Source organism: Catalinimonas alkaloidigena (genome assembly GCF_900100765.1).
Lineage (GTDB): Bacteria > Bacteroidota > Bacteroidia > Cytophagales > Flexibacteraceae > Mooreia > Mooreia alkaloidigena.
The window spans coordinates 687,382-802,724 of the sequence record NZ_FNFO01000002.1 but is presented as its reverse complement, the minus strand read 5'-3'; the positions used below and the strand labels follow the sequence as shown (position 1 = coordinate 802,724).

The 115,343-nt window shown below is 55.5% G+C and carries 105 protein-coding genes and 1 tRNA gene (2 of these 106 only partly in view); 40 read left to right on the top strand and 66 right to left on the bottom strand.

Annotated features, from left to right (window positions below; genetic code table 11):
* A protein-coding gene (locus tag BLR44_RS06870; protein WP_089680576.1) for an outer membrane beta-barrel family protein crosses the window boundary here: on the top strand, positions 1–1,987 show its 3' portion. It extends 782 nt beyond the left edge of the window; the window shows 1,987 of its 2,769 coding nt (coding positions 783–2,769); its start codon lies off the left edge, out of view; it ends in the stop codon at positions 1,985–1,987.
* 129 nt (positions 1,988–2,116) lie between these two features.
* Positions 2,117–2,758 carry a YceI family protein gene (locus BLR44_RS06865; protein ID WP_089680574.1) on the top strand — a complete coding sequence of 214 codons (642 nt, stop codon included), beginning with the start codon at positions 2,117–2,119 and terminating at the stop codon, positions 2,756–2,758.
* Positions 2,759–2,818: 60 nt separating this feature from the next.
* Here the strand turns inward: BLR44_RS06865 and BLR44_RS06860 are convergent, their stop codons facing one another.
* The 3 genes from BLR44_RS06860 to BLR44_RS06850 all read right to left on the bottom strand — a co-directional run bounded on the left by BLR44_RS06860 (position 2,819) and on the right by BLR44_RS06850 (position 5,311).
* Positions 2,819–3,091, bottom strand: a complete 273-nt coding sequence (locus BLR44_RS06860) for a hypothetical protein (RefSeq protein ID WP_218127022.1) — start codon at positions 3,089–3,091, stop codon at positions 2,819–2,821.
* Positions 3,092–3,141: 50 nt separating this feature from the next.
* The gene (locus tag BLR44_RS06855) at positions 3,142–3,705 is read right to left on the bottom strand and encodes a hypothetical protein (RefSeq protein ID WP_143017163.1); all 564 of its coding nucleotides are present in this window, start codon (positions 3,703–3,705) and stop codon (positions 3,142–3,144) included.
* A gap of 256 nt (positions 3,706–3,961) precedes the next feature.
* A complete protein-coding gene (locus tag BLR44_RS06850; protein WP_089680569.1) occupies positions 3,962–5,311 on the bottom strand; it encodes a saccharopine dehydrogenase C-terminal domain-containing protein in 1,350 nt (449 codons plus the stop codon).
* A gap of 751 nt (positions 5,312–6,062) precedes the next feature.
* Between BLR44_RS06850 and BLR44_RS06845 the strand changes: the two genes are divergently transcribed.
* Genes BLR44_RS06845 through BLR44_RS06810 form a run of 8 tightly spaced genes read left to right on the top strand, consistent with a single transcriptional unit; the run spans position 6,063 to position 17,434 of the window.
* Positions 6,063–8,924, top strand: coding sequence for a methyl-accepting chemotaxis protein (locus tag BLR44_RS06845; RefSeq protein WP_176955927.1), 2,862 nt, complete (start codon positions 6,063–6,065; stop codon positions 8,922–8,924).
* An 8-nt stretch (positions 8,925–8,932) separates the two neighbouring features.
* Positions 8,933–9,439, top strand: a complete 507-nt coding sequence (locus BLR44_RS06840) for a chemotaxis protein CheW (RefSeq protein WP_089680566.1) — start codon at positions 8,933–8,935, stop codon at positions 9,437–9,439.
* 41 nt (positions 9,440–9,480) lie between these two features.
* Positions 9,481–9,846: a response regulator gene (locus tag BLR44_RS06835; RefSeq protein ID WP_089680564.1), complete on the top strand. Its 366-nt coding sequence runs from the start codon at positions 9,481–9,483 to the stop codon at positions 9,844–9,846.
* A 5-nt stretch (positions 9,847–9,851) separates the two neighbouring features.
* The gene (gene cheB / locus BLR44_RS06830; protein ID WP_089680563.1) at positions 9,852–10,892 is read left to right on the top strand and encodes a chemotaxis-specific protein-glutamate methyltransferase CheB; all 1,041 of its coding nucleotides are present in this window, start codon (positions 9,852–9,854) and stop codon (positions 10,890–10,892) included.
* Positions 10,893–10,942: 50 nt separating this feature from the next.
* Entirely contained in the window at positions 10,943–12,859 is a 1,917-nt protein-coding gene (locus BLR44_RS06825; RefSeq protein WP_089680561.1) for a chemotaxis protein CheA, read from the top strand.
* Between the two features lie 39 nt (positions 12,860–12,898).
* Complete coding sequence (locus BLR44_RS06820; protein ID WP_143017162.1) at positions 12,899–13,507, top strand: hypothetical protein; 609 nt, start codon at positions 12,899–12,901, stop codon at positions 13,505–13,507.
* Between the two features lie 30 nt (positions 13,508–13,537).
* A complete protein-coding gene (locus BLR44_RS06815; RefSeq protein WP_089680558.1) occupies positions 13,538–14,350 on the top strand; it encodes a CheR family methyltransferase in 813 nt (270 codons plus the stop codon).
* 6 nt (positions 14,351–14,356) lie between these two features.
* Positions 14,357–17,434 carry a PAS domain S-box protein gene (locus BLR44_RS06810; RefSeq protein WP_089680555.1) on the top strand — a complete coding sequence of 1,026 codons (3,078 nt, stop codon included), beginning with the start codon at positions 14,357–14,359 and terminating at the stop codon, positions 17,432–17,434.
* A gap of 83 nt (positions 17,435–17,517) precedes the next feature.
* On the opposite strand, the gene BLR44_RS06805 is transcribed toward BLR44_RS06810, so the two are convergent.
* From BLR44_RS06805 to BLR44_RS06780, 5 genes are all read right to left on the bottom strand, one after another.
* Positions 17,518–17,928, bottom strand: a complete 411-nt coding sequence (locus tag BLR44_RS06805) for a response regulator (protein WP_089680553.1) — start codon at positions 17,926–17,928, stop codon at positions 17,518–17,520.
* Between the two features lies 1 nt (position 17,929).
* Positions 17,930–20,392 carry a PAS domain-containing hybrid sensor histidine kinase/response regulator gene (locus tag BLR44_RS06800; RefSeq protein ID WP_089680552.1) on the bottom strand — a complete coding sequence of 821 codons (2,463 nt, stop codon included), beginning with the start codon at positions 20,390–20,392 and terminating at the stop codon, positions 17,930–17,932.
* 138 nt (positions 20,393–20,530) lie between these two features.
* Complete coding sequence (gene nadD, locus BLR44_RS06795) at positions 20,531–21,118, bottom strand: nicotinate (nicotinamide) nucleotide adenylyltransferase (RefSeq protein ID WP_089680550.1); 588 nt, start codon at positions 21,116–21,118, stop codon at positions 20,531–20,533.
* A gap of 115 nt (positions 21,119–21,233) precedes the next feature.
* On the bottom strand, positions 21,234–21,815 hold the full coding sequence (gene gmk, locus BLR44_RS06790) for a guanylate kinase (RefSeq protein ID WP_089680547.1): 582 nt from the start codon (positions 21,813–21,815) through the stop codon (positions 21,234–21,236).
* A gap of 487 nt (positions 21,816–22,302) precedes the next feature.
* On the bottom strand, positions 22,303–22,911 hold the full coding sequence (locus BLR44_RS06780; protein WP_089680543.1) for a sigma-70 family RNA polymerase sigma factor: 609 nt from the start codon (positions 22,909–22,911) through the stop codon (positions 22,303–22,305).
* 295 nt (positions 22,912–23,206) lie between these two features.
* On the opposite strand from BLR44_RS06780, the gene BLR44_RS06775 reads away from it, so the two are divergent.
* On the top strand, positions 23,207–24,475 hold the full coding sequence (locus BLR44_RS06775; protein WP_089680541.1) for an O-antigen ligase family protein: 1,269 nt from the start codon (positions 23,207–23,209) through the stop codon (positions 24,473–24,475).
* Between the two features lie 91 nt (positions 24,476–24,566).
* Here the strand turns inward: BLR44_RS06775 and BLR44_RS06770 are convergent, their stop codons facing one another.
* Both BLR44_RS06770 and BLR44_RS06765 read right to left on the bottom strand, forming a co-directional pair.
* Positions 24,567–25,439, bottom strand: coding sequence for a manganese catalase family protein (locus tag BLR44_RS06770; RefSeq protein ID WP_089680539.1), 873 nt, complete (start codon positions 25,437–25,439; stop codon positions 24,567–24,569).
* A gap of 227 nt (positions 25,440–25,666) precedes the next feature.
* Complete coding sequence (locus BLR44_RS06765; RefSeq protein WP_089680537.1) at positions 25,667–26,344, bottom strand: peroxiredoxin-like family protein; 678 nt, start codon at positions 26,342–26,344, stop codon at positions 25,667–25,669.
* Between the two features lie 97 nt (positions 26,345–26,441).
* Between BLR44_RS06765 and BLR44_RS06760 the strand changes: the two genes are divergently transcribed.
* A complete protein-coding gene (locus BLR44_RS06760; protein ID WP_176955925.1) occupies positions 26,442–26,723 on the top strand; it encodes a hypothetical protein in 282 nt (93 codons plus the stop codon).
* Positions 26,724–26,727: 4 nt separating this feature from the next.
* Here BLR44_RS06760 and BLR44_RS06755 read toward each other — a convergent pair whose 3' ends face one another.
* From BLR44_RS06755 to BLR44_RS06745, 3 genes are all read right to left on the bottom strand, one after another.
* Positions 26,728–27,408: a response regulator transcription factor gene (locus BLR44_RS06755; RefSeq protein WP_089680535.1), complete on the bottom strand. Its 681-nt coding sequence runs from the start codon at positions 27,406–27,408 to the stop codon at positions 26,728–26,730.
* Complete coding sequence (locus tag BLR44_RS06750; protein ID WP_089680534.1) at positions 27,405–28,652, bottom strand: sensor histidine kinase; 1,248 nt, start codon at positions 28,650–28,652, stop codon at positions 27,405–27,407. Before BLR44_RS06750 ends, BLR44_RS06755 begins: the two co-directional genes overlap by 4 nt.
* Before the next feature lie 86 nt (positions 28,653–28,738).
* On the bottom strand, positions 28,739–31,483 hold the full coding sequence (locus BLR44_RS06745) for a SusC/RagA family TonB-linked outer membrane protein (protein WP_176955924.1): 2,745 nt from the start codon (positions 31,481–31,483) through the stop codon (positions 28,739–28,741).
* Positions 31,484–31,892: 409 nt separating this feature from the next.
* On the opposite strand from BLR44_RS06745, the gene BLR44_RS28560 reads away from it, so the two are divergent.
* From BLR44_RS28560 to pncA, 4 genes are all read left to right on the top strand, one after another.
* Positions 31,893–32,258 (top strand): hypothetical protein, encoded by a 366-nt coding sequence (locus tag BLR44_RS28560; protein ID WP_143017161.1) that lies wholly within the window; start codon positions 31,893–31,895, stop codon positions 32,256–32,258.
* Positions 32,259–32,503: 245 nt separating this feature from the next.
* The gene (locus BLR44_RS06740) at positions 32,504–34,162 is read left to right on the top strand and encodes a SulP family inorganic anion transporter (protein ID WP_089680531.1); all 1,659 of its coding nucleotides are present in this window, start codon (positions 32,504–32,506) and stop codon (positions 34,160–34,162) included.
* A 309-nt stretch (positions 34,163–34,471) separates the two neighbouring features.
* Entirely contained in the window at positions 34,472–35,800 is a 1,329-nt protein-coding gene (locus BLR44_RS06735; RefSeq protein WP_089680529.1) for a hypothetical protein, read from the top strand.
* 179 nt (positions 35,801–35,979) lie between these two features.
* Positions 35,980–36,609, top strand: coding sequence for a bifunctional nicotinamidase/pyrazinamidase (gene pncA / locus BLR44_RS06730; protein WP_089680527.1), 630 nt, complete (start codon positions 35,980–35,982; stop codon positions 36,607–36,609).
* 1 nt (position 36,610) lies between these two features.
* Here the strand turns inward: pncA and BLR44_RS06725 are convergent, their stop codons facing one another.
* The 4 genes from BLR44_RS06725 to BLR44_RS06710 all read right to left on the bottom strand — a co-directional run bounded on the left by BLR44_RS06725 (position 36,611) and on the right by BLR44_RS06710 (position 40,148).
* Positions 36,611–36,946 (bottom strand): hypothetical protein, encoded by a 336-nt coding sequence (locus tag BLR44_RS06725; protein ID WP_089680525.1) that lies wholly within the window; start codon positions 36,944–36,946, stop codon positions 36,611–36,613.
* 154 nt (positions 36,947–37,100) lie between these two features.
* Positions 37,101–37,832, bottom strand: a complete 732-nt coding sequence (locus tag BLR44_RS06720) for a class I SAM-dependent methyltransferase (RefSeq protein WP_089680524.1) — start codon at positions 37,830–37,832, stop codon at positions 37,101–37,103.
* 20 nt (positions 37,833–37,852) lie between these two features.
* On the bottom strand, positions 37,853–39,271 hold the full coding sequence (locus BLR44_RS06715; RefSeq protein WP_089680522.1) for a glycoside hydrolase family 140 protein: 1,419 nt from the start codon (positions 39,269–39,271) through the stop codon (positions 37,853–37,855).
* 94 nt (positions 39,272–39,365) lie between these two features.
* Entirely contained in the window at positions 39,366–40,148 is a 783-nt protein-coding gene (locus BLR44_RS06710; protein ID WP_245705989.1) for a M15 family metallopeptidase, read from the bottom strand.
* A 41-nt stretch (positions 40,149–40,189) separates the two neighbouring features.
* Here BLR44_RS06710 and BLR44_RS06705 point away from each other — a divergent pair, with 41 nt between their 5' ends.
* From BLR44_RS06705 to BLR44_RS06695, 3 genes are all read left to right on the top strand, one after another.
* A complete protein-coding gene (locus tag BLR44_RS06705) occupies positions 40,190–41,239 on the top strand; it encodes a S66 peptidase family protein (protein WP_245705988.1) in 1,050 nt (349 codons plus the stop codon).
* Between the two features lie 529 nt (positions 41,240–41,768).
* Positions 41,769–42,560 carry an SDR family NAD(P)-dependent oxidoreductase gene (locus tag BLR44_RS06700; protein ID WP_089680518.1) on the top strand — a complete coding sequence of 264 codons (792 nt, stop codon included), beginning with the start codon at positions 41,769–41,771 and terminating at the stop codon, positions 42,558–42,560.
* Between the two features lies 1 nt (position 42,561).
* Positions 42,562–43,584 carry an SDR family NAD(P)-dependent oxidoreductase gene (locus BLR44_RS06695; protein ID WP_089680516.1) on the top strand — a complete coding sequence of 341 codons (1,023 nt, stop codon included), beginning with the start codon at positions 42,562–42,564 and terminating at the stop codon, positions 43,582–43,584.
* A gap of 42 nt (positions 43,585–43,626) precedes the next feature.
* On the opposite strand, the gene BLR44_RS06690 is transcribed toward BLR44_RS06695, so the two are convergent.
* Positions 43,627–43,809, bottom strand: a complete 183-nt coding sequence (locus BLR44_RS06690; protein WP_089680514.1) for a hypothetical protein — start codon at positions 43,807–43,809, stop codon at positions 43,627–43,629.
* Between the two features lie 150 nt (positions 43,810–43,959).
* Here BLR44_RS06690 and BLR44_RS06685 point away from each other — a divergent pair, with 150 nt between their 5' ends.
* Both BLR44_RS06685 and uvsE read left to right on the top strand, forming a co-directional pair.
* The gene (locus BLR44_RS06685; protein WP_089680512.1) at positions 43,960–44,238 is read left to right on the top strand and encodes a hypothetical protein; all 279 of its coding nucleotides are present in this window, start codon (positions 43,960–43,962) and stop codon (positions 44,236–44,238) included.
* A 55-nt stretch (positions 44,239–44,293) separates the two neighbouring features.
* Positions 44,294–45,274 (top strand): UV DNA damage repair endonuclease UvsE, encoded by a 981-nt coding sequence (uvsE, locus tag BLR44_RS06680; protein WP_089680510.1) that lies wholly within the window; start codon positions 44,294–44,296, stop codon positions 45,272–45,274.
* A gap of 3 nt (positions 45,275–45,277) precedes the next feature.
* On the opposite strand, the gene BLR44_RS06675 is transcribed toward uvsE, so the two are convergent.
* Complete coding sequence (locus BLR44_RS06675; RefSeq protein ID WP_089680508.1) at positions 45,278–45,568, bottom strand: GNAT family N-acetyltransferase; 291 nt, start codon at positions 45,566–45,568, stop codon at positions 45,278–45,280.
* A gap of 148 nt (positions 45,569–45,716) precedes the next feature.
* Here BLR44_RS06675 and BLR44_RS06670 point away from each other — a divergent pair, with 148 nt between their 5' ends.
* Together BLR44_RS06670 and BLR44_RS06665 are read left to right on the top strand one after the other, a co-directional pair.
* Positions 45,717–46,721, top strand: coding sequence for a 2-hydroxyacid dehydrogenase (locus BLR44_RS06670; RefSeq protein ID WP_089680506.1), 1,005 nt, complete (start codon positions 45,717–45,719; stop codon positions 46,719–46,721).
* A 46-nt stretch (positions 46,722–46,767) separates the two neighbouring features.
* Positions 46,768–46,947: a hypothetical protein gene (locus tag BLR44_RS06665; protein WP_089680504.1), complete on the top strand. Its 180-nt coding sequence runs from the start codon at positions 46,768–46,770 to the stop codon at positions 46,945–46,947.
* A 60-nt stretch (positions 46,948–47,007) separates the two neighbouring features.
* On the opposite strand, the gene BLR44_RS06660 is transcribed toward BLR44_RS06665, so the two are convergent.
* The 3 genes from BLR44_RS06660 to BLR44_RS06650 form a co-directional block, all read right to left on the bottom strand.
* Positions 47,008–47,400: an arsenate reductase family protein gene (locus BLR44_RS06660; protein ID WP_089680501.1), complete on the bottom strand. Its 393-nt coding sequence runs from the start codon at positions 47,398–47,400 to the stop codon at positions 47,008–47,010.
* Positions 47,401–47,651: 251 nt separating this feature from the next.
* Positions 47,652–49,739, bottom strand: coding sequence for a M48 family metallopeptidase (locus BLR44_RS06655; RefSeq protein WP_089680499.1), 2,088 nt, complete (start codon positions 49,737–49,739; stop codon positions 47,652–47,654).
* Between the two features lie 221 nt (positions 49,740–49,960).
* Positions 49,961–50,875: a M20/M25/M40 family metallo-hydrolase gene (locus BLR44_RS06650; protein WP_089680497.1), complete on the bottom strand. Its 915-nt coding sequence runs from the start codon at positions 50,873–50,875 to the stop codon at positions 49,961–49,963.
* 132 nt (positions 50,876–51,007) lie between these two features.
* On the opposite strand from BLR44_RS06650, the gene BLR44_RS06645 reads away from it, so the two are divergent.
* Positions 51,008–52,210, top strand: a complete 1,203-nt coding sequence (locus BLR44_RS06645; RefSeq protein WP_245705987.1) for a tetratricopeptide repeat protein — start codon at positions 51,008–51,010, stop codon at positions 52,208–52,210.
* A 75-nt stretch (positions 52,211–52,285) separates the two neighbouring features.
* Here the strand turns inward: BLR44_RS06645 and BLR44_RS06640 are convergent, their stop codons facing one another.
* The 5 genes from BLR44_RS06640 to pheT form a co-directional block, all read right to left on the bottom strand.
* A complete protein-coding gene (locus tag BLR44_RS06640) occupies positions 52,286–52,783 on the bottom strand; it encodes an Lrp/AsnC family transcriptional regulator (protein ID WP_089680494.1) in 498 nt (165 codons plus the stop codon).
* A 243-nt stretch (positions 52,784–53,026) separates the two neighbouring features.
* A complete protein-coding gene (rny, locus tag BLR44_RS06635; RefSeq protein ID WP_089680492.1) occupies positions 53,027–54,589 on the bottom strand; it encodes a ribonuclease Y in 1,563 nt (520 codons plus the stop codon).
* 102 nt (positions 54,590–54,691) lie between these two features.
* On the bottom strand, positions 54,692–54,982 hold the full coding sequence (locus tag BLR44_RS06630) for a cell division protein ZapA (protein WP_089680490.1): 291 nt from the start codon (positions 54,980–54,982) through the stop codon (positions 54,692–54,694).
* A 20-nt stretch (positions 54,983–55,002) separates the two neighbouring features.
* Positions 55,003–55,299: a hypothetical protein gene (locus BLR44_RS06625; RefSeq protein ID WP_245705986.1), complete on the bottom strand. Its 297-nt coding sequence runs from the start codon at positions 55,297–55,299 to the stop codon at positions 55,003–55,005.
* Between the two features lie 65 nt (positions 55,300–55,364).
* Complete coding sequence (gene pheT / locus BLR44_RS06620; protein ID WP_089680488.1) at positions 55,365–57,770, bottom strand: phenylalanine--tRNA ligase subunit beta; 2,406 nt, start codon at positions 57,768–57,770, stop codon at positions 55,365–55,367.
* 215 nt (positions 57,771–57,985) lie between these two features.
* Between pheT and BLR44_RS06615 the strand changes: the two genes are divergently transcribed.
* A tRNA-Leu gene (locus tag BLR44_RS06615) sits at positions 57,986–58,069 on the top strand.
* A 67-nt stretch (positions 58,070–58,136) separates the two neighbouring features.
* Here BLR44_RS06615 and BLR44_RS06610 read toward each other — a convergent pair.
* Both BLR44_RS06610 and BLR44_RS06605 read right to left on the bottom strand, forming a co-directional pair.
* Positions 58,137–59,156 carry a sugar phosphate isomerase/epimerase family protein gene (locus BLR44_RS06610; protein ID WP_089680486.1) on the bottom strand — a complete coding sequence of 340 codons (1,020 nt, stop codon included), beginning with the start codon at positions 59,154–59,156 and terminating at the stop codon, positions 58,137–58,139.
* A 27-nt stretch (positions 59,157–59,183) separates the two neighbouring features.
* On the bottom strand, positions 59,184–61,973 hold the full coding sequence (locus BLR44_RS06605) for a PQQ-dependent sugar dehydrogenase (protein WP_089680484.1): 2,790 nt from the start codon (positions 61,971–61,973) through the stop codon (positions 59,184–59,186).
* A 132-nt stretch (positions 61,974–62,105) separates the two neighbouring features.
* Here BLR44_RS06605 and BLR44_RS06600 point away from each other — a divergent pair, with 132 nt between their 5' ends.
* Positions 62,106–62,906: an NUDIX hydrolase gene (locus tag BLR44_RS06600; RefSeq protein ID WP_089680482.1), complete on the top strand. Its 801-nt coding sequence runs from the start codon at positions 62,106–62,108 to the stop codon at positions 62,904–62,906.
* Between the two features lie 14 nt (positions 62,907–62,920).
* On the opposite strand, the gene BLR44_RS06595 is transcribed toward BLR44_RS06600, so the two are convergent.
* The 3 genes from BLR44_RS06595 to BLR44_RS06585 form a co-directional block, all read right to left on the bottom strand.
* Positions 62,921–64,174 (bottom strand): lipoprotein N-acyltransferase Lnb domain-containing protein, encoded by a 1,254-nt coding sequence (locus tag BLR44_RS06595; protein ID WP_089680480.1) that lies wholly within the window; start codon positions 64,172–64,174, stop codon positions 62,921–62,923.
* Between the two features lie 58 nt (positions 64,175–64,232).
* On the bottom strand, positions 64,233–64,955 hold the full coding sequence (locus BLR44_RS06590; protein ID WP_143017160.1) for a metal-dependent hydrolase: 723 nt from the start codon (positions 64,953–64,955) through the stop codon (positions 64,233–64,235).
* 100 nt (positions 64,956–65,055) lie between these two features.
* Entirely contained in the window at positions 65,056–66,339 is a 1,284-nt protein-coding gene (locus BLR44_RS06585; RefSeq protein WP_089680476.1) for a metal-dependent hydrolase family protein, read from the bottom strand.
* A 70-nt stretch (positions 66,340–66,409) separates the two neighbouring features.
* On the opposite strand from BLR44_RS06585, the gene BLR44_RS06580 reads away from it, so the two are divergent.
* Positions 66,410–67,030, top strand: coding sequence for a hypothetical protein (locus BLR44_RS06580; RefSeq protein WP_143017159.1), 621 nt, complete (start codon positions 66,410–66,412; stop codon positions 67,028–67,030).
* A gap of 3 nt (positions 67,031–67,033) precedes the next feature.
* Here the strand turns inward: BLR44_RS06580 and BLR44_RS06575 are convergent, their stop codons facing one another.
* The 4 genes from BLR44_RS06575 to BLR44_RS06560 form a co-directional block, all read right to left on the bottom strand.
* Positions 67,034–67,630: a DUF1684 domain-containing protein gene (locus BLR44_RS06575; RefSeq protein WP_176955922.1), complete on the bottom strand. Its 597-nt coding sequence runs from the start codon at positions 67,628–67,630 to the stop codon at positions 67,034–67,036.
* 14 nt (positions 67,631–67,644) lie between these two features.
* Entirely contained in the window at positions 67,645–68,637 is a 993-nt protein-coding gene (locus tag BLR44_RS06570) for an aldose 1-epimerase (protein WP_218127021.1), read from the bottom strand.
* A gap of 49 nt (positions 68,638–68,686) precedes the next feature.
* Positions 68,687–68,953, bottom strand: coding sequence for a putative signal transducing protein (locus tag BLR44_RS06565; protein WP_089680469.1), 267 nt, complete (start codon positions 68,951–68,953; stop codon positions 68,687–68,689).
* Positions 68,954–69,037: 84 nt separating this feature from the next.
* Entirely contained in the window at positions 69,038–69,628 is a 591-nt protein-coding gene (locus tag BLR44_RS06560) for a class I SAM-dependent methyltransferase (RefSeq protein WP_089680467.1), read from the bottom strand.
* A 108-nt stretch (positions 69,629–69,736) separates the two neighbouring features.
* Here BLR44_RS06560 and BLR44_RS06555 point away from each other — a divergent pair, with 108 nt between their 5' ends.
* The gene (locus BLR44_RS06555; protein WP_089680464.1) at positions 69,737–70,654 is read left to right on the top strand and encodes a hypothetical protein; all 918 of its coding nucleotides are present in this window, start codon (positions 69,737–69,739) and stop codon (positions 70,652–70,654) included.
* Between the two features lie 79 nt (positions 70,655–70,733).
* Positions 70,734–71,624: a class I SAM-dependent methyltransferase gene (locus BLR44_RS06550; protein ID WP_089680462.1), complete on the top strand. Its 891-nt coding sequence runs from the start codon at positions 70,734–70,736 to the stop codon at positions 71,622–71,624.
* A gap of 46 nt (positions 71,625–71,670) precedes the next feature.
* Here the strand turns inward: BLR44_RS06550 and BLR44_RS06545 are convergent, their stop codons facing one another.
* Positions 71,671–72,852 (bottom strand): App1 family protein, encoded by a 1,182-nt coding sequence (locus BLR44_RS06545; protein ID WP_089680460.1) that lies wholly within the window; start codon positions 72,850–72,852, stop codon positions 71,671–71,673.
* A gap of 113 nt (positions 72,853–72,965) precedes the next feature.
* Between BLR44_RS06545 and pdeM the strand changes: the two genes are divergently transcribed.
* The gene (gene pdeM, locus BLR44_RS06540) at positions 72,966–73,625 is read left to right on the top strand and encodes a ligase-associated DNA damage response endonuclease PdeM (protein WP_089680458.1); all 660 of its coding nucleotides are present in this window, start codon (positions 72,966–72,968) and stop codon (positions 73,623–73,625) included.
* 205 nt (positions 73,626–73,830) lie between these two features.
* Complete coding sequence (locus BLR44_RS06535; protein ID WP_089680456.1) at positions 73,831–74,661, top strand: enoyl-ACP reductase FabI; 831 nt, start codon at positions 73,831–73,833, stop codon at positions 74,659–74,661.
* 59 nt (positions 74,662–74,720) lie between these two features.
* Here the strand turns inward: BLR44_RS06535 and BLR44_RS06530 are convergent, their stop codons facing one another.
* The 24 genes from BLR44_RS06530 to BLR44_RS06415 all read right to left on the bottom strand — a co-directional run bounded on the left by BLR44_RS06530 (position 74,721) and on the right by BLR44_RS06415 (position 101,875).
* On the bottom strand, positions 74,721–75,116 hold the full coding sequence (locus tag BLR44_RS06530) for a hypothetical protein (protein ID WP_089680454.1): 396 nt from the start codon (positions 75,114–75,116) through the stop codon (positions 74,721–74,723).
* Positions 75,113–77,494 (bottom strand): penicillin acylase family protein, encoded by a 2,382-nt coding sequence (locus BLR44_RS06525; protein WP_317042770.1) that lies wholly within the window; start codon positions 77,492–77,494, stop codon positions 75,113–75,115. The genes BLR44_RS06530 and BLR44_RS06525 overlap by 4 nt, the downstream gene beginning before the upstream one ends.
* A gap of 165 nt (positions 77,495–77,659) precedes the next feature.
* Entirely contained in the window at positions 77,660–77,905 is a 246-nt protein-coding gene (locus BLR44_RS06520) for a hypothetical protein (protein WP_089680450.1), read from the bottom strand.
* A gap of 65 nt (positions 77,906–77,970) precedes the next feature.
* A complete protein-coding gene (hisIE, locus tag BLR44_RS06515) occupies positions 77,971–78,570 on the bottom strand; it encodes a bifunctional phosphoribosyl-AMP cyclohydrolase/phosphoribosyl-ATP diphosphatase HisIE (RefSeq protein ID WP_089680448.1) in 600 nt (199 codons plus the stop codon).
* Complete coding sequence (gene hisF, locus BLR44_RS06510; protein ID WP_089680446.1) at positions 78,567–79,322, bottom strand: imidazole glycerol phosphate synthase subunit HisF; 756 nt, start codon at positions 79,320–79,322, stop codon at positions 78,567–78,569. The genes hisIE and hisF overlap by 4 nt, the downstream gene beginning before the upstream one ends.
* A 72-nt stretch (positions 79,323–79,394) precedes the next feature.
* Positions 79,395–83,105 (bottom strand): sensor histidine kinase, encoded by a 3,711-nt coding sequence (locus BLR44_RS06505; protein WP_089680444.1) that lies wholly within the window; start codon positions 83,103–83,105, stop codon positions 79,395–79,397.
* A 164-nt stretch (positions 83,106–83,269) separates the two neighbouring features.
* Positions 83,270–83,524, bottom strand: coding sequence for a hypothetical protein (locus BLR44_RS06500; RefSeq protein WP_089680442.1), 255 nt, complete (start codon positions 83,522–83,524; stop codon positions 83,270–83,272).
* Between the two features lie 5 nt (positions 83,525–83,529).
* Positions 83,530–84,123, bottom strand: coding sequence for a DUF420 domain-containing protein (locus tag BLR44_RS06495; RefSeq protein WP_089680440.1), 594 nt, complete (start codon positions 84,121–84,123; stop codon positions 83,530–83,532).
* Positions 84,124–84,161: 38 nt separating this feature from the next.
* The gene (locus BLR44_RS06490) at positions 84,162–84,785 is read right to left on the bottom strand and encodes an SCO family protein (RefSeq protein WP_089680438.1); all 624 of its coding nucleotides are present in this window, start codon (positions 84,783–84,785) and stop codon (positions 84,162–84,164) included.
* A gap of 8 nt (positions 84,786–84,793) precedes the next feature.
* A complete protein-coding gene (locus tag BLR44_RS06485) occupies positions 84,794–85,159 on the bottom strand; it encodes a cytochrome C oxidase subunit IV family protein (protein WP_089680436.1) in 366 nt (121 codons plus the stop codon).
* Between the two features lie 2 nt (positions 85,160–85,161).
* Positions 85,162–85,935: a cytochrome c oxidase subunit 3 gene (locus BLR44_RS06480; RefSeq protein WP_089680434.1), complete on the bottom strand. Its 774-nt coding sequence runs from the start codon at positions 85,933–85,935 to the stop codon at positions 85,162–85,164.
* 21 nt (positions 85,936–85,956) lie between these two features.
* The gene (locus BLR44_RS06475) at positions 85,957–86,556 is read right to left on the bottom strand and encodes a cytochrome c oxidase subunit 3 (protein WP_089680432.1); all 600 of its coding nucleotides are present in this window, start codon (positions 86,554–86,556) and stop codon (positions 85,957–85,959) included.
* A 4-nt stretch (positions 86,557–86,560) separates the two neighbouring features.
* Positions 86,561–87,457: a heme o synthase gene (gene cyoE / locus BLR44_RS06470; protein WP_089680430.1), complete on the bottom strand. Its 897-nt coding sequence runs from the start codon at positions 87,455–87,457 to the stop codon at positions 86,561–86,563.
* The gene (locus BLR44_RS06465) at positions 87,454–88,548 is read right to left on the bottom strand and encodes a COX15/CtaA family protein (RefSeq protein WP_245705985.1); all 1,095 of its coding nucleotides are present in this window, start codon (positions 88,546–88,548) and stop codon (positions 87,454–87,456) included. Before BLR44_RS06465 ends, cyoE begins: the two co-directional genes overlap by 4 nt.
* Positions 88,514–90,403 (bottom strand): cytochrome c oxidase subunit I, encoded by a 1,890-nt coding sequence (locus tag BLR44_RS06460; RefSeq protein ID WP_089680428.1) that lies wholly within the window; start codon positions 90,401–90,403, stop codon positions 88,514–88,516. Before BLR44_RS06460 ends, BLR44_RS06465 begins: the two co-directional genes overlap by 35 nt.
* A 39-nt stretch (positions 90,404–90,442) precedes the next feature.
* Positions 90,443–91,588 carry a cytochrome c oxidase subunit II gene (locus BLR44_RS06455; protein ID WP_089680426.1) on the bottom strand — a complete coding sequence of 382 codons (1,146 nt, stop codon included), beginning with the start codon at positions 91,586–91,588 and terminating at the stop codon, positions 90,443–90,445.
* A 41-nt stretch (positions 91,589–91,629) separates the two neighbouring features.
* On the bottom strand, positions 91,630–93,036 hold the full coding sequence (locus BLR44_RS06450) for a quinol:cytochrome C oxidoreductase (RefSeq protein ID WP_089680424.1): 1,407 nt from the start codon (positions 93,034–93,036) through the stop codon (positions 91,630–91,632).
* Between the two features lie 41 nt (positions 93,037–93,077).
* Positions 93,078–93,668, bottom strand: a complete 591-nt coding sequence (locus BLR44_RS06445) for a c-type cytochrome (protein WP_089680422.1) — start codon at positions 93,666–93,668, stop codon at positions 93,078–93,080.
* A gap of 17 nt (positions 93,669–93,685) precedes the next feature.
* The gene (locus BLR44_RS06440; protein ID WP_089680420.1) at positions 93,686–94,225 is read right to left on the bottom strand and encodes a DUF3341 domain-containing protein; all 540 of its coding nucleotides are present in this window, start codon (positions 94,223–94,225) and stop codon (positions 93,686–93,688) included.
* 3 nt (positions 94,226–94,228) lie between these two features.
* Positions 94,229–95,680, bottom strand: coding sequence for an NrfD/PsrC family molybdoenzyme membrane anchor subunit (gene nrfD / locus BLR44_RS06435; protein WP_089680418.1), 1,452 nt, complete (start codon positions 95,678–95,680; stop codon positions 94,229–94,231).
* Between the two features lie 18 nt (positions 95,681–95,698).
* Positions 95,699–98,896: a TAT-variant-translocated molybdopterin oxidoreductase gene (locus tag BLR44_RS06430; protein ID WP_089680416.1), complete on the bottom strand. Its 3,198-nt coding sequence runs from the start codon at positions 98,894–98,896 to the stop codon at positions 95,699–95,701.
* 37 nt (positions 98,897–98,933) lie between these two features.
* On the bottom strand, positions 98,934–100,229 hold the full coding sequence (locus BLR44_RS06425) for a cytochrome c3 family protein (protein ID WP_089680414.1): 1,296 nt from the start codon (positions 100,227–100,229) through the stop codon (positions 98,934–98,936).
* Between the two features lie 292 nt (positions 100,230–100,521).
* On the bottom strand, positions 100,522–101,361 hold the full coding sequence (locus BLR44_RS06420) for a histone deacetylase family protein (RefSeq protein WP_245705984.1): 840 nt from the start codon (positions 101,359–101,361) through the stop codon (positions 100,522–100,524).
* Positions 101,362–101,497: 136 nt separating this feature from the next.
* A complete protein-coding gene (locus BLR44_RS06415; RefSeq protein WP_143017158.1) occupies positions 101,498–101,875 on the bottom strand; it encodes a hypothetical protein in 378 nt (125 codons plus the stop codon).
* Between the two features lie 131 nt (positions 101,876–102,006).
* Here BLR44_RS06415 and BLR44_RS06410 point away from each other — a divergent pair, with 131 nt between their 5' ends.
* Positions 102,007–103,092 carry a bifunctional 3-deoxy-7-phosphoheptulonate synthase/chorismate mutase type II gene (locus tag BLR44_RS06410; RefSeq protein WP_089680409.1) on the top strand — a complete coding sequence of 362 codons (1,086 nt, stop codon included), beginning with the start codon at positions 102,007–102,009 and terminating at the stop codon, positions 103,090–103,092.
* A gap of 75 nt (positions 103,093–103,167) precedes the next feature.
* Here BLR44_RS06410 and BLR44_RS06405 read toward each other — a convergent pair whose 3' ends face one another.
* Positions 103,168–103,659, bottom strand: coding sequence for a lipocalin family protein (locus tag BLR44_RS06405; RefSeq protein ID WP_089680407.1), 492 nt, complete (start codon positions 103,657–103,659; stop codon positions 103,168–103,170).
* A gap of 242 nt (positions 103,660–103,901) precedes the next feature.
* Positions 103,902–104,363 (bottom strand): lipocalin family protein, encoded by a 462-nt coding sequence (locus BLR44_RS06400; protein ID WP_089680405.1) that lies wholly within the window; start codon positions 104,361–104,363, stop codon positions 103,902–103,904.
* 143 nt (positions 104,364–104,506) lie between these two features.
* Here BLR44_RS06400 and BLR44_RS28850 point away from each other — a divergent pair, with 143 nt between their 5' ends.
* A complete protein-coding gene (locus BLR44_RS28850) occupies positions 104,507–105,343 on the top strand; it encodes a hypothetical protein (RefSeq protein WP_176955921.1) in 837 nt (278 codons plus the stop codon).
* On the top strand, positions 105,343–106,341 hold the full coding sequence (locus BLR44_RS06395) for a S41 family peptidase (protein WP_176955920.1): 999 nt from the start codon (positions 105,343–105,345) through the stop codon (positions 106,339–106,341). The genes BLR44_RS28850 and BLR44_RS06395 overlap by 1 nt, the downstream gene beginning before the upstream one ends.
* 124 nt (positions 106,342–106,465) lie before the next feature.
* On the opposite strand, the gene BLR44_RS28555 is transcribed toward BLR44_RS06395, so the two are convergent.
* From BLR44_RS28555 to BLR44_RS06385, 3 genes are all read right to left on the bottom strand, one after another.
* Positions 106,466–106,663 (bottom strand): hypothetical protein, encoded by a 198-nt coding sequence (locus tag BLR44_RS28555; RefSeq protein WP_143017157.1) that lies wholly within the window; start codon positions 106,661–106,663, stop codon positions 106,466–106,468.
* A gap of 379 nt (positions 106,664–107,042) precedes the next feature.
* A complete protein-coding gene (locus BLR44_RS06390; protein ID WP_089680401.1) occupies positions 107,043–108,395 on the bottom strand; it encodes a sensor histidine kinase in 1,353 nt (450 codons plus the stop codon).
* A 97-nt stretch (positions 108,396–108,492) separates the two neighbouring features.
* Positions 108,493–109,878: a sigma-54-dependent transcriptional regulator gene (locus BLR44_RS06385; RefSeq protein WP_089680400.1), complete on the bottom strand. Its 1,386-nt coding sequence runs from the start codon at positions 109,876–109,878 to the stop codon at positions 108,493–108,495.
* A 360-nt stretch (positions 109,879–110,238) separates the two neighbouring features.
* Between BLR44_RS06385 and BLR44_RS06380 the strand changes: the two genes are divergently transcribed.
* The 6 genes from BLR44_RS06380 to BLR44_RS06355 form a co-directional block, all read left to right on the top strand.
* Positions 110,239–111,486: an efflux RND transporter periplasmic adaptor subunit gene (locus tag BLR44_RS06380; RefSeq protein ID WP_089680782.1), complete on the top strand. Its 1,248-nt coding sequence runs from the start codon at positions 110,239–110,241 to the stop codon at positions 111,484–111,486.
* Between the two features lie 107 nt (positions 111,487–111,593).
* On the top strand, positions 111,594–112,283 hold the full coding sequence (locus BLR44_RS06375) for an ABC transporter ATP-binding protein (protein ID WP_410493069.1): 690 nt from the start codon (positions 111,594–111,596) through the stop codon (positions 112,281–112,283).
* Positions 112,284–112,466: 183 nt separating this feature from the next.
* The gene (locus tag BLR44_RS06370; RefSeq protein ID WP_089680395.1) at positions 112,467–112,883 is read left to right on the top strand and encodes an ABC transporter permease; all 417 of its coding nucleotides are present in this window, start codon (positions 112,467–112,469) and stop codon (positions 112,881–112,883) included.
* A gap of 426 nt (positions 112,884–113,309) precedes the next feature.
* Positions 113,310–113,663: a hypothetical protein gene (locus tag BLR44_RS06365; RefSeq protein WP_089680393.1), complete on the top strand. Its 354-nt coding sequence runs from the start codon at positions 113,310–113,312 to the stop codon at positions 113,661–113,663.
* A 112-nt stretch (positions 113,664–113,775) separates the two neighbouring features.
* Positions 113,776–114,150 (top strand): BlaI/MecI/CopY family transcriptional regulator, encoded by a 375-nt coding sequence (locus BLR44_RS06360; RefSeq protein ID WP_089680391.1) that lies wholly within the window; start codon positions 113,776–113,778, stop codon positions 114,148–114,150.
* Positions 114,147–115,343 carry the 5' portion of a M56 family metallopeptidase gene (locus tag BLR44_RS06355; protein WP_089680389.1) on the top strand. 1,020 nt of this gene lie beyond the right edge of the window, so only the first 1,197 of its 2,217 coding nucleotides appear in the window; the start codon lies at positions 114,147–114,149; its stop codon lies beyond the right edge, outside the window. Before BLR44_RS06360 ends, BLR44_RS06355 begins: the two co-directional genes overlap by 4 nt.

The window sequence follows — 115,343 nt, the reverse complement described above, 5'->3', positions numbered from 1 at the left end:
GGGCGTCAACGGCAGTTACAAACCCGGCAAGATGTCATTCTCGCTGGGTGGCTTCGGACGCTTTGGATACAACACGCCCGGTAGTTTCGAAAACCGGCAGATTACCGACCCGCAAGGTGAGTCGCCGCTGCTGACGACCCAGTACGCCGACACGCGCAACCGCATGATGTTCGGTCGTTACACATTCGGTTGGGATTACGACATCAACCCGCAGAACTACCTGAACGGCTCGGTGCAATACGGCCTGCGGCGGTTCAACATGTTCCAGGACGGACTGTTGTCGCAGACGTTCTCGGGGCCGACTTTCGCCGATCTGGTTTCGGCCAGCCTGCGCGACGTCAACATGAAAGACGCTTCCGGCACCGTCGACGTCAGCCTGAACTACACGCACTCGTTCAAAAAGCCGCAACGCGAACTGTACCTGCTGACGCTCTACAGCCGCAACGACGCCGTCAACAATTTTGTGAACGACGTCTACAACAATGAACAGAGCACCATTACCAGCAGCCTGAAGAATGAGAACAACAGCCTGAACGAGGAAATTACGCTGGAAGCCGATTACCAGACGCCCATCGGCAAAACGCAGATGCTGGAAACCGGCGCGAAAGACATCATCCGGAAAGTAACGAGCGACTACAAGTACTTTACGGCCGACGACAACGGCTCGTACGTGCCCATTGCCGACGCCGACCTCTCCAACTCGTTCGATTACCTGCAGAACATTGCGGCGGCCTACGCCTCGTACACGCTGAGTACCAAAAACATGTACAGCGTTAAGGGCGGGTTGCGTTACGAGTATACGACGATTCAGGCGCAATTTGTCGGGCAAGAGCCGTTGGATATTCCGGCGTACGGTGTGCTGGTGCCTAGCCTGAACCTGTCGAAAAAGCTGGGCAACGGCAACATGGTGAAAGCGGCGTATAACCGGCGGATTCAGCGGCCGTCGCTGCAATTCCTCAACCCCAATATTCAAGCATCCAACCCCCTCAACATCACCGAAGGGAACCCGGAACTGCGGCCGGAGTTTACCAATAACTTCGAGCTTTCGTACAGCACGTACCTGAAAGGACTTTCGTTGAACCTGTCGACGTTTGCCCGCAACACCAATAACTCAATTCAGAGCCTGCGCGACATCCTCGGCGACACCGTACGCACAACTTACCGCAACATCGGTCGTGAGAACGCCTTCGGGTTCAGCCTCTTCGCCAACATCAGCATTTCGAACAAATTCTCGCTAAACGGCGGCACTGACGTGTATTACGCCGACCTGCGCAACAACGTACCGGACCCGCTGTACAACGCGCACAACCAGGGCTGGGTCACCAGCTACCGTCTGTTTGGGAACTACACCATCGGCAACGGATGGGCCCTGCAAGCGTTCTCGTTCATGCGCGGCCGGCAGGTAGAACTGCAAGGTTACCGCGGAGGCTTCGGGATTTACAGCCTGAGCTTACAGAAAGAGTTTGCCGAGAAGCGTGGCAGCATCGGGCTAGGTGCCGAAAACTTCTTCAACTTCAATGGGTTCCGCATCAACAGTCAGGTAACCACGCCGGTGATCGACCAATCGAGCACAATGGTGATGCGCAACATGAGCTTTAAGGTCAACTTCAGCTACCGTATCGGGAAAATGGATCAGGATGCTGGTTCGCGGCGCCGTCGGCGGAGCATCAACAACGACGACCTGAAAGAAGGCGGCGATGGAGGTGGCATGCAAATGGGCGGTGATTCAGGAGGCGGCGCACCCGCGGGCGGCGCACCGGCACGCGGCCGAGGCCCTGCCCCTACTCCACCGGCGGGCGACAAGCAACGTCCCGATGGTTCGGGTGCTGCACCAACTCCGGCTCCGGCCTATCAATCGACTACCGACAGCACCCAGGCGACTCCTCAACCGCCGGTGCCCACGCAGGAACTACCGGCTGAGACGCCAACGCAAACGCCAGGTGCTGCGCCCCAGACGCCGAGCGGGCACCTCGACAAAAAGGACTAAAGATCAGATGTTGATGTTACACACCACGTTCGCACTTCCTCAGCAAGACGAGCGTGGTGTTTTTATAAGTACACCGATCGTATTTTCCTACTTTTTACCTTAATCTCAACGCCATGATGTATCCTTTTCATGAAAACCCTCTCCCTTTCGTTTGCCCTTCTGCTGGCCGCGTTTTCTACCCGTTTTAACAACACCACGCCAGCGTTACGCCCATCTGCCCCGGTAGCGGCCACCACGTTTGTAGTCGATACCGACCAAAGCGAACTCGTCTGGACTGCCACCAAAGTAGGCGGAGAACACACCGGCACCGTCAAACTTTCGCAAGGGCAACTCACCGCCGACGGCAAAGCCCTGACGGGCGGTTCGTTCACGATAGACATGACGACCATCACCGATACGGACATCACCAATGCGGATTTCAACGCCCGGCTGACCAACCACCTCAAATCCGACGATTTCTTTTCGGTCGAGCGTCATCCCACCGCTACCTTCGTCATGACCAAGGCCACGCCCCTGGCACAGGCGAAAAGCGGCCAGCCCAACTACACCATTGCGGGCGATCTGACCATCAAAGGCATTACCAAACCAATCTCCTTTCCGGCCACCGTCACGGTATCGGGCAGCGGCGTCAACGCTACGGCCCGTTTCGAACTGAACCGGCTGAACTGGGACTTGCAGTACCGCTCCAGCCTGCTGGGTACAGCGGCGGACAAGATCATCCACGACGACTTCACCATCGCGCTGACGCTGGTAGCCCAGCCCCAGCAGTAAAAGCAAAAGGGCACCGCACGGTGCCCTTGCTACTTTTCAATCTTGAGGGTGAAACTCGCGCTACACGTGGCCGCCCTCTTCCAAATCGCGCTTCAGGTTGTAAACCCACGCCCTGAAGTTGGCGTTTGAAGGATCGCGCCGGTATGCCTCTACGCGTCGGTCGGCGGTGGCAGACAACTTGCTGTTCAGTTGAGGATCGGGCAATTGTCCGGCCATGGCTTGCAATTCCCGGAAGTACCTTTCCAGTTGGGCACCATCCCGAGGAGTATTGCGCAGCCCGTCCAGGCGGGTATAAATCGCACGTATTTTTTCGCGAAGGTGTGTGTCTTTCACCGCCATACCGATGTGTTGGTCTGAGATGTCGGGCGTAATGCTCGTACGCTTTAAGTGTTGGGGGGCGTCCCGGCAGTGGCCGGAATGGTCAGCATCTCGAGATCATACCCATAGTCACCTTCTTCGTCCCACAACAGAACGTATTTCAGAAACTTTTCAATGTGCTTGATAATCAGCTTACTGTTTAGCTGAGCCGGGTCAATAATGCCGATGACGGGGGGCTCGCCAATGTATTCGCGAAGTTCGTCGACCGTAGGCATCGACACCCACACGTGAATCATGCCGTTGGCCATTTGAGAGTAGTTAAGGCCCCCGCCTTTCATGAAGTAGGACTTGTTTTCCCGGGTAAACTTGTCTTCGTAGTGAATGCCCAACTGTTTGAGAGGGAAGCTCAGGCTGACCTGTTCCATGTTCGAGTACTCGTTGTTGGTTCGCACCTGCCAATCGAGCTCTACCTCCTTTTCTATTTGTTGCAGGATTTGCAATAGGACCTGTTTATTTCTTTGCCAAGCACTGCGGCGTAAAGAAATTTTTTCCAGCATCTGCACATACTGGTCAGCCAACGCAACGATGTGGCTGTTCTGATAATCTGGGTCATCTAAAAGATTAACCATACTGTAATATATACTAAATACTATACTGGTGACGCAACTCTCTCTCCCCGAGTTAAATCCTTCGAAACTACCTCACAATTCTTTTCGAAGGCAAGCCCACTTTAATCTCAAGAAAATAGTGGTAGGAAACAATATTATTCGACGAATGAAAGAAATAAACCGGATTATACCATCTTCCTTCGGCCCCAGCAGCGTCAGGAAGAAGACTTAGCAGCGAATGTAATTATATTGATCTACTTAATTCCTTATTATATCACTATAAACCAGGACTTGGCTCCGATTGCATCTCTTCCTGAAAGCAGATCCCTAACGAAGCCAGCATGCGCAGGGCAGGTTGATAGACTTCCCGCGCCGTTGGGATGTGTACACCGCGCTGCGACAACCGCTCCTGCAACAGCAATACAGCCACAACACCCAGAGTAAGCCCTACGGTTTTTGCCATCGCCGTTTGTGCAGCATCGTCGCCCGTCAGGACCAACGAGGCAACTTTGGTATGCCGGTGTCCGTCCAGTTGATAGGCTAATTGGTGTTGCATGACGATCATATCCCGGTCCGTCGGTGCTAACGCCCAGCGACGTTCCAAAATTCCCTGTAATAATTGGGCCGGCGTTCCGGAAGGGACGCCGAGCCGTTCTTCGCCAAACAAACCTAACCACTTGAGGCAAGTCATTTCAGAACCGTTGGGGTCGAGCGAGAGGTAACGGGCCAGGGTCTGTTGGACCTGCTCGGGCGGGTGCGGTGGCAAAAATGTGCCCAGCCATGTCCGCAACGTCAAATCGCGCGCCCCCTCCATCCAGTAGCGATCGTCGGTCAGCCCCAACTGTACGAGCGCATTCCAGGCACGGCAAAACCCGGGACGCCGCAGCGTGCCGCGCAGCAACGTAGTGGCGTGCGTCAGGCCGTATACGTCTTGGTAATGAATCGAATCGCGGTTCACGTAGGCCTCAAACTCCCCCCAGCCTTCAACGTGTACAGGTGTGGTTTGCTCGAATAAACGTCCGTAGGGAATGTATTTCCGCGACCCTTCGTGGAGATAGCAGCCACCCGCTTGCCCAGCCAGCACGATGTTGCGCGGATTCCAGGTCAGTTTGTAATGCCACGGATTGGTATCCGACTCCGGTGCAATCAACCCGCCGCAATAAGAATGGAATGCCGTTACCTTACCACCTGCCTCCCGAACGTCATCGATCATCTCCATAGCGGACATGTGGTCGATACCAGGGTCCAGCCCGCATTCGTTCATGAACAGGAGGTTGCGTTGCCGCGCTTCCTTATCCAGGGCGGCCATCTCCGGGCTAACGTACGACGCCGTCAGCAGGTGACAGCCCTGCTCCAGACAGACAGTGGCAACTTGCGGATGCAACGGAGGAGGCAGCAACGAGATCACCAACGAAACAGACACCAGCGCGGCACGCAGCGCCTCCGGATCGGCAATGTCGAGCGCAAAGGATTCGACCTGGGCGAGGTGCGCGGTTTTGGCCTGAACCAGTTCCAGCGACTGATCAGCCACTTGCAGGTGCCACCCGTGCAAGGCTGCCTGAGCATGTAAGTATTCGATGAGAACGGTGGCGGAGCGCCCCGCCCCTAGGACAAGAATTTTCTTCATGGTGCCGCTGTCTGGTCCCGGAATGTAAGCAAAATCCGCTGCGGTGCACGTCCGGCGGTGCCTAAAAAGGGCAGATGTGCCGCAAAGGCGTTGTACAAAACTAGGTAACCTGCTGCCTGCCGAACCGATCGCCGCCGGTTGCCACCCGGTTCCCCACTGCGCATGGCCCGTTTTACCCCTGGGTTGCGGCCGCGCTCTCGCCGCTCCGCCCGACGCAGCCTGCACGCGCCACGGTCCTGGTTCATTTCTTCGCTACAGCAGCGCATTTTTCTTACAAACTGCCTGACATCGGCTTCCGAAAACCCGAGTCAATTTCTACAAAACAGGTAATATAAATGACGAAACAGGCACCAGCTCAGCCTTTTAGCTAGCTTTTTTTCTACTAACAGAATGTATTTCCCGCTTTTTTGTCAGGGTAGAAACGTGCGCATCTCCCTTAATCGCCTGTAAGCTAACTTTTTACGAGGCCACCTCTGCCAATCCTGCCTCTTCCCCGTTTTTCTTACGCAAGGCACTAAGTATCAGGGAATACAAAATCTAATCCATGTAAAATAGATTCTTTTGAGTGCAGGAATTGCAAAGCTCTCGGGCAAGCAAAACCACAAAGCATTTTATATCACCAAACTCATTTTGCATTCCCTTTATGGCAACTTCCAAACGCGCTGTAGCTACCAAACCTCAGGATCCTTCCAGTGCCGAACTAGCTGAACTCAAAGCGGTTGAAACAGAACTTCGGCAAACCATTGCGGAAATGGTTGCTATACAAGACCAGACCGCCGGCCAGTTACAAGCTGTACACGCTTCTTTTGCCTTAATTGAATTCACTCCCGACGGACTCATCCAGACGGCAAATTCGCTTTTCCTGAAGGTGATGGGCTATTCGCTGGAAGAGGTACAAGGCAAACACCACAGCATGTTTGTTAAACCGGCCGATGCATCCTCGCAGGCTTACAAAGATTTCTGGAAAGGGCTGCGCGAAGGTCAGGCCAAGAATGGGGAGTTCAGCCGTGTCAACAAAAACAACAAAGTAGTTTGGGTACAGGGCAGTTACATGCCCATCAAAGATAACCAAGGGCAGGTCGTCAAAATCGTTAAAATTGCCAGCGACATCACCGCGCGTAAAGCCGAGACGAACGAAATCAACGCGCAGATCGATGCCATCCACCGCTCGAATGCCGTGATCGAATTCGAAACAGACGGCACCATTCGCACCGCCAATGCTCCTTTTCTCGAATTGATGGGCTACACCCTGAGCGAGGTAGAGGGACAGCATCACGAGTTGTTTGTAACGCCGGAAGACCGCACGTCGGAAGCGTACCGTCAGTTCTGGCGCGACCTGGGCGAAGGCAAGTTTGCGACCGGCGAATTCAAACGCCTGAACAAGGCGGGAGAAGCAGTCTGGATTTTCGGTAGCTACAACCCGATTCTCGACGTTAACGGCAACGTCTACAAGGTCATCAAGTTTGCGCAGGACATCACGCCGACCAAAAAGAAGGAGGCGGAGATCGACAAACTGCTGCAAATGGCAGAAGTGCAACGCGAAGAGATGCGCGGCCAGATGTCGGCCATCAACGCCACTTCTGCGTTTATTGAGTTCGACCTGCACGGCAACATTGTTACGGCCAACGATCTGTTCCTGAACACGATGCAGTACTCGCTCGATGAGATCAAGGGACAGCATCACCGCATGTTCTGCCATCCTACCTACGCCAACAGCGACGCATACAAGCAGTTCTGGCTTGATCTGAGTCAGGGCAAAACGCATTCGGGCGAATTCAAACGCCTTACCAAAGACGGTTCGGAAGTTTGGCTGCTGGCCAACTACACACCCATTTTGGACGCGCAGGGCAAGCCAACCAAAATTATCAAGCTGGCGACCGACATCACCGAAGACAAACTGCGCAACACCGATTACAGAGGTCAGTTGGAAGCGGTGAGCAAAGCACAGGCCGTCATCGAATTTAACCTGGACGGTACGATCCGTTCCGCCAACGAAAACTTCCTGCGTACGCTGGGTTATTCCGCTTCGGAAGTCGTGGGCAAGCATCACCGCATGTTCTGCGAGCCGGCCTATGCTGCCAGCGTCGAGTACCGGGAGTTCTGGGAGAAATTGAACCGGGGCGAATTTGACTCGGCCACTTACAAGCGACTGGGCAAAGGGGGCCGGGAAATTTACATCCAGGCGACTTACAACCCGATTCTCGACCTCAACGGCAAGCCGTTCAAGGTGGTCAAGTACGCCACGGACGTTACCGAGTTTACGGTAGCACTCAACGCCATCCGCGACTTCATTTCCCAACTGCGCCGTGGCAACTTCGACGCCGACATTCAGGTCAAGGCCGAGGGTAATGTGGGGCAAATGATTCAGGACAACCTGGCGCTACGCGATACCCTCAAAATGATTATCGGCGAGGTGAACCGGGTCGTCACCCTGGCAGGACGCGAAGGGCAACTATCGGCCCGCCTGTCACTCAAAAACGCAGAAGGCGCCTGGGAAAACCTCGTCGAGTCGCTGAACGACCTGCTGGAGTCCATCGCCAACCCGGTAATGGAAATCAACCGCATCGTCACCGAGCTTTCCATGGGCAACCTGACCGAAGCCTTCAGCATGGAAGCGGAGGGAGATCTGGCCGATATGGGCAACGCGCTGAACGTGGCCATGCGCAACATGAACCAGCTACTCAGCAACATTTCGCAGATCGTGACGGTGATCGCCACCGCCTCGGAAGAGATGCTGACCACGGGCGAAAGCATGCAGAATACCACGCAGGAAGTGGCGTCCGCCATCGCTCAGATGGCCGAAGGCGCACAGCAGCAGGCGACCAAAACGGATGAATCGTCGAAGCTGGTAGAGCACGTTATGAACTCGTCGGTCGACATGGGTTCCAAAGCCAACATCATCAACAAGGCGGCCGAAAAAGGTCAGTCGAGCTGCAACGATGGCTTGAAGATCGTCAACAAGGTCGTAGAAAACATGGGCGAAATTCAGACTTCGGCACAAGATACGGCCAAATCCATCGAGATTCTGACCGAGCGCTCCGAGGAGATCGCCCGCACGTTGAACGTCATCACCGACATTGCTTCCCAGACCAACCTGTTGGCGCTGAACGCAGCCATCGAAGCGGCACGGGCCGGAGACGCCGGACGGGGCTTTGCGGTAGTCGCCGAAGAGATCCGGAAACTGGCCGAAGACTCGCGCAAGTCGGCTGTCGACATTGAGCGGGTCATCAAAGAAGTACAGAAAGACATTACCCTGGCGGGCAAGGCCATCGGCAACATGGAAACCAGCGTGAAAAGCGGTAACAAAGCGTCGCGCGATGCCGAAGAGGTATTCCAAAGCATTCAGCAATCGAGCACCGAGACACTCGACCTCTCGAAAGAGATTTTGCAGGCAACCGATCAGCAGCGCAACAGCATCAACACGGTTGTGAAGAACATCGAGAGCATCGTGGTGGTGGCAGAAGAAACCGCCGCCGGTTCGGAACAGATCGCTACGTCGTCGCAGGAGCTGAACCAGGGCATGAGCGAGGTACTGCAGAGCAGTAAGAATCTGGCCGAGATTGCCAACCAGTTGACCGAAGGCGTGTCTAAGTTCAAACTCAAGAAAGCATAACCTACCCTATGGCACAAAGCATTAGCAAAGAAAAAGAGCCACAGGCAGGCAACAGTGGGCCACGCATCCAACTGGTCGTTTTCCGACTGGGCGAAGAAGAGTACGCCCTTAGCATCGACCAGATCAAAGAAGTGGTGCTCACGCCGAACGTAGCGCGCATTCCGCAAACGCCGGATCACATCAAAGGCGTAGCCAACATTCGCGGGAACGTGCTGGCCATCCTGGATCTGGAAAAGAAATTCGGCATCAAAAGCACAGACGAAAGTCTGCCCAAATACACCCTGGTGCTGGAAAGCCAGGAAGCGAGCGTGGGCATTTTGGTCCGCAAAGTTCCGAATACGCTCTCCATCGGCGAACACGACATCGACACTGCCTCCAGCGTAGTGCTGTCGTCCGAAGCCGAAGAGCAGGCCATTCGGGGCATCGTCAAGAGCGGAGAGCGCATGATCATTTTGATCGACGCCTTGGCGATGTTATCGCGCCGCGAGACACAGGAGGTTGCTAAATCTTTATAATTCATCTCTTATTTGATTCTAACGCTATTAGTTCTAGATACATGGCAAAAAAAGTTCTGATTGTTGACGATTCGCTGTACATGCGAACGATGATCAAAGATGCACTTAGTGAAGCAGGCTACGAAGTGGTAGGACAAGCCGCCAACGGCGAGTCGGCCATCGACATGGCACTTGAGCTTCAGCCCGACCTGATCACCCTGGACAACATCCTGCCCGACATGATCGGCACGGACATCCTGCGGATTCTGAAAACCGAAGAGGAAATCGAGTCGCGGGTGATCATGATCAGTGCTGTCGGACAGCAGTCGGTAGTCAACGAAGGTTTAAACCTGGGCGCTTCCGACTACATCGTAAAACCTTTCACGACCGAACAACTCGTGGAGGCCGTCAATCGCATCATGGCCTAGGAACCATGGCTGCGTCTCCCATTCAAGTTGTAGTGGCGGATGACTCCAGCCTTATGCGGCTCCTGATTTCGGACATCCTCCGCAACGATGAGTCGATTGAGGTGGTGGATACGGCCTGCGATGGTAAAGAGGCCGCAGAAAAAACCACGGAGCTTAAGCCGGACGTGCTGGTGCTGGACATGACCATGGCCAATTATGACGGACTGTATGCCGTGCGCCAGGTCATGCAACAACATCCTACGCCCATTCTGATTCTCAGTGCATTGGGTAATACCAACCTGAGTCCCATTATGGAGGCACTGAGCCTGGGCGCGTACGATTACCTGACCAAGCCTGCGTCGCGTGGGTTGCGTACGCTGCAGGATGAGTTGGTTCACAAGGTCAAACAGGCGTCGCGGGTGAACCGCCAGCGTCTGTTGCGCAAACAGGTGCAACACACCAACCAGGCGCCGCACGTTTTCCAGGGTCAACTTCCCTACGAGATCATCGCGATCGGTGCATCGACAGGGGGACCGGGTGCGGTAGAACAGGTCGTTACGCAGTTGCCCAGCAACCTGGCTATTCCGGTGGTGATTGCACAGCACATGCCCAAAGCCTTTATTCCGGCCTTTGCTGAGCGCCTCGATGCCCTTACCCCCCTACGAGTGCGGGTGGGCGAGGAAGGAACCCCCATACGGCCCGGCGAAATTACGGTAGCACCAGGAGGCTGCAACTCCAAGCTAAAAGCCTCTGGAAGAGGGCGCGTGGTGTGGACTCAGGCCGAAGAGACTTTTCGGGAATACAACAATCCGTCCGTTAACGCCCTGATGCTTTCGGTCGCGCAGGTGTACGGAGAAAAAGCAATTGGTGTGATTCTGACGGGTATGGGCAAAGACGGCACCCGGGGCATGGAAGCCATTTACCGAAGCGGTGGGTACACCATCGCTCAGAACGAAGCCACCAGTGTGGTGTACGGCATGCCACGCGTCGCGGTAGAAACCGGCGTGGTCCGCCAGGTAATCGCGTTGCCGGAGATTGCCGGATTTCTGGTAAGCTGTCTGTCCTGAGCCTATTTAGTTGTTGGCCCTCGCCGGTCGACTTTTGATTTCGCTACTCCATGAAAGAAGAAGAATACAAAGAGCTGTTTCGGGCAGAAGCGTTCGAAAACTTCGAAGAGTTGAATCGCCTGTTCAGCGACTTGGAAAAAGATCCGAAGAAAATGTCGGTCATCGACGCGATTTTCCGGATCACACATACCCTGAAAGGCAATGCCATGGGCATGGGATTCGAAGCCATTGCTGGCTTGGCCCACGTTATGGAAGATCTGTTCAGCGAGGTAAAGCAAGGAAGTATCCAGCTGGATAATGAATTGTTCGCCAGCCTGTTCCGTGCAAACGACAAGCTAGGCGAACTGATCGAGGCACTCTCGACCGGCCAGCGCGTCAGCTACCGGGGCATCCAAACCAAACTGGAAGTCTTTTTGCGCAATGCACGTGACCGACAGGCAGAGAAACCCGCCGATCCTCCGGCCGCACCCGTAGCGGCGGCGGCGCCCCAGGCAGAACCGGAAGTAACACCGGCTCCTAAAAAGAGCAAGCGCAAAACCAGCAAGCGTCCCGCGGCCAGTACAACGGGCAAAAAAGAAGAAAGTACCAAGGAGATCCCGGCAGACCCGGCCCCATCAGCCGACGAAGCCTCTTCTGAAGCGGTGGCTTCCGTACCCGCTGCGGCGGCCCCTGCGCAACCTGAAGAGGCGGCTCAGGCAGCTCCTGAGGAAGCTGCACCCGCCGAAGACCAGACCAAAATCACCTTCTCCGATCAGGTTCAGGTACCCGTACGGAAACTGGATGCCCTGCTCAACCTGGTAGGGGAACTGATCATCGAACGCGACCGCCTGGTTGCCATGCAACAAGCCCAGGGCTCGCGCAGCAACATCTACGCTCGGCTGCACCGCATTACGTCCGATTTGCAGTACGGCATCATGGGCATACGGCTGGTGCAAATTGGGTTCATGTTCAACAAGTTCCACCGCATCGTGCGCGATGTGGCTCACCTGGAAGACAAACAGGTGGACCTGGTGCTGGAGGGAACCAACATTGAGATCGACCGGAACGTCCTGAAAATCATGAGCGATTCGCTCATTCACCTGGTCCGAAATGCTGTGAGCCACGGCATTGAAGGCGCCGAAGAGCGTCGCCAGGCCGGAAAGCCCGCCAAAGGCACCATTACGCTCCGGGCCCGGAATGAAAAAGACCTGGTGTTTATCGACGTCATCGACGACGGCAAAGGCATCAACGCCCCCGTCATCCGGCGAAAAGCCCTGGAGAAAGGGTTACTGACCACCGAACTGTCGGCAAAACTGACCGACGAAGAAGTACTCCACTTTATCTTCCATCCGGGTTTTTCCAGTGCCGAAAAAGTCACGTCCGTTTCGGGACGTGGTGTAGGCATGGACGTGGTGAAACGCTCGACCGAATCGATCGGCGGCCGCATCGACATCGCGACCGTGCCGGGTCAGGGTTCGACCATTACGCTGGCACTGCCCTCGTCCATGGCCGTGAAGGGAGCGCTCCTGTTCGAGTTGAATCAACAGGAGTTTACCATCCCGCTTTCGTACACCGAAGCGGTGGTTTCCCTCCGCAAAAAAGACATTCACAAAGTCGGCAACGGGCTGATGGCCACCTACCTGGATAAAACCATTACGGTCATTTTCCTACGGGATTTGTTCCACTTGAACTCGCTCCGTAATCTGTCGGACGAAGGGGTCTTGCACCAATCGTTCGACCAGACAGATGACCTGCAGAAACTCGATCTCATCATTGTCTCGAAAGAGAACCGCTATGTGGGGCTGGTGGTCGATAAACTGCTACAGCAGAAAGAGATCGTCGAGAAGCCCCTGGGCGAACCCCTCGACAACCTGGACATGATCAGCGGTGCGACCATTCTGGGCAATGGGAACGTCTGCCTGGTGCTGGATGTCTCCGCCATTTTACGTGCGCTCTTTCGCCATAAAAAAGGAGCCAACTCTAACTAATTACTACGAAACGCAAAACGTGCACACGACCATTAGCGCATGAAGAATCGATTAAACGGACCGGATTGGGATATAGTGCAGCAATTGATCCGCATGGGACTGCAAAGCGCCATTGATGCGTTTGGCTCCTTTACGGCCGGAAACGCACCCTTACATACCGAGTCTGTTCAATGCAATACCGCCACCCTTCCGCCCTACCGCACTCAGGAAGACATCATTGTGTTGACCACCGCCATCAAAGGGGCGCTGAAAGGCCACTGCCACCTGATCTTTTCAGCACCTGAAGCACGCCAGTTGCTCGCGCATGCGTGTCCCAATGCCGATCCGGCCGATGAAATCGCGCAGGCGTTTCTGCTGGAACTCGACAACATCGTGACTGCTTCGATCGTCACCCACTTCGCCAATTTGCTGGACACGCACCTCTATGGGGATGTGCCCCAGTGGACACAACTAACGGCCGATGCGCTGGCCGCATTCGTTTACCAGGATCGGTGTCCCGTGCTTTTCGATGCCCAACTGGCCTCAAGCGATCGTCAGATACGCCCTGTGTTAGTCTGGACCATGGAAGAACGCTTTTTCGAGGCGCTTCAAACCCTCACGGCCGACGAAGCTCATACCAAACGCATCAGCAATTACATCAGCTACTAAATCCCATAACTCCCAAAGGTTCACAACATTATGGTTGATATCACAGACGAAGAGTTGGTGTCGTTGACACGCGCCATCAACGATCGTTATGGACTAGACTTCACGAATTACGAAAAGAAGTCGTTGCGCAGAGGATTCGGTCGACTGATTTCACGCCATCACTTAGGCTCTACACTGGGTCTGTGGGGAAAGATCCTGCGTGATCGGGAGTTTTTTCCGCAGTGCGTAGACGAACTCACCGTGGGCCTGACCGAAATGTTTCGGAACAGCGAAGCCTGGGTCGCCGTGCGCGATCAGGTGTTGCCCAACCTGTATACCAATCCGCTGCGCATCTGGCATTCGGGCTGTTCTACAGGCGAAGAAATTTATACCATGGCCATTGTGCTGAAAGACAAGCACTTGCTCTCCAGAGCCAAGGCCGTGGCGACTGACCTGAGCGCGACGGCGCTGGAGCAAGCCAAACAGGGCACGTATCCGCTCATGACCCTCAACCGGTATGCGAAAGCCATGCGGGCTTATCGGCCCGAGGCACAGCTGGAGCACTACTTCGACATCGACGGTGAAGAGGGCACCATCCGGGACATGTTCAAACGCCACATTACGTTTCGGCGCCATAACCTGGTGTGCGACCCTTCTGTCGGGCAGTTCGAGATGGTATTCTGTCGGAACGTGATGATTTACTTCGACGAAACGCTGAAAATGAAAGCCCTTCGCCTCTTCCATGAATCCTTGGTGGACGGAGGATTTCTCATCATCGGCTATTATGATCTGATGCCTGCGCAGGCGCAAGAACTCTTCGAGTTGTTCGACCCCAAAACGCGCATCTATCGCAAAAAGAACTAAGTACCCATGAGGAACGAACGCACTTCTTCTGTATTCTTTGCCTTGCTGGCCGGTGCTTCCTTTCTGTTAGGCATTGCGTGCTGGTTGGCATTCAGCACCCAACATTTGGGCACGGAAGCGCTCTGGCGAGGCCGTGTGGCGATGGAGAAGGTGCACAGTCACTACCTGCTCTATCACCAGACCGGACAACAAACGTACGCCACGGCTACTTCGCTAGCCGCGCAAGAAGCACTTGAGTCGTTGCAAAAATTCACGGCCGGTGCGGTTGGGAAAGAAATTGATGCCCTGCAACGTGGGCTCACGGCACTGCAAGATCCGACGTCAGGCGCATACCGCGATCAGGAAGCGGCGCTTACGTCGCTCATCCAGCATTGGGAAAACGTCCAGCTTCGTTTCCTCGAGTCGCAGGCGGCTTCGCGCAGAAACAGAAATGCACTGGTCATGCTGACCTTGTGCACCGGCCTGCTGCTGGTTGCCTGCGCGGCACTGTTGATGTACCAGCGTGTTTTGCAACCGTTGCAAAAGCTAACGCTACACCTCCAGAATATCTCCTCCGGTAACGCACACATGGAAACGTCGTTCCAGACGCACGGTCCCCTGGCGGCGTTGGGCGCTTGTCTGCAGCAGTTGCTGGCTCATGTAACCGATGCCGCAGCGTTTGCACACAGCATTGGGGAAGGCAAGTTCGACGCGACGTTTGAGGTGACAGGCGAGCAAGACGCGCTCGGCAATGCGCTGAACGACATGCGTCATAAGCTGATGGAAGTCGCCGAAGAAGAAAAGATTCGGAACTGGCGCATCAACGGCGTGGCCCGTTTGTCGGAGCTTATCCGCGATCATCAGCAATCGACGCCAGAGCAGATGGCGTACGCGTTTATCAGCCACTTTGTACGCTACACGGAATCGAACCAGGGTGGGGTATTTCTCCTCAACGACGAAAACAGCGACGACATTTTTCTGGAACAGGCAGCTACTTATGCCTTCAACAAACAGAAGTTTCTGGAGCAGCGCATTGCGCCCGGCGATGGTCTTGTCGGCCAGTGTTTCGTAGAAGGCGAAACCATCTACCTGGAAGAAGTGCCCGAGCGTTACATCAGCATCACTTCCGGCCTGGGCGACGCGCCGCCACGCGCGGTATTGCTGGTTCCCATTAAAGTGAACGATCAGGTGTATGGCGTCATCGAATTGGCTTCTTTCCACCGGTTTAAGCCGTACCAAATCGAATTTGTGAGCGAAGTGGGCGAAACGCTCGGCGTTACCATCGCCGGGATTCGGACCAATCGCCAGACCAGCCTTCTGCTGGAAGAATCGCGCCGCTCGAACGCTGAGCTGCAACTGGCCGAACGCGAAATGCAGCAGAATGCAGAAGAGCTTCAGGCCACCCAAGAGGAGTTGAACCGACGTCTGGAAGAACTGCGCGAAGAGACCAACCTGAGCCAGTGCATTATCGAAGCGATTAACAAGACCAACGCCACCGTCGAGTTCGACATGGAAGGCAACATCACGCAGGTAAACAACATGTACCTGACGGTGATGGGCTACGAGCGTGATGAGATGATCGGCATTGCCGAGGCGCAGTTAATTGCGCAGGACGAAGCCAACCGCCTCCAGTTCGAAATGCTGTGGGATAGCCTCCGGCGTGGCTCCTACCACGGGGGCGAATACCGACGGATGGCGAAAAACGGACGCGAAGTGTGGCTGAACGGCACGTATAACCCCATTTTCGATACGGACGGCAAGCCTTATAAAATCATTCAGTTTGCACAGTTCGTGACGGACGACAAAGAGAAAGACCTGGATCTGACCAGTAAGATCAATGCCATGAGTCAGTCTTTCCCGATGCTGGACCTCGACCTGACGGGCAACTTGATCAAAGCCAACCTCGCCTTTGTAGAAATGACGGGTGTGAAGCGAAGCGCCCTGCGTAAGATGAACCTGTGGCAGCTTCTGGCAGAAGAACAGGCAGAACCCGCTATTTACGAGAGCATCTGGCCTAAAATTCAGGAGGGGGAATCGATCTCTGAACTGCTCCCGTATCGCACCGGCGAAAACGAAATTCGCTACTGCCTCACCAACTTCAGCCCGATTCGGAACCTGGCCGGCGAGGTCTACAAAGTGATGACGATGATCATCGACATCACCGACCAGCGAAAATTACAGGACGAACTGCGCATGCATCAGGAACAGCTGTCGGAAACGGTAGCGGAACTGAAAGTGGTGCAGGCCTCGCTCAGTACGCAAAAAGCTGAGCTGGAAACGCGTGTCCACATGCTCGACCAGACGACCTGCATTTTCGAGATAGACCATAAGGGTAAGATGCTTGCCCTCAACGATTCGTTCCGGCAGTGCATGAATCTGGCCGATGCGCCTCTCGATAAGCTGAAGTTGACCGACCTGATTGCCACTGATTTACAGGCGGAAAATATTCTGGCGGTGATTCAGGCCACTGCGCAAGAGGGAGCTCTTTTCCGCCAAACGCTGCCTTACCGCAGTGCCACCGGCACCATGTGCTGGGGCGATACGACCATTGCGCGTGTACCGGTGAGCGAGGATACCCCCAACGGCGCCAAGCAACGCTATCTGGGAATTCTGTTCGACGTGACGCAACAAGTAGCGCAAGAGAGCGAACTACGGAAGTCGTTGGCGCGCGAACGGATGAAAAATGCGATTCTCGATACCAAGAGCGACCGGGAGGTCGACTTGATGGAGAAACTACTGGGCGACATTGTCGCAGAGGCAGGGCAAACCGGCTCAATTCCTCTAAACAGCTTGATGGAACACGATTCGCTTCCGATGCTGCATTTAGACGCCGAGGGCAACATCCTGCACGTCAACCCCTCTGCGCATCAGTTCATCGGCTACACGCACGAAGAGCTGGAGAATCAATCGTTCCTCTCGCTCCTGGATTTTCCCGATAAGGAAGCCCAGAAGCATTTTGTGGAACAGATTCAACGAGGCGACGTACAGATCATAACCCTCAGCATGCGCCTGCGCTACAGCATTGGCCAACAAGTCCAGACCACGTTGATTCCGGTCTTCACCAGCCAGCATCATCAGGTGCTCGCCTTTCTGAATCCACTTTAAGAACATATCGTTTGAGCAGCAAAAAGCCCGCTTTTCTTCTGAAAAGCGGGCTTTTATATGCCTTCGTGTTGAATGATTTCTGGCTACGCTTTGTCGGTCGTTGCCTTCTGTTTTGATTCCAGCAACAGCAACAGGTTTTCGATGACTTGCTTCAGATAACGCAAGCAGCTATCGCTCTTCACCACATAGTTGAACACGCCTTCGCGCTGCACTGCATTGATGACGTTAATGTCCTCCTGCGCCGACATTACCACGGTGTAGATGCTTTGGTCATACGCCCGAATCCTGCGCAGCAACGTCAACCCGTCGATATCTGGCAGCATCAGGTCGATAATCACAATGTCGGGGCGGCTTTCCAGAAGGCAATCGAGCAACTGCTGTCCGCTCTCGAAATAGTATACTTCTATGTTGTCGATGCCGCTGAACGCCAGGCGAATCACCATCGCCTCGGTACGGTTATCTTCGATGATGTAAACTTTGTATTTGCTTTTCATGCTAGTGTTGCTGTAGTGTATCGTACATGTATTTACGGAGTTCTTGCGTTAGCTGCGCCCAGGCAGGCCCTATTTGTTCCTGTAGCTCCCCTACGTTCTCGAACCGCTCCTGGATCAGGTGCTGGTTCAAAGCGTTGGTAAGTTCGTGCATCTGCTCGGCCCCCAGGGTGCCACATAATCCTTTCAGCGTGTGTACGGCCATTTGCACCTCGGCAATCTGTCCTTTCCGCCAGGCTTGTTTCAGACTCAGCACCAGCGCCTTCCCATCATTGATGAACGAATTGATCACTTCTTGTATCGCTCCGAGGTCGTTACCGGCGTATTGCTTGATCTGTTCGATAATCGTCCGGTTCAACACCTGTTTGGAGTTCACCAGAGCCGGAGCCGATTCTGCCGAAGCGCCTTCTAGCGTAGACTGCATCGACTCAGGTAGCCATTTGCGTAGCTTTTCGGCCAGAGGACCAATCACCAACGGCTTCGCGAGGTAGTCGTCCAGTCCCAATCGGATGTATTTTTCTGCGTCGCCTTCCAGGGCATTGGCACTTAACCCTACAATCGGGGGCACGTTTGCGTACTGACGCCGCAGGGCCTGGGTAGCCTGAATGCCATCCATCACCGGCATCTGAATGTCCATAAGAATGAAGTCAAACTCCGCAGAGGCAAACAAATCCAAAGCTTCCACGCCGTTGCGGGCGATGCTCACCCGACAGCCCAGCTTTTCCAGAATGAGCGTTGCCACGCGCCCGTTCATCTCCTGATCTTCTACCAGAAGCACGTGCGCCGAATACTGTCCCACATGATCGGCTTGCAGACGGTGCTGCGGCGGGTTGATGTGTTGCCGCGTGGCGGCCTTATAAGGGAGCGTAAACCAGAACACACTTCCTCCCTTGCCCGACGACTCAATACCAATTTCTCCGCCCAACATCTGCACGAGGTTCTGGCAAATGGCCAGCCCCAACCCGGTGCCCCCATAGCGCCTCGTCGACGACATGTCCAGTTGTGAAAAGGGCTGGAAAAGTTTATGCTGATTTTCGGCCGAAATGCCAGGGCCTGTATCTTTCACGCAGAACCGCAGCAGGCTTTCGCCTACTTTGTCGACACTGATCCCAACCTCGCCTGCATCGGTAAACTTAATGGCGTTGCTCACCAGATTGGTTAGGATTTGGGTCAGGCGCGTTTCGTCGGTGGTCAGATAACGCGGCACCGTAGGAGCGACCTGCAACGTCAGGTTCAGCGCTTTTTTGCGCACCAGTGGGGTGAACAGTTCTTTCACCTGCTTCAGCGTGCGCGGTAACTCAAAGGCCGCCTCACGCATCTGCATTTTTCCGGCTTCCAGTTTCGAGAAGTCCAGAATGTCGTTAATAATGGTCAGCAGATTCTCGGACGATCGCCGGATGATCTGCGTGTATTCTTCCTGTTGCGAAGTAAGCGGGCTTTCCAGCATCAGCTCCGTCATGCCGATCAATCCGTTCAGAGGGGTCCGAATTTCGTGGCTAATGTTGGCTAGGAATTCTGATTTCAGTTGCAGAGCACTCTCGGCCAGATCACGCTCTCGCGTTAGCTCTACCATCCGCTTGCGTTCGGTGATGTCAAGCACCACCCCTACCAGCATGGTGTCGCGGCTCGTTTGAATAACCTGCCCCTGATATAAAATCCATTTCAGAGAGCCATCCTGATGATAAATGCGGAACTCCTGGCTGTGGACCTGATTGTTCGGCGCAGACCGTGCGTCTTCAACGTAAACCGCCAGGCGCTCGTAATCTTCGGGATGAATTTTGTCGACCACATCGGTGATCAGACGCCCCAGGTAATACTCGGCCGGATATCCCGTCAGCCGCATGATCCCCTGGCTCACGTAATCGATGCGGGGAATGGGCTCGCTCGACAGTTGCAACACGGCACCTGCCGTAGCGTCCAAGAGTGTCTTGAACTGCATTTTGCTGGCATACAGTTCGCTTTCGGCGCGGTTCCGCTGCTGGTACGTGCGGTACTCGGCAATGATGAACCGCACCTCTTCGGCCACCGCGCGCAGAAACCGCTCCTGTTCCTCTTCAAGTTTTCCGGAGAAGTCGGGCGCGCCCAGCATGATTACGCCCCACTGCGTACCGATCAGAAACGGACAGCCTACGGCTTTTCCCCAATCGGCTTTTTGCACATAAAAAGGCTCGGCAATGCGTCCGATGGGTGTGGTGAGGGCATAATCTTCCAACTGAAACGGCCACGTGTCGTTCTGTGCGGTTCGCCCCACATCGGCCATCATCACCATGGTCCCGTCCACTTGCATGTACACGCGGCTTGCAATCATGCTTAAAGCATCGCAGGCCACATCCAGGCATCCACACAAATGTTCGTACCAGTTTTCCCAGGTTTGATGACGTAGCCACAACAGCCGCTCCCAGAACGACTGTGTTTCGTTTACAAAGGCGGGTGATTTTTTAGACTCGTCGGTGGAGGGTTGATCCATAGCGCAGGAGGCGGACAACAAAGCCGCCCGGTTGAAGACAAACACAGCCGTAAGATACGGTAAATCAAGAGCTTACGGTGCCTCATCCCTGCCCATTTTAGGTACAGATCTCCCTCAAAACATACATGCGTGCCAAGGCTACTGATAAAATTTCCGTGCCTGAATCATACTTTCGACTTCGGGCGGAACCAGGTAGCGGATCGAACGGTGGGTGTGTACGCAATTGCGAATGAACGTCGCCGAAATATCGAGCAAGGGTGCTTCTACCATCCGTACATTTTTGTGCGCCGACAAACTACCCGCTGCCCCCTGCGTCAAGTCTGCGCCCGGCCGGGGATATACGTACAATTGAAAAAATTCCAGAATGCGGTCCGCGTTTTTCCAGCGCGAAAAGCCTTTCAGGTTATCGCCACCCATAATCAGCGCAAATTCGTGCTGAGGATGTTTCTCTTGCAATACGGTCAAGGTATCGATCGTATAGCTTGGGCGTGGCAGGTGAAACTCCACGTCCGTCACCTTGAAATTGTAATTATCGGCCACCGCGCGCGCCACCATGTCGTATCGGTCAAACGCATGCAACAAGCTTTGCGAAGACTTGAACGGGTTTTGAGGAGACACCACAAACCAAACCTGATCCAAATCGGTGGTTTCTACCATGGTGTTGGCAATGATCAGGTGCCCGATGTGGATGGGATTGAACGACCCAAAGAAAAGCCCCACTTTCATGACAAAACGGCTAGAGGAACAACAATACGACGGCCGCCCTTTGCAGAGAAAGGGGTACGGTGCATACCCGCGAAAGTAAAGGATTCAGGAAAAGACGCGCAAGGCTGAACCAGCCTCAAATCGGCTGATCGGCCAGAAAACGGTCGACCAACTGCTGGGCTTCGCGCAGCGAATCGTCCAGATCTTCGTTGATCAACGTAATGTCGAACTCCTTCTCGAAGCTCATCTCAAATTTCATCTTGAACACGCGACGGGAAATGCTGTCTTCAGAATCGGTGCCCCGCGCACGCAAACGACGCTCCAACTCTTCGAGCGAGGGTACTTTTACGAAGATGGCCAACGCCTGATCTTTGTAAAAGCGCTTGAGGCTTAACCCACCTTTTACGTCGACATCGGCAATTACGTGCTTGCCTAGCGACCAGATGCGCTCGATTTCTGTCTTGAGCGTTCCGTAAAAGGCCCCCGGATAGACTTCTTCCCACTCTACAAAATCGCCTTGATCGATGTGGGTTTTGAATTCTTCGGGCGTTAAAAAATAATAGTCTTTGCCGTTAAGTTCTTTCCGGCCACGACGATCGCGCGTACAAGCCGAGATGGAAAACTGCAACTGCGGATTCTTTTCCAGCAGATGATGAACGATGGTGGTTTTTCCGGAACCAGACGGAGCTGAAAAGATGATGAGTTTGCCCTGCGGCATTAGTTAAACGGTAGTTTCTCTGATTTTAGAACGAATAGAGTCCACTAACCCAACCGGAACTTCCTTTTTCTTGACTTTGTGACACAACACCTTTTTGATGGCGACATCAAGCTGGTAAGTCTCATAGACGGGCATGCACTCTTTGGCGTGCAAGTTAAAAAATTCTACTTCTTCGGGCGTAGCCTCACCGTCAATGACAATATGCAGGAGCTCAAAACATCGGGCCTCGTAAGATGGGCTCACCTCCGCCGGTTTCTGCGACCTGGGCTCCCGCTCGGGGGTATAAGACTGATCCATGTTTACTAGCTAATTATATTTTACAAAATTGTTCAGAAGGTTTAAGCATCAAATATGTCAAGAAAAAACAGATTGGCGGATTTTAGTTCACATACACACGAGAAATCCTCACAAAAATTTTCCATACTGTCTTCCTTACACAATATTGTATGCAGATGCTTTAACACCATACGCAAGAAAAAAGCCGAGGTTATGGTGTTTCCTCGGCTTTTTCTTCGTCTCGATAACCCATCGTGCGGGCATAGTCTCGTAACTTATCTTTGAGCAGGTTGCGCGCTCGGTGCAAACGCGAGCGAACCGTCCCGATAGGGATGTTCAAAATCTTTGCCATCTCCTCGTAGGTAAATCCTTCCAGGTCGCAAAGGATGATGACCGTACGGAAATCGACCGCCAGCGAATTAAGCGCCGTCGCGATTTCGTCGCCCAGCATATCCTGCACCGTTTCAATCCGCAGGTCGGTCGTAATCGACTCGTCTACGTCGTCGGAATTATAATACGTTTCTACCTCCTGATAGTCTACCTTCGCCGGTTGCTTGCTCTTCTTCCGGAAGTCGTTAATGAAGCTATTTTTCAAAATCCGGAACAACCAGGCTTTGGCGTTGGTACCCGGCTCGTACGAATCAAAAAAACGATAGGCTTTCAGATAGGTCTCCTGCACCAAATCATTTGCATCATCCTCATCGAGCGTCAGCCGGTAGGCAAAGTTGTAAAGCGCGTCAATAAAAGGCATGAACTCGCTTTCGAACTGAGCATCCCGCTTCTGCTTATCGGTTAAAACAGGCTTTGTGATCTTATCCATGTATAGCGTAATACGTTAAAGGCAATCCTACCAATCTAGTGCAAATAGCGTGCTAAGTAACGGCCAAAATCCCTAACTAGTCACAAAAAATTCTTTCCGTTACCTTTTTTATCAAGCAATGGAGAGATAACTATTGAAATCTACTAGGGTGGGAATCACTCGTCGCCACAGGCATCTCCAGGCGAGAAGTAGTCTGCAAAGATACAGAAAAAACACCTGATTACCTGACATAATTACCGACTTATCTCCCAAATCTCCTCTTCTTAACAACTAAAAAAAGATACTTTTGTTGCCCATGCGTTCTCTTCTTTCCCGCCCTCCTCGCTCGCTCGATCAGTGGATCGAAACAGGCATCCAGGTAGGCATTTTAGGGCTTCTTTCGGGCATTTTCTTAGTCGAACACATCCGGGTGTGGCCCAACATCGCGTTGGCAGCTTTGCTGATTTCCGCCTTGGCGCATGCTCTCCGCACCCGTCCGCCGTTCTGGCAGTCCCTGCGCGAGCCGCCGTTCTGGGCCTATATGGCCATCTACGTTCTGCTGGCCTTCAGTATGGTGTTTACGGCCCAAACCAACGTTGGGTACGCAACCGGTCAGCTCGAAATGAAAGTTCTTTTTGTGGTATTGCCCCTGGCTTTTGCACTACTCCCGGCGTTGACTGCCCGTACGTACCAGAGGTACCTGCTTGCTTTCGTAGCGATGACGCTCCTCACCAGCTTCTTTAGTCTGCGCGACTATTTCTTGCATCGGGAGGAAGTGCTACAGGCCTACGGCAGAGCCGGTATCATGTTCACGGTGACACACCACGTACGTTACAGCGTACTGGTATGCTACGCACTTTTTTGCAGCGGTTACCTGGCCCAGCAAGCCTCGTCTCTTTTCAAACGAATTATCTTTCTGGCAGTTACATGCTTTTTTGTGCTTTTCTTACATATCTTGGCGGTCCGCACCGGGCTGATCTGTTTCTATGCATTGGCCGCCTGGTTGGCCCTCCGTCAGTTGGGCAGACAAAAGCGTTGGGTGGGCGCGCTGCTCCTGTTGGTGATCCTGGGCACGGCAGTAGTGGCCTTTACTCGCCTGGAAACGCTGCAGAAGCGCGTCGAATACACGCTATACGACTTGGAGCAGTACCAGAACGACCCCGCGAGCGCGAATAATTACTCTATGGCGCGGCGGCTGCTGGCCTATCAGGTAGCCTGGGACACGTTCCGGGCCAATCCGCTATTCGGCGTTGGCGAAGGAAACGTACAGGCTGCATTGCAGGAACGCTACCGCCAGGAACATACGTACATCACGCCCGACAACTACCTGATGCCGCACAACGAATTCCTGCGGTTTATGGCGGCCGAGGGCCTCGTGGGCCTGGGTGGCTTCCTCTTTCTTTTCTATTATCCCTGGTTAAGCGGACGCCGGTACCGCTTTTTGCCGCTCAGCGCCTTTTACTTGGTCATCACCCTGTCGATGCTGTTCGAAGATGCGCTGAATACCCAACTGGGGTTGTACATCGGCCTTCTGTTCCCCATGCTGCACCTGACCTACCTACGCGGCGAAGCGGCGCATACCTGAATGCGGTTCGGCAGGGTTGCCCCCGATACCGTACAAAAACGGGGTTGCACCTCCTGATACAACCCCGTCATGGATGATTTAGTGACAGAATTTACCGACGGCTCGTGCCGGACATGCCTGCGACTTCGCCATTGGTCTGCGGATGCTGTTCTACCTGCTGACGCTGCGCAAAGGCTTCCGGAATGGGCGGACCGAGTTGCGGCTCCTGCCCGTGTGGTTCAGCCACGGCAAACGAAAATTTACCTTTACCATCAGGTGCCGTACCGGTAGTCCAACGCCGTTCGTATGGCTCACGTTGAAGGTCCGTCGAAATGAAAGAGTAGCTAAACTCTTGGTTCTCTTTGTCTTGCGGAAAACTGTTGGGAATCGGGTGCACGTCGCCGAGTTCTTCCAACACCGCCAGCCACTGGTTCTGGTGCATGGTGTCGCGGGCAATCAGAAACGAGAGCATGTCCTTCATCCCCGGATCGTCGGTCATGGCGTACAAACGTGTTGCCAGTGCACGCCCGCCGGCCTCGGCCGTTACGTTCGAGTACATATCGGCAGCGATGTTGCCGGTACCCACCACGTAGGCCCCGCTGAACGGCACGCCGTTGCTGTCGGAGGCCATTGCGGCCAACCCACTCGATAAAATGTGACGGGGGTTCATACCACCCAGCACCGCTTCCACTACGGGATTGGCACCCGCAATCTGGTCTTTGATTACGTTTTCGGCACCCTCCAGATTCAGCGCCACCGCGGTGCAGAGCATCTCGATGTGCGCCATTTCTTCCGTACCGGTTTCCAGCAGCATGTCGCGGTACTTAACCGGACCGCGGGCACCCCACGCCTGGAAGAGGTACTGCAAACAAACGCGAATTTCGCCTTCGATGCCGCCGATGGCTTGTTGCAGCATTTTTGCGAAGAGGGGGTTGGGTTTTTCTACACGTACGTTGTACTGTAGTTTTTTGTCGTGATAAAACATGACACAAAAAGTTAAGGTTAAAAATGAATGGCAGAACACCTTTCTCACGAATGGAAAAGTCGAAAAAATGAAAAGTGTCCCAGTTTAAAAAGCACTCGGAGCGTCCAAGTGTATCGCTGTTTACTACGGGCCGAAGTGGCAGAAGTTTAGGGGAAGGGGTGAGTTTTCTGCGCTTATTTTCAGACTAACCCGTTCGCTATCAACACCAAATCCCAAAACTGCTTCCGTTATAAAGCCTCTGCGATGTCGCGCACCGAGGCCCGCTTGCGGTAGTCGGGATTGACGTGCGCCCACCGAATGCGACCGTCCGTCCCAATGACGTACGTCGCCGGAATCGGCAGGCGGGCCGCCCCATCGGTATCGGCGTTGAACTGGGCAATGCCCGGATTCTTGCCACTTCGGCTCACTCGCCCGGCATAGTCGTCCGTCACGTCGAACGCAACGCCATAGGCCTCCATGATCGCGTAGCTGGAATCGGAAACCACCGTGAACTGCAACCCGTGCTTAGCCACCATTTCTTCGGCCAGGTCAGCCGTTTCCGGCGTCACGGCCACCACCTGCGCTCCCTGGTCTGTGAGGTATCGTAACGAATCCTGGAACGCACTCAGGTAGCGGTTGCAGACCGGGCACCAGTGCCCCCGGTAAAACAGCAGCACCACCGGTCCTTGCTGGCGCAGTTCCGCCAGGTGCACCACATTCCCCCGATCATCGAACGCCGAAAAGTCAGGCGCCATCTCCCCTACCGACAGGCCTTCGGGCACTCCACGCGCGGCATCGATGCCGTATTGCGCCAGGGCTTCGGCCTCCGGTTCGGGTGACGTGGCCGAAGATTTCTGCTGACGGGCGGGCGACGGCTGGCAGGCGGCCAATAGGCCCACCAACAGCATAAGCGACAAAGGTTTCATTGGAAACAACGTGGAGTCTGGTTAGGAAGTACGGCTCAAAATTGCCATCTTATTCTTCCTCTGAATGTCGGATTCACGACCTAACCCTCGCTTTATCATGGAAATTTATTGCCCCAAATGCACCTGGGAACCCGGCCCGCATTCCCGCTGGATGTGCCACTGCGGCCACCACTGGAACGCGTTCGAAACGCAGGGGCGCTGTCCCCAGTGCCATTTCCGCTGGCAGCATACGCAATGCCATGCGTGTGCCGAATGGTCGCCGCACGTGGACTGGTACCACGACCTGCCCGAAATTGACCTGGAAGCGATGTTGGAAGAAGTAGCCGAAGCAAAACAAGCGGAACCGCAACAGAGGCTACGCGGCACGGGGCATCCGTAACGGTTCAGGCCGACGCTACCTCCAGTTTGTAGCCTACTCCGTGTACGTTGGCGATGTGGAGCGAAGGGTCGGGACGCAGATACTTACGAAGGCGGGAGATGAACACGTCCATGCTGCGCGTCACAAAATAGCCTTCATCCTGCCAGAGGGCTTTCAGAATCACCTCGCGCTTCACTACTTGGTTCGGGTGCTGCGCCAGCATTCTTAACAGATCGGCTTCCCGCTGCGTGAGTTGATGACGCTGGTCGGCGATCCGCAGCACCTGATTAGGGTAATCGAACGTAGCCTGTCCGAAGCGATATTCCGTAGCGTCAGCGGGTTGGTCTTTCGTACGCCGCAAGATGGCCCGAATCCGCAGGTCCAACTCTTCGATGCTAAAAGGTTTTGTGACGTAGTCGTCGGCGCCGAGGCGAAACCCCCGGATGCGGTCTTCTTTCTGATCGCGGGCCGTCAGAAACAGAATGGGCACGTGTGGATCGGTACGCCGAATGGTTTCTGCCAGTTGAAAGCCGTCTACTTTCGGCAGCATCACGTCCAGCACGCAGAGGTCGAACCGGCCCCGCTGAAAGGCCTGCTGCCCCGCCGCCCCGTCTTCGCAGCGCAACACGGCGTAGCCCTGCGCGTCGAGGTGATCTTCGAGCAGAAAGCCCAGACTGGCGTCGTCTTCCACCAACAGAATGTTCATGCCGTCGGAAAAAATAGTTCGAACCGACTGCCCCGCCCCTGGTCGCTGTCGAGCGTGATGGTGCCCCGGTGGGCGTCGATGATGGATTTCACGTAACTCAAGCCCAGCCCGAAGCCCTTCACGTCGTGCGTATTGCCGGTCGGAACGCGGTAGAATTTCTCGAAAATGTGCGGCTGATCTTCTTTCCGGATGCCTCGACCCTGGTCGGCAATCGTCACCAACACGCCATGACCGTAGTCTTGGGTAGTGACGGCAATCTGCGGTGCGGCGGGCGAGTATTTCTCGGCATTGTCGAGCAGGTTGAAAAACGCGTTGCTCAGGTGCAGCGGATCGCCCACTAGCCGCACCCGACTGGCGTTGAGATCGGCCAGCACCTGCCCCGCCCGCTGTTGCACCCGCACGCCGATGCTCCGCAACGTTTCGCCCAGAATGGCGTGCAGATCCACTTCCGTCCGGTCCAGCGCCAACTCTTTCTGCTCCAGCGCGGCCATTTGCAGCACGCGCTCTACCTGCGCCCGCAACCGCTGGTTTTCCCGGGTGATGATCCCGGCGTACTGCTGTTGCTTGGCCACATCCGACGCGTGCTCCATCAACTCACTGGCGATGCCGATGTTGGTGATGGGCGTTTTGAGTTCGTGCGTCAGGTTGTTGATAAAGTCCGTTTTCATCTCGGAGAGGCGCTTTTCGCGCAGCACCTGCACCATGGTGTACCCAAAGAAGCCCACCACCAGCAGTAGCCCCACGGTGGCCAGCAGCCAGAGGTCCATTTCGCGGACCAGGTAAGCACGTTTGTCGGGGAACAGCAGCGCAAGGTTGTAGCGCGCCGGGCCATCGTTGCGCAGGTACGCCGACGGTAGCGATCCCCCGGTAGCGGGCACAAAGTGCCCCAGCGCGAGCGTGTCGCGGTCGGCGTTGAGCAAGCCCCACTCGTAGGCGGTCAGCAGATGCCGGCGGCTCAGTTCTTCCCGCAGGCGCTGGTCGACCACTTGGGGATCGACAGCCCGCTCCAGTTCCACCACAAAAAAGTTCGAGGCGAGTTGCCGCACCGGCGGCAGAGACGGCGCGGATTCCTGGTCGGGCAACAGTTCGTTGGCCAGGGTGGTCAGTGCCGACTGCACCGAGAAATCGAAGGCGCGCGTTTCGGCCTCGTAGGCGCGCTTGAGCCAGAGCAGCTGGGCCGTAAGCAGTCCGGCTACCGCCAGTACACCCAGCACCACCATCACCCGAATTTTAGATCGTTTCATAACCACTCGGAAATATCTTAAAGATAAGAGGTTCCGGCGGGTTGTGCGCAGCGTTAACGTTTCATTAACGTTTCTCCTGACCTGACTCAGAGGCTGACCTTCAACCCGATGAAGAACGTGCGGGGCGAAGGATAAGCGTAGGCATCGGTGCCATCCGCCACTTCCGGATCCAGGCCGGAGTAGCGCGTAACGGTGTACAGGTTCTGCCCTCCGACCGAGAATTGCATGGCTTGTAAAGACCGCACCGGCAACTCATATGTGAGGCCCACGTGCTGGATGCGCAGGTAGGCACCGGGTTCGAAAAATGCATCGGCATACGCTACAGGTTCCCAATAACCAGCCCGCGGTTCTGTCGCATCAGGATGTTCCGGCGTCCAGCGATTCTGAAAGCGGTCCTGCGTAACATTCGCCCACCCTTCGTTATAGAGGAGTTCGTATTTCTGCTTACGCAAAATGACGTTACCCGTCACCCCTTGTAGCGACACGTTGAGCCCGACGGCCCCGTACCGAAACTGCTGCGATAGCCCCATGTTCCAGGCAGGGACAGGAGCCCCAATCACAAAAGGATCTTTATTATCGATGGCACCGCTCCCGTTCCGATCTACAAACCGCCGCCCTCCCAATGTAATGTACCGGTCCGATTGCGTGGTCAACACCCTCTGCGCATCGACGGCTGCCTGATCGCGCAGAATACCCTCTGTCAGGTAGGCGCGATATGCTCCCAAAGGCTGCCCATCCGTAGGATGATGTATGGGTTTAGGAGTCCCTGATCCGCCGCCCGTAGTGTCATACCAGGTGCCCCCGCTTCCCATGACCACGGCACCTTTTTGGCCGTAGGGCCAGGCTTTGTTTTTATTGTAGCTTACATTACCACTGAGCTGATAGCCCCAGCGGTCTTTTTTCCATTGCCCGGTCAGTGCCAGACTCGCACCCCGATTCACCATTTCTCCCCCACTTCTGGGAAAATAGCCGGAATTAGGTGGTAAGCCTTCGGTCATGTGGAACATCAGCTCCTTACCCCAGAGTGAGTATCCCGTGAGTTCACCCCATAATTTTCCTTCCAGTAAAGCAATGCGTACACCCGTTTTAGCCTGATAGTGACGCTCCCAGTCCACAAACATCAACGCTGGCAGGGAGCCAACACGCGGTTTCAGTATCGAAAAACCACCTAAATGCTCCACTCCTTCAGGCACGCCATTCAGTTTTCCGAATCCTGCGTAAAGCTCTAACTGCGGGATACTACCGCCCCACGACCACCAGTTTTCCTGATGCACTTTCCAGGTAAGTGTTGCCGCCGAAGCAATCCCGTGGTGATGTTTACTCAATTGCGCATACAACTTATCCCAGCGATTAACCCACTGTATCTGGTAGCGCTCCTTAAAGGTATAGGTAAGGTCTGCCCACACGCTTCGAAAACCCTGCTCTGCCCGATAGTAACGCCGACTCGTGTACTTCCCTTCGAGATCTCCGCCATACTGCTCCATCGTTTCCTTCCAGAAGTGTACCTCCGTCCCTGCGGTACTCGTCAGCACATGGTGCTCGCGCCAGGTTTGCGTATGCGTTGCCGACAGAGCACTAAAGAACTGATCGGTTTTGTGCAGATAGTTATCGTAGGTATGGCTGTAAATGGTATCCGGGTACCCCCGGAAGGTGTACAACAGCGACTCCCGGTAAGTTGTGACGTGTCGCTGGCGGTACCCCAGGTGGTAGTTGAGCGAAAGTCGGTCAAGGAGCCGATACGTTGCCCCTAGCTGCGTCACAAGTTCACGCTGTGTGCCCTCACTCTGATGGTCTACCAGCTGCTGCACTGGGTTGGTATACGGTCGACTATGTCTGAAATAGTCGTAGTACTGCGTGTACAGGCCATCGCTGTCGTACACCGGCACGGTAGGCGCCATCAACAGCGCCGTATTCACGATCGATTGGCTGCGGGTAAGGTTGGCCAACGAGGCCGGAAGGTCGGTCACACTGTAAGCGACGCGGCCGCTGAGGGTCAGGCGTTGTCCCAGTTGCTGCTGCACGTTCAGCCGCCCGCTCAGGCGTTGCAGCTTGTCCTGCCGAAGCAGTCCCTCCTGCATAAAGTAGTTGCCGGAAGCGTAATAACGGGTTTTGTTCCGCAGTCCGGCGTAGCTGAGCTGATGCGATGTGCCGAACGCCGGGCGAAAAATTTCCTCCTGCCAGTCGGTGTCGGTGGTGGGGGGCGGCAACAACAGACTGTCGCCTCGGTAGGTGGCGGCTTCGTTATAGTACTGCGTCCAGTCAGCCGCCTGAAGCAGCGGGTAGCGCCGCGCAGGGCGGCTTACGCGAAACGTGGTGTGGTAAGTCAGCCGGCCTTGTTCGGAGGCGCCCTGTTGGGTCGTGATCAGCACCACACCTTTCACGCCCTGAATGCCATAACGCGCCAGGGCGGCCGGGTCAGTCACGACCTGCATCGAGGCAATATCTTCGGGATTCAGGCCGATGAGTTCGCTCAGGGAAGCTTCGCCGTCACGGGGGCGTTCCGGAAACACCGGCATGCCGTCGATGATAAAAATCGGATTCGGATTGCCGGTCATGACGCGCGGCCCGTATAGGTACAGATGGCTTGCACTGCCCGGCACCCACGAGTCGCGTTGTGTGATCAGTCCGCCAATCTGGCCGCGCAGCAACTGTTCGGCCGTTACGACCAGCCCCGCCTGCGGCTGCGCATCTGTCACGCGATTGGCTGGAAAGCGGGAGATTCCCTGACCCAGGAGTTCGGTAGAATCGGCGGGAGCTGCTGGAAGATCAGGTAACTGCGCCTGTAGAAGCGCTACGGGCACAAGCAGAAGGAGGAAAAAGAGTCGGTCCATACGGTGGTGAAAAGTCGCACCAAGATAATAGAATCGTGTACATACCCAACTCATCAGCCCCCCAACTACTTCGATGAACTGAGCATTTTCTTAGCGTTTACAAAGACTATGCTCTATACGAACGCACTGAAGCTAAATCGTTTATAGAAAACTTTTCGCTCCTCTGCGGCTCATACATCACCCAAGACAATACTCAAAAAATAGCATGCTCCTCTTCACCTTACCATAGCGCTCCCTCCTGCTGGATCAGCTCCGAAAAGTGGGGTAAGAGGCATGGATAAAGGCCTTCAGTATGCTTCATTCTTCACCTTCTCAACTAATTAAAATTCTATTAAATCGCCGGTTTGGGGCCTTATTTCTTTAGGAAATCCCTTTAAAAACCCCGAACGTTGTAGAAGAAATCAACCTGATGAAAAGCGCACTTCTCCATGTCGTCTCGCTCTTGTGCTTCGTCCTGTGGGGATGGAGCTACCCAGCGGGTACGGCTGATGCTGCGCACACCTACTCTGGAACTGCGGTGCTGACCGCAACAGCCAAAGCCACTCCTCATTTTTTTGTATATCGCCAAAGTGCTGTTGACCGCGACATGCTGGCGACTGAGGCAATAACGGATTCCGAAGCCGAATCGGATTGTGATTTTACCTCCCGGGGCGTGGCTCCCTTTTTCTACCACCCTGCAGTCGGGCAGACTTCGCTGTCTACTAGTGCCCTGGCATCGCGGACGCCCCGCCCCCGCCTGCCTCGCTACCTTCTTTTTCACCGCTTTCGCATCTAGCGAAACGCGATACGTCTCGCCTCAACGTTTATCACGGTGCTATGGGGCACAAGAGACCCATCCGCCGTTCGCCCCACGGGTCTCTTCCTTCCGAAGAGGCACCAAAGGATCGCTGACTTTTCTGGAAAACGCTAAGCCCGCAGCGCTCGGCCGTTGGGATTGACCCGATGCCTCCACCCGAACGGTGGCTTCCGCCAGGGCGGTCGCCTCGATTTGCTTTCATCGTAACCTCCTCTGTAAATTCTATGTCGGTTCACACAGAAACGATTCTCGTAGCACCCCCGGCAGGCTGGGCGGGGTTTCAGCAGACCTGGAGAGCGGATCTGGTGTCGGGCCTGCTGGTGTTTCTGATCGTGTTGCCTCTGAGCCTGGGCATTGCCATAGCATCGGGGTTTCCGCCCATGGCCGGTCTGATGACGGCGGTGATCGGCGGCGTGCTGATAACGTTCTTTTCCGACGCGCAACTCACCATCAAAGGGCCGGCCGTGGGGCTGATCGCAATCATGGCGGGGGCGGTAGATACGCTGGGGCAGGGCCACCTCCTGACAGGCTATCGCTATGCGCTGGCCGTAATCGTCGTCGCCGGGCTTGTCCAGGTCGCCTTCAGTCTGGTGAAGGCCGGGCAGTTTGGGGATTTTTTTCCCGCTTCGGCTGTGCACGGCATGCTGGCCGCCATCGGCATCCGGATCATGGCCAAACAAATTCCGGTGCTGTTGGGTGCTTCGCCCGGAAGCCAGTCGCCGTTCGACCTGGTGCTGAACCTGCCGCGTTTCTTAGCCGACATGAATCCCGAGGTCGCCATCATCGGCGTAGTCAGTCTGGCGATACTGATAGGCGTGCCGTTGCTCAACAACCGGTACGCCCGCCTGATGCCCGCCCCCATGCTGGTGATTCTGGTCGCTGTTCCGCTGGGGTTCTACTTCGACCTGGCCCACGCACACAAGTATCTATTTCTCGATCACCACGAATACACCCTGGGACCAGAGTTTCTGATCACCCTGCCCGACCGCATTACCGAAGGGCTGGTGTTCCCTGATTTCGGCAAGCTGGGCGATTTTGCCACCTGGAAGTACGTGTTCATGCTGGCGCTGGTGGGAAGTTTGGAATCGCTGCTGACGGTGAAAGCCATCGACGCCCTTGACCCGTACCAACGAAAATCGCGTCTGAGCAAAGATCTGTTTGCCATAGGGCTGGGCAATGCGCTATGCGGCTTAGTAGGGGCGCTGCCCATGATTTCGGAGGTGGTGCGCAGTTCGGCCAACCTCCACAGCGGAGCCCGTACCCGATGGGCCAACTTCTTCCACGGCGCTTTTCTGCTCCTGTTTGTGGCCTTCCTGCCCCGGCTGATTCATCAGATTCCACTGGCCGCGCTGGCGGCACTGCTCATCTACACGGGCTACCGGCTGGCGTCCCCACGGGCGTTCGCCAAAGCGTACCAGGTGGGTCCCGAGCAACTGGCCATTTACTGTACCACGGTCATTGTGACGCTGGCGACCGACCTGCTGGTGGGCATCGGCGCGGGAATTCTGGTGAAAATTCTGATCCACCTCACGTCGGGCGCTTCGCTGCGTTCGCTGTTTTGGTCGAGCGTTCTGGTCGACGTCAGTCAACCCGACACGGTACACATCAAAGTGCAGCGGGCCGCGGTATTCAGCAATTACCTGTGGTTCAAAAAGCGCCTCGACGCCATTCCGAGTGGGAAGCGCGTCCTGCTGGATTTTTCACAGACGCGTGTGGTCGACCACACGTTTATGGAGCATTTGCATCGGTTCGAAGCCGACTATACGTTCAAAGGTGGCCGCGTCGAAGTCGTGGGCATGGACGATCACCAGCCCGTTTCCGATCATCCTACGGCAACGCGTCGCAAAAAAACGAATACCGCCGACCCACTCACCACCCCCTGAGTTTCGTGATGCTCCCGGTGGCGCAGGCCGTTGGGAGCCATCACGACCTCCAGGCACAGAACGGGTTTTAAAAACGATTGTAGAACATGGGTGTACATAAAGGTCTATATTGCTGGCCATCAATGGTCTGGAGGTCGCGTCGCTACCGTCCGGCGCGGGTCTTGGGCACGTCTGCCAACGGCAACCCGGCCACCACGCAACGGGAAAACGGCGCACCGACTTCCGGATATTTCTTACGGCCAATTGGAGGAAATCTAGCGAAGAGGCGGTACGGTGCCGCCCGCTCCGAAGGCAGCTTGACAACACTGCATGAAGAAACTTCTCGTTCTTATAAGTGGGTTGATGTCGATGACGGACGCCGTTGTGGCCCAAACCACTGCTTCCGAAAAAAAGGAGATCCGACTGCACCTGAACAACGACGGATCACACTACGTGAAAGCCACGTTTCTCAACCAGACGTGGGTACGCTACAACCAGAGCAATCCCGGCACCACGGTCTTTGGCACTCCCAAAGCGGAAACGTTCGACATCGGGCTGCGCCGCACGCGCCTGCAACTGTACGGCCAGCTGACCGACCGGATTTTCTTCTACACACAATTCGGCCAAAACAACTTCAATTATCTTTCGAGCCGCAAGGTGGGCGCCTTCTTTCACGATGCGCTGACCGAATATGCCCTGGCACCGGGCTACGTTTCCGTGGGCGCCGGGCTAACGGCCTGGAGCGGTTTATCGCGCTTTGCGTCGCCCAGCGTAGGGTCAATTCTGGGCATGGACGCTCCGCTGTACCAACAGGCCACCAACGACGCAACCGACGAGTTTTTGCGCAAGCTGAGCTTGTACGCCAAAGGAAAGGCGGGCAAGTTGGACTACCGGCTGGCGCTGACGCAGCCCATGCCCATCCAAACGTCGAACCTTTTTACCGCACTCGACAGCACGTTTTCCAACTTCTCGCAGCGTCCTCCGAAAAAGCAATACCAGGGGTATTTCATGTACCAGTTTCTGGACCAGGAAGGCAACACGACGCCCTACATGACGGGATCGTACCTGGGCACCAAACGGGTTTTCAACCTCGGGGCCGGCTTCATCGCACAGCCCGACGCCATGTGGCACCGCCAACGCACCGGCAGCGGAGTGGGCGATACGGTGTCTACCGATCTGCGGCTGTGGGCCGTGGATGTGTTTTACGATACCCCGCTCAACCCCAGTGCGGGCACAGCGCTGACGGCCTACGCCAGTTTCTCTCATTACGATTACGGGCCGGGCTACCTCCGCATGACCGGCGTGATGAATCCCGCGAACGGCGTGGTGGCCCATCAGGCTACGCTGGCGGGTGCCGGAAACGCCTTTCCTATGTACGGGACCGGTCAGGTTTATTACGCACAGGTGGGCTACCTGACGCCCCGCACGTGGCTGGGCGACGACCAGGGCGCACTACAACCCTACTTTGCCTTGATGTACGCCGACTACGACCGGCTGCAAGATGGCATGGCTGTTACCAACCTGGGGGTTAACTGGCTGTTGAAAGGCCATACGTCCAAAATCACTCTCGACTGGCAAAATCGTCCGCTTTTCACCCGGGCGGGTGTCGCCACCGGGCGGCGCAGTCAAGTCACGGCGCAGTACCAGATTTACTTTTAAAGAAAAGGGTCGATTTTCGACCAAACGATCAATTGGATTGTTGCTAAAAACGAAGGCTCGGCGGGTTTCCTGTCGAGTCTTTGTTGTATCCGGCCGTGGCCTGACCGACCTGGAGCATGTCAGACAAAAGTGGCGAGGCTTTTTTACTTTTGCCTGCACCTCGTAACTACGACCTTTCCATGAAGAAAGCCCTTATCATTGTCGATATTCAGTATGATTTTTTGCCGGGCGGCGCGCTGGCCGTGACCAAAGGCGATCAGGTTATTTCCATCATCAATCGACTGCAACCGCATTTCGACCTGGTGGTGGCCACGCAGGACTGGCACCCCGCCGACCACGGTAGTTTCGCGGCCAACCACGCCGACAAGCATCCCGGAGAGGTCATCGACCTGCACGGCCTGTCGCAGGTACTTTGGCCTGTCCATTGCGTACAACACTCGGAAGGGGCCGCCCTGGCGCAGGAGCTCGATCAGGAACCGATTCAGGAAGTTTTTCAGAAAGGCACCGACCCGACCATCGACAGTTACAGCGGCTTTTACGACAACGGTCACCGCAAAGCGACCGGCCTGACCGATTACCTGAAAAGCAAAGGTGTAACCGACTTGTACCTGACCGGCCTGGCCGCCGATTACTGCGTCAAGTTCACTGCGTTGGATGCCGTGCGCGATGGCTTCAAAGCTCATCTGATCACCGACGCTACGCGAGGCGTCAACCTGCAACCTGACGATACCGAAAAGGCGCTGGCCGAATTAAAAGCGAAGGGAGTAGAACTGCTGACCAGCCACGACGTGCTGGCGCAAATGGCCTAGCTTACGCCAGCGCGGGGCGGGCGGTCAGGAAAGGAAGCCGCAACTCGGCGGCCAGTTGAAGCGCCTGGAGTTCCGCTTTTTTCAGCTTCATAAACCACCCGATTTCGTTCACGCGCATCAGGCGCATAGCATCTTCGAAGGTCTGCGGCAGCTTTACGACCGACACCAGCGTCCGGCCCAGCCGCTTGGCAGGCTGGGTATTGATAACCCGCACGGCCGATTCTACGATGTCGATCCGCACGCCCAATTCTTCCGATACATACGATTGTGTGTCGGTGTCGCGCGATCCGCGCAGCCCGGCGGCTTCCAGAAAGGAACGAAAGCAGAAGATAGACATGGTAAGGGGGAGAAATGAGAGTATAGCGCTAGAGAGTAACACGGGTTTCGGCCAATACATTCACCCTCGGCGCGTTATTTTCAGCAAGTCGATATAGGTTGCCCGTTCTACTCGGCCAACGGTGCCAAACAGCCGACCGAACGCCAACCCGCCGTTAAGGCAGTCCGAACAACATCAGGTGCTGCTGGGGCAACAAGTCTTTGTTTTCGAGCAGTTGCAGCCCGACCTGGGCCATTTCCTTCTGTGCCTGCGCTTCCGACATTTTGTGAAGCGGCTTGATGGGCACACTCGGATCTTCGGCCCGGTACTCGACTAAGGCAATTTTTCCGTTCGGGGCGAGGCTCTGCGCCAGTGCCGCCATCATCTCGTAGGGATGGGAAAACTCGTGGTACGCATCCACCAGCAAGACCAGATCGACACGATCGGTCGGTAGACGGGGCTGGGTGATGGTACCCAGAATCGGCGTGACGTTTGCGGCCCGCTGTTCCTCCTTTTTTTCGTTGAGGTAGGCAATCATCTCCGGCTGGATGTCCACGGCCAGCACGCGCCCCTGCGGTACCCGACGCGCCAGTCGGAACGTAAAATAGCCCGTCCCCGCCCCGATGTCGGCCACGACGGCGTCCGGTGCCAGGTCCAGCGCATCCATCAGCAGATCGGTCCGTTCTTCTTCCTCCCGCTCGGAGCGTTCCAGCCAGCCCGCGCCCTGGTGTCCCATCACGTGCGCAATCTCGCGCCCCTGGTACCATTTGCCGATGCCGTCGGGCATGGCCTCCCGGTACCTGTACAGCGTGTCGGTCTCTGCGCGTTGGGCCTGTTGCGCCTGCGAACAGCCGCCCAACAGACAACTCCAGACGATCAGCCCGTAAAACGAAGGCGTTTTCTGCATACCCCCATAACTACCGCGTCCTACTTTTGTTGTTGCGGCAGGGGATAATCTTGCGCAACATCGTCGAGGATCAATACCCAGTCTTGGCCTAGTCCAGCACTGGGCGGCACAAACGCGTTGGTACCTCGGTTCGGCAAGGTTTCCGCAGGCAAGGCTCGCCCTGTCCGGGGATCATACCAGGTCGCCCGCACCTGCCGCCCCCGGATCAGGCCCATGTTGACGGTGAACGGCCGCCCGGCCGCTGAGTAGACAAAAGCATAGTCGCGGCCCCGGGTGGCCTGCACGCGTTCGGCAGCGGACCCCGGCTCAGACGCCAGCAAAAGCGGATCGGGCACCCGGTCGAGCATCGGGCGGGACTCCAGCAACCAACGGACGTGATGTAAATCGACCGCGCCGGGCAGGTCGAGTGACTCATACCAGGGTTTGAGCGGACCGTTGACGGGCGTGCGACCGGGGGCCCACATCTGCCAGACGTTGTGACATCCGTACGTATGGCCAAACGCCCCCGCAAACAAACTCAGGTAAGCGGCTTTGCGGATGTCGGACGCGTACGAATAGCCGTTTTCAGCTGCGTTGAAGCAAACGGGATGGTCCTCGTAAATCGGCTCGCCGTTCAGGGTGGGCTTGACGGGCGTCAGCGCGTAATCTTCCTGCATCCGGTCGTATACGGGCAGGTCGCGGCAGTGGCCGGTCTGGTGCATGTTGAAATCCAGCCAGGCATCCTGCTGAAACCAGTTGGAAGAAGAACCGTGCTCGGTCGGTTGCGGATGGAACGTCAGCAGCGCCTTGTCCCTCCCCCCTACGCCCTGTTCCACGCCTTCGGCCAGCGCCCGCCAGATCGCCAGATCGTCCGCATTAGCGCGTGGGTTACGGTCTCCGCCGATGATCCAGATGAGGTTAGGCCGGTCGGCGTAGCGGCGGCCAATCCACGCCCCGTACGCGCGGGCATTCTCGGGCGTAAAGATCTCGGGACCGGTACCCCAGCTGTTTTTAAACACCTTATCGCCCCACGTCGGCAACAGCCCCACGTAAAGTCCCAGGGCGGCGGCCCGGTCCACCATCCAGTCGACATGGTCCCAGTAGTCGTACTGCGTTGTATCGTCCGGTGCGTTGCCGGGTGTGGTCAGGGGCTGGGTAGGATCGTCGTCCCGCAGCGGCACATCGCCGTACGCATTGGGCGCGTGCAACCCGTCGAGTTCCGCCAGCGCCACCGCCTGCACAACGGTGAAGCCCTGTTCTGCCCGACGTTGCAGGTACCGGTCGGCCTGTTCACGGTCCAGCCGATGGAACAGTTCCCAGGCCGTGTCGCCCAGCCAGAAGAAAGGCGTACCGTCTTCGCGCACCAGAAATCGCTGATTCTTGCTGACGCTCAGCCGTTGCGGTTGCGCCACACTCCCAAACACGGGAAACAGACAGGCCAGTAACAGAATCAAACGCATGGGTAGTGGGGAAAAACTGATAGAGAAGAGAATGGAGGAACAGATAGCTTTATGAAAGTACCGCTTATGCCTGGATGCGCTCTACCCGCATTGCCTACTCGATGATGGGGTAGCGACGGCGGGCTTCGGCCCGCGAGAAGGCATCGAAATGCCACCATTCGGAGGTGATGGGCGAAAAGCCCGCGGCTTGCATTACCTCTCGCAACAGGTGCCGGTTGGCGATCTGCGTTTCCGTGAGTTGGCCGGATTTCAGGAGGGAGTCTTCGTGGTACGGAAACGCCAGAATGCCGAAATGGTCGTAGCCCGTTCCCATGTCGAGCGGCTTTCCGTCGGCACCGACGATGGTCAGGTCTACCGCCGCCCCGAAGTTGTGAATGGAGCCCTTGCGTGGGTCAGCGACATACTTCGGTTTGTCGGCTTCCGGCTTTTGCAACGTATCCCACAAAATCCACTGGACCTGTCGCGGGCGGGCCGCGTCGTAAATCAACAGGTGGTAGTCCGGATGGCGCTCGTGCAACAGGCGCTGCGCTTCCACCAGGCGGCGGGCGGGCTCCTCCTGCAAATAAGCATCATCCAGATCGCCGTACACGTCTACGCCCACAAAGTTGTCGGTCGTGGAATACTTCAAGTCGACCCGGATGGACGAATCGAGCGACTGGACTTGTACCAGCCCCAGTTGCTGCATCAGTCGTTCGTATTCCGACAGCGGCACGGTATCCGCTTCAGCGACGATGTCGACGGAGCGATCCGGCGTCATGGCAGTAGTAGTATCGAGAGAAGGCGGCGTTTCGGCGGGCGGCGTTTCCTCCCCGGAGCGGCAGCCCGCCAGTCCGGTCAACAGCGCAGCCACACACAGACCATAGAAAATAGACTTCAAGCGACGTGGTTTTGGTAGATGCGGGGTAATTTAACCGCTCCATGCTGAGTTCCCAAATGTCTCCGTCCCGTCGCCGTTTCCTGCACAGCGCCACCCTCGCCGGCCTAGCCAGTCCTTTTCTCCGGTTTACGTCGCCCCCACCGAAATTGCTCAAACCGCCCCGGCTTCGCCCCGGACAAACGGTGGGGCTGGTGTGCCCGGCCACGGCCGCGTTCCTGCAAGAGGAAGTGGAGATTGCCAAAGAATCGATTGAGGCGCTGGGACTAAAGGTGCGGGAAGGCAAATCGTTGCGCAGCCGCTACGGGTACCTGGCCGGCACTGATGAGGAGCGCGCGGCCGACCTCCACGCCATGTTTGCCGATCCGGAAGTACACGCCGTTTTTGTCATGCACGGGGGGTGGGGTTGCAGCCGTCTGTTGCCCCTGCTGGACTACGACCTGATCCGACGCCACCCCAAAATTCTGATGGGCTACAGCGACGTAACGGCCCTGCTGCTGGGCATCCAGGCCCGAACAGGGCTGGTGACGTTTCACGGACCGGTGGGCGCTTCCACCTGGAATGCCTTTTCGGTCGACTACCTGCGGCGGCTTTTGTTCGACGGTGAGGCCGTGATTTACCAGAACCCGACCGACAAAGGCGATAACCTCACGCAAGTCGAGAATCGCATTCGCACGTTGCGTCCGGGCAAAGTGCGCGGCCGGCTGCTGGGTGGTAACCTGACCGTGCTGACCGCCATTGTGGGGTCGCCCTACCTGCCCGACTGGAAAGACGCGATTCTGTTCGTGGAAGATGTTGGAGAAAAGATTTACCGCATCGACCGTATGCTGACGCAACTGGCGCTGGCTGACATCCTGCCCCGACTGAAAGGGTTTGTGTTCGGCCACTGTTCCGATTGCCCTCCCGGCGAAGGGTACGCGTCGTTCACCCTCGAAGAAGTGTTGGACGACCACATCGTCCCGTTGCAGATTCCGGCATTCAGCGGCAGCATGATTGGGCACATCAAAGACAAGTTTACGGTGCCGCTGGGCGTAGAAGCCGAAATCGATGCGGCAACCGGCAGCATTCGCCTGTTGGAAGGCGCAGTGTCGTAAAGCGGCACACTTCTATTTCTCCGATAAATTTGACGAGCCAATTACTAAAGAGGCGCTTAATAAGACTTAACCCAAAATTTCGTCGATCAAAACCATCAACTCACAGATCGCTCCAGCATCCTACCTCGTAAAAAGCTATCTTAATCATGGTTAAACAATCAGCTAGCGTATTACTTCTGTAATCCTCCCGTCTTATTTTTTTGAGCAAATTTTTCATAGCCACCGCCCCGGGTGGCTTTTTTTATGCCGCTCCTTCTCGTGATCCGCTTAGGCTGGGTACTTCTCTTCACTCACCGATCAAAGCACTACACCGACCGATAGAAGCACCTGATGGTCATGCGGTTCCGTACAGGAAAGGGAGTAGATCAACTCCCTCCTGTGTAGTGCCTGAACCTTTTATAGCAAGCGGAAGAATTCTCGGTGGAGAAGCTTCCGCTTTTCTGGTTTTGGTGGCCTCCTGCAGTGGCAAGCTCCTGCCACAACTTTCTCTACGACAGACCAGTACATATCATTTTAACCTAACCTTGCTATGAACACGCCCTCAACCGTACTCATTACCGGCGCCACGGCCGGCTTCGGACACGAATTCGCCAAACTTTTTGCCAAGGAAGGCTACAACCTGATTCTGGTCGCCCGTTCCGACGATGAGCTGAAGCAGGTAGCCTCTTCGCTCGAACAACTCTACCAGCCGGGACAGGTAGTTTGCATCGCCAAAGACCTGGCCGAAGCGGGCTCAGCGCAGGCGCTCTACGACGACATCCGGCAGCATAACCTGACGGTCGATGTGCTGATCAACAACGCGGGCTTCGGCGAGCACGGCCTGTTTACCGAAACCGATCTGGAAAAAGAGCTCAAGATCATCCAGCTCAACATCGCCACCCTTACGCACCTCACCAAGCTTTACCTGCGCGAGATGGTAGCCCGCGACGCCGGAAAAATTCTGCAACTGGCGTCGGTGGCCTCGTTCATGCCCTTCCCGAAAATGGCCGTTTATGCGGCTACCAAGGCGTATGTACTGTCGTTCACGGAGTCGCTTCAAAACGAATTGAAGGATACACACGTAACACTAACAGCCCTCTGTCCCGGCGCCAGCGACACGGAATTCTTCGAACGGGCGGGCGCTGAAGATACCGTCATTGTCCAGGACACGCCCCTTTACGATGCCGAAGAAGTGGCCCAGGCCGGTTTCGACGCGCTGATGAAGGGCGAGAAACGGGTCATCCCGGGCGGCATGAACAAAGTACAGGCCTGGATGAGCAACCTGCTCCCCGACAGCCTGCTGGCCGCCGTATCAAACAAAATGATGGAAGAAAAAAAATAGTATGAAACGGAAAACCAAGGCATTTCTCTGGCTGATTGGCAGCCTGGGAGCCGCCTACGCTACGAAAAAATTGGTGCGCGACAGCCGCGAAATTCAGTACAAAGACAAAGTAGTGCTCATCACCGGCGGCTCGCGCGGTCTCGGTCTGGTGATGGCCCGCCAGCTGGCCGAAGCCGGAGCACGTCTGGCGCTTTGCGCGCGCGATGCACAGGAGCTGGAGCGCGCCGCCCAGGAACTCTTCGAAACGGGAGCCGACGTGCTGACCGTTCCCTGCGATGTAACCGACCCGCAGCAGATCAACGAGATGATCGGCAAAGTGCGCGAACGGTTCGGCACCATCGACGTACTGATCAACAACGCGGGTGTCATCCAGGTCGGCCCGCTGGAAACGATGAGCCGACAGGAGTACGAAGAAGCCATGAACACCCACTTCTGGGGACCTTACCATACCACACAGGCACTGCTTCCGCTCCTGCGCCAGAAAGGCGAAGGGCGGATTGTTAACGTAGCGTCGATCGGCGGAAAAGTAGCAATTCCTCATTTGGCTCCTTACAGCGCCAGCAAGTTTGCCCTGGTCGGTTTCTCGGAGGGGTTGCGTGCCGAACTGATGAAGTCGGGCATTTTGGTCACGACCGCCTGCCCCGGCCTGATCCGTACGGGCAGCCCCCGCAACGCCACCATTAAAGGCGATCACCAAAAAGAATACGCCTGGTTCAGCATTGCTGACTCGATTCCGGGGCTTAGCCTGAGCGCCGAAGCTACGGCCCGCGCCATCCTGGAAGCAGCACGCAAAGGCGAAGCGGAAGTCGTCACCTCGGTACCGGCTAAGATCCTGACCGGCCTGCACGGCTGGTTCCCCGGCCTCGCCACCGACCTGATGGCACTGACCAACCGGCTGTTGCCCAAACCCGGTACGTTGAAAAATACCACGGCCCAGAAAGGCTACGAAAGTCAGTCGTGGGTGTCGCCCTCGCCGGTAACCCAACTCACAGAAAAAGCGGCCGCGCAGAACAACGAGATGTAAAGGAAAAAGGTCGGGTTTGAAGCCCGACCTTTTTTAGTGTTACTATGATGATTTTTTGCGGCCCGATCCGCTTTTCTTGCCGCCGCCGTCCTGTTTGTTGACGGTAGCCCAAGCCCTCCGCTCGGCTTCTTCTTCCGGAACACCACGCTTTTCGTAGCCTTCCTCGATGTGTTCGGCTTTCCGTTTCTGCTTGTCGGTATAGGCCGATTTATCTCCTTGTGGCATGATTGAAACTGATTAGGTGAAAAAATGGGGGATGTTCTGCCAATGCAGCCCCCTCCTGCTTTTACGAAAAAGTCGCCGGCACGTTGACGTTCTGAACGGCGAATTGCGGCGGAAGCGAAAACTTTTGCCGCGGTTGGTGGTTTTTCGGATATGTCCGTACCCTCAGAACAACACCGCCTGCCTGCGTACCTGGCCTTCGCCGACCGCTATGACATTCAGGACGTAGCGACCTTTATCCGGCTGTACGACATCGACGAACTGACCTGCTTTTTACCCGCAACGCCGACCGATGAAGAAAAGCGCGTGCTGAACGCGCTGATCGGGGTCGAAGGCGTTACGTACGGGTACCTCGACTGGATCAAATCCAACAATACGTTTGAGCTGCTGATGCAATGGCAGGAACAGACCGGTCGCTACGTGGATCGGTAACGCCCGGCGTCGATCTGCGTACACAGCATTACTGTTCACTTTACCCCCATCGCTCGTGCAACTCGGCTACGCCTGCATCAACCAAGAACTTTCCGACCAGAAAATCACCGTCAACCGGGGCATGATTCGCCGCACGTTCGACGAAAAAGGCCCGGCCTATGCGTCTGAACTGATTTTGCTGAACCTGACCGACCTGCTGGCCGTGATGCGGTGGAACTTCCTGAAGGGCATCCATGTCTACCGCCTGTCGAGCGACATGATTCCCTGGATGAGCGAATATACCTGGGACGAACTTCCCGACCGCGACGCGATCGATAACGTGCTCCAGACCATTGGCCTTCTGGCGCGTGCCTACCAAATCCGCTTGTCGTTCCACCCGGGTCCGTTCAACGTGCTGGCGTCGGAAAACGAGAAGGTAGTCGAGAAAACAATTCTGGACCTGAATCAGCACGCCCAACTGATGGACAAGATGGGCCTCAGCACCACGCCTTACAACAAGATCAACATCCATGTGGGCTCCACACTCGGTGGCGACAAGGCAGGCGCTCTGCGCAACTTTTGCCGGAACTTTGCGCGGCTGGATGAATCGACACGGCAACGGCTGACGATAGAAAACGACGACAAGGGCAACATGTATACGGTGGGCGACCTTTACGAGGGCATTTACCAGAAAATTGGGATTCCGATCGTCTTCGATTTCCACCACCATTTCTGCCACTCCGACGGAGTGCCGACGCAGGAAGCGCTACACCGCGCACTCAGCACCTGGCCTGCGGGCATTACGCCCATGTGCCACTATTCGGAGCCGCGTTCGTTCGAAGCCAAAGCACAGGTACGAGCGCACGCCGATTACATCGTACGCGAAATTCCGACTTACGGCTATCACTTCGACGTGGTGGTGGAAGCGAAGGAAAAAGAGCGGGCGGTACTGCATTACCTGAAGCTGCAACAGCGCGGAAAACTGGAACCGCCTTACGCGGACCAGCCTTTCCTGCCCGAAGCGGTCCCTGCGCCCGACCTAACCGAGCGGTCGTAAGGATTAAGCGCTTCTGATTTCGTCGTATTCTTCCTGATGTTTATTCAAATACTCTTCTACCACAGGACACGTGGCAATCACGGTTCGGTTCTTTTCTTTGGCGTAATCTAGGCCGGCTTTGACCAGTTGCCGTGCAACGCCCTTGTCCCGGTATGGCTCCGGTACGAACGTAGAAACAAAGTCCATGATGTCCTGTTGGGGCTGATCGTAAATCAGATGGGCCTCTTCGGTATGCGTGCCGAAATCCACGTAAAACTGCTGACGGTCGGGGTCGTGTTGAATGGTGACATTCATCGTTTAAAAAGCGTTCAGGTGAAAAAATGCGTTTTCTTCTCTCTCTTACGCGCCGTAGCCGGTTGAGTTTAGCCTGACGACCAGTATCTTAGCTTCGCCTCCCCACGGGCGCCTCCCTTTCCGTTGTCCAACTTAATCCTGACTTTCTGTGCACGTTACTTTCTACAGCACCCGCCGTTATGACGAGCGTTTCTTTAACGCCGCCAACGAACACTTCGGGCACCAGCTCCACTTTTACGACATTGCGCTGAACACCCATACGGCCAATTTTGCAAGGAACCAAACGGTAGGCGATGCGCCGCTGGCGGTGTGCATCTTCGTGAACGACCATGCCGACGCGCCTGTACTGGAGCGGTTGGCGGCCCAACGCGTCGAACTGCTGGCGCTTCGCTCGGCCGGGTTCAACCACGTGGATCTGGACGCCGCCCAGCGGCTGGGGCTGCGGGTGGTGCGGGTGCCGGCTTACTCGCCTCACTCCATTGCCGAACATACGCTTGCGTTGGTACTGGCGCTGAACCGCAAAACGCACCGTGCCTACAACCGGGTGAAAGAAAACAACTTTTCGCTCGATGGTCTCATGGGCTTCGACCTGTACGGACTGACGGTGGGCATCGTAGGCCTGGGCAAAATCGGCGTGGCTACCGCGCGCATCTTCCAGGGATTTGGGTGCCGGGTGCTGGGCTACGACCCGGTGCAAACGGAGGCGGATCATGTCGAAATGGGCTCGCTCGATACATTGCTCCGCGAATCGGACATCATTTCGTTGCACTGCCCGCTTACGCCGGAAACCCATCACCTGATCAACGCTGACACCATTGGACAGATGAAGCATGGCGTGATGCTGATCAATACTAGCCGGGGGGCACTCATCCACACACAGGCGGTGGTCGATGCGCTGAAACGCGAACACATCGGGTACCTGGGACTGGACGTGTACGAGGAAGAAGACGGGCTCTTTTTTGAAGATCAGTCCGACAAAGTGGTGCAAGATGACGTCTTTATGCGGCTCCTGACCTTTCCGAACGTGCTCATTACCGGTCACCAGGCGTTTTTCACCCGCAATGCTGTGGAAGCCATTGCGCAGATAACCCTCCAGAACATCAGCGACTTCGAACAGGGGCAAGAACTGAAAAACCAAGTTACGCCACAATAACCCCCGCGGACGGGTTTCGTTAGTAAGAAGAAAAACCGCACGTACTATGGCACAAGACAATAAATCCAATCCACAAGAGAAATCCGATCGTCCGTACGATCATCATACGTCGATTACGGACATCGAAAAAAACAAAGATAAGCGCTCGCCGGAAGACGAAGCCCGCCTGGAGGGGCCGTATGGCTTTGAGGAGCCGGACGACGAAAGTCACGACGAAGAAGAGTAAACAAGAAAGCCCACCCCGGTAAACGAGGTGGGCTTTTTATCTGGAATCGTGTCAGTTCAGTTACACAGCAACGGCGCGGGTTTTGGCGCGTTCGCCCATCAGCCGAAAAATATCGGTAGGCGTTTCGCACAAAACCGCTTTGCCCCGGTACATGGCAATGGGAGCCCGCAGCAAATCGGGGCGCTTCCTTAACAGATGGAGCCACTCTTCGTCGTGAAAATCCCGACCCCGCACACAGGCCTGATAATATGGATCGGCGCGGTTCATCAGGTCTTTCGGACGTAGCCCCAGTTTGTCGAGCATAACCCGAAACACCGTAGTCGAAATCATGGCTGAACTGATCTCCTGACGGTTGATGCGTTTGGTCATGGTCAGGGCATAGGCGAGCGTTTTCTTGCCACGGGAAGAATCGCCGTTGTACAGCAGAACCAGTTCGTCATTTACGAGTTGCATAGGCGTGATGTTATAGGTTGCAAATTTGGAAGGGAGCTTCGATCAATATACAAAAATTAATTCACCAAACAAGCTTACACACCTAATAAATCACGGGAAACCAACTGGTTAGGCACATTTTATTCTACCCTTCTGCAAAATTTCAAAATAAAGAAAGGCAAAATGCAATTTCTCATCTCCTACACAAGAGGACACAAGAGTGCCGCGCCTTCGTTGCTACAAAGACGACTCATTTTCAAGAAGTTAGACAATTAAGATAGGATGTGGGTCGGCCGTAGCTGCCGGATGGTTTCCTGGAGCATCAAAATTTTGCCCAGGCTTTTGTAGTGCATGCGCTCCAGCTTTTTGATGACCTCTTCCATCTGCCGCACCAAGGTGCTGATTCGTTCGGATGTGTCGCCGCCCGATACAAACGGAAACACGGCTTCGGTCAATAGGTACGACCGGAGCGGAGCGCCCGCCTCCACATTTTCCAGCGCTGGCAAGCGGTAGTGCTCGGTTAGCTTCAGCAGTTCGGCAAATTTTTCCTGACAGACCGAGAGTTCAAATGTAAAGTGACTGTTCTCGGCTTCCAGCGTACCGGCATGCTTGGCAAAGTGGTTAAGAAGTTGAGCAAAACGCTGCTGAATCTCAATGGTGGCGTCGTAAAGGCGCTGGATGCAGAAATGGAACGTATAGCGCTCCTTCAGCTCTTCACGCAGATCGGCGCGTTGTTCAGGAATGCGCAAGAGGTGCAACTGGAACACACGACGGTCAAAATCCGCCAACCAATGGTTGTCTTCCTCTAGCTGATCGGTCAGCGTTTTGTAAAGATCGCCCGCACGTTCGACCGGGTACTCACGGTGATTGACTTCCACCACCCGCGGATGTTCTTTCCCTTGGAGCACGCGCAGAATTTGTTTCAGATCGCGGTGTTTCTGGCGAAAAGCATCCATCCGTACGCGCAGCGCTTCGTTATAAGGCGATTTGTCGAGCGCATGGAAAGGCAGAACGGCGCTTGCTTCTTCCAGGTCAAACTCGTGCAACATCCGTTGATCGTACGTTCCGAAATAACTTTCGTCGAACGTACTTTCTGCCACTTCGCGGTCAATAAAGGCTTGTACCATAGTCGGATCGGTAAAGACGATGTCGTTTTTACCGTACACTTCCCGGTAGAGGTGCTCACTGACCCGATGCTGCAACTGCGCAGGATTGCTGAACAGCAGCCACGCCGAGCGGGTGTCCTCTTCAGCATCGACAAAATAACGCTGGGCATGTTGAGCCCGGATGTGGTCGGGAGGATGGCTGTCGTACCAGATTTCCCGTTTGGTGCTACGCGGCGAATGCAGCCACTCGGTCTCCCAAAACCCTTCGGTCCCTTCCTGCGCCCGCAGGTGCTTGAGCGCACGCCGCTGGTGGTAGAAAAGATTATTGGTAAAGAGCTGATGGTCTGTGGCATGCGCCAGATGGTGCCACGTAAAGTCGAGCGACTTGCTGGCTTCGTCCAGCCGGGCCAGCGCCTGCACTACGGCCTGACTGCCCGTTACGCTGACGGCGACGCGGTCGGCATGAAATTCCATTTCTCGCGACAGGGACGCGTACAGCAAATTGAGCAACTGGTAGCCGATGCGCAGCATCAGCCGGATGGTGCCCGTCACCGGATAGATGATCCAGGCCGGAATGGCCAGCACCGTTTCTGACTTCCGCCACTGCGCAAGCGTATTGTCCCACCGGTCGCGCTCGTATACCATGCTGTGGATGATCCGGTTGGCTACGTGTACATAATTGCCAATGCGGATGCCGGTCTGAGCAAAGTGCCCGAATTCGTGCGCCAGCACGGCCTTGAACTCCGACAGGTTTACGCAGTTGACCAGCCCCAACCCAATGAGCAGGTTTTTGTGTACCGGCCAGATCAGACTCAGCAACGAGTGCTCGTAGAAGACCATCGCGTTGGCCTCGTGGCTGACAAACACTTTCTGCGGAAAAGGTGCCTGAGTTTCTTGGCAGAGCTGGTTCAGGAACGCGAACAGTTGAGGATGCTCGTCCGGTTGCAGTTCCAGGTGCAGCGGGCTTTGCGAACGCGATTGCCGGAACATGAATTTCAACAGAAACAGCAACACCATGCAGGCCACAAAGCCCCAGCCGACCTTGAGCAAAAGCGACCAGTGACTTTCCAGCCGGTTGTCGTACTTAATGGCTAGAAAAAGCAGGTAAGAAGCCCCCACAATCAGCCCTGCGTAGAAAGAGAAAAACAGAAAAATTCCCGCTAAAACATACACTACCTTTTTCTTGTACGAACGGGTAGTTTTCGTGAAAGGGTACCTGTAAATCTCCGGGCTATGTGGGTAGAATTTAGCCATGTAGGTAAGGCAGGAGCAAAATGGTGGTGACAGACAGAAGTGAAATAATCCCCGATGAAGTTACATGGTTGCGATACGCTGACCAAACGTTATGCAATTTTTTTTGACCTGATTCCATTAATCAAAGATATCCGCCCGCAATTGCAAGACAAAAACCCCTTTAAATAGGAATTTAACGCGAATCTTCCCGACAAGGTTTAACCAAGCCTCTTTTTTTGTAGCTATAAATGTCGCATCAGTGCCCGATAAAGGGCGACCATGGCCTCGATGTCGTCCCGATGGACGCGTTCGTGGGGCGAATGCACGTTCTCTTCCGGCGCTCCGATGAAGCACCAGTCGATCGGATAAGGCGATGCCTGAATTTCTTTGCCATCGCTCCCGCCCCATTCTTCTACTTCCAATTGGTACGGCACGCCCGTTTGACTGGCCTCGCTCACCACACGCTCCAAAAAACTCCGCCGGGGAATTCGCTGATCGCGCAGGGAAATTACCACGCCTTTGCCGGGCTTAACTCCCTCGGTGACCCACGTAATGTCGGACACGAGGGCCTGCCGGATGTGGAAACGCTCCCATAGGTACCTGACCAGATAACTCACTGACCCGCCGCCGTGTTCTTCCCAACACGAAAAACAAATCACCCCGTGCTCCAGGGTTTCGGCCACCTGCAAAGCGCTCCAAACGCCCAGACGATTGTCCAGATAGCAGCATTGCACATGCGTCGGACTTTCGCGAAAATCGGCCTTAAAGACCAGTTCGGTTCCCCGATCAATCAGCCGGGGAAAGTCCACGCACAAAATCTGCCCCTCTTCGTCGGCTACCAGCGTCGCCTCAATCTCCCCCTGCGTATCCCGGCCCACCAGCCGGTAACCCGTTTTCGCATCCGGTCCCCCAATGGGCACCAGCTTGTTGTCGTAGCGGACGGTAAACCCCACCGAATCCATGTGGGCGAAAATGGCCGTGCGCGGTTCGCCGAATACTAACATCAAACAGTCTTGCCACTCGGGGCCTTCGATTATCTCCGGCTGCACTTGCCACCGGGGCGACTGCTCGCGTATGTAGGTAAGTAGAAAATCTTTTAAAGCTGCTTCGTTGCCCGAAGGGGCGTGGACCTGACACAGACTTTTGAGTAACTCCATGCGTTATAACGTAAATGATACATACTGTGTTTGAATTCACTTATCTTCCGGGAACCATTTAGACAGGTCCGTTGTAGATGAACCCTACGGACGTGCAAACCACACAGTACATTGAATTAGCATTGGAAAGGTATGAATAAACTGCGGTTCTGTTTGCTGGCCGCCTTGTTTTTCCCCATGCTGGCCTGGGCACAGTATTCCTCCAACAACGAGGAAGAAGTGATGCTCGGCAACCCGAATATTCTGTTGACCAACATGAATATCCAGGTACAGGCGACGGAGGCGATTAACGACATGTATAACTTCAAGTTCGATCGGGCGGACATGAAGTTCAGTTGGATGAGGCAGGATCACCCCGCACACCCCCTCCCCTATTTCTTGCTCGGCTTGAGCCAATGGTGGCGCATCGTGCCCAACATCGATGTAGAGCGTTACGATGATGCATTTCTGTCTTACATGGACCAAAGCATCGAAAAGGCAGAAGCCCTGCTGGACCGCGACCCCGAAAACGTGGAAGCTAACTTTTTTCTGGCGGCCGCCTGGGGTTTCAAAGGGCGCCTCTACTCGGAACGAAAGCAGTGGCGCAAGGCCACCTTCGCTGGGAAAAACGCGCTCAACTACATGCAAAAGAGCAAAGACAAAGCTGAGCTGAGCCCGGAGTTTCTGTTCGGCGATGGATTGTATAATTACTATGCCGAGTGGATTCCGGAAAACTACTTCTGGCTGCGGCCCGTGGTGGCACTATTCCCGGACGGTGACAAGGAGCTGGGTCTGAAACAGTTGCGGGAGGTTACGCTGAATGCGTTCTATACCCGCACGGAGGCGCAGTACTTTCTGATGCAGATTTACGCGTCGGAAGAGGGACGCCCCGATCTGGCGATGCCCATCGCTACGCGCCTTTACGAGGCATACCCTGACAACGCCTTTTTCCAGCGCTATTATGCACGCCTCTGTTTTACACAGGGCCGGCTGCGCGAGGCCGAAGAAGCCTCTGCGAGTATCTTAGAGAAAATTGCGGCGCAGATGCCCGGCTACGAAGCGGTGAGCGGACGGTACGCCGCATTTTACCTCGGCTACATCAATCAGGTGCGTCACCGCGATCTCGACAAAGCCAAAGCGTATTTCCAGCAGGCAGTGCAGTTTGCCGAGGCCTCCAATCAGGACGATTCTGGCTATTACCTGTATTCGCTGGCCCATCTGGCGCGCATTGCCGACGCCCAAGGGGATGTGGGGCAGGCACGCGACTATTATCAGCTCATTAAAAAGAAAGCAGACCGCAAGCACAGCACGTACGACGAAGCGCGCACGTACCTGCGCAGTCATCGCAAAGCGTAAGAAACACAAAAGGCGAGTCACTGCGACTCGCCTTTTTCAAGAAGGGCATTGCGGTTGTAGCTGTAACGCACCGGCTCAGATGCCGTTTTGCAGCACGATGTGCTCTGGAATGGGCACCCCACGGCTGTCTTTAAACGTTTGCAAAATGATGATGGACTCCATGCTGTCGATCTCGTCGATCTCGCTGATTTCTTCCAGCATCAGACGCTGGTAGCTGGGAATATCCGACGCCACCACCTTCAACATAAAATCACCCTGGCCCGTGATGTGATGGCACTCGACCACCTCGGGAATCTCGCTGATTTTATTGATGAAGGCATCGATGTATTTCTTTTTGTGCCCGATCAGGGTGACCTGGACAAAGGTGCTGACACCCAACCCGACTTCGTGCGGGTCCAGTTTTGCGTGATAGCTTACGATCACGCCCGAGTTTTCCAGTTTCTTTACCCGTTCCAGCGTAGGGGCGGGCGACAGGCCAATCTCCTTCGACAGTTGCGCATTGGTTATTTTGGCGTTGTTCTGAAGGATGTGCAGTATTTTCCGGTCAATGTGATCAAATTTCACGCTGCTCATGACGGAGGTGGTGCTTAATAATGATGAAAGAATCGCTTGGCGGTTTGAAACACCCAAGCAGTTAGGCATTTTTTTTGGTGGTGCAAATTACAGGATTCAGCCCACTAAAAACAAAATATTATTTGCCGAAGTGGATTGTTAGTGGAGGATCTTCCCGCAAAACCGATTTTTTTGTACCCAAAACCATAAAAAACGCCGCTGGTCAGCGGCGTTTTTCAAACTCTTCCGATCGATTTTTTATCCTTAGCGGGCGTAACTCACCGAGCGCATCTCGCGAATCACCGTGACTTTGATCTGTCCCGGATATTGCATGTCTTTTTCGATTTTCTGCGAAATCTGGAACGAGAGCATCCCCGCCTGTTCGTCCGACACCGACTCGGCATCTACCAGCACGCGCAGTTCGCGCCCTGCCTGAATGGCGTAACAGTTATTGACTCCGTCGAACGACAACGCCAGGGCTTCCAGATCTTTCAAGCGCTGGATGTACGATTCCATCACTTCGCGACGCGCGCCCGGACGAGAGCCCGAAATGGCGTCACAGGCCTGCACGATGGGCGAAATCATCGTTGTCATTTCGATTTCGTCATGGTGCGCTCCGATGGCATTGCACACGTCCGCGTGCTCTTTGTACTTCTTGGCCAGGTCCATGCCCAGAATGGCGTGCGGCAGTTCCGGCTCTTCGGGCCAGACTTTCCCGATGTCGTGCAACAGTCCGGCGCGTTTGGCCATCTTGGCGTTCAGACCCAATTCGGCGGCCATGGTGGCGCAGAGGCGAGCCACTTCGCGCGAGTGCTGCAACAGGTTTTGCCCGTACGACGAGCGGAAACGCATCCGCCCTACCATCTTGATCAGTTCCGGATGCAGCCCGTGGATACCGAGGTCGATGGCCGTCCGCTCCCCGATTTCGACAATTTCGTCTTCAATGTTTTTGCGGGTTTTGGCGACTACTTCCTCAATCCGCGCCGGGTGAATCCGTCCGTCGGCCACCAGGCGGTGTAGCGACAGTCGGGCGATTTCGCGGCGTACCGGATCGAAGCCCGAGATGATGATCGCCTCCGGCGTATCGTCGACGATAATTTCAACGCCCGTGGCGGCTTCCAGCGCACGAATGTTGCGTCCTTCACGCCCGATGATCTTGCCTTTGACGTCGTCGCTTTCGATGTTGAAGACCGACACGCAGTTTTCGATGGCATGCTCCGTTGCCGTACGCTGAATCGTTTCCAGCACAACTTTCTTCGCGTCTTTTGTTGCCGACAAACGGGCTTCTTCCAGGATGTTTTTGATGGACGACGCCGCTTCGGTCTGGGCCTCGTCTTTCAACGTTTCCACCAATTGGCTCTTGGCTTCTTCGGCCGTGAGGCCCGCAATGCGCTCCAGCTTGGTGACCTGCGAGGCCTTCAGCTTTTCCATCTCCTCGCGGCGCTTTTGCACCTGCTCCAGTTGCGCGCTGACGTTTTCTTTCAGGCTGTCGAGTTCGGCTTCTTTGCGGTTGAGCTTTTCCGTCATCTTGTTCAACGTCTGCTCCCGCTGCTTCAGCTTGTTCTCGTTGGTGATGATCTGGTTTTTCTTCCGGTTGGCTTCTTCTTCGAAATTGGCTTTGAGTTGCAGGTACTTCTCTTTGGCCTGGAGCATTTTCTCTTTTTTGATGCCTTCCCCTTTCAGTTCGGCTTCTTTGAGAATAAGCTCGGCCTTCTCACGCGCTTTTTCTTCTTCCTTCTGTAAAACCTGCCTTAACAAAATACGGCCGATAAGGACTCCCGCCACCAGCCCGACCACGCCAGCGACTACTATCCAGATTATATCCATTGTTCATTCCGGGTTAAAATAGGTTGAGTACACACTCCGGTAAGCCGAAATGAAAGAGCATGGATCAGAAAAAGTTACTTGGAATGTGAGAGTTAAGACAGATTACTCGGCCAGTACCGACGAAATCAGGTCATCCAAGGTGCTCATTTTCCGGGCGAGCGTTCGCTCCAGGGTTGATTTTTCCTCTTCTGCCCGCATTTTCTCCTCTAAAGACAAAAAGGCCACCATCGCCAGCAAGTCTTGTTTATCATCCAGCCCAAACCGTTTCCGCAGCTCGGAAACCTGTTCGTTCACCAGCCGCGCGGCCGTGCGCAGGCGCTCTTCGTCAGAGGCCTCCGTGCGCATCGGGTACTCCCGGTCGATGATCTTGATCTTTATGGATAATTCGCCCATGGTAAAGCCGATAGGCTATCTTAAAACTCTGAATTACTCAAGTAAGCTATGCACTGATCGATCTCCTTGACACACTCATCAATACGTTGCCGAAGTTCGGCCGTATCCTGAGGATTTACGGGTACCGAAGTTACAATCTTACTGATTTTAGGTTGATTTTGAAAGTTACTCAGTTCCCGCTTCTGCCGTGCTACCAGCTCTTCCAGAGAGGCTTTTTCCTGCTGAATCTGTGCCAGTTCACGCTGCGAATGCCGGTACAGTTCCACCAGCCTGCGCAGGCGCCTTTCCAATTGTTCGATACGGCTAATCAGGTCCAAGGGTAATTGTGAGTTGAAGGTGCTAGTATTATACTGACGAAACTACTCCGGTGCATGTTTCAGCCCTACCGCCGGATCACGGCGCCCAGCTCGCGCTCGAAATTCTTCATGAGGCGGTCCATCGTCTTGTCGATCTCCTTGTCAGTCAGGGTCCGCTCCTGGTCTTGCAGGATGAAACTCACGGAATAGGATTTTTTCCCGGCCCCCAGCGATTCGCCTTCGTAGACATCGAACACGTTGAGGTCGCGCAACAGACGTCGCTCAGTTTTCCGGGCAATCTGCCGGATCTCCTCGAAGGTCACGTTCCGGTCCAGCACCAACGAAAGGTCGCGGCGCACTTCGGGGAAACGTGAGATTTCCTGCGTCACGAGCTGATCGCTGAACTTCTTGGTCAGGTAATCCCAGTCGAGCACGGCGCAGAACACCAGGCTCTTGAGTTCCATCTTCCGGCTCAAAGAGGTTTTCACCAGTCCCAGCGTCGCCACGTCGCGGCGATTCATCCGCAGGGTCAGGCCCCAGGCAAACTGCGGGTCTTGGGCGGGGACCTGTTCCAGTTCGTCGGCCCCCAGTTTCCGCAGTACTTTCGTGACGACATTCCCGAGTTGGAAGAAGTCGACGGGCTGCGATTTGCCCTGCCAGGTTTCGGCCCGCTGGTTGCCCTGCGCCAGCAGAATCAGTTGATCGGCTTCCTGATAGCCTTTCTCGGTTTTCTGGTAGATGCGTCCGAACTCAAACAGCCGCAGGTCGGTCTGGCGTCGGTTCAGGTTATGTGCCATTACTTCCAGTCCGGTAAACAGCAGGTGCTGCCGCAGCACACTCAGTTCTTCGCTCAGCGGATTGACCAGCGGCACGCTCTGCGCCTCGGCTCCCAGCCATTGAGCATACTCCGGCCGGGTCAGCGAATTGGTCTGAATTTCGGTAAAGCCGACGGCCGTCAGCAGCGTCGAAATGCGTTGCCGCAATGTATCGCGGTCCACCGCCGGAAACTCCGACAGAAAATCGCTCCGCAGTTGTGCGCTCACTTCCAGCTGGTCGTAGCCGTAAATCCGCAGCAGTTCTTCGGCCACATCGGCTTCCCGCTGCACGTCGACCCGGTAAGGCGGCACCCACAGGCGCAGCCCTGCGTCGGTTTCCTCCTCGATGCGAATGTCGAGCAGCTCCAGAATCTTGCGAACGCGTCCGTGCGGAATCTGCACCCCCAACAGGCGATCCAGGTGCCGGTAACGCACGTCGACCGGGAAGCCCGTCACGGGCCGCGGATGGTTGTCGGTTACGTCGGTGACGATGGTACCGCCGGCCACTTCCTGCAACAACAGGGCGGCGTACTTTGCCGCGTAGGCAGGCAGCTCCGGGTCGGTTCCCCGCTCAAAGCGGAACGAGGCATCGGTTTTGAGGCCGTGCCGCTGGGCCGTACGCCGCACGCTGCCCGGCGCGAAATAAGCGCTTTCGATGAATACGTTGGTGGTAGCTTCCGTCACGCCCGAACCCGCACCTCCGAATACTCCCGCCAATGCCACCGGTTTGTCGCCGTCGCAAATCACCAGATCTTCGGCCGAAAGCTTTCGCTCGACGTCATCCAGCGTGACCAAGGTTTCTCCTTCGTTCGCGTAGCGCACCACGATTTTGTGTCCGGCCAATTGTGCTTCGTCGAACGCGTGCAGCGGCTGCCCCAGCCCGTGCAACACGTAATTGGTCACGTCGACCACGTTGTTGATCGGTGACAAGCCGATGGCCCGCAGGCGTTGCTGTAACCATTCCGGAGAGGGGCCGACCGTAACGCCGTGTACGCTCACGCCACAGTAGCGCGGGCAACCTTCGGGCGCTTCGATTACGATCTCGACGGGGCTTTCCGCACGCGCCACGGCAAACGCCGAGACGTCGGGCTTGGTGATGGGGCGATTGTAAAGGGCCCGCAGGTCGCGCGCCACACCCAGGTGCGAGGCCGCGTCGGCCCGGTTCGGCGTCAGGCCGATTTCCAAAACGTAGTCAGTTTCCAGGTGAAAGTAGTCGGCGGCGGGGGTGCCATTGGGCAAGTCGGTATCCAGCACCATAATGCCCGCATGCGAAGCCCCGAGGCCAAGTTCATCTTCTGCACAGATCATGCCCTGCGAAACTTCGCCGCGAATTTTGGCCTTCTTGATGGTAAACGGCTCACCCTCTGCGGGGTACAATGTGGCCCCCACGGTAGCCACCACAACCTTCTGTCCGGCCGCGACATTGGGTGCACCGCACACGATGGGCACCACTTCGCTACCGAGGTCTACGGTCGTTTTGCTGAGTTTGTCGGCATCGGGGTGCTTCTCGCAGGTCAGCACCTCCCCGATTACCATGCCTTGCAGGCTGCCGGGTACGGCTTCGATCGTTTCTACGCCTTCGACTTCCAGGCCCGAGGCGGTCAGCCGCGCGTCCAGTTCTTCGGCCGACTCGTGCAGGTCGATAAAGTCGCGCAACCAATTGACGGATATTTTCATGGGGCAATGTCTAGTTAGATACAGAACACCCACACCCTGAACGAGCAAGCAGCAGACGCCTCGTTTCCCTCCGGGCGGGGTACATTCGAACCTCAAAATTAGGGAATCGTTCCACGTAGGGAAGCCACGAGCGGGATGTTCCGCTTTCGCAAAGAAAAAAACAGGAAAGGTTGTTCATTTGAAATACGCCGCTTACATTTGCTGCCCGTTTAGACGCCGAAGTGGTGAAACTGGTAGACACGCACGTTTCAGGGGCGTGTGGGCTTACGCCCGTGCGAGTTCGACTCTCGCCTTCGGCACTAAAGCAAAAGCCTTCGAGTTTTCTCGAAGGCTTTTTTATTTTCAGGCGCCAGCAAGGCGGAAGTTTCACGACAAGGTCGCCCCTACTTTCTCCAGAAGCCGTTTGGTTGCCATAATGCCTTCGAATTCGGTCAGGTAGTCGCCGGGCAGTTGCATCATCTGTTTCAGAAACGCGCCTTCGTATTCGATGCCGATAAATCCTTTGAACCCAGCATCTTTGATGAGTTTCAGCATCCGGGTAAAATCGGTTTCCACATCGTAGCCCCGGTCGTCGAACTGATGCGTTTTGGCACTGACCCCTTTCGCGTAGGGCATGAGTTTTTTCACGCCGTCGTACCGGTCGTATTCTTTGATCACCTTGGTTTTGGCAAACGCTTCGATGGTCTGCGCTTCCGGATCGGTGCGGCGGGTAAAGTTGCCGAAGTCAGGTAGTACGCCTGCGTAGGGGCTATTCACTTGCCTGACCACATCGGCCAGCCAGTCGGGATTGGTCGACGGCCCGAAGTGATTTTCGATGATCACGGCCATCTTGTGCTTCGCGCCGTAGTCTACCAGCGCGCCGTAGCCCTCCACGCCGGCCTTCGCAATTTCTTCGTCGGACCCTTTGCCGTTCAGGTTAACGCGGATGGCGTGGCACCCCAGAAACTTGGCGGCCTCCACCCATTTGTAATGGTTCTCCACCGCTTTTTTTCGTTCGGTGGCATTCGGACTTCCCAGATCGCCTTCGCCGTCGACCATGATCAGCACGTTGCGCACGCCCAGGTCGTCGGTCCGTTGCTTCAACTCGTTCAGGTACGCCTGATCTTTCGCTTTGTCCTGCCAGAAACCCGACACGTACTCCACGTTGCTGATGCCAAAGTCCCGCTTGGCCATCGCCGGAAACTCCAGGTTGGTCAGTTTCCCCGCGTAGAGCGGCCCGGCCAGGGAAAACTCGGCGAGCGAGATGTCGAAGAAAAGCTTGGGAGCAGGTATCGGTTCTGCCATGAGTTGTTGGAAGAGGGAAGAAGAAAAGCCGAGGCCGACTGCACCAAAGCTGGCTGCGCCCGCGCCCAATTGACGGAGAAAATGACGACGTGTGGATGACATAGGAAGAAGATGAAGGGTGGTGATTTTTTATTTCTCAACCGTGGCGACTTCGCCGGGTTGGTAGGTGAGGGTGAACAGGATGCAGACGACGCCGTTTTCCCCATTTGCGCTTTTGAAGACGTAGTAGAGGTCGTGCAAGCCGGTGGTCGGTTTCAAGTTGGCCGTGACCATCTGCGGTTGCGCCTGCATGGCGGGGCCTTCCGTCGGCACGATGGCAGCCGATTCTCCGATCAGCGGGCCGGTGACGGAATCGCGCCGCACCTCGATTTTCCCGCCCAATGCGCTCACCTGTTCGGTCGGGGCAGCGACCATGAAGGTAATCTGGTCGAGACCCGTCAGGTCGATCTGCGGAAAGCCGAGGTACCCGTTGGTGGAGGCAATCGCCATGTCCATCGGCGGGTCGGGCAGCTTGAATTTCATCACGTTTTCGGAAAGCTCGGCCGTCCCGGCCACCACAGTCGGGTTACGCAGCACCAGCACCTCTTCGGCTTTGGCGGAAGGCACGCCGTTCGCGCCCCGGTCGGTGTACGCCCCGCGGATAATGAAGACGCCCTGTTCTCCAGCGGGCACCTGCGGCGTATACGCCCCTTGCAGCGGCAGGGCCTGTGCCGTGGTGTTCTGCTCCAGGCTCAGGATGTATTGCACGATCTCTTTTGCATCGGCGACGGTCAGTTGCGGATGAGCGGGCATCACGGCATCGCCCCAGACGCCCCCGCCTCCCTGCACGACTTTGTTCGCCAGCCGGTCGACGGCGTCGGGTTGTCCCGCGTATTTCTGCGCCACCAGATTGTACGCCGGTCCGACCGATTTTTTGTCGATGAAGTGACAGGCTTTGCAGTCGCTGGCTTCCATCAGTTTTTTGCCCGTTGCAAACTGGGCGGAGGCATCGGCCATGCGGTGGCCCTGCGCGACTTCCACCTGATCAAACCCTTCTTTCAGGTAGTCGATGGTCAGAGCGACCTGTGCGGGCGCAATGCTACCGTCGGCCAGACTGCCGTCTTCCGGATCGGTCACCCGCACGGTGTAGTCGAACGGCCGGTTCGGCACATAAAAGCTTTTGTTGGCAGAGCCTAGGTCGATGGAAAGCCGCGGCGGTTCGTTGCCCGCCAGTACCTCGGTCCGGGCCGTTGCCGTTTCGCCCTGCCCGTCTGCCACCGACAGCACCACCTGGTAGACACCGGGTTCCGCGAACGTGTAGGTCGGATTCGGCTCCTGCAGAGTCTTAACCGTTTGCCCTTCCTTCTGAATGGCCCAGGTATAGGTCAGCGCATCACGGTCGAAATCCTGCGTGCCTTCCGATGAAAAATGGACCGTCAGCGGCGTGGCGCCCACCTGTTGGTCGGCGGTCAGTTGTACCTGCGGCTTGCGGTTGCCGCCGTTGTATTCGATGCGCACCAGGCGGGCGTCGTCGTTGCCCTGGAACCAGCCGGTGCCGTATTCCAGCATGTAGAGGTCGCCCTCCGGCCCGAACTCCAGGTCGATCGGATTGCTGAACGTGTAGCTCGGCATAAAGCGCTCCATCCGCAGGTAATTCCCGTCTTCGTCGAGCGTCACCGACATGATCCAGCCGCGCATCCACTCGTAGATGAACAGCTTACCGTCGTAGTAGGCCGGGAACGGACGCGCGGCATTCGGAAAATCTTTTTGATGATAGACCGGCCCTGCCATCGCACTGCGGCCGCCTTTCCCGAACTGCGGAAACAGCATCGTTTCTGTCGCCGGGTACCACATCATCGCGGGCTGGGCGGGGGGCAGTTCCTGCAAGCCGGTGTTGTTGGGCGAGTCGTTGCGGGGGTGTGCCGGATCAAATTGCTCGCCCGATTGTCCCGTCGCAAAGTCGTAATCCCAGTAGGCTTTATTGTTGCCCACAAAGTAAGGCCAGCCGAAGTAGCCCGGTTGCTTCGCCTGGTTGAATTCGTCTTCCGCCTGCGGACCGCGCCCCACCGAATCGACACCGGAGTCAGGCCCCACGTCGCCCCAATACAGGTAACCGGTCTGTTTGTCGACCGAGATGCGGTAGGGATTGCGATGGCCCATCGTGTAGATTTCAGGACGGGTTTTCTTTTTTCCTTTTGGAAAGAGGTTGCCTGCGGGAATGGTATACGAACCGTCGGGTTCGGGATGGATGCGCAGGATTTTGCCGCGCAGGTCGTTCGTGTTTCCCGACGATTTCTGGGCATCCCACGGACTGCGGCCCGGCCGTTCGTCGAGGGGTGCGTAACCGGTGGCACGCGGGCTGGTGTTGTCGCCAGTCGACAAGAACAAGTTCCCCTCACCGTCGAAGGCGATGGAGCCGCCGGTGTGGCAACATTGCTCCCGTTGTGTGGGGACTTCCAGCAGCACTTTTTTCGAGTCCAGCACCAGTTCGTCGCCCCGCAGTTCGTAACGCGTCAGGATGTTTTTCGGCTCGTCGCCAGCCGGAGAATAGTAGAGGTAAAGCCAGTGGTTTTGCTCGAAACGAGGATCGAGCGCCAGTCCCAGCAACCCGTCTTCCGCTTCCGTTTGTTTGCCTTCCGGATCGGTATACTTCGTACTGACCGGAATGCGCGCAATGGTCTTAATTTGCTGCGAGGCCGGATCGTACACTTGGATGTTCCCTTTCCGCTCGATGAACAACACCCGACCGTCGCGGAGCGGAGCGACTTCCATCGGCTCGTCCAGCTTTTCGGCCAGAATCACTTTGGTAAAGCGGTTTTCTTCCGGCTTGTCGGGCAGAGCGGGTGCGGACGGAGTAAAAACGGCGGCCGCTAACCCGAAGGCGGTCAGCAGGGGAAGGCCCAGCCAGAGCAAAGGGCGAGAGCGTAGAAATGCAGGCATAGGTGTGGCAGATGATGAAGAATGGAATTAAGCGAAGCAACTACCTTTGGGCAGCAATGCGTAGTGAGTACACAATATAGGATTTATTTCGTAATGCGTATCCAGTACACATTAAATTTTTATTTTTGACCTATGCACCCAGAGAACGATCTTCAGGCTTTTATCCGAGAAGGATACCTGCACTTTTTGCCCCACGTCAGCCTCGACTGCGTCGTGTTCGGTTTTCACGACAACCAATTGAAAGTGCTGTTGGTGAAATGGAAAAAGCTGGGGGGCTGGTCGCTGCCGGGCGGACGCATCAAACGGACGGAGCACATGGACGACGCGGCCCAGCGCACGCTGGAAGAACGGACCGGCATCCGCGAGATTTTCCTGCAACAGTTCCATACCTTCGGCCGGACGGACCGCACGCAGAACGCCCCGCTGGGCGACGTGGCCGACCTGTTTGGCGAGCCGATCGGTCCCGACAACTGGCTGGCAGACCGCACCGTTTCGGTGGGCTACTATGCGCTGGTCGAGTTTTCGAAGGTGAACCCCACCCCCGATTTCTTCTCGGAAGCGTGCCGCTGGTGGGATCTGCACGAGTTGCCCCCCCTTCTGTTCGATCACAACCAGATGGTGACGCAGGCGTTGCATGCGCTGCGGGCGCAGTTGCATTATCAGCCCATCGGGTATACGCTCCTGCCCGAGACGTTCACGATGCCCGAGTTGCAGGCCCTGTACGAAACGATTCTGGACCGCCCGCTGGACCGACGCAATTTTCAGAAACGGATGCTGGGACTTGGTTACTTACAGCGCCTGGACGAGCGGCGCACCATCGGCGCACACAAGTCGCCGTACCTGTACCGGTTCGACCGATTTCAGTACGAAAAGGCGTTGCAGGAAGGGTTGGGCTTTGGGCAATACGTCCCGATGACGTCTTTTGCAGGCTGATGCACGGTGATTTCTCAGTGCACAGTGGCTTCTTTTCGTTCGTACACCCAGAGTTTCCGCGCCCGGATAAAGATGTACGCGCTCCGCAGCGTGAGACCCAGTAAGAACGGTACCAGGGCTTCGTTCAGGTCCTGCGGGATGATGCCCCACAACAACAACGTCAGTCCGGTGGCGATGGCCGAGGCCAGGAAGTAGCTCGAAACCCACAGCGGCCGGTGGCGGATGAACAACAGAAACGGAATGAGGGCGTGCGTCGGCCAGGCCCACAACAGGTTGTAGTTAGCGCCCGCTGCAGTATGGTTGGTGAACCACGCCAGAAACAACAGCAGACAGCCCAGGAAGCCCACACAGAAATAGATGAAGATGTCGACCGCGTAGCTCTTGCGCCGCCGGTGCGTGATGTCGTACGCCGTTCGGCCAACCGCAATCGCAAACATGATCCAGAGCACGACCGTGGGCGTAATCCACGACGCCTCGGGCTCGTCTTCCGGCGTGGCTTCGAATAGCGTACGGGTCCCCCCTACCAGCAGGCGGGTGGAGCCGTCGGGCTGGCGCACCGTGGCACCCGAAAAAGCCGCCGCCAGAAACTCGGGCTGGTACATGTACTCGCGAGGCTTGGCAGCCCGGTCGATGCGCGACCCCAGCCCCAGGTCGATGCCGAAATTTCCCCACGCAAACTTGGGCTCATCTTCAATGTAGCGGTGAATCAGATCCCGAATCGTGTAATGCAGCCGGTTGGCGTAGCTGTAGTCGAACTTGAGAGAATCGCCCAGCACCCGCTCAAACACATCGCGAGGGCGGGTGGCACAATTGTCGAAAAAATAATCGTAGTAGTACTGCCGGTTTTTGGGCAGGTTGTTGTATTCCAGAAATTCGTAGGCCCGCTGCCGCTGCGCCGCCGAAAGCGTGAGGCTTTGTTCGTAGACCGACCGGTTGAAGTACTCGTACTGGTAGAGAAATCGCTCAAACTCGGTCCGACCCAGGCTATAGAGCATGTAGCCGCGGATAAAGTTGAGGTAAAAGTTGGGTTGGTCGAAATCGAACAAACCGTAATTGTACACCGCATCGATTCCCAGTGCGGGGTCCTGCACCCGAATTGCGCTGTGCCCAAACGCTTCAAACAGCGCATCGCCCGGCCCGCAGGTCAACAAACTCACCTGTGCCTGCGGCGAAAGTTTCTGAAACGGAGGCGGAGACTGGGCATGTAACGAGGCAGTGCCAAGAAAAAGCATTCCCAGGAAAAACAGGCATCGTTGGAAGAAATTCATAAACACGAACCGGGTGCAAGCAAAGGTAGCAAAGTCGGAGCGGGTTGCCACCGATCCATCAGCGATACAAAGAAAAAACCAACAAAGCGTATACGACGCAAATCATGGCCTCCCAGAAATTGCCCATTTTGGAGCCGGTACGAATCAGCGGGAACCCGAATTTACCTTCCCACAGCGGAAACAACCACTTCACGCCGTTCTTCGTCAGGGTGTCGGCCACCAGATGCGACACGTACCCCGCCACGGCGCTCCACGCCAATCCCGGCACATGCAACGCCTTTTCGGTCTGGTCGCCCAGGTACAGCCAGAAGCCCACCGCCCAGACGGTATGCGTCCACGACCGGTGCGGTGTAAAAGGGCTGATGCCCACAAAGCCGCCCAGCAGGTACAGCCAGTGTTCGCCCAGGTAGACGCCACCGGCGATCAGCATCAGCGCCGTGAACAGCAGCATGAACCGACGGGCTGTAGTTTCGCGCATGAAAGCGCCAATCAGCACCCCCACCAGGGAAATTTCGAGTAGCAGCGTTTGTTGCTCGCCGTGGGTATGGATGTAACTGTACACGGCCAGCCCAACGGCCAGGATACAAATCAGGGCTTTCAGGTACACGTGGCTGAAACTGATGCGGCGACTGATGCGGCTTTCGGGATGGTCAAGGTCGGGCGCCAGCGAAGAAACCGCCGCCACGGTGAGGCCGGTGACGGAAAAAGGCACGGCGGGACTCAGCGCCGCGATGGCCGCGCCGGTAGTAATGCCAATAGCCAAATGAGAAATCCCGCGCATGCGTGCAATGAGCAAAAGGCTCTGATTAGTAACCCTGTAGTACTACGGTTTATTGCCACCTTCCGGCGGTCGCGTAAGGTTTCTGCCCACAAAACCGGCCTTACTCCGACTTGTAGATGATCCCGTCCTTCATCACGAACGTAACGTGCTCCAGGGTTTTGATGTTGGTGAGCGGATTTTCGTCGACGGCCACCAGATCGGCCATTTTCCCCGCCTCGACCGAACCGAGTTGGTTGCTCACCTGCAAGACTTCGGCGGCGGAACTCGTGGCGGCTTTGATGGCTTCCATCGGGGGCATGCCCGCGTCGACCATGTAGCCGAACTCACGCGCATTTTCCCCGTGTTTGAACACACCCGCGTCGGTGCCGAAGGCAATCTTGACGCCCCGTTTGTAGGCCTTCGCGAAGTTGTCCTGGATTTTCGGGCCGATGGCGCGGGCTTTGGGCACCACCACTTCGGGATAGTAGCCCGGCTTTTCGGCGTTGGCGGCAGCTTCTTTCCCCGCCGTGATGGTCGGTACGTACCAGGTGCCGTGCTCAACCATCAGGTCCATCGTCTCGTCGTCCATCAGCGTGCCGTGTTCGATGGTCGTAATGCCCGCCCGAATGGCTCGTTTCATCCCTTCCGCACCGTGGGCATGGGCTGCCGTGATCATCCCGTAATCTTTTGCTGTTTCCACAATCGCCCGGATTTCTTCTTCGGTAAACTGCGGACCGGAACCGTCTTTCGCCACACTCAGCACACCGCCGGTCGCCGTAATTTTAATCACGTCTGCTCCGTTTTTATACCGCTGCCGCACGGCCTTACGCGCCTCTTCCGGTCCGTTGATCACGCCTTCGGCCGGACCGGGATCGCCCCGCAGGTCGTCGCGCATGCCGTTGCTCGGGTCGGCGTGTCCTCCGGTCGAGGCAATCGATTTTTCGGCGGTGTAGACGCGCGGTCCTTCAGCGTAGCCGCTGTTGATGGCGTTGCGCAGGGCCACGTTGACGCCCGACCCGCCCAGGTCGCGCACGGTGGTAAACCCGGCCAGCAGCGTCCGCCTGGCGTATACCGCCGACCGAAACGCCAGATCGGCTTTGTTCAGCCGAAACCGGTCGATGTACGTGCTGGGGCTCGACTCGCTTTCCAGGTGTACGTGCAGGTCGAAAAAGCCAGGCATTACGGTCTTCTGACGCAGGTCGACGAGCGAATCGCCCGTGCCGGGTTGCACAAATCCTTTCTGCACGGCGACTATCTGCTTCCCTTCTACCACCACCGTCATTTTCTCCTGCGCCTTGTTTTGTTTGCCGTCGATCAGGCGACCGCAATGCAGGTAGATTTTCTGGGCCTGCGCGCTCCAGGCAACCCCGAGCAGCAGCAAGAGCATGAGTGACTTTTTCAACATGGTGCAATTAAGATATGGAATAAGGACACGGTCTGCATCGTACCAAATATAGACTTAAAACCATGGATTCATGAAAACTACATTGCTTTCTGTTTTGCTCTGGGGCATTGCCACCGTTGCCCAGGCCCAAGTTGGCGACCTGCAGGTCGCTTACCAACTGCGCGGCTATTTCTTCGCCGGTACGGCCGTTGAGGATACCCGCGCGCTGGGTGGGTTTGCGTCGAGCCGGAACCTGCCGAGGCCGCTCCCTCCTACTGTGGTTCCCGCCCAGCAGGGACTCTTTGTGTGGGTCGCGACCGATACGCCCGCGCGCTTTGACAAAAAGTACCGCGGACACAGGGTTTACCTCGGCAACCGCACCGATACCCTGACGGCCTTCGAAGCGTCCGACAGTCGGCTTTCGATCGTCACCGAAGCATTTTATCAGGACCGATGGCAACCCATCGAGTACCTGCCGTCGAGTTGGTGCGGCAACAGCTACCACCGCGTTTTTCTGAAGCCCGACCAGTACTGGAGCTTTGTGATGCCGGCCTACAACGGCCCGATTCCGGTTTCGCTTCGACTGAAGGTGCAGGTCGATCAGCACACGGTGCTCTACTCCAACGAATTTTCCGGTTCGGTGACGCCAGAGCAATTCACTACGAAAGAGGGACACACGCCACTCGACATCATGGACCCGTACGTCGATTAAACCTCAGTGTTCCCGGAACGTCTTCTCGCCGGCTTCGATGCGGATCGGCAGTCGGTTCACGGCCGGAGGAATGGGGCACGAATACCGGTCGCTGTACGCGCAGTAGGGATTATACGCGCGATTGAAGTCCAGCACCAAAGCTGAGCTTTCGTCTGCAGGCATGCTGAGATCGAGGTACCGGCCTCCGCCATAGGTCTCGCCGCCGCTGGTCTGGTCAGTAAAGGGCAGGAACAGGTACTTCTCGTAGCCGGGGCGTTGGGCGATGTCGGGACTGAAATAAATCGTCAGGACCAGGGCGGTATCGCGGAGGGTAAAGTGCGCCTTTCCCCATTCGACGTAGGTCGGCAGCCGGTCGGTCGAGGTGCGCATCTGAAACGGCTGAGCGTCGGGCGTACGCTCAAGGCGAGCCACCACGCGGTAAGAAGAGTCACCGGGGAAGTAGAACAAACCCTGAAATGCACGTTTGTCGGCACGCGCCAGAGGTGACTCCGACGAGCGTTTGAACTCTTTGTTCTTTTCCTGCCGGTGCGCGGCCAGCTCGGTGGCGAAATCGCTTTGCGCCCACAAGGCCTCCGCGCCGCCCAGGAGCAGCCAGAACATTGCAAAAAGTAGTCTCATCGCAGCTTTACGCCCGCCTGGGCTTCAAATTGTTCGTCCGGCACCAGCATAATCAGGCCCATGCCGTTGTTGAATGCATCGACCGCGCCGCTCATGGGTTCGAGGGCTACCGTCGTTCGAGTGGGGTGGGTAAACACCTGCAGGTAGTTGAATTTGCCCGGACCTGCTTCCTGCCACACAACCAGCGTCGCCTCCCGGCCAACGAGGCGCGTTTCTACGGTTCCTTCGTGGGCTTCCAGGGCGAGGCAGTGGTTCAGGTCGTGCTCGGCCAGCGCCGTCGGGGCGGCAAAGGTTGCAAACGACTCGACACGTCCGCCCGGCACCAGCCACTCGTTGAGGCGTACGCGCTTGCAGGCCGGCAACTGGAGTTGCAGCTCATCTACAGAAGAGGACAGACGGAAGTACGGGTGCCATCCGGCCACCAGGGGGGCAGCGTGGTTACTTTCGTTCGTGACGCGCAGCGTAGCCGAAAATCCCTCGGCGGCGTGCAGCCGATAGAGGATCTCGACCCGAAACGCAAACGGATAGCCGTCGGGGTCGCCAGGGTGGCGCGCTTCCAACCGAACCACCGCCTCCTCGTCGTGGGTCTGCACCGATACCACCTCGAACGCCCTCCGGTACACCAGTCCGTGTAGGGCATGGTGGCGCTCCGGTTCGTTGATCGGCAGTTGGTACGTGTGCGCGCCGAAGTGATACTGCCCGTCTTTGACGCGATTGGCAAACGGCACGAGCCACGAATTTTTGTAGCGTTCCGGTTGCCCTTCTGCCAGTTCGGACGGATCGCACACTCCGTCGAGTACCGAAAAAGCGGTTCCGTCTTTTTGCAGCACCAGCTCGGTAAGGGCGCCGCCGTACGCGGGCAAGATCGTCAGGGAAAGTGGGGTGGCGTCGTCGAATACGCGCAGGCGCGTCCACGGGCCAAAAGATTCGGTGGTTTGTTGAAACATCGGGAATACAGCGTCGAACGTTCCGTCCAAGAGGCGAACCAAGGCCTCTCGCGAAACGCGAAACTACGGAGATCCCGGTACTGTTTCCAACTTACTCGGCCGAAGGCACCGCCGAATGGTTCTCCCAGCGATTTTCTTCAAACTCGGCAATCAGCACCAGGGCACGGTCGGCATCGCGTTCGAACACGAACAGATCAATGGCCGAGGGCACGCCCGTCACCACGCCTGCCATCAGGCCCGACTGAAAATCGTCGCGAACCAGGGTGGGAATGCCGTTTTCTTCCAGATGCTCCATACGTACGTCGACGTCGATCATCGTGCCGGTATAAACTTTGATCAGTCTTTCTTGCTCGTTCATGGCCGTAGTGGTAAGTGATGTAGAGTAAGATAGCGATTTCGTCGTAAGGAACGAACAACCGGTGGCGTAAATATTTGTACGCAGTTACCTCTTGATCAGGTTGATAAACAACTCGCGACCGGCGCGGGGCGGAATGGAGTTGTAGGCCCGGTCCAGGGTACGGATCTCGAACAGGTCGGCAAAGTAGGTCAGGTACTCCTCGCGATTTCCTCCAAACGGCGGGTGGTCCTGAAACAACGGATCGTCGAACAACACCCCCACCAGATGCCCCCCCGGTGCCAGCAGCGCGTGCATCTTTTCGGCATAGGCGCGGCGCAACGCCGGATCGAGCGCACAGAAAAACGTCTGCTCGACAATACGGTCGTATGGCCCCGTCAGGTGAAAGAAGTCGTCCTGAATCAGATGATCGGCAGGAAACGCCGGATAGCGCTCCTGAAAGTTCCGCAGGGGCGTCTGCGCCAGGTCGACGACATACACCTCGGTAAATCCCTGTTCGAACAAATACCCCGCCTCGTGGCTGTTCCCGCCGCCGGGAATCAGGATGCGGAGCGCCTTGTTTTCCAACTGATCGAAATAGGCTCGCAGCGGGGTGGTGATGGCCCCGGCATCCCAGCCGGTTTGCCCCGTCTGGTAGCGATTCTCCCAATATTCCGCAGTAAACGGCGTTTTACTCATGATTAAATGTTGTATAATTGGCCTAACTTTGCACGTACAAGTGTAAAATAACTTCAAGGACCAAACACCTTACACGATTACCTGCACACGCAGAAACTTAAAACTATTATGGCAGAAACTAACCCAGAAGCCAGGAAAAGCCGCCGCGGCCTGATCATCGGGATCATCGCCCTTCTCCTGATTCTCAATGGTGTACAGTTTTATCTCAGTTACCAAAATCGGGAAGAAAGAGCTCAAGTAGAGCAAGAAAAGGACACAGAAATCAGAATGGCCACGCAGGAACTGGACTCCCTGCGGTCCGAACTGGAAGAGCGTTACAACGAAATTGCGCAGTTGGGCGGCGACACCGCCAGTTTGCGGGCTGCCATGCGCGACCTCGACGTTCAGTTGCAGACGGCCCAGCGCAGTGCCCGTGTCAACGCCAGCGAGTTGCGTGATATTCAGGCCGATTACAAACTTTTGCTCTCGCAGAAAGACAACGAAATTGCCGAGCTCAAAGCGCAAAACGAAATCCTTTTTCAGGAAAATACGAGTCTGAAACAGACGATTGTCAGCCGCAACGATTCGTTGAAAAACCTGACCCGACAAACCCAGCAGATGGCCGAAAAGGTCGCGGTGGCGTCGGTACTGAAGGCAGAAAACCTACACGTGTCGTATATCGACGACCGCGGACGAGAACGGGACGATAACGACAACACATTCCGGGGACGGCGCGTCGACAAAATCAAAGTCAACTTCTCGATCGGCGACAACCCGGTGGCGAAGATCGAAAACAAAGAAGTGATGATTCGCATCCTGGAACCGGAAGGCTCCACGCTACAGGACGTAGCGACCGGCTCCGGTACGTTCGAGTACGAAGGCCAGGAGATTTTCTATACGGCCAAGCAGAACTTCCTGTTCGACAACAAGAACCCGCGGCTGACGTTCATCTACTCGAAAGGCACGCCCTTCAAAGAAGGTCGCCATACCGTAGAGCTTTACGCCGAAGGTGCCAAGATTGGCGAGAGCCAGTTCACCATCAAGTAACTACGTCACAAAATCATTTCGTAACGACCCGCGGCTCCCGGCTGGCGGGTCGTTTTCATTCTTTTACGTTCCGACACGCGTGCAACTCCTTACCCCTACCCACTGGCGCGACTACCGCTTGCTCGATTCCGGCGGCTTTGAAAAGCTCGAACAGTTTGGCCCCTACGTGCTGATCCGTCCTGAACCACAGGCCGTGTGGGACCGGGCCCTGTCCGAAAAAGAGTGGCAACAGCGCGCCCACGCCACGTTTACGCGCGACAAAAACAGCCAGGAGCGCGGCGAATGGCACGCCAAACCGGGCATGACGCACCCGTGGATGCTGGATTACGAGGCACTGGGAATGCGCTTTCGCTTTCGGCTGACGCTCCCAGCCTTCAAGCACGTGGGCATTTTCCCGGAACAGGCCGCCAACTGGGAGTACATCTACGAACACACCCAGGCGATGGTCCGGCGTCAGGCAGAACGCGTTCCCAAAGTGCTCAATCTGTTTGCTTACACCGGCGGCGCTTCGCTGGCCGCCAAGGCGGCGGGAGCAGACGTTACACACGTCGATGCCGTCAAACAGGTCATCACCTGGTCGCGCGAAAACATGGAACTCAGCGGATTGCAGGGCATCCGGTGGGTGGTGGAAGATGCGCTGAAGTTTGTAAAACGGGAAGTACGGCGCGGCAATCGGTACCAGGGCATTATCCTCGATCCGCCTGCCTACGGTCGGGGACCAGCGGGCGAGAAGTGGCTGATCGAAGAACACCTCAACGAAATGCTGAAGCTGTGTGCGGACCTACTCGATCCGGACGAACACTTCTTCGTCATTAATCTTTACTCGCTGGGCTTTTCTGCCCTCATCGTCGAGAACCTGATCACGACTACCTTTCCGCAGGCCCAGCACCCGGAGTTTGGGGAATTGTACCTGCCCGATCAGTCGGGAAAAAAACTTCCGCTGGGGACCTTCTATCGGTTCTGGAAGTAGCGTCAACGTTTCTGACTACCTCAACAATTCCGTGCGATGCCCGCTCTTACACAGAAGCGGTTTCGCCTACGACTTCTTCCAGTTCGGTAGGAGCTCTTTCGTCGGCGACGCGGTCTTCTTCTACCGCTTGAATTGCTTCAGGTTGAATGAACCCTTGCTCGGCCGCGTGGCGGGCCGCTTCGACGGAGTCCTTCACCAGCAGCATGTCGACCTCCATCGGACGTAATTGATCGGCCAGGCGGACGACTTCGCGTTCGCGACGATTTTTGCTCACGTCGCGGATGTACACGGCCAGAATCCGCCCCGGATAGTTGTGTACCGTTTTCGCGTAAATCTCGGCATCGTGCTGCCCGCTGTCCCCGATCAGGATGAACTGCAGGTGAGGATAAGTCTCCAGAATCCGCTTGATTTTGTCGTGCTTGTGGTTGTGGCTTCCTCCACCCGACTTCCACACTTTGTACCACTCGGCCTCCATCTCACGCAACAGAAATGGACCTTTGGGAATGCCCCGGTTGCGGCAAAATTCCGTAAGCAGATCGTACAAGTTCCACTCGCTGCTCGACACGTAAAAAATCGGATTCCCGCACGGCGGGCACCCCGCCCCACCCTGTTGCAACGCCCGGTAAAATGCCGCCACACCTTCAAAAGGCGCACGCGTACGGGCATTTTTCAGCAGCATCAACTTAAATTTTTTCAGCGTCTGCGTCGCGTGCGAAATCAGGATGGTATCGTCCACGTCGGAAATCACGCCGAATTGCGTATCGGCCGGGGGCAGCAACACCTCGCCAGTGGCCGTGATCGACGCCTGTCCCTCCACGACCGACTCCAGCAATTCGAAATGAACGTCGTTCCAGGCGCCGTGATCGGCCTGCCCATCGGTGTCGAAACATACTTCGAAGTACCCGTTGGTGTCGGTCATCACAATCTGTTCCTGGTCGCCGAAGCGGGCCCGCACCTTCACCTCCGGAATGTCGTCGCTCAGAAACCGTTTGCCCATCGCCAGCATGTTCTGCGCTTTGCTGTTGTGGCGGGCCGTTTTGCTCAGGCCGCTGTCTTCCATCACCCGCCCCAGCATCCGAAACTCCTGGCCGTTGCCAAAGCTTCGGTACGGCAGGATGATCGGCTGATCGAGCCAGCCAAGTCCCTGCTTCAGTTCCAGCTTGGCTCTGCGAATCGGGTTTTTAACGTGTCGGGCAATGCGTTTGAGGGGCTTTTTCAGAAAGGCCATACGTGTAAAAAATGGGTTTGGAATAAGCTGCACTCTTCTACTGCATACGCAGCGGCGCGGCAACGGATACCGAAAATGCCGACGGAGTTACGTGTGGTTCGTACTTTTGAAGAATGCTGCAAACGGAACGTCCGACCGAAGCGCTCGTGCGTGGCGAACGCTGGCAACTCCTCCCCGAGAAGGCGCTCTTCTGGCCGGCGCAGGGCATGTTGCTGCTGGCCGATCTACATCTGGGCAAAGTGGCGCACTTCCGAAAGGCGGGCATGGCGGTACCGCCCGCGGCGGCCGACGAGAATTACGCACGCCTGGAACAACTCATGCAACGACTGCCCGTGACCCGGCTGGTGCTGCTGGGCGATTTGTTTCACAGCGACGCCAACGCCGACTGGCTTCGCTTCGAAGCGTGGTGCGAGCGCTACCCACAGGTTTCGATCGAGTTGGTAAAAGGCAACCACGACATTCTGCCGACAGGGCTTTACCGGCACTCTGGATTGGTGGTGCACGAAACGGCCTTGCGAGTCGGCCCGTTTTTGCTGACCCACATTCCGCCGGAGCACCTCCCAGCCGGGGTCTACTGCCTGGCGGGGCACATCCACCCGGCCGTGCGGCTGCGCGGTCAGGGGGCAACGCTCCAACTCCCTTGTTTCCACTTCGGGTCGGTGCAGGGCTTGCTGCCGGCGTTCGGGAGCTTTACCGGCACGGCCCTGGTACGTCCTAAAAGTGGCGATCAGGTGTTTGTCATCGCCGAGCAGCGGGTTATCCAGGTGGCGTGAGGAGAAAATACAGATCGGCGAATGGACACCTTGGGCCAGCGTTAGTTTTTCGCAAAACCCGCGGTGACTCGGCCGGCCCGTCCGGCTCCGGCGTTCCGATTCCCCCATGTGCCTGATTTCGCCTAATATTGCAACCCAAAGTCCTCACGCTGTTGAGGTTGCGGAAACCCATGTATCATTTGTAATCTGAAATCTGTTATTCGCTATGTCTCATAACCTACTGGAAGGAAAGCGCGGCATCATCTTCGGGGCGCTCGACGAAAACTCCATCGCCTGGAAAGTTGCCCTGAAAGCCAAAGCCGAAGGCGCTTCGTTCATCCTCACCAATGCGCCGATCGCCCTGCGGATGGGCGGGGTGCAGCAACTTGCACAGCAGTGCGATACGGAAGTGATTCCGGCCGACGCCACCTCGGTCGACGACCTGGATGCGCTGTTTGCACAGTCGGAAGAAAAGCTGGGCGGGAAAATCGACTTTCTGCTTCACTCCATCGGCATGAGCCCCAACATTCGCAAAGGCCGTGCGTACGGCGACATGAACTACGACTGGTTTCTGAAGACGCTCGACATTTCGGCGCTGTCGTTTCACAAGATGATGCAGGTGGCCGAAAAACGCGACGCGATGAACGAGGGCGGCTCCATCGTGGCGCTCAGCTACATCGCTGCGCAGCGTTCGTTTACGGACTATACCGACATGGCGCAGGCCAAAGCGATGCTTGAATCGATTGCCCGCAGCTACGGCTACCGCTTTGGGAAATCCAAAAAAGTCCGAGTTAACACGGTATCGCAGTCGCCGACCAAAACCACGGCCGGAACAGGCATCAGCGGGTTCAACGCCTTTTTCGACTACGCCGATAAAATGTCGCCCCTGGGCAATGCTTCGGCCGAAGCCTGCGCCGATTACGTGCTGACGCTGTTCTCGGACTATACGCGCATGGTGACGATGCAAAACCTGTTCCACGACGGCGGATTCTCCAGTTCGGGCATCACCGAAGAGATTGTCGAGATGCTGGAAAAACAAGCACAGGCAGGCCAATAAGGTTGCCTTCTGAACGATATGAAAGTCGTGGCGCTCTTCGCGAGGGCCACGACTTTTTATTAGGTAGGCTGATATACGGACGGGGGGCGCTTGTTGGTGAAGGTCATCCGCAGGTAGTAGCCGCTTAGCGCGCCCAGCCCCGCGGCCACTCCCCCAACGACGGCCGCCACGGCGATCATCAGTTCGGGGATCGGCAGGGAAAACAGGGCAGCGATGCGCCCGGTCAGAATGCCCTCGGTACGGAGGTGCAGGTAGCATACATAGCTTCCCCAAAGCAATGCAACGGCCCAGAAGGCTTGCCAGAACGTGCTCCAGGCGGTCCGGCCCAACCACAGCCCTGCCACGAACGCCACAACCACGAGGATCCACCAGTGGTAGGTCATCATCAGCAATACGGCGCTGCCGACGAACGTCAGGCCAAACGTCGCGAAAGGGATGGCGCGAGGATGCGTCATGGTGAGTTGCGGTTAAGTTGCCAAACCGAAGCATCGGCGGGTGCCGCTTCCGGCGAGGGCAAAAAGATCAGTTCGTTGAGATGCCCGTCGCGCCACGTGTCGATCATGTTTTCGTAAAAGGGGCTGCCCGGATTGCCCGATTGCCCTCCCGGATACACGCCCCAGGCTTTTACCTGCGGCCCCAACTCCACAATCATCCGCCAGGAAGGCCCGTGGGTTTTCTTCGTGGCGTTCACGATGCCTGCCCCGCCGCCAATCCGGATGTCCTTCCGTCCGAAACTGGTCAGCGGCGGCATCAGATGGCGGATCGTCGTACCCTTCACGGTCGCCCACTGCCAATCGTCGTCCCAGGGTCCGAGGTCAGACCGTAACGTATCAACGCTGGCCACAAACGTCTGGTGGAGTATTTCATCCAACGTTTCGCGTTCGGGGGTGGTCCGGTCATCAAACCAGGAAGCTTTGGGAAGGCTGTCCATCAGGAAGAGCGTCGTCGTCTGCATGGGATAGCGCATCAGCGTATCGCCCAGTTCGTCGTGCCAGGTCGCTTCGGTAAAAGCCTCCCACCACGCCTCGAACACGGCGGGTTCGCGTTGCCCGGGACCGTACTCGTAGTTCCACCGGCGCATCTGCGCGTAGACCTGTTGCTGCGGTTCGGTAAGCTGCTGTGCCCGGACGCCCTGCAACATCCGAGGAAGGGCCTGCCGGGCATGCCAGTAGAGGTTGTCGTTTTGCAGCGCACGCAGACTATCGGCGGTGGCGTGATGCATTTGCCGCAACACTTCGTTGATCCGCGCGCCGCGCCCGTAAGGGGCTTGTTCCCACGTAAGGTAATAAGGGTAAGTCCGATCTGTGGAGCGTTGGTTGCCGGAACTGACAAACCCGCGGGGCGGATTCTTTACGTGCGGATTATGCGCATGGGGAATCCAGCCTTGCCAGTCGTTTTTAGGGTCACTTCCTTCTAAGATGAATTTCCCCTGTTCTTTCCACTTCAGCGGAAAGCGGCCGTTCACCCAGAGGGCGATGTTGTTATCACGGTCGGCATACACAAAATTCTGCGCCGGCGCCATGTAGTATGAAAGCGCTTCGGTAAAGGCCTGGTAATCCTGCGCCCGGTTCAGTTTATAGAAAGTGGTCAGCTCGGTACTCGGCTCGTGGGCAATCCAGCGCATGGCCAGCCCGGCCGGAAACCGCGGGTTGAAGCTGGGCTCTGCCGGGTCGTTGTACAGCAGAGGACCATGGTGCGTGTACCGTACCGTATCGCGGATGATGCCGTAGTTTCTGACCTTGATCCGCTCTTCGCGCAACGTGACCGGGTGCCATTCCTGCGCCGTCGTTTCGTCGAGGTAGCGGTATTCGAGGCGGTCGTCATCCCGGAAATCGATTTTATAAAAGTCCAGCACGTCTGCATCCACGTTGGTCACACCCCAGGCGATGGCGTCGTTGAAGCCGATAATGACGCCGGGCGTGCCGGGCAGTGACGCCCCACACACGTTGACACCCGGCGCATGCAGTTGCACCTGGTACCACAACGAAGGCAAGCTCAACCCCAGGTGCGGGTCGTTGGCCAGAATAGGATAGCCCGTGGCCGAGCGTTCGCCGCTGATGGCCCAGTTGTTACTTCCGTTGTCGGGGTCGGGTCGGTGTGGAAACTGGTACGTGGCGCCCAGCGCAGCAACCTGAGTCGGGGCTGCCGGAATCGGGACGGGCCGGAAATTCCAGGGTGTATGCGGAGGGATGATCGGGTCAGAAAAGTAAGGGTACGCAGGAAACAGCGAGTCGACCGTGGCTTTCCCGTACTGCTGCAGGATACGCGTCATGAACAGATCGTCCGTACCCATGGTCAGGTTGGCCGTCATCAGCTTGAGCATCAACGCCGTTTTGAGCGGCTCCCACGGTTCGGGTTTATAATCCAGGAGTTTAAACTCGATCGGGTAGTTCATGGGAGTCAGTTGGCTGATCCAGGCGTTGACCCCCTCGGTATAAGCTTCGATGACTTGTCTGCCGAGCGAGTCGGCCAGGGTGGCTTCCAGGAATCGTTCTGCGCCGTAGACCATCCCGACTTTTCGTTGAAACCGGTCGTATTCCAGGGTCAGTTCGCCCAACACCTCCGACAGGCGGCCGCCGGCCGCCCGCGTTTGAAAATCCATCTGCCAGAGCCGGTCGCGGGCCGTGACATACCCCTGGGCTACGTACAGATCGTGATCGTTCCGGGCAAAAATGTGCGGCACCTGGTAGCGGTCGTAGACGATGGTGACGCTGTCGTGCAGGGTGGGCAGGTTCAGGGTGTGCGGGGCGGTGGCCGAAGCTACGGTTTCGGCGTTCTGCCAGAAACCCGCAAAGGGATTCAGGAAATAGCCCAGAGGCGGAACTGAGCTCATCCGAGTACTCAGTACAAAGGCCACCATAAAGGTGAGAAGCATGACGAGGATAAACCTGAATAGCTTCATGTAGTCGCAGCGATTTGTGTACGCCCCTGTGGAGCAGCGGAAGCAAAGGCCGCTTCACCGGGCACTTCCCATCCAGGGTCGCTTAAACAATGTGATTTACGATGCACTGCGTTGCCGGTTTCGGAGTTTATAAAACACGCGGTTCACCACGCTTTCGCCCAACGCAGTCAGCCCCAGCACCACTGCCGACAGACTGGTCAGCCCCACGCCCGCCCATTGCGCAAACGCGGCCTGATTCATGCGCAAGTGGATGGCTTCTACCAACAGCCCGAGCCCAATGCCGACCAACAACAGTCCCGTCAGGCCAAACAGCAGCCAACGCTGAAAGTAGTTTTTCTTCATAAAGCAGTAGGTTCTTTGCCTGAAAGTACTACTTACCTCCCACTCTGCCTAGAAGAACAACCTATTTATCGACGATGTCGGGCCTCCAACACGGCCAAAACTTCGTTTAAATCTATCTCTTTTGCTTCCAGCAAGACCAAAAAGTGAAATAGCAGGTCGGCCGCCTCGCCTTTGAACAAATCGTCGTTCTGGTCCTTTGCTTCAATCACCAGCTCGACCGCCTCTTCGCCCACTTTCTGAGCTACTTTGTTGATGCCCTTCTGAAACAGCGAACGGGTGTAGGACTTTTCGTTCGGGTTGTGTTTTCGGTCGCGGATCACCTGCTTGAGGTAATCCAGAAAAGCCGTGCCGGTGCTCTGGTTGGTTTCGTCAAAACAGGTGTCGGCCCCGGTATGGCAGACCGGACCGACCGGATCGGCCTTGATCAGGAGGGTATCGCCATCGCAATCGGCGCGTATGTCGCGCACCTGCAAAAAGTTGCCGGATGTTTCGCCTTTGGTCCAGAGGCGCTGTTTGGAACGGCTCCAGAACGTCACCTTCCCTTCTGCCTGCGTCTGGTCCAGAGCGGCCTGGTTCATATAACCCAACATCAGCACCCGGTGCGTGGTGGCATCTTGCACAACGGCGGGGACCAGTCCGTCTCCTTTACTAAAATCGATATTCACAAGCGTACTGCAATGTTTTCTCGGCGAAGGTACTCCTTGAGGCCTGGGATTTCAATTTCTTTGAAGTGAAAAATACTCGCGGCCAGTGCGGCATCGGCGCAGCCGTCCTGAAAAACCTCTTTGAAATGTTCCATCGTACCGGCCCCGCCCGACGCAATGACGGGAATCTGCAACCGCCGGGAAATCTCCTGCGTCAGTTCCAGCGCAAATCCGGCCTTGGTGCCGTCGGTATCCATCGACGTGAGCAGAATTTCGCCGGCGCCCCGTTCTTCTACTTCTTGTGCCCAGGGAATGGTCCGCTTTTCGGTGGGCGTCCGGCCGCCGTGGGTATGCACGATGTGCTCTCCGTCGACATAGCGGGTGTCGATGGCCACGACGACACACTGAGAGCCAAACTCTTGCGCCAGCTCGTTGATCAACTCGGGGCGGCGCACGGCCGATGAGTTGATCGAGACTTTATCGGCACCGGCGTGCAACAGGGCGGATACGTCTTCGACGGTGCTGATGCCCCCGCCTACGGTGAAAGGAATGTTGATTTCTTTGGCCACCCGACGCACCAGCTCTACCAGGGTACGTCGCTTTTCAACCGTCGCGGTGATGTCGAGAAACACCAATTCGTCGGCGCCTTCTTCCGCATAGCGCGCGCCCAGTTCGACCGGGTCGCCCGCATCACGCAGGTTAACAAAATTGACGCCCTTTACAGTCTTACCATCTTTTACATCCAGGCAGGGGATGATGCGTTTAGTCAGCATAAGCCAGCGGGGAAAAGCCAAAGATACGGGTTGCCGCAGTTAACGCCCAAAAAGTTCGTGCATGGGCGCGGATCAGTGCCCGTTTTCGGAAGGTTGCACCAGCGGCAACTCAATGTAGAAACGAGTGCCCACGTTCTGCTCCGTCTCGAACCAGATGCGCCCTCCGGCGTGCTCGACGCCACGTTTGGCCACAGCCAGTCCGATGCCGGACCCCGCATATTTTGTACTGAAGTTGGGAATAAAGACTTTTTCCTGAATGGCGTCCGGAATGCCGGTACCGTTGTCGGCCACTTCGATGATCACACGTTGTTTCCGGCAACGAAGCCGAACCCACACTTCGGGCTTGCGCTCCTGCGGCACCGACTGCAGGGCATTCAGGATCAGATTGGTCAGCGTCCGCCCCATCAGTTGCTCGTCACCTATGACCCAACAGGCCTGTTCGGGTAAATCGACGTGCACCTGGCCGGAAGCTTCGTTTTCGTACAAGTCGACCGTTTTCTGCACCACCGCTTTCAATTCGAACATTTCGGTCTTGGGAACGGGCATTTTGGCAAAGGCTGAGAACGACGTGGCGATGTCGTTCAGGGTATCGACCTGCGCCAACAGCGTATTGACGGCTTTCTTCGACATCTGCCGTAGTTCTTCGGCCTCCCGGTCGCCTAACGCCCGGTCCAGGTACTGGAGGGTGAGTTTCATGGGCGTCAGTGGATTTTTGATCTCGTGGGCTACCTGCCGCGCCATTTCGCGCCAAGCCGACTCTTTCTCGCTCCTCGAAAGCGCTTCCCGGCTTTCTTCCAGCTTCACAATCATGCGGTTGTATTCATCCACCAACAGTCCGATTTCGTCGCGCGTGTGCCATTCGAGCGGCTCGTTGCGGTCCAGCGTGGTCCGTTGCAGCTTCCGGGTAATCAGGCTGAGGGGTTCGGTCAGGAGCTGCGAGGCAAAATACGAGAGCACCAGCAGAGCCAGGAAAATGGCCGTAAAGATGTTCAGCATCATGCCCACCAGGTCGATAATTTGTCGGTCCAGTTCGGCCTTCGACTCAAAGAAGGGAATACTCAGCACCCCCAGCAACTGGCCGGTTTCGTACGAGCGCATGCCTCGGTAGACCGAGCTGTAGTTCAGTGTGCCGACCTGCTCCTGCAATACGACGTAATTCTGATTGTGCTCCACTACGGTCGCCATCGCCTGCGGGCTGAGGTAACGTGCCAGCAGATTTTTTTCGTAGATCATCGGCTGGGTCGAGACAATCAACCGTCCGTCGGTATCGAACAGGTTCAGATCCGTTTCGGTGTTGCGCGCGATGTCGAGTAGCAGTGAACCCAGCGCTTCCGCACCGATCACACCGGTTTGGTACTGTTCCAGGGCGTTGATTACGTTACTGCCCGTAACGTCGGCCTGGCGCATGTAGGCGTGTTGCAAATCCTGTTGAAGTCCATCACTCACCACACTCAGAATGACGACACTACTGGTCAGGAGCGGAATCAGAAACGCCAGATTGAGGTAGATCTGGATTTTGTTGGCAAACGTGAGGCGCTGGGTCAGCGGATCGTTGTGGACCAGGTGCCGCACCAGCGCAAAGAAAAGCAGGCCCGCTAAAATGCAAATGGTCAGGACCAGAAACACAAAAGAGAAATTCGAGAAGATACTGCGCAGCGGGTATTCCGGTGTGGAGATGACTACGTACCGGCGGGCGTCGCCGCAAACCGCCAGGTGATGCTCGCCGAAAGCCGAGATGCCTTCTTCGAACAGCTTGGGGTTTTCGGAAAGCGGATCGGGAAAATTGTTGTCGTAGTTGAAATCGCCGTAGCTGTACTGAAGCCGATCCTGTACATAAATGGCGTAACTGTAGTTGCGGGGCGGCTGAGAAAACTGCTTGTCGACCAGCAACTCCGGATAGACAGTATTGGGAATGATGCGTTTGCTGCGCAGTTCAATCACGATGTAGCCCAACGTCAACCCCCGGGTACGTATCGGGATGAACGTGAGGTAGCGGCGCGCCCGATTGCGTTCGTATTCGTTGTTCAGGAAGATATTTTTGTACTCCGTGCGGTTCTCAGGTTTATCGTAAATCCGCCGCAGGCGTTCGTAACTGATGTCTTCGCCGATGTCGCTCAGGATCTCGCCATTGGCATTGAATACCGCCACCTGGACGTCGTATTTGTCGAAGTACGTGTTGAGGTAACTGCGCCGAATCTTCTGCTCGATCAGCTCTTTGGAGCCAAGCATGTTAAGAAAACGGATCTTGATAAAATCGTCGGCCGAGATTTTCTGCATGGCTTCGTACAGCAGATGCTCTGCCCACGGATCGTTGTCCATCAGAAGCTGAGTCGCCAGGCGCTGCTTGGTTTGCAAAGTGGCCTGCTGCTGATGCTGGTAGACCGCCAACGCTTCAATGCCGGCACACACAATCGCGCAGGAAAAAAAGTAGAGGTAGGATTTGTAGCCAAACCGCCGCAGGTATCGTGGTAGGCGCCACAGGTAGAGCAGAAGGAAATAGGCGCTGCCTAACAAAAGGACCGTCAGTGGCAGCCCTCTCGGCACCAGCGAAGCCACAAAGAAAATAAATCCGACCACGCCGGCCACTGGCATCGCTTCCCGAGGGTCGGGCATCCAGCGTAAAAACAGCGCTCCCCACAGGTGGACGATCCCGAAGAACAGCTGGGAAAGCAAGACGACAATGCTCAGCGTTACGAGTTTCATGCCTGAGAATTCCAGGCTTGCATTGATATCGAAGTCACCCTGGGAGTTGAAGAATAGCGCCTTCAGCATCAGGAAAAATCCCCAGAGGGTCAGAAAACTCAGGCACAACACCAGTCCGCTTGCCAACTGACGTCGGGTCAGGGGCGCTTTTTCCAACGCACGCACGGCACGCACCTGCGGCAGGTAACGCAGCACGTAGAGCATCAGCAAAAAAGCCAGCAGCACATTGGTGAACAGATCGCCCAGCGACGGAGCGAACCACGATGACGCAAAATAGCGGGGATCGTACAGATTCCACGAAACCCGCGCGTACGGAAAATGGAGTGCCAGCATCAGCAGGCGCAAGCCCACCACGTAGGCAATCAACGCCAGCATGCTGCCCAGCACGTAGCCCCGACGGCGCCATTTGTTAAGCAGCTGAAACACCACGACCGAGAACGCCACCATCGCCATCAGAAAACACAGGATGGGGGGCGTCTGCTCCCAAAAACTCGACGTGCGGAGGTTGGCAGGCAACACGAGCGAAAACAGAAAATCACCGTTAGGTGCCTGGATGGAAAAAGGCCCCGGCTGCAGAGCGAACCGAAATTTGGAAGAAGGAAAAATGTCGGTGTTCAGCCCTTCCTTCAGGTAAGCGTTGGTAATCTGGTAACTTTTGATCGTAGGAATCAGAAACACCAACAGTCGATCGTGCGAGAGCGCCCGGCGGTAGACGACAAACCACCCGGTCGCGAGGGGCAGGTACTCGTGTGAACTCATGCCCCATACGTCTTCGAAATCAGGGACAAACAGGTTGTCGGACCAGTAGATCACCTGCCCCCGCTGGTACACAAAGTAAGGATAGGGCGATTGGGGATACAGGCTGGAAAATAATTCCGACTCGGTGTTGGTGAGCTTGCTTTCGATAACGTCGGCCCGGGCATACACTTTGGCCAGTTCGTCGTGAAGACGCTGGGTTACCTGATTCACGTACTGATGCTGTTCGTGTACGGCCGGCTGGTTCGCCACCAGGAATTGCCAAATCCCTCCGATGCCGCCCAGCACCACAGCAATCCACAGCCAAACCTTTTCACGTTTCATAACTACTCCGATTACTCAGCACGACGGGAAGATAAGAGATGCACACACAGCATCGCACTCCTTTTCGGGTTTCTAAGCAAAAACTCTACCTGAATTCGGACAGATACAAAAAAACCGAAGAGAAAACTCCCCGGTTCGTAAGGTCTATGTCTACACGCCAGGACTCAGGTCCAGCGGACTTTACGTTTTGCGTCACGACGGCTGCTGCGGTACCATGAGTAACCAATCACGGCGAAAATGAGGTAAGGGACGCCCATCAGGTAGAGAATACCCGCATTCAGACCAGCCCCCACCAGACTATCGCCCGAGCTTACGTTGCTCTCGACTGTGGCCACACACATGGCGCATTGCGCGTTGGCGAAGGTGCTGGTCAACAGGAGGAACAGACTGACTACCGACAAAGAAATATAGCGCTTCATAACAATTATGCAGGGTAATAAGGACTAATCATCAGGTAAACAATGACGCCGGTTACGGCTACATATAGCCACATTGGGAACGTCCAGCGAGAAACTTTGCGGTGCCGCTGACGTTGGTCGGTCCACCCGAAATAAATAGAAAGCAAGACAAAGGGTACGATTACGGCTGCCAGCACGATGTGCGTCAGGAGCAAGATCAGGTACGCGTACCGCACTCCGCCTACCGCCGCCGCTTCTACGGCATCGACCACGCCATCGGCATTGGTATCGCCAAAGTGCGTGGAGGGTGCCTGAAAATGGTAGACGACATACGACACCAGAAACAGGCTGGACAACACAAACGCAGAGATCATCATGGTCTGGTGCTGCCGGATACGATGTTTTCGTATGAACAGATAACCCGCGATCAGCAAAAGGGCCGTAGCCGAATTAAGGACGGCATTCAGATGGGGCAGAAACGACACATCAAAGTCGCCCATTTTGCCCGTTTGTGGCACAAATAGCAAGAAAGCCACCACCACTGGAATGGCGACTGACAATACACCGATTAAAATCAATACTCGGTTGTCCGGCTGCTTTACCTGGGTCAGGTCACTCATACTTCTGGTCTATGTGTTAAGGCAACAACGTTCGTTGCTCAAATGTTCGGTTCCGATTTTTGTTGTACCAAGATTTCGGCTTCTACCAGCAGACGATCTACCTCTTTAGGATCGGTGCCTAAATAGAGTCCGCGGATGCGCCGCGTGCCGTCGAGCAGCACCAGGGTGGTATCGCGGTCCGGATCAGACACCAATCCGTAGCCTTGCCGGGCCAGCTGCTGGAGCATGGCGGGCGATCCGGTTACGATTTTCCACTGCGGCGGCACGGCCGCGTAAGTTTGTTGCAACGCAACGGCCTCGCGGGCTTGCCCGGCCGCGTGGGTTAGGATCACGACCTCGGGTTGATCTCTGAAAAATTCCTGCACCCGTTTCAGCTCCGTCATCACCTTCTCACAACTTCCCTGGCAGGGCACAGACACGAAGTGGGCAATGTAAACGTGCCCGTCCAGGGCACTCCCCTCCAGGATGGTGCCGTCGAGTTGCGGCAACGAGAAGGCCGGCGCTTTTTCGATGTGGATCGTGTCTGTTCTCAGGCTATCGGTAAACGTCGTGATGACGGGAAGATCGTAGCGATTCTTTCCGAAACCGACCAGGAGCAGATACAGAAAAACCGGCAGTACCAGTAATGCTACCAGTATGCCGGCTTGTTTAAAGCGTTTCATGAAAGGGCTTACCGCACTTGCAAGATCGAGCCGCCCTCAATGAGCAGGGCCAAGATCAGCCACATGATGAAGACCACGGGCATTACGATCGACCAGATCAGACTTTTTACTTCATGCTTCAGGTGCATGAATTCTCCCACGATGTAGAAGGCTTTGACCAGCGTGAGTAGAACGAAGATGCCGGTCAGAAACACACCGCGCTTCATGGTGAATGCCAGAAGAAATTCGACGGAAGTGATCCCCAGCAGAATCCAGAAGGTCCGCCAGATAATTTTGCGCTGCGAGGCACCGTGATCAGCCGCCTGTTCAGCACTGACTTGTCCGCCCCCGTGAGGCACGGCACCGTGGGTAGTGATATTGCTATGTTCTGCCATGATCAAATTAAGTAGAAGAAGGTAAAGACGAATACCCAAACCAGGTCAACAAAGTGCCAGTACAGCCCCACTTTCTCTACCATTTCGTAATGGCCACGGCGTTCGTATACACCCACCGCTGCGTTATAGAAAATAAGGATGTTCAAGACTACACCACTGGTTACGTGCAAGCCGTGGAAACCGGTAATGAAGAAGAACAAATCGGCAAACAACGGCGGTCCGTATTCGTTCATCACCAGATTCGCACCGTGGAAGATGGAACCGTCGGCCAAACGAATGCCCTCGTCAGTACCATGAATCATGTGCGTCCATTCCCAAGCCTGACATCCCAGGAACGTCATGCCGCCGAGGATCGTCCAAAGCATCCACTTCTGCACGTTCTTCTGATCCATGCGGTGACCAGCTTCTACTGCCAATACCATGGTGACGCTACTCATGATCAGGATAAACGTCATGATCCCCACAAACACCAGCGGCAAAGGCACACCGTGCAAAAACGGAACGGCCTCGAATATTTTTTCAGGAATGGGCCAGTAGGTCTGCGAAGTGGTAAAGTCATCCACGGTGCCTTGATAGGCGGGGTGACTGTAGCGAATCAGGCCGTAGGTAACCAGAAGTGCTGAAAAGGTAAATGCGTCGGAAAGCAGGAAGAACCACATCATCAGCTTTCCGTAGCTGGCTTTTAAGGGCGAGACACCGCCTCCCCAAAGGTTTGTGGTTGGCTCCTGCAGGGTAGCAGGAGTGGCTGCGTGACTTGCGGTTGGTGCTGTTGCCATGCGTGTGTTAAAGATTCTCTGTTATCGAGTGAGCTGTAAAAATAGAAATAAATACAACCAAAGTCCATCCAGGAAGTGCCAGTACGTGGCACACATCTCCATCGTGGTCATTTGGCGTGCGTGAATTCGGTTCCGAAAGGTCTGTATAAAGACAACGGCTAGAAATATTACGCCTGTGATCAAGTGAAAGCCGTGGAGGCCGGTCAGGATGTACAGGAACGATCCTGAAGGATTCCCGACGAAGTAAACGCCCATGTTGACCAGATCATCCCAGCCGAGCAACTGACCAACCAAAAAGCTCCCCCCCAATACGGTCGTTAGCGCAACCGCTATTTTCAGGGTATCCAGGTTATCTTTTCGGGCGGATACGTAGGCCCAGTGCATGGTCGCGCTGCTGAGCAGCAACACGCCGGTATTGATCCAGAACAGCGTAGGAAGTTCGAATTCCAGCCAATCGCCTTCGCCCTGCCGCACAATGTAAGCGCTGGTCATGGACGCGAACAGCATCACAATGCTGACGATAAACAGCCACAGGAGAAACTTCTTAGGATGCATGGAGAGGGTTGGCCGTGGCTCCTCTGCCTGCATTCCCGGATTGACTAACTGCATGTCTTTCAACATCTCTCTACACTTTATCCCACAAATATGCGATCTGCACGATAGGCAGATACAAAAAAGAACCGAACATGATACGCAAAGCCGATTTACGAGAACCGTCGCGCATTAGTTGAAAAGTCTGAATTAGAAACAACGTGCCGCAAATGGTAGCAATAATTGCCGACCGCAAGCCGGTAATCCCCAGCAAAGCGGGCATCAGGCCTAGCGGTAACAGCAGCAACGTGTAAATCATGATTTGGAAAGCGGTGTTCAGGTCACGTCCTCCCCCACTGGGCAACAGTTTGAACCCGGCACGACGGTAGTCTTCGTCAGCAACCCAGGCAATGGCCCAGAAGTGAGGAAACTGCCAGACGAACTGAATACCAAATAAGATAAGCGCCTCTAGTCCTAAAGTACCCGTAGCGGCGGCCCAACCGATCAACGGAGGCATGGCCCCGGGAAGAGCTCCGACCAATACGGCTAACGGGCTACGCACCTTCATGGGCGTATACACAAACCCATAGAGAAGCATTGAGAGGAAACTAAGCAACGCTGCCAATATGCCTCCGTTGAAAGAAAGCAACAGTAGGCCGACCACGCCAATAACACTCCCGAAAGTGATTGCCTCGGCAGGTGTTAGCCGTCCGGTTGGCAGCGGCCGATCCATCGTGCGCCGCATCAGCTTATCCAAGTCGCGTTCCCACACCTGATTGATGATGTTGGCAGCTCCTGTCACCAAAAGACCTCCCAAGCAGAACAGGACAAACTGTGCCAGATCCCACGTTCCTTGCTGCGCCATCAGGTACGTAATACCCGCGGAAAACACCACCACCAAGGAGAGCCGTAACTTCAGCAGCTGCACATAATCTTTTGTTTTGGCTGCTAACCCAACAAGAACGCTTACCCGCGCTTTCTCTGCAATCATGAATGAACTGTAAGGGGCTTAGATACTATGATGCGTTGTTGTATTCTTATTACTGTAATCATAAAAAGCTGTACGCCAATCATAAGCGTAGCCAATAACAGGTGGAAGGGTTGCGCGAATGCAGGCATGCCCAAATAATATAAGACGATGCCTAACCCTATTTCCAGACCGATGCACAATCCTAGTCCTAAAACCGCCGTTCTGAGGAGACCTGCCTGCTTGCCCAAGCGCACGACTTTGTACGCTAACCAACCATTAATCGCCAGTAAGGCGATAGAGAAAGAACGGTGCACATAAAAGGTAGTCCCCAATTGGTTTACCCACTGCCCTCTCTGTTCTTCTCCCAGCATCTTGGCAATCACGTCAATGCTCTCCCGCACCTGCGTCCCTAACAGAATCTGTGCAAGCGACAAAGCAACGGTTAGCCACACAATGCCCTCCAGTCCCGAAAGGTTCACCGCGGTGGGCATCACCAGCTTTTTTTGCTGTGCCCACGCCACTAGGTAAATCAGCACGCCCACCAGCGCAATAGCCACCAGCATGTGTAACGTGATTAACAGAGGCAACAGGTTTGTAGACACAACCAGTGATCCCAACCACCCTTCAAAGCCTACCATCAGCACGGCACACGCAGCTAACAAGGTCACTTTAGGATGGGTCTTTCGATAGCGCCAGGAAGCCAGAAACGTCGCGAAAATCAGAAATCCGATCACCACCCCGACGAGCCGGTTGACGTATTCAATCCAGGTTTTTACCGGATTGAAAGCCGCTTCTTCGTAAATGGCCGGGTCATGCGCTACGGCGTAACTCAACTGCGTATAGCCCAAGCGGTCCAGCAGCGAAGCCATGCGGAGATTTTTCTGCTGGCGTTTTGCCGCATACACCTCTTTGTAGTCGTCAGGTAACTGCGCTGCTTGCGTCGGGGGTACCCAACTCCCAAAGCATTTGGGCCAATCCGGGCATCCCATTCCAGCGCCGGTGCTTCGTACAATACTGCCGACCAGAATCAACAGGTAAACGGCAATGATTGTGGTAATGCCCAGCCGACCAAAAAGGCTATACTTCTTCGTTTTCGCTATTTCCTCTCTCATGAACCTGCAGATCCGCATCTACATTTTCCCGCCCAGGTTCTACGTTTTCGTGTGGTAAGTTGGACTCCGGCGTCATCGAGTAAGGTACATTCTGAGGAATGAAATCCTCCTTTGCGCCTGGTTTAGAATAGTCGTACGGCCAGCGGTACACGCGAGGAATCTCACCAGGCCAGTTGCCGTGTCCAGGCTCGCGGGGTGTGGTCCACTCCAGTGTATTCGAACGCCACGGGTTCAACGGAGCTTTCCGTCCGCGGAAGATGCTGTAGAAGAAGTTCAGGGCGAAGATGAATTGTGCCGAGAACGTCAGGGCAGCGGCCACGGTGATGAACATGTTCAGGTCGGTAAACTTGTCCGTAAAGTCAAATGAAGTGAAGGAATAATAACGGCGGGGGAAACCGGCAATGCCGATGTAGTGCATGGGGAAAAATACCATGTACACCCCGATGAAGGTAAACCAGAAGTGAATGTAGCCCAGTTTCTCGTTCATCATACGGCCGAACATTTTCGGGAACCAGTGGTAGACACCCGCCATCATGCCGAAGAAGGCAGAAGCCCCCATCACCAGGTGGAAGTGCGCTACAACAAAGTACGTGTCGTGCAACTGAATGTCAGCCGCCGCATTCCCCAAGACAATCCCGGTCAATCCGCCACCGATAAAGAGCGACACCAGACCGATCGAGAAGAGCATGGCCGGCGTAAAAATGATGTTCCCGCGCCACAGCGTTGTGATGTAGTTAAAGGCTTTTACCGCTGACGGTACTGCGATAATCAATGTCAGGAACATGAAGATTGAGCCCAGGAATGGATTCATACCCGTCACAAACATGTGGTGCGCCCACACGATGAACGACAAGAACGAAATTCCCAAGAGGGAACCGACCATGGCCCGATAGCCGAAGATAGGCTTGCGCGAGTTAGTAGCGATAATCTCAGACGAGATTCCTAACGCTGGCATAATAACGATGTATACCTCCGGGTGGCCCAGGAACCAGAACAGGTGCTGATACAGAATGGGGCTACCTCCAACGTTGGGAAGGGCTTGACCATCAATGTAAATTTCAGACAGATAGAAGCTGGTACCGAAGCTGCGGTCAAAGATCAGCAACAGGGCGGCCGAGAACAGCACCGGGAACGACAGAAGTCCTAGTACCGCTGTCAAGAAGAAAGCCCAGATGGTAAGCGGCAAACGAGAAAAGGTCATCCCTTTGGTCCGCAGGTTGATCACTGTCGTGATGTAGTTGATCCCACCTAAGAGCTGAGAAACAATAAACAACGACATGCTGGTCAGCCACAGGGTCATCCCTAAACCGGAACCACTGATGGCTTTGGGCAACGCACTCAGCGGTGGGTATACGACCCAACCTCCACCGGCAGGGCCCGTTTCGATGAACAGCGAATACAGCATAACCACACTGGCGGCAAAAAAGAACCAGTAGGAGAGCATGTTCATGAAGCCGGAGGCCATATCGCGTGCTCCGATTTGCAGGGGAATCAGGAAGTTAGAGAAGGTTCCACTCAGCCCCGCCGTCAGCACGAAGAATACCATGATGGTACCGTGCATGGTGACCAACGCCAAGTAAAACTCTTGGTCTAATTTCCCCGATTCGTCAATCCAGCCGCCCAGGATAGGCTTCAGGAACGACATGTCCATGTCGGGGAAACCCAACTGAAGACGGAAAATAACGGAGAATGCGCCACCAATCATTGCCCACAACAGTCCCGTAATCAGGAACTGCTTGGCAATCATTTTATGGTCGGTAGAAAAAACGTATTTGGTGATGAAGCTATCGTGGTGCTCGTGATGCTCTTCCTCGTGATGGACATGAGCGGCTTCAGCGGCGTGAGTACTTGCCATGGTCTGCTTATCTTCTTGTTGCTTCTGTATTCAAACGTATTACATCGCGGCCTGCGCCCGCACCGGAGTTTCTTCTTGTCCCTCCGCAGGCACGTCAGGGGTTACTCCTGCCGTAGAGCTATCGGCAGCAGCTTTCTTCAGCTCTTCCAACTTTTCGATCGGCACTTCCAGCTCGGCAATGGGACGGAGGTTAGCGGGGACCTTTTCCAGGTAGTATTCCGGAGCCGAAGCCAGCATCGAAGGCTGCTCCGCATACCACTTTTCATACTCCTCCTCTTCCTCTACTACTACCAACATCCGCATGGCGAAGTGGTTACGGCCACACACTTCCGTACAGGCAATTTCGTATTCAAAACTCTGGTCGCCCAACTCCTCACGCATTTGCGCCGTAGTTTTGGTAGGCGTAAACCAGAAGCGTGTCGGCATTCCCGGTACGGCGTCCATTTTCATACGGAAGTACGGAGCAAAGACACTGTGCAACACGTCACGCGCACGAATCTTGAACAAGACGGGCTTGCCTACGGGCAAGTGAATTTCGCGTGGTTTGAAATCATCGAAGTTCGCTTTGTCGGTCATGTCCAGCCCGAGCTCGTTCGTGGCGTCGATCGCTTTGTAGTTGTGCGCTCCCAACTTGCCGTCTTTACCGGGGTAACGTACGATCCAGTTGAACTGCTTGCCCACAATTTCCAATTCTACCCGATCTTCCGGAGCCTCGTCGGTTACTTCCGTCCATACTTTCCAACCGGTGAAGACCAGCAACGCCAACACAATGGCCGGAATGGTAGTCCAGATGATCTCCAGTTTGTTGTTATCAGGATAGAAAAGGGCGGTCCGATTTTCTTTGAACTGATAGCGGTACGGGAAGTAGAACAGCAACAGATGGGTCAGTACGAACACAAAAATCAGAATGCCCATCGTCAGCCAGAACATCTGGTCAATTTTTTTGCCGTGAATCGAAGAGGCTTCGGGCAAAAATTGGTCGGCTGACTCAAACGAATACCATACGAACAGGCCCAAGCCCAGTATCAAGGTAATCGGAAAAAGAATGGCATTGATGCGGTTACTGGTCCCCACCCGCTTGGTGGTCGATCCCCGCATCACGTCTACCATGGTCTGAACGCGGAAGATCAGTATCAAAATGGCCACTACCAAGATGGCCCCAATCACGAGAAACGCCTGAATCATTGTCTGTTAGCTAATGCGGTTGTACTCTTATCTTGACATGCCTACACTTCGTGATGCAAGCTCTCTTCTAGCATCGGATGGTGCTTGGGCAGCAAATTCAATTTTGAAAGGCTAGTAGCGAATACCAGAATGAAAGCTCCTGCAAACACGGCTACCATACCAAATTCTACTAGTCCAAAGGAGGCATTCTGACGCAAGACGGCTGGCATCATCATCAGGTAAAAGTCAAGCCAGTGCCCTACAATCAGCACGCACGTAACTACCTTCAGAATGATCATTTGCCGTTTCGAATCCCGTGTCATCAAAACTAGGAAAGGGAAGAAAAAGTTTACGATCAGGTTCAGGAAAAACAGCCCACGGAACTGACCGTCAAAGCCTTGCATGCGCTCCACGAAGAAAATGGTTTCTTCGGGAATGTTGGCGTAATAGATCAACAGGAACTGAGCAAACCACAGGTAAGTCCAGAAGATGCTGAATCCGAAGATGAATTTCCCCATGTCGTGCAGGTGGTTCGCCGTAATGGCTTTCAGGTAGCCTTGCTCCTTCAACAGGATGGCGGCCAGCGTGATGGTAGAAAGCCCAGCCACAAACCAGCTGGCAAAGTTGTACCATCCCCACAGCGTGCTGTACCAGTGAGGTTGCACCGACATTGTCCAGTCCCACGCGGCCATGGACTCCGATACAGCGAAGAATACCAGGAAGATGGCCGACAACCGGAGGCTGCGCTTGTAGTACTGCGTGGTGCCGTGCAGATCTTCTTCGGAAGAAGCTTTACGAAGCCGCAAGTACATGAAGGTCCACACGCCAAAGAAAACGACCAGACGAATCAGGAAAAACGGAATGTTCAGATACCCGCTTTTGCCCTGCAAGATTTCATCATGTGCCACAACATCTTCGTGTGTCCATTCGAAAATGCTGTGGTGCCCGAACACAAACGCCAGCAGCATAATGACACCCGCGATCGGCACCCAAGCGCTCATGGCACTCATGATGCGCTGTAGCACGATTGACCATCCGGCCAAGGCTACGTACTGGATCGTCAGGAAGAAAACCCCGATGATGGCCAGGCCGGCGAAGTAGACGTTGTTAAGCCACACGTTCGCCCACAAACGATCGTACCAGTGAAATTCGTGGTGCGCGCCACCTTCGTGTGCAGCTGCGGCTTCGTGTGCGCCATGCTCGGCCGGGGCCGCTTCAGCCGACGGATCGATGGCGGTTTCGCCAAGATTAGGCGGTACGTCACCGCCGGTTACTGCTTCAGTAGCGCTTTCGGTTCCGTGTGCAGCGGTGCCGTGTTCGTCGTGCCCCCCGGAGAGAGACATCAGAACGAAGCCGAGTACCACCGCCACCAGACCAATGGCAATGGTCAGAAAAAGAGTGCGACGAGTACCGGAAGTCAGCGTATATTTTTCGTCAACGACAACAGGTTCGTGATGATGAGTAGCCATGGGTAATGAGCTAAGTAGTTTTGCGAGTTAAAGTAAGCCCGCTATTTGTTTTGCAGCGTTTGTACGTAATGAACAATCTTCCAGCGCTCCTGCGGGTCGATCTGCGTGCCATGTGGCCACATACGCCGAATGCCCCAGGTGATGACGTGGAAAACGTGTCCCTCTGAAAGGCCTTTGACAGCGCCAGCGTTGTAAGCAGGCACGCCTTTGTACTGAGCGGCGACTTTTCCCTGGCCGTCACCTTGCTCACCATGACACGCCGAACAATAACGCTGGTACAGTGCTTTGCCTTCGGCCAACGTTTGGTCGTTTAGCGGCACGGGATTTTTCAGCGTTTCGGCGGCATCGATGTCGTCGGGTCCCAAGTTGTAGACCATAATGTTTGAAGCCAGCTCCGTACGCGACTGGCCCGCCCAGCTCCGACGCGGAACGGTTCCCTGAGGAGGCGTCCGTTCGTTGGTGCCATTCGGATTGTATTTGTTCGGCTCCACTTGCGAGACCGGCTCGTAAGGAATGGATACATACATCTGCGGTGCGTATTCGACCCGCTGTGTTGTACGATCACCTTCTCCACAGGCCGCCAGTACGGCCAGTGCCGCGGCGGGGGCAATGTATTTTGTAAGAAAGGACATATCCTTGGGCTAGCTAATTAAATTTCCACTTTACGTTGGCTGACTTCAGAAGCCCCCTGGTCCCGAAACAGTTGATTCAGCGTATCTTCTGTAAATCCACTGTTCTTATCCAGATCTACCGCGACAACGAACTTATTGTCCGTGCAACGGGGGTCCAGGATCAACTTCTTACTACCCGGATACAGGTTGCTCGCAATGAAAAAGGTACTGACCATTCCCAGTGCTGACAGAAGTACAGTCAGCTCGAACGTTACCGGAATGAAGGTAGGCAACGGCAGGTAGTCTTTTCCCCCGATGATCATCGGCCAGTCGAAAAACATCATGCCGATTTGCATCGTCAGGGCCAGCGAGGTTCCCAGAAAACCGAACATGAAAGCGGCCCGCGGCAGACGTGAGCGACGATATCCTAACGCATCGTCGATGCCGTGAATGGGAAATGGTGAATATACTTCGTGAATTTTAACACCGTCGGCCCGTACGGCCTGCACAGCGTGTACAGTTACATCCTCGTCGTCGAAGATGCCCAGCATAAAACGCTTGGTTGCTTTCTCTGCCATATATTAGTTGCCCTTACCAGGATCAAGATTTCGGTTCGTATACGCAGGCGAGCCGGTGGCGGCACCGCTACTTTTGTAAGTCGTACCCGTTACGGTAGCTTCAGGACGTTCAGAAGAGGATTTCACAATCGATTTGACTTCGGCCATGTTGATCACCGGCAGGAATTTCGAGAACAACAGGAACATCACAAAGAAGAACCCGATGGTGTAGAAATACACCCCCATGTCGTGAATGGTCGGGATAAAGTCAGACCAGCTTGACGGCAGGTAGTCGCGGTGCAGCGAAGTCACGATGATCACGAAGCGTTCGAACCACATCCCGATGTTTACCACAATCGACAGGATGAAGGTCACGGCAATGCTGGTACGAATCTTCTTAAACCAGAAGAGCTGCGGCGAGATTACGTTACACGTCATCATCATCCAGTACGACCAGGACATCGGCCCCGTCGCCCGGTTTAAAAACGCGTACTGTTCGTAAGGCACACGCGAGTACCACGCCATGAACAACTCGGTGATGTAGGCGATCCCCACAATAGAACCGGTTACCAAGATGATGATGTTCATCGACTCGATGTGGTTCATGGTAATGTAATCCTCCAACCGGTACATGTAGCGTGCAACCAGCATCAGCGTCAACACCATCGCGAAGCCGGAGAAAATGGCCCCTGCCACAAAGTAAGGTGGGAAAATGGTGGTGTGCCATCCCGGAATTACCGACGTGGCAAAGTCGAAGCTCACGATGGTGTGTACAGAAAGTACCAGGGGAGTGGACAGACCCGCCAGGATCAGCGCTACGGATTCGTAACGCGACCAGTCTTTGGCACCGCCGTTCCAACCGAAGCTCAATAAACCGTAGATGGTTTTGGAAAGTCCTTTGGCACGGTCGCGGATGGTAGCCAGATCAGGAATGAGGCCGATGTACCAGAACACCAACGATACCGTGAAATAAGTCGAAATGGCAAATACATCCCACAACAGCGGTGAGTTGAAGTTAGGCCACAACGAACCGTACGTGTTTCCAAAGGGGAGCGTCCAATACCCAACCCAAGGACGGCCCATGTGAAGAATAGGAAACTGACCGGCGCACATCACCGCGAAGATGGTCATGGCTTCTGCGGCACGGTTGATGGACATCCGCCATTTTTGGCGGAACAGCAACAGAATGGCGGAGATTAGCGTACCGGCGTGACCGATACCAACCCACCATACAAAGTTGGTGATGTCCCAGGCCCAACCGACCGTTTTGTTCAGCCCCCACATGCCGATCCCTTTGAACAGCAGCATGTACACCGAGATAAATCCGATACCCAGCGCAATGGCTGAAACCACCAAGGCAATCAACCACGTCTTGTTAGGTGCCGCCTCCACAGGGCGACAGATGTCGTTCGTGACGTCCCCAACCGTCTTTCCGCCGGTAATTAGGGGTTCGCGTACTTCCGATACTACTTGCATATTGATTGGGTTGGCGTACTAAGCTTTGTTTCGGATTTTGGTCAGGTAACTTACCGACGGACGAACGTTGATTTCGCCCAGTAAGTGGTAGGCACGCTTGTCGCGTTCTTCGGCGATGCGTTGCGAAATGCGCGATTTCGAATCGTTCATGTCACCGAACAAGATGGCTTCCGTCGGGCAGGCCTGCGCGCAAGCGGTATTGATCTCTCCGTCCATCGGACGACGCTTCTCTTTCTTAGCGTTCAGTTTACCTTCTTGAATGCGCTGCACACACAACGAGCATTTTTCCATGACACCCCGTGCCCGAACCGTCACGTCAGGGTTCAGTACCATGCGACCCAGATCCGTTTGTGCGGGGGTATTGATGCCTTCGAATTTCGGATTGTCAGGATAGCTGAACCAGTTGAAGCGACGTACTTTATAAGGACAGTTGTTGGCGCAGTAACGCGTACCGATACAACGGTTGTACGTCATCTGGTTGAGCCCCTCGGTGCTATGTGTCGTGGCCGCTACCGGACATACCGTTTCGCAAGGCGCATTGTTACAATGCTGGCACATCACGGGCTGGAAGACCACTTCAGGATTTTCAGAAGCGTTTTCTAGTGCCTTCAGATCGTCAGGATCGGCATCGCTGCTGTAGTAACGGTCGATCCGAATCCAGTGCATTTCGCGCCGGTTGATCACTTCCTCACGCCCTACAACAGGCACGTTGTTTTCGACCTGACAGGCGATTGTACACGCCCCGCAACCAATGCAAGAGTTCAGGTCAATCGACAACCCCCAGAAGTGGTTGGCATAATGGTGCCCGTCCCACAACGAGATGTCCGTCGGATCTACCGGTCCTTCCGAAGTTTCGATCGTCACCAGGTGACGGCCGGCAGCCGGATTTTTCTGGTATTCTGACAAAATCGACTCCTGCACAATCGGACGTGCCATCATGGTGCTGTGGGTCTGGGTCTGCGCAATCACACGCTCACCCTCCCCTACACTCACCGTGGCAGGAGCCCAATATTGAACACCCTGGCGTCCTACGGTCACGAGCGGATAAACGTCTTTCCCGATGTTGAGACCGGCCTTTCCAGCCACCCGACGTCCGTACCCAAGGGCGATGGCGATGGTATTACGCGCCTGCCCCGGTTGAATCAAAGCGGGAAGCTCTATCGTCTTGCCATTGGCTTCTACACGCAGCATATCCCCCTGCTCCACGTCGAGCTGCGTCGCCAGGCTTTGGGGCAGTGCTACGTAGTTATCCCAGCACGCTTTTGAAATAGGATCGGGAAACTCTTGCAACCACGGGTTGCTGGCGTGTGCGCCACTGCCCAGTCCTACCTTTTCGTAAATAACCAGCTCAATGCCTTCCGAAGTAGGCTTATAGGTTTGGGCAATGGAAGTAGAGACGGTGCTCATATCCGTCAAACCACGGTATTGCCCACGGCTTCCGCCACTGGTCGCAAACAGATTGGAGGTGGTGTCAGCAGAAGGGACTTGCATGGGCAAACCACCCATTACAGAATCAGGCTTTGCCTGCGGACGTTCCGCTGTAGAGCCAAGCGTAGCCTGCATGTCGCCGTAGCCCGTGGTATTCTCCGGCTGTATGGCACGTGAGTTCAGCGGGTTCGGATTGGAGGGTTCGAAAATCCCGTCGTGCAAGCTGTAATTCCAGAATTCGCGGAAGCTGCTGTATTTGTTCTGGCGGCCGAAGTAGAGGTTCTGCCACCGGTTTTTCACGTAGGTGTAGTAATCCTGCGCTTTGCCCGCCCAGTCGAGCAGCGACTCTTCTGCCGCACGCGTTTTGAAAATCGGCGTGATCGACGGCTGAATCAGGCTCAGGTACCCTTGCTTCGGCTCTACATCGCCCCACGACTCCAGGTAATGGTGGCTCGGGCAGATGTATTTGCAAAGTGTCGAAGTCTCGTCCGGGCGAATCGCCAGGCTGATTGACGTTTTCACGCTTTTCAGACCTTCGGCCAGTACGCTGCCCATCGGATGGTCGTAGACAGGATTGCAGTTGTAGAAAATAACGGCATCCACACGTCCACCGGCTTTCACCTCGTTGATGAACTGCATCATGGTGGCGTCGTTACCCTTACGCTGGTACGAAGGCGTCGACCAGTCGATTGTGGTTCCGTAAGCGCCCAACTGTTGGTTGATGGCATTCACCATGCGCTGCACGTTCGGATCGTTCGAGCCACTTACCACCAGTGCATTGGCGCCGCTAGCCTTCAGGTCTTTGGCGGCCTGTTGAATCAGGGACGCTTCTTTCGGTGCCGGTGCGTTGGTCGATCCGCCCAGGGCTTTGTAAAGCGCTGCGACGTACAACCCTTCTTCCGAAGGACGAATCGATTGACGATGATCGGCGTTGGAACCTGTCAGCGAAAGCGTGGATTCAAATGCATACAGGCGCGACATGTCCTTGCGCTCCTGCCCCAGCTTGCGGTTTGCCCCAAACTGACGTGCGTATTCAATCGGCGAAATCCAGTTGCCCAGAAAATCGGCTCCGAACGAAACAATCGTTTTTGCCTTTGCGAAGTCGTATGACGGAAGAGCCCGCTGTCCGAAGTCTGCCAAGTTGGCTTCCAACATCCCGTGTGCCGATACCGGATCGTACATCACGTGTTGGGTAGACGGATAGCGCTGCTTAAATTCTTCGATAACGGCCAAGGTCGACGGGCTCATGACCGTCTGCGACACGAGGCGAATGTTACGCGCCTGTCCCAGCGCACTGGAGATCTGACCGTCGACGGCCATCCACTCGGCGGCTTTGCCGTCGGCCATTGGGCCTTGGTAACGCTCTGTGTCGTACAGGTTCAATACCGACGCCTGCGTGCGTACCGAAGTCCCGCCGCGCGTCACGCCCGACAGAGTATTCCCCTCCACTTTGATGGGACGCCCTTCACGGGTTTTCACCACGATCGAGCAGTATTCACCACCGTCCACATAGCTGGAAGCGTAGTAGTTGGCGATGCTCGGGTCCACATCCATCGGCTTCACCAGCCATGGAATGGCCTTTTTTACCGGGGTTTCGCAGGCTGCCAGAGATACGGCTGCCATCCCGAAACCCATCATCTTCAAGAAGTCGCGACGGTGAGACATCAAACCGTCGACAGAATCGGTATGCTGCAGGGCGGGAAATTCCTGTTCGGCATTTTTCACGAACTCCACATCGTTACGGAGTTCTTCCACGCCTTTCCAGTATCGCTTACCGTGATCGCTCATAATATAATATCAAGCAGTAAAGTCTGAGACAGAAGTATTAATAGTGGCACTTGGAACATTCGAGTCCGCCGATGTCAACGACATGCATGGGAGCATTGCCTGTTTCGGCGTTGTGCACTTGGAGAAGCTTATCGTAGTAAGCATTGCCTTCGGCTTTCACCACCGTTTCGCGGTGACAGTTGATACACCAGCCCATGGTCAGGCTAGAGTGCTGCTCGACTACTTCCATTTCCTGAATCTGTCCGTGACAGGTCTGACATTCGATACCCCCCACCGTAGTGTGCTGCGAGTGGTTGAAGTAGGCCAGATCAGGCAGGTTATGAACACGCACCCATTCGATGGGCGTGCCGGTATTGACGGCGTTCCAGATCTTTTTGATTTCGGGCGATTCCGTCTTGATCTGGTTATGGCAGTTCATACAAATGTTCGGAGAAGGAATGTTGGCCGATTTGGCTTTGTACACTCCGGTGTGGCAGTACGCGCAGTTGATCTCGTACATGCCCACGTGCAGCTTGTGCGAGAAGGCAATCGGCTGCGTAGGCGCATAATGCTGCTGGATGCCAATTGAATACACCGCATCAAAAGCCACTTTGGTCAGGAGAATCAGCGCGACAAAGGCCACCCCCGCTTTGAAGGGCGTCGAGCGCACAATGGCTCCCCAGTCCGTTTTCTCTTCCAGAAACTCCCGGTCTTCTTCCGTCAACCCCTCCTGTTTGCGCAGGAATTTGGTCAGCAGCGAAAGCATCAGCGCCAGTACGATCAGCACCAACACCAGCACGAAGATCAGGCCACCCAACAGGATGGTTACAATTGGACCACCGACCCCTGAATCGCTCGCAGCTGCCACGGCTCCATCACCATCAACACCTGCCGTGCCTGCCGCAGGGGCAGCAGAAGCAGGAGGATTTTTGATGTAAGCGACAATCGAACCTACTTGTGCTTCCGTCAGGAAGTCGTGGTTCGGCATGTACTGCTTGTATTTCTGGTACAGTTCGACGGCGTGAGGCTGGCCGCTTTCGATGGTACGCTGCGGATAGCGAATGAAGCTGATCATCTCCGCTTCGGACGGCCACCGGTCTACGGCACCGCGCAGGGCCGGACCTACCACCTGTTCGTCCAGGGCATGGCACTGCGTACAGTTCGCTTTGAACAACGATTCGCCTTGCGCTACTAACGCCGCGTCGCCGCCTCCACTGCCTGCATCGGCCGAAGCATCACCAGCCGCCGCTTGCGCCGTATCGGCTGCCGCTTCGTTCTGAGCCCAGGCGGGAATCGTACTCAGAAAGAAAAACGCGATTAGAGAGGGGGCTACCCACCGTCCTAAACGCGTCATAAGTTTGAAAGAGAAGTAATTAGTAAATGTCATTACCACTTCTAGGGTGCATTTTTGTCGCACAAAGGTAGTTGCCAACTTGTAGCAATCCAATAAGAAGAATCGCTTTTTCCAGTCAGGATCATACACGCTCTCCAACGAATAGCCAAAAGCTTGACAATCAACCTTTTAAACCAAAAAACACCCCTTTTTTGTTTGGCAAAGACAACTAATTTAGAACCTTTATAAATAGCATCAGATCCATTGCACATCTTTTGTTATCGGTGTAGAATATAGGCGCTTCGCCAGTCGCTCAGAAGTAGAGTTCTTCCGCGATGCGAAAGGTATGCGCGTGCGCTTCCACCACCGTGGCTAGTTGCGGGGTGTACCCCCCTCCCATACTTACCTGTACCGGAATTTGGCGCGTTTTACACGCCTGCAATACCACGCGATCGCGGTCCCGACAGCCCTGCGGCGAAACTCCGAGTCGGCCGAGCTTGTCAGACGCCAGAATGTCCACCCCTGATTGATAGAAAACAAAGTCGGGTTGCTCCTGCTCCAGCAAGTGAGGCAGCACTTCGCGCAGAAGTCCCAGATACGTGGCATCGTCCGTGGCATCGGCCAACGGCACGTCCAGATCCGACCGTTCCTTGCGCAGTGGGTAGTTAGCTGCCCCATGCATGCTGAACGTAAACACCCGTGCGTCGTCGCTAAAAATTTGTGCCGTACCGTTGCCCTGATGAACGTCCAGGTCCACGATCAAAACTTTTGATACCAGCCCGTGCGCAAGCAGGTGAGCTGCCGCAATGGCCTGATCGTTCAGTAAGCAAAATCCTTCGCCGCGGTCGGTAAAGGCGTGGTGCGTGCCCCCGGCCACGTTCATGCCGATGCCATAGTGCAAAGCAACATACGCCGCCGTAATGGTCCCCTGTGCAATGATGCGTTCGCGTTCAACCAGCGCTGCGGACAGCGGGAACCCCGTCCGCCTGATTTCTGTGCGGGTCAGTTCCAGGTTTTTCAGCCGGTACCAGTAGGTGGCGTCGTGCACTCGCAAGATGTCTTCTTCCGGCAGTAACGTCGGCGTGAACAGCTGATCGCGCTGTATGGTACCTTCGTAGAGAAGCTGTTCCGGAATCAGTTCGTACTTCGCCATAGGGAAGCGATGGTGGGGCGGCAGTGGATGCGCATATACCGGGGCCCACGCGATGTAGAGACGCGGCGTTGCCGAAGAGGCAGGTAAAACGGAAACCGGTGGTAGTGGGCGGTGCTCGGTAGAGAATCGCATTGTGCTACTCGCGCTCTATACGCATAACGCCCTCGTCTACGCCAACTACTTTAATAGTATAGGTACGGTCGGTTTCGTCTAGCGTAGCCGTTAAGGTGTTTTTGTCGCGCGTCCATTTGCCCTGGCGACTCTCCAAACCATCGGCCGGTGCGATTTCCAGCAAAACAAAATCGCCATTTTCGGCAATGGTAAAGCCATCGCGCCCGCGCGCCGGCGGAAAGTCGTAGTCGGCCAACCGGTATACCTTATATAAGTCGGTATCTTCTTCGAACGAGTGCATCCACGTGCCGTAAAATTGGGTGGCTTCGAGGGTACTATCCTGCCTACACTGCGCGGCGGCAAATAAAATAATTACGCTGGCAAGAAAGAGAGATCTTTTCATAAAAATTCCAGGATTTCACAAAATGAAGTTGTAGCTTGCGGGCTATTTGTGTATCAACAATACGCATCAGGCTGCGCCGGGTTCCACCCACCTGGTTTTGCCGAGCGATGTAGCTAGAATTAGGAGGTAGTATGAAAACAGAAATTCAAAGCAATCCGTTGCTGACCTGGGTGGGTCACGAGCGGAAACCGCTAATTATTGCAGGTCCTTGCAGTGTCGAATCTGAAGAGCAGCTCCGCGAAGTGGTCCTGGCTCTCAAAGACCAGCAAGTTGACATGATTCGGGTAGGCATCTGGAAGCCCCGCACCCGTCCTAACAGTTTCGAAGGCCTTGGCGAAACGGCCCTGCCCTGGGTTCAGTCTCTCAAAGCCGAAACCGGGATGCGTTTTGCGACCGAAGTGGCTACACCCGAGCACATCGACCTCGCCCTCAAGTATGGCATCGATACCTTCTGGATCGGAGCCCGTACCACCGTTAATCCCTTCAACGTGCAGGCCTTGGCCGACGCACTCCGGGGCATGGACGATATTCCGGTGATGATCAAAAACCCGGTTAACCCCGATTTGGCCCTGTGGGTAGGTGCCATCGAACGGATTGCCGGCGCCGGGATCAAGAACCTGGCCGCAATTCACCGTGGGTTCTCCGGCCTGGGCAAAGGCCGCTACCGCAACGCTCCTGTTTGGCAACTGCCGATCGAGCTGAAGCGCATCCTGCCAGATCTGCCGCTGATCTGTGACCCGAGCCACATTGGAGGCAAGCGGGACCTGATTCAGCCGCTGGCCCAGAAGGCTCTCGACCTGAACTACGACGGCCTGATGATCGAAACACATCCGAACCCCGATGAGGCGTGGAGCGATGCTTCCCAGCAGGTGACGCCCGCGCGCCTGGGCGAAATTCTGGCGGAACTGCGTATCCGCAAGCCCCAGAACAGCGAGCCCGAGTACGTTAACCATCTGGAAGAACTTCGCCACCAGCTCGATCAGCTCGACCACGAACTGGTCGAAGTGCTGGCTGCCCGGAAGGCCGTTGTGGAAAAGATCGGTCAATACAAGAAAGACAACAACGTGGTGATCTTCGACGTCAATCGTTGGGACGAAGTGTTCAAGAGCCGCGCCGAGTGGGCCGAGCAGATGAACGTGAACCGTCGCTTCGTAGAAGAGATCTTCAAACTGGTACACGTTGAGTCGATCCGCCAGCAGACCAACGTCGCCTGGTAAATCGCACAACGAACCTCATAAAAAAAGCCGCTTCTGTCAGAACAGAAGCGGCTTTTTTGTGAAGCGTAGCTTTGTTTACGGCACGGGGGCGGCCGTGACCGAGACGGTATAAATGGTACCGGAGTTATCCAGGGTTGTGACGAAGGTATACTTCAACGAAGTTTCGGTCACTTCCACGTCGTCGTAGGTATTGGCATTGCCGCCAGCCGACGAAATGGTAATCTTCGTTTTCTCGGTATTCATAATCCAGTTTCCCTGTTCGGTCTGCGCATCGCCGGTGTTGCAGCGCGTGGTGCCCTCGTCGTAGATGTACACGCCACCTTCGCGAAACTCCTCGTAATTATCTTTGAAACAGTCTTTCAAGATGTTATACAGGTTCGAGGAAGTGCCGCCGTTGGCCGTTGGAAATGAAGGATCGGTAGTCGCGGCAGTCAACCGCCACTTTTTGCCGGTGATCATTTTTTCGGGATCGGGGGCGGGCTCTTCTTTTTCCGCACAGGCAGAAAGGCAGGCAATACACACGAGGCAATACAAGAGGCCGACGATACGAGATGATATCGTTTTCATGGTTTTCAAAAATTAGATGTAATACGATGTTCCCTTTGTGGGTGGCCCCTCGCTTTTGTGCGACCTCCGACCATGGCTCCAGCGGTCGACAAGCAGCGGGGACAACGCCTTGTTCACCCGTAAATAGCTTAGCTCCCGAAAGGTCATCAGGCAGCCTCTATAATTTTTCCGCCTCGTGCTACGGACATAAAAAAAGCCCTCTGTGTCTAGAGGGCCCTTGAGCGACGCGGGTAAAACGCGCCTTATTTCTTCACGAATGATACTGTCGACACCAACGAGCCGGTCCCGTAATCGGTTTTAATCGTCAGCTTGGAATCGTTTAACTCCTGAATGTCAAATACGAGGGTTTCTTCGTCCGTTTCGATAATGAGTTTGCTGTGGTCCGCACTTAGGCTCCAGGTCTCATCGTACGAATCCTCGTCTTCCTCGTCGCACTTGGTAGTACCTTCTGAATGCGTCAACACACTATTGGCTTTAAACTCCATCAGATCGTCTTTTTCACACGCTTCCATTTCCGCGTAGATATCTTCCGTATGCGTCTCCTGTCCGTCGGTGTACGTCATGGTAGAAGCGGTTACGCTCCACTTTTTTCCCATCAGCAGCTCCGCGCGGTCGGGTGCCGGATCGCCTTTCTTGTCGCAAGAGGTGAGCGCTGCCAACGAGGCCAGAGAGCCGATAAAAAGTAACTTTCCAAAAGTTTTCATAAAAAAAATAAGTAGTTAATCGTTAAACACGCCTCAAGATGCGACCGATTCCCTGATCTGCACGCCTCCTTCCAAGAGGCTTCTTACAGCGTGAAGAAAACACTACTTTTGTTCAATGTTCCAACTTATGTTCCTCTGATCCTTTGCGACATCTGCGTACCTGGGGAGTGACCGTCGGCTTGGCCCTTCTCCCTTTGCTGGCCTGCGGGCAATCCACAAAAGAGCGATACATTCAGCTGAGTGTCGGCTCTTCGCTTTTTTATCTACGCGACCAGGCCATGTCTCCCCTGCGCTACCGGGGCCTTAACTTTTCAGCACAAGGCGGCTATTACAAAGAAAGCGACCGCGTGCTGCAGCATCTGGAAACCTACTTTTACTATGGAGAAGTGTCGCCGAACGTATATAAGTTCGACATCAACGGCATCGCGCAGCACCTGCGGGGCGACCTGAACTATACCTATTTGCGCCGCCTGCATGCTTCCGCTTCAACTGGGCCGGAGTCACAGCCTAGCGAAAAACGTTATCGCTGGTGGGTTGGCGGAACTTGGAGCACGCTGGCTACCTACCGGTATCATTACCTCTACAGCAACAACGCGTACAACTGGGATGTGCTTACGAACCTGAACCTCACCGCGCAGGTCGACCGTCCTCTGCGGTTCTTGCGACGCGATTTTCACCTGGCGTGGCGTGCATTCGTTCCGGTGGTGGGCTGGGCCGCGCGGCCCTATTTTACCAGCTCGGTAGGCGAAGGGTTCCTGGGTGAAGACAAAAGCCATTTGAGCGCGGCCCTGGCCAGCGGCAAGGTGGTCAGCCTGAATCGCTTCTTCCGCCTGAATTCGCAATGGTCGCTTACGTATCCCATTGCCGGCGGAAATGCGCTGCGCCTGACCTACGTGTGGGATTATTACACCTACGCTTCGCAACAGCCGGTTGCCGTGGCCGGACACGCACTTCTATTCTCTACTTTATTCCGTTTCTGATGCGCCGATTTGTTTTCTTGCTCTTGTGCATCGCGAGCCTGACCGGTTGCGAACAGGTGCTGATTCCGACCGATGGCGATGCCACGCCCGTCGAGAATTTCGAACAACTATGGCACACCGTCAATGAGAAATACTCGTTCTTCGGTTTCAAGCAAGTCGATTGGGATTCGGTCTATGCCGTATACCGCCCGCAAGTCAAGAACGACATGAATGTGGTCGAGTTGTTCGATGTGATGGCCGACATGCTGTTCACGCTGCGCGACGGGCACGTCAACCTCCGTTCGCAGTTCGACGTTTCGCGCAACTTCGACTGGTACCTGAATGCACCGCCCAACTTCAACTACGACATCGTGGAGCGCAACTACCTGCGCGACGACTACCGCATTACGGGTCCTTTTCTCAACACCGCCATCGATTCGGTGGGGTACGTATATTATGGAAGCTTCAGCAGCTCGGTCAGCGAGTTCCACATCGACTTTATCGTCAACCGGTTTCAAAATGCCAAGGGGCTGATTTTCGACGTCCGGAACAACGGGGGCGGCAGCCTGTCGAACGTACGACGCATCATGAGCCGTTTTGTGAAAGAAAAGACGTTGTATGCATATTGGATCTACAAAAGCGGCCCCGGGCGGAATGAATTCTCGGAACCGATCCCGCAATACATCGAACCGGAGGGCGACTATCGCTACGAAAAACCGGTGGTGATCCTTACCAATCGCCAGTGCTTCAGCGCAACCAACGATTTTGTGCTGGCCATGTCGGCGTTACCCAACGTGACGATTGTTGGCGACACGACGGGCGGCGGCGGGGGCCTCCCCTACCACGGTGAATTGCCCAACGGCTGGACCTACCGCTTTTCGGTTACGTCTACGTTAACGCCCGAAGGCGAGAACGTAGAATTCGGTATCCCGCCCGACGTACGGGTAGACATCCGCGCAGCCGATGCTCAACGCGGACGTGACACCATGCTCGACCGGGCAATCGATTTGTTACAATAAGAAGGAAACTCGGACTATCGTATAAATACGAACAAAAGGCTTCTGGCAAAGGTTAATAAAGAATAAACCCGTTGGCTATGACGAGCAAGCCAACGGGTTTATTCTTTAAATAGTTCTATACAGATCAGGCGATAGCCTTCACATGCAGGTCTTCTGTTCTCTCTACAGCAATGGTATTGATGTCGTAACAATCCGGATGGTAAAGGCGCAATTTGTCGCGAGCGATCGACAGCGTAGGCGCATGGATACCTTCAAGTCGAATTTCGCCATCCACCTTGAAGCTTAGCATAAAGTAGCTCATTGGTAAAGGATAATGTTCCATGGCTTTTTAAAGTTTTGCTAAAGAATCGTTATTGGGAATACTACGGTAAAACGGAGAAAATGGGTTTTAATTATTGAAAAAATGAAATAAAATAATAAGAAACCGGCTGTAGTGTTTTTCTCTGTTTTAACTCGTTTTTACCAAACATGTTTGACAAGCTAGCAAAATTCCGAGTAAATCGGCAACGTTTGATCGAAAAATTATTCCATAACACCTTACTATAGGACAATTCCGGGAGGCAACCTTATTATAGATCGCCAATAAGCGAAATAATTTACCCCATGAAGATCCCGACGTATGATCAGACGTAAAAGCCATCATTTTTTACGCTTGCGAGCGGAAGCTTCTTTCCCGGGAAGTTCCTCGTATAGTTCAATCTTTAAAACCGCATGGTAAAGACGGTCTGTCCCGGTTTGGACTTCACGTTCAGGGTGCCCTTGTGCAGGTTCATGATTTGCCGCGACCAGCTCAAGCCAATGCCCGAACCCGTCTTCTTAGTCGTGTAAAAAGGAATAAAAATCTTGTCGAGTGCTTCCGGCACAATGCCCGGTCCGTTGTCGCAGACCTCGACCACAATACGGTTGTGCGCATCCGGAAACGCCTTGAGTTGAATCAACGGATGCGAATCCTGAAGCATGGCTTCTGCCGCATTTTTAGTCAGGTTGATCAACACCATTTCGATCAGTTCCGGGTCGGCGTGTACCTCCAGCTCATCGGGTTGCACCTGGCATTCGATCACCATCGGCGTATGGCGGTAGTCGTTTTTCATCAGATTGACCACCCGCGCCAGCAGGGACCGTACCGACACCTGTTCGAAGTTGGGTTTCGGAATGGTCGTGAAGCTCCGGTAGGCATCCACAAAGTGGACCAGTCCGTTGCACCGCTTCTGGATCGTGTAGAGTCCGTCGGTAATATCTTCCATCGTCTCCTTGTCCATCAGCACCGCTTCGCCCATGTCGCGCGTGTCCATGTCGAACATCTCCTTGATCGTCCCGCTTAGCGACGCAATGGGTGTAATCGAGTTCATGATCTCGTGCCGCAGCACGCGCGTCAGGTTCCGCCACGACTCCAGCTCCTTCTGTTCCAGTTCCGGCTGGATGTTCTGCACCGACACCAGGCGGTAATGGTTGCCCTGCATCTTAAACTCGGTGGCGTGGATGGAAAGCTGCTTTTCGTTGTCCTGTTCCAGGCGGATCAGCGCGTGTTCGTTGGCCCGAATGGTAGGCAACAGGGCGGCCAACTCCGGGCTGGCTTTGCTGAGTTCTTTGACGAACCGCGCGTGGTTAATGCCCAGCAATCGCTTGGCGGCCGTATTCATCAGTTCGATTTTCTGCGACTGGTCGAAGGCAATCAGGCCGATGCCGACGTGTTGCACCACCGTGTGCAGGTAGCGCAGGTTCTCTTCTTTTTCGGCGCGTGTCTTCTGGAAGGCGTTGATCACCTCTTCGAAGGCGTTGTTCAGCTCGCGGAACGACGAACCCAACCCGCTGTCGCGCGTAAAGCTGCCCGTAAAATCCGAGTACTTGATGGATTCCAGAAAGCGGGTCAGCTTCTGGTTGGTCTGTTCCACATACTGCACCAACAGGTAGATCTGGTAGAGGATGATCAACCCGATGATGAACATGGTGACGTACTTGTCGGAGAAGTAGATCATCCAGATCATTCCGGCAAGTGTCAGCGCAATGAGCAGAACCCGGAAGAAAACGACGAACCGAAAATTACGGACGATCACGGAGAGAGTTCAGAGTTACAAGTTGAAAGTTATGCGTTCAGAAGTCGTTTGTGTGGCTTAATGCGAGTTACGTGCCAATCCACCGCATCGCCACACGTTACAAGCCGTGCTTTTCCAGGCGACGGTAGAGGGACGCGCGGGTAAGGCCCAGCTCTTTGGCCGCCAAGCTGATGTTGCCCTGATGCTTCTTCATCACTTTGTTGATGATCTGCTTTTCCACGTCGTCCAGGTTGTAGTTGTCCAGGTTCACCTTCTCGGCTTTTTCGTGGTTGTTGCCGGTGGCCAGGAACAGATCCTCCGGTTGGATGGACACCTCGTCGCTCATGATCACCGCCCGTTCCAGGGCGTGCTGCAGTTCGCGTACGTTACCGGGCCAGTTGTACTTCTGCATCTTTTTCATGGCGCCCTGACTAATGCCCCGGAACCGCTTGTTGTACTTCTTGCTGAAGGTTTCCAGGTAATGCTCGGCCAGCAAGGGAATGTCTTCGGGGCGGTCGCGCAGGGGCGGCAGCGTAATTTCGATGGTGTTGATCCGATAGACCAAATCCTGCCGGAAATCGCCCTCGTCGATCATCTCGTAGAGGTTCATGTTGGTTGCACAGATCAGCCGAATGTCGACCTGGCGCGGTTTGTTGGACCCGACGCGCGTCACTTCCCGGCTCTGGATGGCCGTCAGCAACTTGGCCTGCAACGGCAGCGACAGGTTGCCGATTTCGTCCAGGAACAGCGTGCCGCTCGACGCAATTTCGAAGCGACCGGGGCGGTCTTCTTTGGCATCGGTAAAGGCGCCTTTTACGTGCCCGAACAGTTCGGACTCGAACAAGTTTTCGGCCACTGCGCCCAGGTCCACACTCACAAATACCTCTTCGGAACGACGCGACCGGCGGTGGATGGCCCGGGCAATCAGCTCCTTACCGGTACCGTTTTCGCCCAGAATCAGCACGTTTGCGTCGGTAGAGGCCACGCGTTCGATGGCGTCGAACACCCGCTGCATGGCCGGACTACTGCCGATGATGTCCTGAAACTTGTGGTCCATGTCGGCCGAAAGCGTCTTTTGCTGCGAACGCAGCGTGTTGGCTTCTTCGCGCGACTGGCGCAGTTTCATGGCGGCCAGCACCGTGGCCAGCAGCCGGTCGTTTTCCCAGGGCTTCAGCACAAAGTCGGTGGCGCCTTCCTTGATGGCGCGTACGGCCATCTCGACGTCGCCGTAGGCGGTAATCAGGATCACGACCGCTGATGGGTCGATTTCCAGAATGCGGTCGAGCCAGTAGAACCCTTCTTTCCCGCTGCTGACGTCGCGGGTGAAGTTCATGTCTAGGAGAATGACGTCGTAGTGGCGGTTGTTCAGCAAGAACGGAATGGCCTCGGGGTTCGACTCGACGTCGACCGAGGCTACGTGGCGCTTCAGAAACAGCCGCGCCGCCTGCAATACGTCTTCGTTATCGTCTACGACCAGGAGGTTCCCAATTCTCTCGTTGTTCATAAGAGCTATGTTGTTTGCACAGAATTCTTCAAAATCTATACCTACCCCCGCTGGCGGTAACGCATGGGGTTTGGAGAATGCAGAGAAAAAACCCGCTTTATCTCCGATACGCCCCGCTGAGGTCGGTTTGTGTTCGGGCGGGTGGTTCAGGATCTGTCCCGAAAAGATAGTGATTTTGCCGAATCATGTGTTCGGAATCGCACATAGTTTGTTCAGATGCGAACACTCTACGGGGCAAAAAACGCCATTTCGGGCCCTGGCACGCTTGGCATATTTGTTGGCAATTAGCAATCATCAACCGTAGACGCTATTGACTACCTTTACCCTAGACACCTGAATCTGATGAATACAACCATGGGCATGGATCGAAAAATTGAACGAAAGAAATGGACCACCAAGAAGATCGCGGGGATTGCGGCCATTGCCCTTGTGGTTTCGTTCATTTTGTACGGCTTCCTGTTCGCAGACAAGCGATCGAAGCTGAACGTCGACAGAGAGAAGATTACCATCGCCACCGTGCGTGAAGATAATTTCCAGGAAAACATCGCCGTAAGCGGTACGGTGCAGCCCATCCGTACGGTGTACATGGACGCCGTAGAAGGGGGCATCATCAAAAAGCTCCACCGCGAATCGGGGGCCATGGTGAAGCCCGGCGACACGATCCTGACGCTTACCAACTCGAACCTGGAGTTGAACGTGATGAACCAGCGTGCCAACCTCTACGAGCAACTGAACAACCTGCGCAACACCCGCCTGCTGCTGGAACAGAACTCGTTCAACCTGCGCGACCAGCTCGCTCAGATCGACTACCAGATTCAGCTCTGGAAACCTCAGTACGAGCGCTTCCAGCAGTTGTTCGACAAGAAGATGATCTCGAAGCGCGAGTTTGAAGAGGTAGCCGAACAGTACAAATACAACGTAGAGCGCAAAAAGATCGTCTACGCTTCGTACCGGCAGGATTCGATCGCACGGCAATTGCAGAACTACCAGATCAACCAGCAGGAAGACCGCATGCAGAACAGCCTCGAAGCGGTAGAACACGTCCTCGACAACCTCATTGTGCGGGCGCCTTCGCAAGGACAACTGGCCATGCCCGACCTGCAAATCGGGCAGTCGATTACAACGGGCGAACGCCTCGGCCAGGTCGACATCATCGACAACTTTAAGGTCCGCGTCCGCATCGACGAACTGTACCTCCCGCGCATCAACACCGGCCAGCAAGGTACCTTCAGCTTCGCAGGAGACTCGTACCGGCTGGAAATCACCAAGATCTACCCCACCATTGCCGAGGGCCGCTTCGAAGTGGACATGGAGTTTATCGGCGATCAGCCGCAGGGCATCAAGCGCGGGCAGACCGTCCGGCTACGCCTAGCGCTGAGCAACGAAAAACAAGCGGTGCTTTTGCCCATCGGCGGCTTTTATAAAGACACAGGGGGCAACTGGGTGTACGTCCTGAACGACGACGGCAATGCCGAGAAACGTAACATCCGCCTTGGCCAGAAAAACACCGAAAACTTCGAGGTGCTGGAAGGGCTACAACCCGGCGAGCGCGTGATTACTTCGTCGTACGAAAACTTCGGCGACAAAGAAGTACTGGTTCTTAAATAAGGACTAACGCGGTACGCAACCGCTTTCTAACGCATATCTTTCTTCAAACGGTGCTTTCACCACTTCTTACTTAAACTTCATAATCCCACTTCGCGATGAACAACTCCATGATCAAGATCAACAACATGAGCAAGGTCTACACGACAGAAGACGTCGAAACCACCGCGCTCAACAGCGTCAACATCGAAATCCAGAAAGGCGAGTTCGTGGCCATCATGGGGCCCTCGGGTTGCGGAAAATCCACGCTGCTCAACATCCTGGGGCTACTCGACAACCCCAGCAGCGGCGAGTACTGGTTCCTCGAAAACGAAGTGGCCAAGTTTACCGAGCGGCAGCGGGCCAAGCTCCGCAAAGGGTCCATCGGGTTTGTGTTTCAGAGCTTTAACCTGATCGACGAACTGACGGTATTCGAAAACGTGGAGCTTCCCCTTCTCTACCTGAAAGAATCGACCGCCGAGCGCAAGCGCAAAACCGAAGCGGTGCTGGAGAAGATGAACATCATGCACCGCCGCAACCACTTCCCGCAACAACTCTCGGGTGGGCAGCAGCAGCGTGTCGCCATTGCTCGCGCCGTGGTAGCCAGCCCTCCGCTGATTCTGGCGGATGAACCGACCGGGAACCTCGATTCTACAAACGGCGAAGAGGTGATGAAACTCCTGGCCGAACTGAACGATGCCGGCACCACCATTGCGATGGTGACGCACTCGCCGCACGACGCCAACTACGCGCACCGCATCATTAACCTGTTCGACGGGAAGGTGGTGACGGAGAACATCCGCGAGCAGTTCCACATTTAAGCGGCCTCCCCACCGGGGTAATGTAATTCCAGCGGCGCCTGCCCACCAGCGGGTGCCCGGCTCGGTATTGCCTCCGCGGCCGTAATCAGGCAACCCTGCCAGGGGCCGACGTCTCATTGTTTCTGCACCACCAGACCCTCCTGCCATGCTACACAGCTACCTGACCTTTGCCCTGCGCAACTTATGGCGCCAGCGTGGCTATACGGCACTCAACATGCAGGGCTGGCCGTGGGCTTTTTTGCGGTGCTGGCCATTCTGGTCGCCTGTCTGGGTTTGTTTGGCTTGTCTGCCTACACCATCGAACAGCGCATCAAAGAAATCGGCGTTCGCAAAGTGCTGGGCGCATCCGTCACGAACGTGGTGTTCCTGCTCAACCAGGAGTTTACTTTATTGGTAGGCTTGGGCATTGCGGTGGGCGCACCCGTTGCGTGGTTTCTGATGCACCGGTGGCTCACCGAATTTCCGTACCGCATCGCGATTTCGGCAGGGCTGCTGATGAGCTGTGGCGGGTTGGCGTTGTTAATGGCCTGGCTGACTGTCAGCTTCCAGTCGATACGCGCCGCCCGCATGAATCCGGTCCGGTCGCTACGCTACGAGTAGCAGATTCTGACTTACCTCCTCAACGCAGCGGAGGGACGATTCAGGTACCTGAATTTACTACTCAGGCAGGTATTCTCCCGCTTCTTCGTGACGGCCTGGATAAAGGTGTACCCTTCGCGTAGATTTGCCTGACAACGATCCTTAAGTCTGCACCCACATCAGTCCGCCCGTTTTTTTGCTCGAAAGCCGCGTTTTGCCCGCAAGGTCCGTTTTCCTCTAGACACCCCACTCCGGCCCGAAGGATGTCCGCTGCCGTACAGCCTATGTTCACTTTCGAACAACTCGTAGCACACGACCCCTCTAAATACGCGCCTGAGGGCTTTGTTATGATGTGGCAGGTTTCTTGAAATCGTTAAAACAAGCTTAATGAAGAATGCCATGAGAGAACTAGCAACCCTATTACAGCGAAGTAGTACTTTCCGTTGGATGTCCCTTAAAGCGGTAGGCCTGCTCCTGCTTGGGCGCATAGCGGCTTCCTCGACGCCCGTGCCCCCGTACACCGCCACCGTACAACCCGCCGCTACATTCCAGTACTGTACATTCGTTTCTTGCCCGGATACGCCCCTGGTTGCGGCCGCTAATGTAGAACCTGACACCGAGCCCGCGTACAAACCTTCGTTTGAGCGAGCGAACGTGTTGCTGCGCTTTCTGTTTTCGCCTTCGTCGATTCTGAAGCGGTGGATTGCCGAGCCCGCTCCCCAGCAGGCCGAACAGCCCATCACGCACGAGCTTCCCCTGGAGTCGATGGGAGAAGTGATACCCAGCCCTTCGGCTGTCTAAAGTTTGGAGTTCCAAACTTTTTTTTGCGCTTCAATTACGAAAAAAATCGTAGATCCATTGACAATACGAAATTGTTCGTACATCTTTGAATTACGAAATTAATCGTAGATCCATGTCCCAACCCCGCCCCACCGAAGCCGAACTGCAAATCCTGCAGATTCTCTGGCAGCATGGCCCCTCGACCGTGCGTGAGGTGCACGAGCGCCTCAACCCTGCCACCGGCTACACCACCACGCTGAAGCTGATGCAAATCATGCACGAAAAAGGCATCGTGGACCGCACGCCGGACGGCCGCCAGCACGTATACCGCGCCCTCCTGAAAGAAGACGAAACCCAGCGCGCGCTGCTGGACCGTTTTCTAGACACCACCTTTCGCGGTTCAGCCATGAAGCTGGTCATGCAAGCCCTGGGCAACCGCTCCACTTCGGACGAAGAACTGCAACAGATCCGTACGCTTCTCGATCAACTAGAAAAAGGAAAAAAATGAATCTCTCCCTTCACGAAACCTTAGGATGGACCCTCCTCCACTCGCTCTGGCAAGGAACCCTCGTCGCTTTTCTGGTGCTGCTGATCCGCCGGTGGCTGGCACCGTCCGCCCGCACCCACTACCTCCTGCTGGTGGGCAGCCTGACCTTGGTATTGGTCAGCGCGCTTGGCACGTTTCTGTACCTCTGGCCCACGGCCGACGCACCCGTCGCCCAGGCGGCGACAACTCCGACGCTGGCGATTCCGCTGGTCGAGATGTATCAGGTAACGGCTCCCGCGCCGGCCGAACCAGTGTGGTTCGTAACGTGGATCAATTCGTTAAAGTCCTGCTTCCCGTGGCTCGCGTGGGCGTGGCTGATCGGCGTGGCGGTACTTTCGCTCCGTTTTGCGGGAGGGCTGGCCTGGACCTACCGCCTGCGTCGTCGTGCCTTGCAAGCGGCTTCATCGCAGTGGACACAGGCCTTGCACCGGCTGGTGCCGCGCATGCAGATCCGTCGGTCGGTACGGGTGTTTGAATCATCCCTGGTTCATATTCCGATGGTACTGGGGTATTTCAAACCCATCATTCTGGTGCCGATCGGGCTGGTCAACGGACTCTCGCCCGCGCAAGTCGAGGCCATCCTGGCCCATGAATTAGCCCATATCCGTCGCTATGATTACCTGATCAACCTCTTTCAGAGTTTCGTGGAAATCCTGATGTTTTACCATCCGGCCGTCTGGTGGCTTTCGCGCGAAATCCGAAACGAACGCGAACATTGTTGCGACGATTGGGCGGTAACCGCCTGCGACGATTCCCTGTCGCTGGCCAAGGCGCTTCTCCACCTGCAGGAATGGACGGCCACTGTGCCCTCAACTGCGCTGGCTTTCACAGGACCTCGTTTCCACGTGCTGGCGCGCATCCGCCGTCTGGTACAGCCGGAAGCCCATGCCCCCCGCTTTCCGGCAGCCGAAGGCAGTGTCGCCTTACTGGTTGTTCTGCTGGCTTTGGTGGTTGGCTGGCAGCAGAAAGCGCCTCATACAGGACGTCAATCTATGGTGTACTCGGCCGCAACCCTGCCCAACCTGTTGTTCCAGCATTGGCTCCCGCAGGACGCTTCCTCGGATGCAGCACCAACGGAACCGACCGTGGCCAGCTTCAACACGATTTCCGGAAAAGCGTCGGTGGTGACGGCCGCTGCGCCCGCAGTCCCGTTA

Bases quoted from the DNA above. Each gene is read 5' to 3' on its own strand.
- BLR44_RS06865 (WP_089680574.1), top strand. From the start codon at position 2,117: ATGAAAACCCTCTCCCTTTCGTTTGCCCTTCTGCTGGCCGCGTTTTCT.
- BLR44_RS06855 (WP_143017163.1), bottom strand. From the start codon at position 3,705: ATGGTTAATCTTTTAGATGACCCAGATTATCAGAACAGCCACATCGTT.
- BLR44_RS06850 (WP_089680569.1), bottom strand. From the start codon at position 5,311: ATGAAGAAAATTCTTGTCCTAGGGGCGGGGCGCTCCGCCACCGTTCTC.
- BLR44_RS06845 (WP_176955927.1), top strand. From the start codon at position 6,063: ATGGTTGCTATACAAGACCAGACCGCCGGCCAGTTACAAGCTGTACAC.
- BLR44_RS06840 (WP_089680566.1), top strand. From the start codon at position 8,933: ATGGCACAAAGCATTAGCAAAGAAAAAGAGCCACAGGCAGGCAACAGT.
- BLR44_RS06835 (WP_089680564.1), top strand. From the start codon at position 9,481: ATGGCAAAAAAAGTTCTGATTGTTGACGATTCGCTGTACATGCGAACG.
- cheB (WP_089680563.1), top strand. From the start codon at position 9,852: ATGGCTGCGTCTCCCATTCAAGTTGTAGTGGCGGATGACTCCAGCCTT.
- BLR44_RS06825 (WP_089680561.1), top strand. From the start codon at position 10,943: ATGAAAGAAGAAGAATACAAAGAGCTGTTTCGGGCAGAAGCGTTCGAA.
- BLR44_RS06820 (WP_143017162.1), top strand. From the start codon at position 12,899: ATGAAGAATCGATTAAACGGACCGGATTGGGATATAGTGCAGCAATTG.
- BLR44_RS06815 (WP_089680558.1), top strand. From the start codon at position 13,538: ATGGTTGATATCACAGACGAAGAGTTGGTGTCGTTGACACGCGCCATC.
- BLR44_RS06810 (WP_089680555.1), top strand. From the start codon at position 14,357: ATGAGGAACGAACGCACTTCTTCTGTATTCTTTGCCTTGCTGGCCGGT.
- BLR44_RS06805 (WP_089680553.1), bottom strand. From the start codon at position 17,928: ATGAAAAGCAAATACAAAGTTTACATCATCGAAGATAACCGTACCGAG.
- BLR44_RS06800 (WP_089680552.1), bottom strand. From the start codon at position 20,392: ATGGATCAACCCTCCACCGACGAGTCTAAAAAATCACCCGCCTTTGTA.
- nadD (WP_089680550.1), bottom strand. From the start codon at position 21,118: ATGAAAGTGGGGCTTTTCTTTGGGTCGTTCAATCCCATCCACATCGGG.
- gmk (WP_089680547.1), bottom strand. From the start codon at position 21,815: ATGCCGCAGGGCAAACTCATCATCTTTTCAGCTCCGTCTGGTTCCGGA.
- BLR44_RS06780 (WP_089680543.1), bottom strand. From the start codon at position 22,911: ATGGATAAGATCACAAAGCCTGTTTTAACCGATAAGCAGAAGCGGGAT.
- BLR44_RS06775 (WP_089680541.1), top strand. From the start codon at position 23,207: ATGCGTTCTCTTCTTTCCCGCCCTCCTCGCTCGCTCGATCAGTGGATC.
- BLR44_RS06770 (WP_089680539.1), bottom strand. From the start codon at position 25,439: ATGTTTTATCACGACAAAAAACTACAGTACAACGTACGTGTAGAAAAA.
- BLR44_RS06765 (WP_089680537.1), bottom strand. From the start codon at position 26,344: ATGAAACCTTTGTCGCTTATGCTGTTGGTGGGCCTATTGGCCGCCTGC.
- BLR44_RS06760 (WP_176955925.1), top strand. From the start codon at position 26,442: ATGGAAATTTATTGCCCCAAATGCACCTGGGAACCCGGCCCGCATTCC.
- BLR44_RS06755 (WP_089680535.1), bottom strand. From the start codon at position 27,408: ATGAACATTCTGTTGGTGGAAGACGACGCCAGTCTGGGCTTTCTGCTC.
- BLR44_RS06750 (WP_089680534.1), bottom strand. From the start codon at position 28,652: ATGAAACGATCTAAAATTCGGGTGATGGTGGTGCTGGGTGTACTGGCG.
- BLR44_RS06745 (WP_176955924.1), bottom strand. From the start codon at position 31,483: ATGGACCGACTCTTTTTCCTCCTTCTGCTTGTGCCCGTAGCGCTTCTA.
- BLR44_RS28560 (WP_143017161.1), top strand. From the start codon at position 31,893: ATGAAAAGCGCACTTCTCCATGTCGTCTCGCTCTTGTGCTTCGTCCTG.
- BLR44_RS06740 (WP_089680531.1), top strand. From the start codon at position 32,504: ATGTCGGTTCACACAGAAACGATTCTCGTAGCACCCCCGGCAGGCTGG.
- BLR44_RS06735 (WP_089680529.1), top strand. From the start codon at position 34,472: ATGAAGAAACTTCTCGTTCTTATAAGTGGGTTGATGTCGATGACGGAC.
- pncA (WP_089680527.1), top strand. From the start codon at position 35,980: ATGAAGAAAGCCCTTATCATTGTCGATATTCAGTATGATTTTTTGCCG.
- BLR44_RS06725 (WP_089680525.1), bottom strand. From the start codon at position 36,946: ATGTCTATCTTCTGCTTTCGTTCCTTTCTGGAAGCCGCCGGGCTGCGC.
- BLR44_RS06720 (WP_089680524.1), bottom strand. From the start codon at position 37,832: ATGCAGAAAACGCCTTCGTTTTACGGGCTGATCGTCTGGAGTTGTCTG.
- BLR44_RS06715 (WP_089680522.1), bottom strand. From the start codon at position 39,271: ATGCGTTTGATTCTGTTACTGGCCTGTCTGTTTCCCGTGTTTGGGAGT.
- BLR44_RS06705 (WP_245705988.1), top strand. From the start codon at position 40,190: ATGCTGAGTTCCCAAATGTCTCCGTCCCGTCGCCGTTTCCTGCACAGC.
- BLR44_RS06700 (WP_089680518.1), top strand. From the start codon at position 41,769: ATGAACACGCCCTCAACCGTACTCATTACCGGCGCCACGGCCGGCTTC.
- BLR44_RS06695 (WP_089680516.1), top strand. From the start codon at position 42,562: ATGAAACGGAAAACCAAGGCATTTCTCTGGCTGATTGGCAGCCTGGGA.
- BLR44_RS06690 (WP_089680514.1), bottom strand. From the start codon at position 43,809: ATGCCACAAGGAGATAAATCGGCCTATACCGACAAGCAGAAACGGAAA.
- BLR44_RS06685 (WP_089680512.1), top strand. From the start codon at position 43,960: ATGTCCGTACCCTCAGAACAACACCGCCTGCCTGCGTACCTGGCCTTC.
- BLR44_RS06675 (WP_089680508.1), bottom strand. From the start codon at position 45,568: ATGAATGTCACCATTCAACACGACCCCGACCGTCAGCAGTTTTACGTG.
- BLR44_RS06665 (WP_089680504.1), top strand. From the start codon at position 46,768: ATGGCACAAGACAATAAATCCAATCCACAAGAGAAATCCGATCGTCCG.
- BLR44_RS06660 (WP_089680501.1), bottom strand. From the start codon at position 47,400: ATGCAACTCGTAAATGACGAACTGGTTCTGCTGTACAACGGCGATTCT.
- BLR44_RS06655 (WP_089680499.1), bottom strand. From the start codon at position 49,739: ATGGCTAAATTCTACCCACATAGCCCGGAGATTTACAGGTACCCTTTC.
- BLR44_RS06650 (WP_089680497.1), bottom strand. From the start codon at position 50,875: ATGGAGTTACTCAAAAGTCTGTGTCAGGTCCACGCCCCTTCGGGCAAC.
- BLR44_RS06645 (WP_245705987.1), top strand. From the start codon at position 51,008: ATGAATAAACTGCGGTTCTGTTTGCTGGCCGCCTTGTTTTTCCCCATG.
- BLR44_RS06640 (WP_089680494.1), bottom strand. From the start codon at position 52,783: ATGAGCAGCGTGAAATTTGATCACATTGACCGGAAAATACTGCACATC.
- rny (WP_089680492.1), bottom strand. From the start codon at position 54,589: ATGGATATAATCTGGATAGTAGTCGCTGGCGTGGTCGGGCTGGTGGCG.
- BLR44_RS06630 (WP_089680490.1), bottom strand. From the start codon at position 54,982: ATGGGCGAATTATCCATAAAGATCAAGATCATCGACCGGGAGTACCCG.
- pheT (WP_089680488.1), bottom strand. From the start codon at position 57,770: ATGAAAATATCCGTCAATTGGTTGCGCGACTTTATCGACCTGCACGAG.
- BLR44_RS06610 (WP_089680486.1), bottom strand. From the start codon at position 59,156: ATGTCATCCACACGTCGTCATTTTCTCCGTCAATTGGGCGCGGGCGCA.
- BLR44_RS06605 (WP_089680484.1), bottom strand. From the start codon at position 61,973: ATGCCTGCATTTCTACGCTCTCGCCCTTTGCTCTGGCTGGGCCTTCCC.
- BLR44_RS06600 (WP_089680482.1), top strand. From the start codon at position 62,106: ATGCACCCAGAGAACGATCTTCAGGCTTTTATCCGAGAAGGATACCTG.
- BLR44_RS06595 (WP_089680480.1), bottom strand. From the start codon at position 64,174: ATGAATTTCTTCCAACGATGCCTGTTTTTCCTGGGAATGCTTTTTCTT.
- BLR44_RS06590 (WP_143017160.1), bottom strand. From the start codon at position 64,955: ATGCGCGGGATTTCTCATTTGGCTATTGGCATTACTACCGGCGCGGCC.
- BLR44_RS06585 (WP_089680476.1), bottom strand. From the start codon at position 66,339: ATGTTGAAAAAGTCACTCATGCTCTTGCTGCTGCTCGGGGTTGCCTGG.
- BLR44_RS06580 (WP_143017159.1), top strand. From the start codon at position 66,410: ATGAAAACTACATTGCTTTCTGTTTTGCTCTGGGGCATTGCCACCGTT.
- BLR44_RS06575 (WP_176955922.1), bottom strand. From the start codon at position 67,630: ATGTTCTGGCTGCTCCTGGGCGGCGCGGAGGCCTTGTGGGCGCAAAGC.
- BLR44_RS06565 (WP_089680469.1), bottom strand. From the start codon at position 68,953: ATGAACGAGCAAGAAAGACTGATCAAAGTTTATACCGGCACGATGATC.
- BLR44_RS06560 (WP_089680467.1), bottom strand. From the start codon at position 69,628: ATGAGTAAAACGCCGTTTACTGCGGAATATTGGGAGAATCGCTACCAG.
- BLR44_RS06555 (WP_089680464.1), top strand. From the start codon at position 69,737: ATGGCAGAAACTAACCCAGAAGCCAGGAAAAGCCGCCGCGGCCTGATC.
- BLR44_RS06545 (WP_089680460.1), bottom strand. From the start codon at position 72,852: ATGGCCTTTCTGAAAAAGCCCCTCAAACGCATTGCCCGACACGTTAAA.
- pdeM (WP_089680458.1), top strand. From the start codon at position 72,966: ATGCTGCAAACGGAACGTCCGACCGAAGCGCTCGTGCGTGGCGAACGC.
- BLR44_RS06535 (WP_089680456.1), top strand. From the start codon at position 73,831: ATGTCTCATAACCTACTGGAAGGAAAGCGCGGCATCATCTTCGGGGCG.
- BLR44_RS06530 (WP_089680454.1), bottom strand. From the start codon at position 75,116: ATGACGCATCCTCGCGCCATCCCTTTCGCGACGTTTGGCCTGACGTTC.
- BLR44_RS06525 (WP_317042770.1), bottom strand. From the start codon at position 77,494: ATGAGCTCAGTTCCGCCTCTGGGCTATTTCCTGAATCCCTTTGCGGGT.
- BLR44_RS06520 (WP_089680450.1), bottom strand. From the start codon at position 77,905: ATGAAGAAAAACTACTTTCAGCGTTGGCTGCTGTTTGGCCTGACGGGA.
- hisF (WP_089680446.1), bottom strand. From the start codon at position 79,322: ATGCTGACTAAACGCATCATCCCCTGCCTGGATGTAAAAGATGGTAAG.
- BLR44_RS06505 (WP_089680444.1), bottom strand. From the start codon at position 83,105: ATGAAACGTGAAAAGGTTTGGCTGTGGATTGCTGTGGTGCTGGGCGGC.
- BLR44_RS06500 (WP_089680442.1), bottom strand. From the start codon at position 83,524: ATGAAGCGCTATATTTCTTTGTCGGTAGTCAGTCTGTTCCTCCTGTTG.
- BLR44_RS06495 (WP_089680440.1), bottom strand. From the start codon at position 84,123: ATGAGTGACCTGACCCAGGTAAAGCAGCCGGACAACCGAGTATTGATT.
- BLR44_RS06490 (WP_089680438.1), bottom strand. From the start codon at position 84,785: ATGAAACGCTTTAAACAAGCCGGCATACTGGTAGCATTACTGGTACTG.
- BLR44_RS06485 (WP_089680436.1), bottom strand. From the start codon at position 85,159: ATGGCAGAACATAGCAATATCACTACCCACGGTGCCGTGCCTCACGGG.
- BLR44_RS06480 (WP_089680434.1), bottom strand. From the start codon at position 85,935: ATGGCAACAGCACCAACCGCAAGTCACGCAGCCACTCCTGCTACCCTG.
- BLR44_RS06475 (WP_089680432.1), bottom strand. From the start codon at position 86,556: ATGTTGAAAGACATGCAGTTAGTCAATCCGGGAATGCAGGCAGAGGAG.
- cyoE (WP_089680430.1), bottom strand. From the start codon at position 87,457: ATGATTGCAGAGAAAGCGCGGGTAAGCGTTCTTGTTGGGTTAGCAGCC.
- BLR44_RS06465 (WP_245705985.1), bottom strand. From the start codon at position 88,548: ATGAGAGAGGAAATAGCGAAAACGAAGAAGTATAGCCTTTTTGGTCGG.
- BLR44_RS06460 (WP_089680428.1), bottom strand. From the start codon at position 90,403: ATGGCAAGTACTCACGCCGCTGAAGCCGCTCATGTCCATCACGAGGAA.
- BLR44_RS06455 (WP_089680426.1), bottom strand. From the start codon at position 91,588: ATGATTCAGGCGTTTCTCGTGATTGGGGCCATCTTGGTAGTGGCCATT.
- BLR44_RS06450 (WP_089680424.1), bottom strand. From the start codon at position 93,036: ATGGCTACTCATCATCACGAACCTGTTGTCGTTGACGAAAAATATACG.
- BLR44_RS06445 (WP_089680422.1), bottom strand. From the start codon at position 93,668: ATGTCCTTTCTTACAAAATACATTGCCCCCGCCGCGGCACTGGCCGTA.
- BLR44_RS06440 (WP_089680420.1), bottom strand. From the start codon at position 94,225: ATGGCAGAGAAAGCAACCAAGCGTTTTATGCTGGGCATCTTCGACGAC.
- nrfD (WP_089680418.1), bottom strand. From the start codon at position 95,680: ATGCAAGTAGTATCGGAAGTACGCGAACCCCTAATTACCGGCGGAAAG.
- BLR44_RS06430 (WP_089680416.1), bottom strand. From the start codon at position 98,896: ATGAGCGATCACGGTAAGCGATACTGGAAAGGCGTGGAAGAACTCCGT.
- BLR44_RS06425 (WP_089680414.1), bottom strand. From the start codon at position 100,229: ATGACGCGTTTAGGACGGTGGGTAGCCCCCTCTCTAATCGCGTTTTTC.
- BLR44_RS06420 (WP_245705984.1), bottom strand. From the start codon at position 101,361: ATGGCGAAGTACGAACTGATTCCGGAACAGCTTCTCTACGAAGGTACC.
- BLR44_RS06415 (WP_143017158.1), bottom strand. From the start codon at position 101,875: ATGAAAAGATCTCTCTTTCTTGCCAGCGTAATTATTTTATTTGCCGCC.
- BLR44_RS06410 (WP_089680409.1), top strand. From the start codon at position 102,007: ATGAAAACAGAAATTCAAAGCAATCCGTTGCTGACCTGGGTGGGTCAC.
- BLR44_RS06405 (WP_089680407.1), bottom strand. From the start codon at position 103,659: ATGAAAACGATATCATCTCGTATCGTCGGCCTCTTGTATTGCCTCGTG.
- BLR44_RS06400 (WP_089680405.1), bottom strand. From the start codon at position 104,363: ATGAAAACTTTTGGAAAGTTACTTTTTATCGGCTCTCTGGCCTCGTTG.
- BLR44_RS06395 (WP_176955920.1), top strand. From the start codon at position 105,343: ATGCGCCGATTTGTTTTCTTGCTCTTGTGCATCGCGAGCCTGACCGGT.
- BLR44_RS28555 (WP_143017157.1), bottom strand. From the start codon at position 106,663: ATGGAACATTATCCTTTACCAATGAGCTACTTTATGCTAAGCTTCAAG.
- BLR44_RS06385 (WP_089680400.1), bottom strand. From the start codon at position 109,878: ATGAACAACGAGAGAATTGGGAACCTCCTGGTCGTAGACGATAACGAA.
- BLR44_RS06380 (WP_089680782.1), top strand. From the start codon at position 110,239: ATGGATCGAAAAATTGAACGAAAGAAATGGACCACCAAGAAGATCGCG.
- BLR44_RS06375 (WP_410493069.1), top strand. From the start codon at position 111,594: ATGATCAAGATCAACAACATGAGCAAGGTCTACACGACAGAAGACGTC.
- BLR44_RS06370 (WP_089680395.1), top strand. From the start codon at position 112,467: ATGGCGCCAGCGTGGCTATACGGCACTCAACATGCAGGGCTGGCCGTG.
- BLR44_RS06365 (WP_089680393.1), top strand. From the start codon at position 113,310: ATGTCCCTTAAAGCGGTAGGCCTGCTCCTGCTTGGGCGCATAGCGGCT.
- BLR44_RS06360 (WP_089680391.1), top strand. From the start codon at position 113,776: ATGTCCCAACCCCGCCCCACCGAAGCCGAACTGCAAATCCTGCAGATT.